This is a genomic window from Mycoplasma sp. 1573 (assembly GCF_053851775.1).
This window is the reverse complement of sequence record NZ_JBSQBG010000002.1, coordinates 230,685-333,978: the sequence shown is the minus strand read 5'-3', so window position 1 is coordinate 333,978 and position 103,294 is coordinate 230,685. Positions and strand designations below refer to the sequence as shown.

Annotated in this window: 104 protein-coding genes, 5 tRNA genes and 1 pseudogene (1 of these 110 running past the window's edge); 84 read left to right on the top strand and 26 right to left on the bottom strand. The window is 31.1% G+C overall.

Features of this window, described 5'->3' with window-relative positions:
- The 7 genes and pseudogenes from ACWXVT_RS03105 to ACWXVT_RS03075 form a co-directional block, all read left to right on the top strand.
- Positions 1-1,091, top strand: a 1,091-nt coding sequence (locus ACWXVT_RS03105; RefSeq protein WP_455968056.1) for a hypothetical protein, incomplete at its 5' end; no start/stop codon positions are given.
- Between the two features lie 4 nt (positions 1,092-1,095).
- On the top strand, positions 1,096-2,145 hold the full coding sequence (locus ACWXVT_RS03100) for a hypothetical protein (protein ID WP_455968054.1): 1,050 nt from the start codon (positions 1,096-1,098) through the stop codon (positions 2,143-2,145).
- A 17-nt stretch (positions 2,146-2,162) separates the two neighbouring features.
- Positions 2,163-2,540: pseudogene (locus ACWXVT_RS03095) on the top strand (ATP-binding cassette domain-containing protein); the annotation flags it as partial.
- A 132-nt stretch (positions 2,541-2,672) separates the two neighbouring features.
- Complete coding sequence (locus ACWXVT_RS03090; RefSeq protein ID WP_455968064.1) at positions 2,673-4,433, top strand: ABC transporter ATP-binding protein; 1,761 nt, start codon at positions 2,673-2,675, stop codon at positions 4,431-4,433.
- 182 nt (positions 4,434-4,615) lie between these two features.
- Positions 4,616-5,461: a carbohydrate ABC transporter permease gene (locus ACWXVT_RS03085; protein WP_455968053.1), complete on the top strand. Its 846-nt coding sequence runs from the start codon at positions 4,616-4,618 to the stop codon at positions 5,459-5,461.
- On the top strand, positions 5,403-6,383 hold the full coding sequence (locus tag ACWXVT_RS03080; RefSeq protein ID WP_438341609.1) for an ABC transporter permease subunit: 981 nt from the start codon (positions 5,403-5,405) through the stop codon (positions 6,381-6,383). The genes ACWXVT_RS03085 and ACWXVT_RS03080 overlap by 59 nt, the downstream gene beginning before the upstream one ends.
- Before the next feature lie 2 nt (positions 6,384-6,385).
- On the top strand, positions 6,386-6,547 hold the full coding sequence (locus ACWXVT_RS03075) for a hypothetical protein (protein ID WP_438341610.1): 162 nt from the start codon (positions 6,386-6,388) through the stop codon (positions 6,545-6,547).
- Positions 6,548-6,678: 131 nt separating this feature from the next.
- On the opposite strand, the gene ACWXVT_RS03070 is transcribed toward ACWXVT_RS03075, so the two are convergent.
- Both ACWXVT_RS03070 and ACWXVT_RS03065 read right to left on the bottom strand, forming a co-directional pair.
- Positions 6,679-7,134, bottom strand: a complete 456-nt coding sequence (locus ACWXVT_RS03070) for an RpiB/LacA/LacB family sugar-phosphate isomerase (RefSeq protein ID WP_438341611.1) — start codon at positions 7,132-7,134, stop codon at positions 6,679-6,681.
- Positions 7,135-7,146: 12 nt separating this feature from the next.
- On the bottom strand, positions 7,147-7,614 hold the full coding sequence (locus tag ACWXVT_RS03065; protein ID WP_438341612.1) for a Sua5/YciO/YrdC/YwlC family protein: 468 nt from the start codon (positions 7,612-7,614) through the stop codon (positions 7,147-7,149).
- A 51-nt stretch (positions 7,615-7,665) separates the two neighbouring features.
- Between ACWXVT_RS03065 and mutM the strand changes: the two genes are divergently transcribed.
- Genes mutM through ACWXVT_RS03045 form a run of 4 tightly spaced genes read left to right on the top strand, consistent with a single transcriptional unit; the run spans position 7,666 to position 9,652 of the window.
- The gene (gene mutM, locus ACWXVT_RS03060) at positions 7,666-8,502 is read left to right on the top strand and encodes a DNA-formamidopyrimidine glycosylase (RefSeq protein WP_438341613.1); all 837 of its coding nucleotides are present in this window, start codon (positions 7,666-7,668) and stop codon (positions 8,500-8,502) included.
- Positions 8,495-8,698: a Smr/MutS family protein gene (locus ACWXVT_RS03055; RefSeq protein WP_455968052.1), complete on the top strand. Its 204-nt coding sequence runs from the start codon at positions 8,495-8,497 to the stop codon at positions 8,696-8,698. The genes mutM and ACWXVT_RS03055 overlap by 8 nt, the downstream gene beginning before the upstream one ends.
- A gap of 32 nt (positions 8,699-8,730) precedes the next feature.
- On the top strand, positions 8,731-8,934 hold the full coding sequence (locus ACWXVT_RS03050) for an SPFH domain-containing protein (RefSeq protein ID WP_455968050.1): 204 nt from the start codon (positions 8,731-8,733) through the stop codon (positions 8,932-8,934).
- Between the two features lie 7 nt (positions 8,935-8,941).
- Entirely contained in the window at positions 8,942-9,652 is a 711-nt protein-coding gene (locus tag ACWXVT_RS03045) for an SPFH domain-containing protein (RefSeq protein ID WP_455968049.1), read from the top strand.
- A 121-nt stretch (positions 9,653-9,773) separates the two neighbouring features.
- Here the strand turns inward: ACWXVT_RS03045 and mgtE are convergent, their stop codons facing one another.
- The 3 genes from mgtE to ACWXVT_RS03030 are packed head-to-tail and all read right to left on the bottom strand — an operon-like array spanning position 9,774 to position 12,245.
- Positions 9,774-11,237 (bottom strand): magnesium transporter, encoded by a 1,464-nt coding sequence (gene mgtE / locus ACWXVT_RS03040; protein WP_455968048.1) that lies wholly within the window; start codon positions 11,235-11,237, stop codon positions 9,774-9,776.
- 18 nt (positions 11,238-11,255) lie between these two features.
- Positions 11,256-11,834, bottom strand: a complete 579-nt coding sequence (locus ACWXVT_RS03035) for a diadenylate cyclase (RefSeq protein ID WP_438341617.1) — start codon at positions 11,832-11,834, stop codon at positions 11,256-11,258.
- Between the two features lie 9 nt (positions 11,835-11,843).
- Entirely contained in the window at positions 11,844-12,245 is a 402-nt protein-coding gene (locus tag ACWXVT_RS03030) for a hypothetical protein (RefSeq protein WP_438341618.1), read from the bottom strand.
- Between the two features lie 115 nt (positions 12,246-12,360).
- On the opposite strand from ACWXVT_RS03030, the gene ACWXVT_RS03025 reads away from it, so the two are divergent.
- Complete coding sequence (locus ACWXVT_RS03025) at positions 12,361-13,569, top strand: phosphoglycerate kinase (RefSeq protein WP_438341619.1); 1,209 nt, start codon at positions 12,361-12,363, stop codon at positions 13,567-13,569.
- A 147-nt stretch (positions 13,570-13,716) separates the two neighbouring features.
- Here ACWXVT_RS03025 and gyrA read toward each other — a convergent pair whose 3' ends face one another.
- A complete protein-coding gene (gyrA, locus tag ACWXVT_RS03020; RefSeq protein WP_455968046.1) occupies positions 13,717-16,380 on the bottom strand; it encodes a DNA gyrase subunit A in 2,664 nt (887 codons plus the stop codon).
- A 141-nt stretch (positions 16,381-16,521) separates the two neighbouring features.
- The gene (trmB, locus tag ACWXVT_RS03015; protein WP_438341621.1) at positions 16,522-17,130 is read right to left on the bottom strand and encodes a tRNA (guanosine(46)-N7)-methyltransferase TrmB; all 609 of its coding nucleotides are present in this window, start codon (positions 17,128-17,130) and stop codon (positions 16,522-16,524) included.
- 58 nt (positions 17,131-17,188) lie between these two features.
- Here trmB and ACWXVT_RS03010 point away from each other — a divergent pair, with 58 nt between their 5' ends.
- Together ACWXVT_RS03010 and ACWXVT_RS03005 are read left to right on the top strand one after the other, a co-directional pair.
- Positions 17,189-19,183, top strand: a complete 1,995-nt coding sequence (locus ACWXVT_RS03010; protein WP_455968045.1) for an MYPU_1760 family metalloprotease — start codon at positions 17,189-17,191, stop codon at positions 19,181-19,183.
- Positions 19,173-19,757: a DUF402 domain-containing protein gene (locus tag ACWXVT_RS03005; protein ID WP_455968044.1), complete on the top strand. Its 585-nt coding sequence runs from the start codon at positions 19,173-19,175 to the stop codon at positions 19,755-19,757. Before ACWXVT_RS03010 ends, ACWXVT_RS03005 begins: the two co-directional genes overlap by 11 nt.
- Before the next feature lie 30 nt (positions 19,758-19,787).
- On the opposite strand, the gene nusG is transcribed toward ACWXVT_RS03005, so the two are convergent.
- Genes nusG through cysS form a run of 6 tightly spaced genes read right to left on the bottom strand, consistent with a single transcriptional unit; the run spans position 19,788 to position 23,295 of the window.
- On the bottom strand, positions 19,788-20,375 hold the full coding sequence (nusG, locus tag ACWXVT_RS03000) for a transcription termination/antitermination protein NusG (RefSeq protein ID WP_438341624.1): 588 nt from the start codon (positions 20,373-20,375) through the stop codon (positions 19,788-19,790).
- A gap of 8 nt (positions 20,376-20,383) precedes the next feature.
- Complete coding sequence (gene secE, locus ACWXVT_RS02995) at positions 20,384-20,635, bottom strand: preprotein translocase subunit SecE (protein ID WP_455968043.1); 252 nt, start codon at positions 20,633-20,635, stop codon at positions 20,384-20,386.
- The gene (gene rpmG / locus ACWXVT_RS02990; RefSeq protein ID WP_438341626.1) at positions 20,635-20,784 is read right to left on the bottom strand and encodes a 50S ribosomal protein L33; all 150 of its coding nucleotides are present in this window, start codon (positions 20,782-20,784) and stop codon (positions 20,635-20,637) included. Before rpmG ends, secE begins: the two co-directional genes overlap by 1 nt.
- A 40-nt stretch (positions 20,785-20,824) precedes the next feature.
- On the bottom strand, positions 20,825-21,331 hold the full coding sequence (locus tag ACWXVT_RS02985) for a hypothetical protein (protein ID WP_438341627.1): 507 nt from the start codon (positions 21,329-21,331) through the stop codon (positions 20,825-20,827).
- A gap of 60 nt (positions 21,332-21,391) precedes the next feature.
- Entirely contained in the window at positions 21,392-22,081 is a 690-nt protein-coding gene (gene rlmB / locus ACWXVT_RS02980; protein WP_438341628.1) for a 23S rRNA (guanosine(2251)-2'-O)-methyltransferase RlmB, read from the bottom strand.
- Positions 22,081-23,295, bottom strand: a complete 1,215-nt coding sequence (cysS, locus tag ACWXVT_RS02975) for a cysteine--tRNA ligase (RefSeq protein ID WP_438341629.1) — start codon at positions 23,293-23,295, stop codon at positions 22,081-22,083. The genes rlmB and cysS overlap by 1 nt, the downstream gene beginning before the upstream one ends.
- Before the next feature lie 151 nt (positions 23,296-23,446).
- On the opposite strand from cysS, the gene ACWXVT_RS02970 reads away from it, so the two are divergent.
- The 9 genes from ACWXVT_RS02970 to ACWXVT_RS02930 all read left to right on the top strand — a co-directional run bounded on the left by ACWXVT_RS02970 (position 23,447) and on the right by ACWXVT_RS02930 (position 31,591).
- A complete protein-coding gene (locus ACWXVT_RS02970) occupies positions 23,447-24,271 on the top strand; it encodes an MAGa3780 family membrane protein (RefSeq protein WP_455968040.1) in 825 nt (274 codons plus the stop codon).
- A gap of 64 nt (positions 24,272-24,335) precedes the next feature.
- Positions 24,336-25,955 carry an arginine--tRNA ligase gene (gene argS, locus ACWXVT_RS02965; RefSeq protein ID WP_438341631.1) on the top strand — a complete coding sequence of 540 codons (1,620 nt, stop codon included), beginning with the start codon at positions 24,336-24,338 and terminating at the stop codon, positions 25,953-25,955.
- A 35-nt stretch (positions 25,956-25,990) separates the two neighbouring features.
- Entirely contained in the window at positions 25,991-26,524 is a 534-nt protein-coding gene (locus tag ACWXVT_RS02960; RefSeq protein WP_438341632.1) for a hypothetical protein, read from the top strand.
- Positions 26,525-26,530: 6 nt separating this feature from the next.
- Positions 26,531-27,922 carry a glutamate--tRNA ligase gene (gene gltX, locus ACWXVT_RS02955; protein ID WP_455968038.1) on the top strand — a complete coding sequence of 464 codons (1,392 nt, stop codon included), beginning with the start codon at positions 26,531-26,533 and terminating at the stop codon, positions 27,920-27,922.
- Positions 27,913-28,293, top strand: coding sequence for a hypothetical protein (locus ACWXVT_RS02950; protein ID WP_438341634.1), 381 nt, complete (start codon positions 27,913-27,915; stop codon positions 28,291-28,293). Before gltX ends, ACWXVT_RS02950 begins: the two co-directional genes overlap by 10 nt.
- On the top strand, positions 28,280-28,915 hold the full coding sequence (locus ACWXVT_RS02945) for a chromate transporter (protein WP_438341635.1): 636 nt from the start codon (positions 28,280-28,282) through the stop codon (positions 28,913-28,915). The genes ACWXVT_RS02950 and ACWXVT_RS02945 overlap by 14 nt, the downstream gene beginning before the upstream one ends.
- On the top strand, positions 28,915-29,607 hold the full coding sequence (locus ACWXVT_RS02940) for a chromate transporter (RefSeq protein ID WP_438341636.1): 693 nt from the start codon (positions 28,915-28,917) through the stop codon (positions 29,605-29,607). The genes ACWXVT_RS02945 and ACWXVT_RS02940 overlap by 1 nt, the downstream gene beginning before the upstream one ends.
- An 8-nt stretch (positions 29,608-29,615) precedes the next feature.
- Positions 29,616-30,455 carry an Hsp33 family molecular chaperone HslO gene (locus tag ACWXVT_RS02935; RefSeq protein ID WP_455968036.1) on the top strand — a complete coding sequence of 280 codons (840 nt, stop codon included), beginning with the start codon at positions 29,616-29,618 and terminating at the stop codon, positions 30,453-30,455.
- A gap of 92 nt (positions 30,456-30,547) precedes the next feature.
- Complete coding sequence (locus ACWXVT_RS02930; protein WP_438341638.1) at positions 30,548-31,591, top strand: DNA adenine methylase; 1,044 nt, start codon at positions 30,548-30,550, stop codon at positions 31,589-31,591.
- Here ACWXVT_RS02930 and ACWXVT_RS02925 read toward each other — a convergent pair.
- The 5 genes from ACWXVT_RS02925 to ACWXVT_RS02905 all read right to left on the bottom strand — a co-directional run bounded on the left by ACWXVT_RS02925 (position 31,588) and on the right by ACWXVT_RS02905 (position 38,978).
- Entirely contained in the window at positions 31,588-32,310 is a 723-nt protein-coding gene (locus ACWXVT_RS02925) for a hypothetical protein (RefSeq protein WP_455968035.1), read from the bottom strand. The two genes, ACWXVT_RS02930 and ACWXVT_RS02925, sit on opposite strands and share 4 nt — an antisense overlap.
- A gap of 90 nt (positions 32,311-32,400) precedes the next feature.
- A complete protein-coding gene (locus ACWXVT_RS02920) occupies positions 32,401-34,524 on the bottom strand; it encodes an AAA family ATPase (RefSeq protein ID WP_438341640.1) in 2,124 nt (707 codons plus the stop codon).
- 103 nt (positions 34,525-34,627) lie between these two features.
- Complete coding sequence (locus ACWXVT_RS02915; RefSeq protein WP_455968034.1) at positions 34,628-35,176, bottom strand: dCMP deaminase family protein; 549 nt, start codon at positions 35,174-35,176, stop codon at positions 34,628-34,630.
- A 778-nt stretch (positions 35,177-35,954) separates the two neighbouring features.
- Positions 35,955-38,087: a Tex-like N-terminal domain-containing protein gene (locus tag ACWXVT_RS02910; RefSeq protein ID WP_455968032.1), complete on the bottom strand. Its 2,133-nt coding sequence runs from the start codon at positions 38,085-38,087 to the stop codon at positions 35,955-35,957.
- A gap of 9 nt (positions 38,088-38,096) precedes the next feature.
- Entirely contained in the window at positions 38,097-38,978 is an 882-nt protein-coding gene (locus ACWXVT_RS02905) for a DegV family protein (RefSeq protein ID WP_438341643.1), read from the bottom strand.
- A gap of 120 nt (positions 38,979-39,098) precedes the next feature.
- Between ACWXVT_RS02905 and tyrS the strand changes: the two genes are divergently transcribed.
- From tyrS to ACWXVT_RS02870, 7 genes are all read left to right on the top strand, one after another.
- Complete coding sequence (gene tyrS / locus ACWXVT_RS02900; RefSeq protein ID WP_455968030.1) at positions 39,099-40,328, top strand: tyrosine--tRNA ligase; 1,230 nt, start codon at positions 39,099-39,101, stop codon at positions 40,326-40,328.
- A 291-nt stretch (positions 40,329-40,619) separates the two neighbouring features.
- Entirely contained in the window at positions 40,620-41,114 is a 495-nt protein-coding gene (locus tag ACWXVT_RS02895) for a hypothetical protein (protein ID WP_455968028.1), read from the top strand.
- A gap of 37 nt (positions 41,115-41,151) precedes the next feature.
- Entirely contained in the window at positions 41,152-41,406 is a 255-nt protein-coding gene (locus ACWXVT_RS02890; RefSeq protein WP_455968026.1) for a hypothetical protein, read from the top strand.
- A gap of 95 nt (positions 41,407-41,501) precedes the next feature.
- Complete coding sequence (locus ACWXVT_RS02885) at positions 41,502-44,138, top strand: MnuA family membrane nuclease (protein ID WP_455968025.1); 2,637 nt, start codon at positions 41,502-41,504, stop codon at positions 44,136-44,138.
- Positions 44,139-44,224: 86 nt separating this feature from the next.
- On the top strand, positions 44,225-46,066 hold the full coding sequence (topA, locus tag ACWXVT_RS02880) for a type I DNA topoisomerase (RefSeq protein WP_455968023.1): 1,842 nt from the start codon (positions 44,225-44,227) through the stop codon (positions 46,064-46,066).
- On the top strand, positions 46,050-46,967 hold the full coding sequence (locus tag ACWXVT_RS02875; RefSeq protein ID WP_455968021.1) for a hypothetical protein: 918 nt from the start codon (positions 46,050-46,052) through the stop codon (positions 46,965-46,967). The genes topA and ACWXVT_RS02875 overlap by 17 nt, the downstream gene beginning before the upstream one ends.
- Before the next feature lie 140 nt (positions 46,968-47,107).
- Positions 47,108-49,615: a hypothetical protein gene (locus ACWXVT_RS02870; protein ID WP_455968020.1), complete on the top strand. Its 2,508-nt coding sequence runs from the start codon at positions 47,108-47,110 to the stop codon at positions 49,613-49,615.
- An 85-nt stretch (positions 49,616-49,700) separates the two neighbouring features.
- Here the strand turns inward: ACWXVT_RS02870 and ACWXVT_RS02865 are convergent, their stop codons facing one another.
- Complete coding sequence (locus ACWXVT_RS02865; protein WP_455968019.1) at positions 49,701-50,441, bottom strand: YebC/PmpR family DNA-binding transcriptional regulator; 741 nt, start codon at positions 50,439-50,441, stop codon at positions 49,701-49,703.
- A 66-nt stretch (positions 50,442-50,507) separates the two neighbouring features.
- Between ACWXVT_RS02865 and nadE the strand changes: the two genes are divergently transcribed.
- A complete protein-coding gene (gene nadE / locus ACWXVT_RS02860) occupies positions 50,508-51,344 on the top strand; it encodes an NAD(+) synthase (protein WP_438341651.1) in 837 nt (278 codons plus the stop codon).
- On the top strand, positions 51,323-52,012 hold the full coding sequence (locus ACWXVT_RS02855; protein ID WP_438341652.1) for a pseudouridine synthase: 690 nt from the start codon (positions 51,323-51,325) through the stop codon (positions 52,010-52,012). The genes nadE and ACWXVT_RS02855 overlap by 22 nt, the downstream gene beginning before the upstream one ends.
- A 125-nt stretch (positions 52,013-52,137) precedes the next feature.
- Here ACWXVT_RS02855 and ACWXVT_RS02850 read toward each other — a convergent pair whose 3' ends face one another.
- The 4 genes from ACWXVT_RS02850 to rpsT form a co-directional block, all read right to left on the bottom strand.
- Positions 52,138-52,857 carry a phosphotransferase family protein gene (locus ACWXVT_RS02850; RefSeq protein ID WP_455968017.1) on the bottom strand — a complete coding sequence of 240 codons (720 nt, stop codon included), beginning with the start codon at positions 52,855-52,857 and terminating at the stop codon, positions 52,138-52,140.
- A 1-nt stretch (position 52,858) separates the two neighbouring features.
- Positions 52,859-53,947 carry a M20/M25/M40 family metallo-hydrolase gene (locus ACWXVT_RS02845; RefSeq protein WP_438341654.1) on the bottom strand — a complete coding sequence of 363 codons (1,089 nt, stop codon included), beginning with the start codon at positions 53,945-53,947 and terminating at the stop codon, positions 52,859-52,861.
- Between the two features lie 47 nt (positions 53,948-53,994).
- Positions 53,995-54,543 (bottom strand): inorganic diphosphatase, encoded by a 549-nt coding sequence (locus ACWXVT_RS02840; protein WP_438341655.1) that lies wholly within the window; start codon positions 54,541-54,543, stop codon positions 53,995-53,997.
- A 67-nt stretch (positions 54,544-54,610) separates the two neighbouring features.
- Positions 54,611-54,880, bottom strand: coding sequence for a 30S ribosomal protein S20 (gene rpsT / locus ACWXVT_RS02835; RefSeq protein ID WP_438341656.1), 270 nt, complete (start codon positions 54,878-54,880; stop codon positions 54,611-54,613).
- 83 nt (positions 54,881-54,963) lie between these two features.
- Here rpsT and ACWXVT_RS02830 point away from each other — a divergent pair, with 83 nt between their 5' ends.
- The 37 genes from ACWXVT_RS02830 (at position 54,964) to ACWXVT_RS02650 (ending at position 91,665) form a co-directional block, all read left to right on the top strand.
- On the top strand, positions 54,964-55,689 hold the full coding sequence (locus ACWXVT_RS02830; RefSeq protein ID WP_438341657.1) for a YgjP-like metallopeptidase domain-containing protein: 726 nt from the start codon (positions 54,964-54,966) through the stop codon (positions 55,687-55,689).
- Positions 55,682-56,425, top strand: a complete 744-nt coding sequence (locus ACWXVT_RS02825; RefSeq protein WP_438341658.1) for an NERD domain-containing protein — start codon at positions 55,682-55,684, stop codon at positions 56,423-56,425. The genes ACWXVT_RS02830 and ACWXVT_RS02825 overlap by 8 nt, the downstream gene beginning before the upstream one ends.
- Positions 56,426-56,568: 143 nt before the next feature.
- Entirely contained in the window at positions 56,569-57,087 is a 519-nt protein-coding gene (locus ACWXVT_RS02820; protein WP_438341659.1) for a hypothetical protein, read from the top strand.
- Positions 57,088-57,192: 105 nt separating this feature from the next.
- Positions 57,193-58,395 carry an AAA family ATPase gene (locus ACWXVT_RS02815; RefSeq protein WP_438341660.1) on the top strand — a complete coding sequence of 401 codons (1,203 nt, stop codon included), beginning with the start codon at positions 57,193-57,195 and terminating at the stop codon, positions 58,393-58,395.
- Position 58,396: 1 nt separating this feature from the next.
- A complete protein-coding gene (gene pheS, locus ACWXVT_RS02810; RefSeq protein ID WP_438341661.1) occupies positions 58,397-59,341 on the top strand; it encodes a phenylalanine--tRNA ligase subunit alpha in 945 nt (314 codons plus the stop codon).
- Positions 59,342-59,352: 11 nt separating this feature from the next.
- Positions 59,353-61,521 (top strand): phenylalanine--tRNA ligase subunit beta, encoded by a 2,169-nt coding sequence (locus ACWXVT_RS02805; RefSeq protein WP_438341662.1) that lies wholly within the window; start codon positions 59,353-59,355, stop codon positions 61,519-61,521.
- Between the two features lie 90 nt (positions 61,522-61,611).
- Positions 61,612-62,583 (top strand): recombinase RecA, encoded by a 972-nt coding sequence (recA, locus tag ACWXVT_RS02800; RefSeq protein ID WP_438341805.1) that lies wholly within the window; start codon positions 61,612-61,614, stop codon positions 62,581-62,583.
- Between the two features lie 77 nt (positions 62,584-62,660).
- Positions 62,661-63,473 carry a TIGR00282 family metallophosphoesterase gene (locus ACWXVT_RS02795; RefSeq protein ID WP_455968016.1) on the top strand — a complete coding sequence of 271 codons (813 nt, stop codon included), beginning with the start codon at positions 62,661-62,663 and terminating at the stop codon, positions 63,471-63,473.
- Positions 63,474-63,486: 13 nt separating this feature from the next.
- Entirely contained in the window at positions 63,487-63,912 is a 426-nt protein-coding gene (locus ACWXVT_RS02790) for a transcription antitermination factor NusB (RefSeq protein WP_438341664.1), read from the top strand.
- Positions 63,899-64,390 (top strand): hypothetical protein, encoded by a 492-nt coding sequence (locus tag ACWXVT_RS02785; RefSeq protein ID WP_438341665.1) that lies wholly within the window; start codon positions 63,899-63,901, stop codon positions 64,388-64,390. The genes ACWXVT_RS02790 and ACWXVT_RS02785 overlap by 14 nt, the downstream gene beginning before the upstream one ends.
- Positions 64,378-65,115 carry a TlyA family RNA methyltransferase gene (locus ACWXVT_RS02780; RefSeq protein ID WP_455968015.1) on the top strand — a complete coding sequence of 246 codons (738 nt, stop codon included), beginning with the start codon at positions 64,378-64,380 and terminating at the stop codon, positions 65,113-65,115. Before ACWXVT_RS02785 ends, ACWXVT_RS02780 begins: the two co-directional genes overlap by 13 nt.
- A gap of 3 nt (positions 65,116-65,118) precedes the next feature.
- A complete protein-coding gene (locus tag ACWXVT_RS02775; RefSeq protein WP_455968014.1) occupies positions 65,119-66,276 on the top strand; it encodes an aminotransferase class V-fold PLP-dependent enzyme in 1,158 nt (385 codons plus the stop codon).
- Positions 66,263-66,691 (top strand): iron-sulfur cluster assembly scaffold protein, encoded by a 429-nt coding sequence (locus tag ACWXVT_RS02770; protein WP_455968013.1) that lies wholly within the window; start codon positions 66,263-66,265, stop codon positions 66,689-66,691. Before ACWXVT_RS02775 ends, ACWXVT_RS02770 begins: the two co-directional genes overlap by 14 nt.
- A gap of 22 nt (positions 66,692-66,713) precedes the next feature.
- The gene (locus ACWXVT_RS02765; RefSeq protein ID WP_455968012.1) at positions 66,714-67,946 is read left to right on the top strand and encodes a Y-family DNA polymerase; all 1,233 of its coding nucleotides are present in this window, start codon (positions 66,714-66,716) and stop codon (positions 67,944-67,946) included.
- Positions 67,947-68,095: 149 nt separating this feature from the next.
- Positions 68,096-69,187, top strand: a complete 1,092-nt coding sequence (locus ACWXVT_RS02760) for a nicotinate-nucleotide adenylyltransferase (RefSeq protein WP_455968011.1) — start codon at positions 68,096-68,098, stop codon at positions 69,185-69,187.
- A 121-nt stretch (positions 69,188-69,308) separates the two neighbouring features.
- Entirely contained in the window at positions 69,309-69,608 is a 300-nt protein-coding gene (gene rplU / locus ACWXVT_RS02755; RefSeq protein WP_438341671.1) for a 50S ribosomal protein L21, read from the top strand.
- 7 nt (positions 69,609-69,615) lie between these two features.
- Positions 69,616-69,876, top strand: coding sequence for a 50S ribosomal protein L27 (gene rpmA, locus ACWXVT_RS02750; RefSeq protein WP_438341672.1), 261 nt, complete (start codon positions 69,616-69,618; stop codon positions 69,874-69,876).
- Between the two features lie 355 nt (positions 69,877-70,231).
- Positions 70,232-70,993: a hypothetical protein gene (locus ACWXVT_RS02745; protein WP_455968010.1), complete on the top strand. Its 762-nt coding sequence runs from the start codon at positions 70,232-70,234 to the stop codon at positions 70,991-70,993.
- Positions 70,994-71,137: 144 nt separating this feature from the next.
- The gene (locus tag ACWXVT_RS02740) at positions 71,138-75,043 is read left to right on the top strand and encodes a hypothetical protein (RefSeq protein WP_455968009.1); all 3,906 of its coding nucleotides are present in this window, start codon (positions 71,138-71,140) and stop codon (positions 75,041-75,043) included.
- Positions 75,044-75,151: 108 nt separating this feature from the next.
- Entirely contained in the window at positions 75,152-75,610 is a 459-nt protein-coding gene (locus ACWXVT_RS02735; protein WP_455968007.1) for a hypothetical protein, read from the top strand.
- Positions 75,594-76,385 (top strand): F0F1 ATP synthase subunit A, encoded by a 792-nt coding sequence (locus ACWXVT_RS02730; RefSeq protein WP_455968006.1) that lies wholly within the window; start codon positions 75,594-75,596, stop codon positions 76,383-76,385. Before ACWXVT_RS02735 ends, ACWXVT_RS02730 begins: the two co-directional genes overlap by 17 nt.
- A gap of 11 nt (positions 76,386-76,396) precedes the next feature.
- The gene (atpE, locus tag ACWXVT_RS02725; protein ID WP_438341676.1) at positions 76,397-76,696 is read left to right on the top strand and encodes an ATP synthase F0 subunit C; all 300 of its coding nucleotides are present in this window, start codon (positions 76,397-76,399) and stop codon (positions 76,694-76,696) included.
- A gap of 28 nt (positions 76,697-76,724) precedes the next feature.
- The gene (locus ACWXVT_RS02720) at positions 76,725-77,258 is read left to right on the top strand and encodes a F0F1 ATP synthase subunit B family protein (RefSeq protein WP_455968004.1); all 534 of its coding nucleotides are present in this window, start codon (positions 76,725-76,727) and stop codon (positions 77,256-77,258) included.
- Entirely contained in the window at positions 77,248-77,781 is a 534-nt protein-coding gene (locus ACWXVT_RS02715; protein WP_455968002.1) for a F0F1 ATP synthase subunit delta, read from the top strand. Before ACWXVT_RS02720 ends, ACWXVT_RS02715 begins: the two co-directional genes overlap by 11 nt.
- Before the next feature lie 12 nt (positions 77,782-77,793).
- Positions 77,794-79,356 carry a F0F1 ATP synthase subunit alpha gene (gene atpA, locus ACWXVT_RS02710; protein ID WP_455968001.1) on the top strand — a complete coding sequence of 521 codons (1,563 nt, stop codon included), beginning with the start codon at positions 77,794-77,796 and terminating at the stop codon, positions 79,354-79,356.
- On the top strand, positions 79,356-80,210 hold the full coding sequence (gene atpG / locus ACWXVT_RS02705) for an ATP synthase F1 subunit gamma (protein WP_438341680.1): 855 nt from the start codon (positions 79,356-79,358) through the stop codon (positions 80,208-80,210). Before atpA ends, atpG begins: the two co-directional genes overlap by 1 nt.
- Positions 80,211-80,222: 12 nt before the next feature.
- Entirely contained in the window at positions 80,223-81,641 is a 1,419-nt protein-coding gene (gene atpD, locus ACWXVT_RS02700; RefSeq protein ID WP_455967999.1) for a F0F1 ATP synthase subunit beta, read from the top strand.
- The gene (locus ACWXVT_RS02695; RefSeq protein WP_438341682.1) at positions 81,631-82,005 is read left to right on the top strand and encodes a hypothetical protein; all 375 of its coding nucleotides are present in this window, start codon (positions 81,631-81,633) and stop codon (positions 82,003-82,005) included. Before atpD ends, ACWXVT_RS02695 begins: the two co-directional genes overlap by 11 nt.
- 173 nt (positions 82,006-82,178) lie before the next feature.
- The gene (locus ACWXVT_RS02690; RefSeq protein WP_438341683.1) at positions 82,179-82,916 is read left to right on the top strand and encodes a DNA-processing protein DprA; all 738 of its coding nucleotides are present in this window, start codon (positions 82,179-82,181) and stop codon (positions 82,914-82,916) included.
- Positions 82,917-82,962: 46 nt separating this feature from the next.
- Positions 82,963-83,709, top strand: coding sequence for a purine-nucleoside phosphorylase (gene deoD, locus ACWXVT_RS02685; protein WP_455967998.1), 747 nt, complete (start codon positions 82,963-82,965; stop codon positions 83,707-83,709).
- Between the two features lie 2 nt (positions 83,710-83,711).
- Complete coding sequence (locus ACWXVT_RS02680; RefSeq protein ID WP_455967997.1) at positions 83,712-85,007, top strand: thymidine phosphorylase; 1,296 nt, start codon at positions 83,712-83,714, stop codon at positions 85,005-85,007.
- A 7-nt stretch (positions 85,008-85,014) separates the two neighbouring features.
- Positions 85,015-85,659: a deoxyribose-phosphate aldolase gene (deoC, locus tag ACWXVT_RS02675; RefSeq protein WP_455967996.1), complete on the top strand. Its 645-nt coding sequence runs from the start codon at positions 85,015-85,017 to the stop codon at positions 85,657-85,659.
- Positions 85,660-85,663: 4 nt separating this feature from the next.
- Positions 85,664-86,299, top strand: a complete 636-nt coding sequence (upp, locus tag ACWXVT_RS02670) for a uracil phosphoribosyltransferase (RefSeq protein WP_455967995.1) — start codon at positions 85,664-85,666, stop codon at positions 86,297-86,299.
- Positions 86,300-86,388: 89 nt separating this feature from the next.
- Positions 86,389-88,839 carry an endopeptidase La gene (gene lon, locus ACWXVT_RS02665; protein WP_455967994.1) on the top strand — a complete coding sequence of 817 codons (2,451 nt, stop codon included), beginning with the start codon at positions 86,389-86,391 and terminating at the stop codon, positions 88,837-88,839.
- A gap of 194 nt (positions 88,840-89,033) precedes the next feature.
- The gene (gene rpsB / locus ACWXVT_RS02660; protein WP_455967992.1) at positions 89,034-89,885 is read left to right on the top strand and encodes a 30S ribosomal protein S2; all 852 of its coding nucleotides are present in this window, start codon (positions 89,034-89,036) and stop codon (positions 89,883-89,885) included.
- 2 nt (positions 89,886-89,887) lie between these two features.
- Entirely contained in the window at positions 89,888-90,781 is an 894-nt protein-coding gene (gene tsf / locus ACWXVT_RS02655) for a translation elongation factor Ts (RefSeq protein ID WP_455967991.1), read from the top strand.
- A gap of 101 nt (positions 90,782-90,882) precedes the next feature.
- A complete protein-coding gene (locus ACWXVT_RS02650) occupies positions 90,883-91,665 on the top strand; it encodes a tRNA1(Val) (adenine(37)-N6)-methyltransferase (RefSeq protein WP_455967990.1) in 783 nt (260 codons plus the stop codon).
- A gap of 40 nt (positions 91,666-91,705) precedes the next feature.
- Here ACWXVT_RS02650 and ACWXVT_RS02645 read toward each other — a convergent pair whose 3' ends face one another.
- A complete protein-coding gene (locus ACWXVT_RS02645) occupies positions 91,706-93,097 on the bottom strand; it encodes a hypothetical protein (RefSeq protein ID WP_455967988.1) in 1,392 nt (463 codons plus the stop codon).
- A 10-nt stretch (positions 93,098-93,107) separates the two neighbouring features.
- Positions 93,108-93,512, bottom strand: coding sequence for a cytidine deaminase (cdd, locus tag ACWXVT_RS02640; RefSeq protein ID WP_455967986.1), 405 nt, complete (start codon positions 93,510-93,512; stop codon positions 93,108-93,110).
- Between the two features lie 193 nt (positions 93,513-93,705).
- Between cdd and infC the strand changes: the two genes are divergently transcribed.
- The 8 genes from infC to ACWXVT_RS02600 all read left to right on the top strand — a co-directional run bounded on the left by infC (position 93,706) and on the right by ACWXVT_RS02600 (position 96,945).
- Positions 93,706-94,353, top strand: a complete 648-nt coding sequence (gene infC, locus ACWXVT_RS02635; RefSeq protein ID WP_455967985.1) for a translation initiation factor IF-3 — start codon at positions 93,706-93,708, stop codon at positions 94,351-94,353.
- Complete coding sequence (gene rpmI, locus ACWXVT_RS02630) at positions 94,334-94,522, top strand: 50S ribosomal protein L35 (protein WP_438341694.1); 189 nt, start codon at positions 94,334-94,336, stop codon at positions 94,520-94,522. The genes infC and rpmI overlap by 20 nt, the downstream gene beginning before the upstream one ends.
- Before the next feature lie 10 nt (positions 94,523-94,532).
- Positions 94,533-94,889: a 50S ribosomal protein L20 gene (gene rplT / locus ACWXVT_RS02625; RefSeq protein ID WP_438341806.1), complete on the top strand. Its 357-nt coding sequence runs from the start codon at positions 94,533-94,535 to the stop codon at positions 94,887-94,889.
- A 65-nt stretch (positions 94,890-94,954) separates the two neighbouring features.
- A complete protein-coding gene (locus ACWXVT_RS02620; RefSeq protein WP_455967983.1) occupies positions 94,955-95,620 on the top strand; it encodes a 16S rRNA (uracil(1498)-N(3))-methyltransferase in 666 nt (221 codons plus the stop codon).
- 266 nt (positions 95,621-95,886) lie between these two features.
- A complete protein-coding gene (rplM, locus tag ACWXVT_RS02615; RefSeq protein WP_438341696.1) occupies positions 95,887-96,321 on the top strand; it encodes a 50S ribosomal protein L13 in 435 nt (144 codons plus the stop codon).
- Positions 96,321-96,713, top strand: a complete 393-nt coding sequence (rpsI, locus tag ACWXVT_RS02610) for a 30S ribosomal protein S9 (RefSeq protein ID WP_438341697.1) — start codon at positions 96,321-96,323, stop codon at positions 96,711-96,713. Before rplM ends, rpsI begins: the two co-directional genes overlap by 1 nt.
- A 30-nt stretch (positions 96,714-96,743) precedes the next feature.
- Positions 96,744-96,820 (top strand) — tRNA-Ile (locus ACWXVT_RS02605).
- 50 nt (positions 96,821-96,870) lie between these two features.
- Positions 96,871-96,945, top strand: a tRNA-Thr gene (locus ACWXVT_RS02600).
- A 64-nt stretch (positions 96,946-97,009) separates the two neighbouring features.
- On the opposite strand, the gene ACWXVT_RS02595 is transcribed toward ACWXVT_RS02600, so the two are convergent.
- A complete protein-coding gene (locus tag ACWXVT_RS02595; protein WP_438341698.1) occupies positions 97,010-97,492 on the bottom strand; it encodes a dUTP diphosphatase in 483 nt (160 codons plus the stop codon).
- Between the two features lie 50 nt (positions 97,493-97,542).
- On the opposite strand from ACWXVT_RS02595, the gene ACWXVT_RS02590 reads away from it, so the two are divergent.
- The 7 genes from ACWXVT_RS02590 to hisS all read left to right on the top strand — a co-directional run.
- Positions 97,543-97,626, top strand: a tRNA-Leu gene (locus ACWXVT_RS02590).
- Positions 97,627-97,714: 88 nt separating this feature from the next.
- Positions 97,715-97,801 (top strand) — tRNA-Leu (locus ACWXVT_RS02585).
- 6 nt (positions 97,802-97,807) lie between these two features.
- Positions 97,808-97,883: transfer RNA gene (locus ACWXVT_RS02580), tRNA-Lys, on the top strand.
- Positions 97,884-98,021: 138 nt separating this feature from the next.
- Positions 98,022-98,666, top strand: a complete 645-nt coding sequence (gene ruvA / locus ACWXVT_RS02575; RefSeq protein ID WP_455967981.1) for a Holliday junction branch migration protein RuvA — start codon at positions 98,022-98,024, stop codon at positions 98,664-98,666.
- Positions 98,647-99,588 (top strand): Holliday junction branch migration DNA helicase RuvB, encoded by a 942-nt coding sequence (gene ruvB / locus ACWXVT_RS02570; RefSeq protein WP_438341700.1) that lies wholly within the window; start codon positions 98,647-98,649, stop codon positions 99,586-99,588. The genes ruvA and ruvB overlap by 20 nt, the downstream gene beginning before the upstream one ends.
- Positions 99,589-99,654: 66 nt before the next feature.
- Entirely contained in the window at positions 99,655-102,171 is a 2,517-nt protein-coding gene (gene secDF / locus ACWXVT_RS02565) for a protein translocase subunit SecDF (protein WP_455967979.1), read from the top strand.
- A gap of 9 nt (positions 102,172-102,180) precedes the next feature.
- On the top strand, positions 102,181-103,294 hold the 5' portion of the coding sequence (gene hisS, locus ACWXVT_RS02560) for a histidine--tRNA ligase (RefSeq protein WP_455967977.1). The gene runs 161 nt beyond the window's last position; only the first 1,114 of its 1,275 coding nucleotides appear in the window; its start codon is at positions 102,181-102,183; the stop codon falls past the right edge of the window.

Below are 103,294 nucleotides of genomic sequence, written 5' to 3'. Positions count from 1 at the left end.
GAGCATATGGTTCAAATGAACTAGTTATCCATAACCTTGCTATTTCTCTAGGTTCAACAGCAGGTTGAAGTAAAACATTCACTCAAGGATCTTCAAAACTTCTTGTATTTGGATCTAAAGCAGGTTCATTGCTACAAGGTTCTTCAGCTGAAGGGCTTGTAAATACACTTTCTGCCTCAGCAGATCAATCAAAAAGTATAGTTAACTTTGGTAAATATAAAAATAAAATTTTACCTACAGTAGCAGAAGATGTGTCAAAAAATGGATACGACTATTCGCCTAAGACAGCGGACGATGCAACTAAATTAAAAGCTGCTGTTGCTGGCTTAACTAATGGTTACTTGATATTCAGCAGTACAGATCCAGAACAAAAAGTGCTTTCTGTTGAAAGCAATGGAAAAATCAAATTCTCAAGAAATGGAAGAGAAGGAATACTAGATGGTGCTAAATTCTTAAATGGAACTGTTGTTGATAAAAATGGAAAAGATTTTGAAGTATATTGAGTTCCAAGTGATTTATTTGAACAAAAATCAGGTTCAGCAAACTCAGCACAAAAAGAAGATATGATGTGATTAGGTGCCCCATCTAAAGCAAAAGCTTCTTCACAAAAAACCTTCACATTATTGCAAGGTCCTTCAATTATTGGAGTACATTCAAACGACACTGAAGATAAAGCAACATTAGAATTTGTTAAATGAATGTTAACAGTGAACCATGATTCAGATGAAATAACATTCACAAACAGAAATATAACAAAAACCTCAGCTAAAGATCAAGCTCCAGTTGAATCACTAGCTGAATTGGCTGACTACTTAGCTCCAACAAAATCTAAATTAAGCATGTCAATTGACCAAGTAGATAGTTCTGATGCAAATGATGCTATTAAAATAATTTCAAAAGAATTAATCACAATTGAACATGACTCAAAAGATAACAAGATTGTAGAGGACGTTGCTGCCCCTAAATCACAACGTTTAAGAAGCGCGATAACAGGTGCAGGAAAAGGTTTAGCAAACAAAGCAGCAAATGGAAGTGCAATTAATTTTAATGCCTACGTTAAAGCAATTAAAGAATCATTGAGCTTAGAATAATTTCATGCGAAAAAACAAAAAAATTTTGTTAAGCACATTAGCAGTTACATCGTTAACTGCTTTTGCTTGCCTTCCAGTTGTTTCTTGTGTGAATGTTAATGGTGGTAGTGATAACAGAGGCGGATCAAATCGTGGCAACAATGAAGAAGCATCTAAAGTTGATAACTGAAAAAAATCATCGCAAACAGTTTATGATGCTATTGAAAATTTAGTCAATGTTGATTTTTCAAAGCTTCTATCGATAAAGAAAGAAGAGAAAAATTTTGATTCAAGTACAGGAGAAATAACTACTTCTTACAAAACTTATTGAGATAAATTTGTTGTATATGATGCAACTGTTGTAAGAGTAAGTGATGGAGATACTTATACTGTTAAATACATAAAAGATGGCAAAGAAATGCAAGCAAGAATCCGTTCTTGAGCACTAGACACTCCTGAGGCACCAGGACCAACAACATATGTTGATGGTGATCCAAAACACACTGAAGAGCAATTTGCTAGCGATCAAGATACAAAATTTGCTGAATCAATTTTGACTCCAGGAAGAAAAATAAAAATACTTGTAAGTAGTATGTCATACGATCGTTTAGTAGGAATATCATTATATTCAGACAAGCCAAATCCAACAGAGTTATCAGATTTCACTAAATGTTACGAATTTGAAGTTCTGAAAAATGGTTTTTCCACTCCAAGGGTGGGAGAATCTGAATTGCTACAATTCATTTCACAAGTATCTGATGATTTTCTTTCTTTCCAAACTCTATTCATGCCTTACTTCTGGGCCGCTACAAATTACGGAATAATTCACAAGCAAGGTTTTTATAAATTGTTCAGTGCTAATAAACCTTATGATTTTGTTCCAAGAGTATACGTGACACACGGAGATCCAACGACTCAATTTATGTTACTACCTGAATTTACTCAAGGTGGCTGAATAACCACTGAAAGAGATAACAATCTTTCTAGATTCTTGAGTGAAAGAGAAGGCGGATTTGAACAATTTTTAGTCAATTCCGACGGTAGTCTGAAGTCTGAAACAAAAGATAATAAATAACAAAGAAAGGAGTGCAAATGAGTGAACTAAATATTGAAAAAGAACAAGAAAAAGTTTATCAATATGCCAAAGAAAGATATGAACTAAAAAAACAAATTCCAGCTATTGAAATTAAAAATTTAGTTATTGACTTCGGTGATGCAGTTGCTGTAAACAATGTTACTTTTGATATTCACGAAGGTGAACTTGTTACTCTATTAGGTCCATCAGGAAGTGGTAAGTCAACAACTCTGAATGCTATTTCAGGATTACTAAAACCTACAAGCGGAAAAATTTTCTTCCGTGGTATAGATGTAACTAAATATTCACCACAACAACGTGAATTAGGGTTAGTTTTCCAAAACTACGCTCTTTATCCACACATGACTGTGTATGACAATATTGCCTTCCCATTAAGTAATGATCAACACTGAAAAGAAGAAACAATTGAAAATTCGCGTAGCGCACAACACAAAATTTACGAATTGATTCTAAAAGAAAATAATGTTTCTGAAGACGAAATTAAAGAACTAAGAAAAACTTTCTACATGACAATCGACAACCCTAAAGAAAGTAGAAAATACATTTTAGGACTAAAATCAGAAAAAAACAATATTTATGAACATTCTTCAAATGAAGTAGGGCGTTTAGAATCTAAATCAGTTGCTGAATTAAATAAATTAACAAAAGATGTTTTGAAAAAATCAAAAGATCTACACCAAAATGTACGCGAAACTAAAAACGCACTTAACTTAAAAATCGATTCGAGATATGTAGATATTCAACCTAAAATTCAAAAAGAAGCACAAAAATTAGTTGCTTCAATTGCACAATTCAAGCAAATTGAAAAAAAATTACGTTCAGAAGAAAGAAAACAATTGCACTACATTGCTCCTGAACTAATGGAAGCTAAAACAGTTAATACTAAATCTGAAATGGATTCAGTAAAACCTGTTTTAATTCATCCAAATAACAAATTAGTAAACAAAATCTTAGAATGTAAGATTGAAAAAGCTACTTTTGATCAATTGAAATCAGTGTCAAAACTAAGAATTCTTGATGATCAAGTACGTAGAATCAATGATTACAAACGAACTGTTGAAAACTTTGAAAAATGACGTGCTGACGTTGTTAAAAACGCATTTGCTGGTGAAAATAAAATTGATCCACAAGATATCATCGAAAAATCAATTGCTAAAATCATCATTAATGCTTACTCACAAATTTATAAATTTGAGTATAAAACAACAAAAGTAAGAAATGCTATCCTATACAGACAAGCAAAAAGAATTTTCAAAAAAGATAAAGCAATTGCAAACCACCACATTATCAATGTAAAAATTAAAGAAAATGTTGCAAAAGCTAAAAAATTAAGAAACGAAATCAACAAAAAATATAAACAAGACTTGTATACAATTTTCGACCCAATTTTTGAAAAACAAGGTCAAGGTTGAAAATGTAACAGAAAACTTTACTCACTAAACGAAAAAGTTCATGCTTTAGTTGAACAATCAAGACCTGAAGTAAGAGCTCAAATTGTTGAGCTGTCAAAAGATGTTTTAACAATCAGTGAAGCAATTAACCGTGATGTTATGGAAGTTGCTAACAAAGTTGAAATTACTAAAAACTTATGAAAAAGACCTACACAATTAAGTGGAGGGCAACAACAACGGGTAGCTATTGCTCGGGCAATTGTTAAAAAACCAAAAATTCTTCTATTGGACGAACCACTATCAAACTTGGATGCTAAATTACGTATCTCAACACGTAAATGAATTAGAAAATTGCAACAAGAAAGTGGAATCACAACAGTCTTTGTTACTCATGACCAGGAAGAAGCTATGTCAATTAGTGACAGAGTTGTATGTATGTCAACTGCTTTAGTACAACAAATGGGTTCTCCAATGGAACTATATGAAAAACCAGCTAACGAATTCGTTGCTAAATTCCTTGGAATGCCTGAAATGACTATTATTAATGCCGACGTTGTTGATAATTACGTTGTTGTTAACAATCACAGACTTGTTAAAGTAGATAACTACAACAAAAACAAAATTCGTGTAGGATTCAGAGCGGAATCACTAACCGAATCAGCAAATGGATTTATTGATGCTGATATTAAAGTTGTTGAGTATCTAGGAAAAGAAATTCAATCACAAGTTTACTTACAAAACATTGACACCATTGCTAACGTTTACTTGACTGCAAAAGATCGTTATGAAGTTGGTGACACAATTAAATTAGGTGTAAAAAACATTGATAAATTACACTTATTCGACATAGAAACTGGTGAAAGAGTAAACAAATAATGTTTTCTTTTAAATCTTTCTTCTTGAAGAAATTTCGCATTAAAAAACATTTAACCAGTTTAAGCATTTTAAACAGAAAAGAGAAATTTTACAAACCTCTTATTCTGATTTTGCCTTCATTATTACTTATTACTTTATTTATTATTATTCCTTTCATAATAACAATTACTGACGCCTTCAAAGTGCAAACAGGTTTTCTAGTTTCAGACGTAAGTCCTGGTATTGATAACTTTAAAACTCTATTAAGAAGTCAACAATTCCAAATCGGACTAAGAAACTCAATTATTTATTCTTTGATGGCCTTGCCATTATCTCTAACTTGCTCTATTTTAATTTCTAGTGCAATCGCCCACGTGGTTAAAAAATGAGCAAGAGGATTTTGACAAACACTATTCTTCTTACCATATGTAACCAGCTCAATTGCTGTTGCTGTTACATTTTCATACTTATTCGCATCAGATGCCGGAATTTTAAATGCCATTATTGGTAAAAGGGTTCCTTGATTAACATCAGCGTCTACCAATTCTTGAACAGCATTCTTTGCTATTCTAATCAACGGAATTTGAGGAAGCTTAGCATTCCAAATTCTTATCTTGACAACTGCTATGTTATCAGTTAGTCCAGTATTATACAAATCAGCTTCAATCGATGGAGCCTACAAATTAAAACAATTCTTCTCAGTTACATTACCTTCTATTCGTAAAACTATTTCATTCTTAATTACAATCGGAATAATTGGGGGAATTAAAGTTTTTCCACTTGCTTTATTCAACAACAGCCCAACAGATGCTGTTAATAATGGTGGAGCAACCATTATGTTATTCGTTTATAAAGCAGTAGCAGAAGGAAACTTCTACTTAGCTGGAGCAGCATCACTTATTTTGTTTGTTCTGGGAGTATTTGTTTCATTCTCAGTACGTAAATTAGTAGCCGTATCATTTAGATTGAGTACAACATTAGGAGTAAAACGTGTATCACGTAAAATTAATAGCAAGACACCATTTACAAAAAAAGTCTTTAAATTCTAAAGTTGAGAATTTAACTAAAGGAGTTGAAAACAATAAAGTTGTTGGACAACTTCTTGCCTTCATCTTTAAATTCTTAATTCTGACATTTTTTGGTCTACTAATTTTATTCCCTTTCTACTTCATGATTTCTCAATCACTGATTTCATCAGATGCTGCTAACCGTAAAGACATAATCATTTGATATCCACGTAATGGAGAATCAGCACAATTCAAAGCTCATTGAGATAACTTCGCTAAAGCATACCAAGAAGGATACTGAAGCGCTGTTGTATTCACTGCGGCGATAACTGCCTTCAGTGTTACTTGTCGTATTTTCTTTGCTATGACATTTGGATATGCCTTTAGTTTAAGAAAATGAAGATTCAAAAATTTCTCTTGAGGATTTTTCTTAGCATTACTAGTTCTACCTGAAACAGCCTTAATGGCCGGTCAGTACAAAGTTATTGTTACGATGGGACTAAATGCTAACCAGGGAACATTTGTTGCTTTAACAATTCCTTTTGCAGCTAGTGTTTTCTCTGGATTTATGTTCAGAAATGCTTTCGAAGCAATTCCTGATTCAGTACGTGAATCATCAATGATCGATGGGGCAAACGAGCTAAAATTCTTTGTTCGTGTTGCTGTCCCAATGGTTAAATCAACTATTTGAACTGTTGTTATTCTAACTGCACTTGCTTCTTGAAACTCATTCATGTGACCACAATTAATTTTGGGAGCAAAAGGACAAGGAAGCTACACAGTTATGAACGTGTGATTATTTACTACTGGTAAAGATGACTCAAGTGAACAATCAATTATTTACAGAAATATTCGGATGGCTGCCAACGTTCTTGTTATTCTACCTATGCTTGTCGTTTACTTCTTATTTAGAGGAAGAATTATGAGAGCAATTTCAAGACAAGGAAGCGGTCAAAAAGGATAATTATGCAAAGCAAAAGTGTTTTCAAAAAAATATTTACCTCAATCAAGGAATTTGCTCGTAAATACTGAAATCTAACCTTCATAGTAATTTCAGCAATTGCGGGACTATCTCTTACTGGAGTAGCTATTTGATGTCTAATCTTCTTACCAATTAACTGACGTTAATGAATAATCAACAATATACAAACAAGAACTGTTAATACCAGCGGTTCTTGTTTTTTTATTAACTATAAAAAAGCAAATAAAAAAACACAACTACTCAAAAGTTGTGTCTCTCAAAAAGTTGAACTTATTAATTAATCTTGCGAACCTTTAGTTTCTAATGTGTGTAAACGTAATTCGTGTCTGCCACCTTCGAAATCTGTATTGTGTCAAATTTTAAACATTTCCAATGCTTCTTCTGGACTTGTTTGGCGTCCGCCAAAAACAATAACATTGGCATTATTGTGTAGTTTAGCAAGTTTAGCATCTTCATTGCTTGTAATTCTTGCCGCACGAATGAAGCTGAAACGATTTAGAGCGTAACTTATTCCTAGTCCTGTTCCACAAATTCCTATTCCTTCAACATCAGGATGGTCTTTCATGTACTTAGCTAGTTTGAAACCATAATCGGCATAATTAACACTTTCTGTACCGCTTTTGGTTCCTAAGTCAATAACTTTGTAACCTTGTTTACCTAATGAATTAACAAGTTCACTTTTTAACTCATAGCCAGCATGATCTGAAGCAATGGCTACTGTCTTTTTATCCATATTTTCTCCAATCTATTCCCTTATAATTTTACCATTATCCAAGTCTATTATCTTGCTTGGTTGCCCTGAAAGTTCACCAAAATCGTAAAATTTGGTTAATTGAGGAAAGATTTTTTTTGCTTCTTCTAAATTTTTGGCTACTTGTTGATTGCTGATGTTACAACTTGTAACATAACAAGGACCATTTTTGCGTAAAAATTCCAAAAGTTTTGGCTGATTCGGCATTCTAAAACCTTGCCCTTTAACAATTAAACTCACCGCACCAGGTCAATATTTTTCTGCCACTTGTTCAGCTTTTTGGTTTCATTCCACGATTTGTTTTGCTTGCTCTATATCGGCAACTAAAATTATTATTTTTTTAGTAAAATCACGTTGTTTCAATTCATAAAGCAAGTCTAAATTATTATCTTTTAATCTTACTCCTAGACCTAAAACCGTGTCAGTTGTGGTAACAAAAACATCATCATATTTATTAGTCATAATAAATATTATAAGTCTTAGGACTATACTGATTTGATAAAATTAAGTTATATGCCAGAATTACCAGAAGTTCGAGTTGTTGTAAAAAAACTCAAAGAATGTGTTTTGAATAAAACTATCGATTCAGTCATTGTTAACAAAACAAAAATGATCAAAGATGTTGATAGTGAAGCGTTTCAAAATGAACTAAAAAATCAAAAAATCATTGATATTAGCAATGTTGCAAAGCACATTGTGTTCTTTTTTACTAACAACTTAGTCATGATTTCTCATTTGCGTATGGAAGGTAAATATCGTTATTATGACCAAAAACACGAATTCGAAAAACATGCCCATGTAGTTTTTAATTTTAGCGATAATTCACAATTACAATATGTGGACTCTAGGGCGTTTGGTACTTTTCATTTACGCAATAAAAACAATTACTTGACAAGTCAACCGCTAGCTTCAGTGGCCCTGACACCTGACAAAGTGGATATTGATTCACTTTATGCTAAAACTAGCAAATCTTCAACTGCTATTAAAACAATGATTTTAAATCAAAAGCTGGTTTCAGGAATAGGTAATATTTATGCTGATGAAAGCTTATTTGCAGCCAAAATTCACCCACAAACACCTTCAAAACTCGTAAGCAAACAAGAATTGAAGCTTTTGATGCAAAAAGCTTCAGAAATTATGCACAAAAGTGAAGAACTTGGTGGCTCAACGATTGATTCTTATGAATCACTCAACAAGCAAGAAGGTCAGTATCAACATTTTCTTAAAGTTCATACTAAAGTAAATAAACCTTGTACAATTTGTCAAACTATCATTCAAAAAACGAAAACTAATGGAAGGGGGACATATTTCTGCCCAAAATGCCAGAAATTAAGAAAGCAAAATGACTAGAAAAATAGACTTACATGGTTTAGATATTAATCGTGCAGCAGCGGTAGTGATTAATAGTCTAAGAAGTTTTGACTACAATTCTTATGAAGATGAATTATTAATCGTTACTGGCAACGGAACAGGAAGTTTAAAGAATTTAGTTGAAGATATTTTAAATGAAGAGTGTTATGACTGAAGCTATGACAACAGTCAATAGTCTGCTTTTCGAGTTTATAAATAGGAGTTAATATGACAACAGCAACAATTTTAGGAATAGTATTCGGATTTTTAGCTCTTTTAGTAATTGTTTTATTATGTCTTTCAATCAAAATAGTGCCAGAAACATATTTTTGAATTGTACAAAGATTAGGTAAGTATCACAGAACATTGGAAAAAGGAGTTAACTTCATTTTTCCAATCATTGACCGGGTAGTAGTAAAAGAAAAATATTAAAGAAAAAGTGTTTGACTTCCCTGCTCAAAGTGTTATTACAAAAGATAATGCCACAATTAAAGTAGACACAGTAGTTTACTTGAAGATTTTTGATGCCAAACTATATTCATATGGGGCAGAAAATCCTTTCAAGGCAATCGAAAACTTGGTAGCAACCACCTTGAGAAATCTAATTGGAGAACTAGAATTAGACCAGTCGTTGACATCGAGAGAAATAATTAATGCGAAACTAACAAAAACATTAGACGAAGCATCAGATGCGTGGGGAATTAGAGTAAATAGAGTTGAAATTCAAAACATCATTCCGCCAAAAGAAGTAGAGCAAGCAATGATTCGCCAAATGCAAGCTGAAAGGGATAAGAGAGCAAGAATTTTAGAATCAGAAGGAATCAAACAATCACTGATTCTTAATGCTCAAGGGAATAGAGAAAGCGTAATCCTAAATGCTGAAGCTGCTAAAGAAAAAATCATTTTACAAGCTGAGGCTGAAAAACAAAGAATTTTGTTAGAAGCACAAGCTAAGAAACAATCAATAGAATTATTGAATGAAGCTAAAATCAGTAAAGAAGTTTTACAGTACAAAGCTTTAGATGAAATTAAAACATTGGCTAATGGAACAGCAACAAAAATAATCATTCCACCTAACCTTTCAGAAATAGCTAAAATCATGGCAGTTGGTAAAGAAGTCTTTCAGGATAACGAAAAAAGCAAAAAGTAATATTATATACTCAGAGTAAGATTGATTCTTGCTCTTTTTTATTATTTTAGCGTTTCGTAATTTGTATAAAAAACCTAAAAAAAGTCACATCATTTGTGACTTTAAAATAGGTTTAATTTCATTAGTGGATAACTGGACTGAACAGTGAAAACATTAGCATTGCAAAACTAAAGAATATCAATGTCGAAGTGGCATCAGTAACAGTAGCAAGAATAGGGCTTGACATAACTGCCGGATCCTTTTTTAGTTTTGTGGCCAATAAAGGAACAACTGAACCTACAAATTTAGCAAAAATAACTGCTACAAACATTGCTAAACTTGAAACTAAACACATTATCAATACTCCGGCAGTAGTAACTTCCACATGTCCATCTGCTCCAATTTTTCCCATGATATCGCGAGTAGCGGTAAAGTACAATGTTAAACGTGCAAAATTGACAATGAATAAGACAGTGGCAATCAATAGTCCCGATCGCATTTCTATTCCAACAACGCGTCAAGGTTTTTTCTTCACTTCACCAAGTGATATAGCTCGAATAACGGTTGTTGCTGATTGTGAACCTGCATTACCAGCTGTTCCAGAAATAACTGGAACCATAGAAACTATAATGGCTGAAGAAATTGCACTTTGGAACAATATACTATTGTCAACCTTATCCTGGAATACTTGAATGATTAATTGCGAAAATGTTGAACCAACCATCAAAATTATTAGTCAGAAAATCCGAGATTTAAAGATTTTGCGAACAATGTTTTTGTCGTTATATGAAATTTCGACTTCAGCATTAATCCCGGCCATTTTATAAATATCTTCGGTTGCTTCTTCTTCTAAAACGTCAATAACGTCGTCGGAAGTAATAATTCCAATAACATGATTTTTTTCGTTTACAACTGGAAGAACTGACATATCTTGCTCAGCGAAAATCCGAGCAGCTTTTTCTTTTTTGTCATTAACTGAAACGCTTGCAATTGCTTCCGTGACTTCAAATATTTTTGTATTTCTTCTTGAATCAACAAAGACAATATTTTCAAGAGTGGTTACTCCTTGAAGACGTTGTTCATGATCTAAAACAACATAGTAGTGAACCAGTTCAGAATCTTCTCTTAGTTTCCGAATTTCTTCAATTGCTTTGGAGCAACTAATATCATCCTGTAAAGCAATGAATTCCACACTCATAACTGAACCAATCGAATCATCATCATATTTTAAAAGACGATTAATTTTGTTGCGATCATCACTATTTTTAACGTGACTCAAAATCTTTTGTGCAATGTTGTCTGGCATTTCTTCAATCAAGTCAACAATGTCGTCTAAGTATAAGTCATCCAAAATAGCTTCGAGTTCTTCGTCAGTAAATGCTTTAATTATTTCTTCTTGAATATCATTTTCAAGGTATGAAAAAATTTCCCCGCTATCCTTTGGTTTGATGATACGGAAAAAGAAAATTCTTTCATAAGGTGTTAATTCTTCAATTTTGTCAGCAATTGTAGCATTAGGAGTCTCATCAACGAAAGTACGAATAAGGTGTACGTTTTTGAATTGTAAGGCGTTTTTTAGCTGCTTTAAGGTTAAAACGTCTTTCATCTTTACCTCCTTATTAAATTAGTAATCTTTGAAAATGTTTACTAAAGACTCTTGCAACTGGTCGATAGCAATTAAATTCAGCGAACCATTTCTAGCAAGAGTGATATTTCCGTTTTCTTCACTGACAACCAGTGTTACGGAATCGGAGATTTCGCTAATTCCTAAAGCAGCACGGTGTCTTGCTCCATATTTGTTGTCAATTGATTTTTTTGTAATTTTGTAGTATGTGGCAGCATAAACAATTTTATTATCACGAATAATGATTGCCCCATCGTGTAAAGGAGTGTGTTTATTGAAAATACTAATAATTAATGAAGAAGAAATATTAGCATCGATGATAACTCCATCAGTACGTAAGTTATCAAGTCTTTCTTTCATTTCAATAGTAATAATAGCTCCCGTTTTGTGTTTTGATAAAAATTCTAAACTCTCTTTTAGTTGGTGGATTAATCTAATTTTCGAACTTTTACTTACTTTCTGTTTCAAGCTTTTGAATTTTGATAAAAACTTCAAAATTTGATGAAAAGCCAAAATAACCATAATGAGAAAAATTAGGACAACAAAAATTAAAATGATGATTAAAAATGCATTTTCCATAAATAACCTCTACTTAGTTGGAGCTCACACTGTTACAGTTAAAATTAATAGAACAACAACAATTAGAGCAATTGCAAAACCTCCAATTGCAACTACTCTAGGTCATTTTGTTGATGTTTCTTCAATTTTTTGTGCCCGCGAGTCTTGGCTTCATTTTGCATATTCATATTCAACAGCATTTTTGTTATTTTTTAAAGCATGTTGTTTACGAAATTCTTGTTGTTTTTTAGCAAGTTTTCTATCAATTTGTGACATTCAGGTAATGCCTTCGAATATCTCAATTAATGCTTGCTCATTATATTTTTTTAAACGCGGTTGTTTTGCGAAGTTCACAAACTCATTTAAGTAGTTAGACACACTGGTTTTTACAATGTCATCATTTTGGCGATTGTCGCGCATTTTTTGAGCCATAATTCCTCCTTGAAATGGTAAATATTAATAATTATAAACTTAATAAAAATTAAATTTATAAACTTTGTTTATAAGTTAGCTGCTAGTATAATATTAATAGCATGAAAGGAAAGACATGAAAAAGACATTATATGATGTTAATTTAAAACATAAGATAGTTTTAGCAAGAGTTGATTTCAATTTGCCACTTGCAAAAAACGACAATAATCAATACTATGTAACTGATGCTAACAGAATCAAAAAGGCACTGAAAACTATTAACTTTATTACTCAACAGGGCGCTAAATTAATTTTATTAAGTCATTTAGGAAGAGTAAAAACCGAAGAGGACTTAGTTTCCAAATCGCTAAAACCAGTTGTTGAAGAGTTCAAAAAATATGTTGATAATGATGTATTTTTTGTCCCTAAAACGAGAGGAAGTGAAGTTGAAGAAGCAATAAAAAATCTAAAAAGTGGACAAATTTTATTTTTAGAAAACACTCGTTTTGAAGATTTAAACAACAAAGCTGAGTCAAAAAATGATCCTGAATTGGCAAAATATTGAGCTTCTTTAGGCGATGTTTTTGTTAATGATGCATTTGCTACTGCTCACCGTAGTCACGCATCAAATGTTGGAATTGCTTCAAACATAAAAGAAAGTGCTTTAGGATTTTTAATGCAAGAAGAAATCGAAAATCTTGCTAAATTAAAAAATAATCCAGCAAGACCTTATGTAGCCATCATCGGTGGGGCTAAAATAAGCGATAAAATTCAAGTTTTAGAACAGCTTATTAAAGAATGTGACAAGGTTTTAATTGGTGGAGCAATGGCTTATACCTTCTTAAAGGCACAAGGTGTCGAAATAGGTACTTCACTAGTTGAAGATGATTACTTAGAACTAGCAAAAAATCTTTATGAAAACAATAAAACAAAGATTTTATTACCAATTGATAATGCTTATGCTAAAGAATTTGCAGATATCCAACCACAATACTCAAGCCCCGAAAATAAAAATATACCTGCTGACTGCACTTCAATGGACATTGGTCCTGAAACTGTGAAATTATTTGCTAATGAAATCCAAAAAGCAAAAACTATTTTTTGAAACGGTCCCTTGGGAGTTACTGAATTTAGTAATTATGAAGTAGGAACAAAATCGATAGCCATAGCCATTTCCCAAAATACAGACTGTTTTTCAGTAGTGGGTGGGGGAGATTCAGTCGCTGCTATTAATAAATTAAACTATCAAGACCGTTTTAGCTTCATTTCAACTGGTGGTGGAGCAAGCCTAGAATATGTCCAAGGCAAATTGCTACCAGGATATGAAAGCATTGAAGACAAATAAAAAAGACAAAGAAAAAGAGAGTGACCAGCTCTCTTTTTTTAAATTTATATTTGTGTAACGGCACTAGAATGCAAATGCATGATTAAGGAATATAAATCCCTAGTGCTACTTATAATTATAAACTTTTTTATTCTTTAAAGTAGTTTTTTATTCATTACTTGTGTTTTTGACGTCTTGATTTGCGTCAGTAACGTCAGTATTTTCTTCATCATCATTTAAACTGTTGATCTTAGCAATGGCAACAATGTGATCGTTGTTATTTTTTAGAGTAATTAATTTAACACCTTTAGAATTTCTTCCAGTGGTTGAAACTTGTCTTAAATTAAAACGAATAGCAATACCTTCTTTGGTCATAATAATTAGGTCTTCGTCTCCTTTAACAGCAGCAGCGTAAACTAATTCACCCGACTTAGCTGCATTCAGAGCAATAACTCCTTTAGCATTACGTGAAGTTTTTCTAAAGTCTTCAACGTCACTCATTTTTCCATAACCTTCAGAACCCATTGAGAAAATCAATTTTCCTTGGTTTGAAGATGACACCGATACTACACGACTACCTTCGTCTAGTTTAATACCGATTACCCCAGTGGCAATTCTTGATTGCGCCCTGATTTCACTTGCATCAAAACGAGTTAGTCTGTTGTTTGAAGCAGCAACAAAAATTTCTTCGTTTTCTTCTATTATCATTGCTGCAATAAGTTGGTCATCTTCTCTTAGGCCTAGGGCACGTTTTCCGTTTCTATTAATCAAACGATATTCACTTAATCTTGTTTTTTTCAAAATACCATTTCTTGAAGCCGTTAGTAAGTATTTGTTTGAATCATAGTCATTGGTTGAAATAATTTCACGGATATTTTCATCTTTATCCATGTTAGGAAGAATATTGATTATTGGAGTTCCTTTTGCATTTTTGGATGTAGCAGGAATTTCATGTCCTCTTAGCCGGAAGACTTTACCACTTGAAGTAAAAATTAAAAGATCGGTGTGAGTTGAAGTAACGATAATATTTTCAACTTTGTCATCGGCATATGTTTTGGCTGCATTCGAACCAATTCCACCTCGTCTTTGTTCACGATATTCGTCTAAATCAGTACGACGAATATAGTTATTAGCTGAGTAAGTTATAACAATGTCTTTAACTGGGATTAAATCTTCATCTTCTATTGATGATTGTAAATCTCAACGAATTTCACTGCGACGTTTGTCTGCATATTGTTCTTTGATTTCTCTCAATTCTTCAATGATTAGTTGAATTAATTTTTCTTCTGAGTTCAAGATTTCTTTGTATTCGGCAATACGTTTTTCTAACATCGCAATTTCTTCATTCATTTTTTCAATTGCTAAACCTGTTAGCCGTCCTAAACGCATTTCGACAATAGCTTTTGTTTGTGCTTCTGATAATGAAAATCTTTGTGCTAATCTAGATTGGGCTTCATCATCAGTTTTTGATTTTTTGATAATTTCAATAACTTCATCAATATTTTCGACAGCAATTTTTAAACCATGTAAAATGTGTGCTCTTTGTTCATCTTTTTCTAGGTCAAATTTTAAACGACGTGTAACTACATCTTTTTGGTGGTCGATGTAAACTTGCAATGCATCCTTTAGATTCAATAGTTTAGGCTCATTATTAACTAAAGCAATAGTGTTGATTGAAAATTTAGATTGCAATTGAGTAAGTTTGTAAAGAGTATTTAGAATAACTTCTGGATGGAATGTTTTTTTAATATCAATAACAATTCTGATGCCTTCACGGTTAGATTCGTCTCTAAAATCTCCAATTCCTTCAATTCTTTTTTCTTTAACTAATTGACTTATTTTTTCAATGATGTCAGTCTTTTTGATTGCATAAGGTATTTCACTTACAACAATTCTACTTTTACCATTTGCAAATCTTTCAATATGTGCTTTTGAACGAATAGTTACACTACCTCTACCGGTTTTGTAAGCATTAACAACACTTGCTTTGTCAAATAGAATACCACCAGTTGGAAAATCGGGAGCTTGAACTATTTCAATTAATTCATCAATACTTATGTCACTATTTGCTGCTAATGCAATTGCAGCATTGATAACATCTCCTAGATTATGTGGCGGAATGCTTGTTGCCATACCAACGGCAATTCCGCTTGTTCCAGAAACTAATAAGTTTGGAAATCTTGCTGGTAGAACAACAGGTTCTTTTTCAGTGGCGTCGTAGTTATCAATAAAATCAACTGTTTCTTTTTTAATACTATCTACTAGTAGCGAAGCCATTTTAGACATTCTTGCTTCAGTATAACGCATTGCAGCAGCTTCGTCACCGTCGATTGATCCAAAGTTACCATGACCATCGATTAAAGGATAACGAAGTGAGAAATCTTGCGCCATACGCACCATTGCTTCATAAACTGATGAGTCACCATGTGGGTGGTATTTCCCTAAAACTTCCCCGACAATTCTGGCTGATTTCTTGTGTGGCTGGTTAAAAAACATCCCCATTTCACTCATGGCGTAAAAAATTCTACGGTGAACTGGCTTTAGTCCATCTTTAGCATCAGGAAGAGCCCGTGAAACAATAACACTCATTGCATATTCAATAAATGCAGATTTCATTTCCGCAACAAGACTAACAGGTGCAAGTCCATCTTTTTCTTCTTCTAAGATAGCAGATTTAACTTGGTAACCTTCTTTTTCTTGCGGTGGAATTTCTTCTTCATCTTCTTCGACTATTACTTCTTCTTCGAAGACTTTTTTAATCTCTTCATCTTCAGTTAAGTACTTATCGTCGTTAGTTAGTTCATCATTAAGTTTGTCATCATCAAAAGACATAAAAAACTCCTAAATTAATAATTAAATATAATTATTAATATTATACCATAAAGCATCAGAGCTGCTTTTGGGCATAAAAATCTGCAATTTTCGAGAAAAAAGTTACTTTTTAAAGAAAAAAAACACTGAAAATTCAGCGTTTTAGTCAAATTCTAATTCCAAGTAATTAATGTTTTTTCCGCGTGATGACCATTTTTGTTCATATTCTGTCATAATGTTGTCCTTATTTTTATCGCTATTGTGCAAGTCGCGAGTCATATAAGTCATTTTTGCATTAATGGCTTGAATTTCTTCAATTGCAAAATCAAACAAGCTGTCGCTGTCAGTTTTGAAAATTATTTTTGCTCCTGGTTTTAGAATGTTTTTGAATTTTAATAAGAAATTGCGATGTAATAATCTTCTTTTAGCATGACGTTTTTTAGGTCACGGATCTGAAAAAGTTAGATAAATGCGATCGATTTTATTTGCGAATAACTCATCAATTTTGTTAGCGTCTTCAATTAATAACATCATATTTTTTAGTTCCATTTGCTCAATCTTTTTCAAAGCATGAAGAGCAACTGTCGGATATTTTTCACATCCAATGTAGTTGATATTAGGATTTTGTGCTGCCAATTGCGTAATCATTTGACCTTTACCCATTCCTATTTCTAAATATGTAGTTTTGTCCACTCGAATAGGGAATTCCTTGATTTGAAAAGCTGATTGAAAAATAATGTCAGCTGCATCTTTATTATATTTAAGTCTCATATTTAACTATTTTACTAATTTTGTTTTGCTAATGTAATAACATTTAAATATGTTTACAATGAAGAATCAAAATCTCAAAAAATCTAAATCTATCTTAGCTAGCATAATAGCTTTTGCAATTGTAGTTTTCTCAGTAGTAGTTGGAGTGACTTTATTTTTTGCTTTAAGTGGCAAATTGAGTCAAAAAAGTCCAATTTATACACCAGATTATAAGGATAGAATAACTTTTAATGCAAAGTATGACAAAGATGGTAAAATAAATGAAAATTATGATCCTCGCTATTTAACTATTAACGAATGACCATACACCGAAGTTGTTGATAGCACAAATGGTGTAGTTGAGAAGAAATACTTTTTTAACCAAGAAGGAATGAAGGTTTTGGCTCAACAATTTTATCAAAGGGGTGGTTTCAGTGGAGAAATGCGCGAATTAAATAATGTCAACATTAATATCCCTGAAGTTAAAAATCTATCAAATACATCAAATGCTAACGGTTTTTTCGTTCCTGTTTATGAAAATATTTATTTAAGTATTAGTAATTTTATTTATGATTCAAACCATCAAGTACGTAAATTGAGATATCCTTGAACTGATGTCCCAGTTAAAACTAAGGTCGAATTAGTGTTGCCAACTTTAGTACATGAATATATGCACCATGTCGCCAATATTTATGCAATGTCAGCCAGAGAAAAAGACACATTATCAAACAATGATGTGTATGAAAATAGCAGTGGCGATAATTATCACGGGCACTCAGCAAGTCTAAAAACAACTAATAAAAAGTTTTACACAGATTTTTATGATTCATTATTCAAGTTAGACAAAATACTAAGACCACGTTTTTGAGACTATCTATCTTCTTCATTCAAACCTATTTATTCTTCATATTCAGCGCACGAGCTTTTCGAAATTGCTAATTCAAAACAAGACAATGAGTCGCTTAACTGAAATTATTTAAATAAGTTTAAAAACAATACATTTAACAACTCGATGGACTCAGCATTCCAATATGCCGACAGCGTTAGCGGTTCAACACTAAATTATTACTTTTCGTTTGATGAATTGTTTGCAAGGGAGTTTTTAAAACTAAGTTTTGCTCCTAAGACTGCTTTGAATGTTGCTTACAATAATGGGTTAAATCCTGGTTTCTATGCCTATGTCAATGGTGCAAATAACGTTTTCATTTCATCGCTTGGAGATGATTTAATGCGTCTTATGTCAATAAATAAATTAGAACAATATAGTTTTCAAGATAATTTTACATATCAAGCCCTAGATGAAAGTAGTGCGAGAATTTACGGTTCAAACTGAGTATTTCCAACACCTTATGCTTGATGGGTTTCAAGAGATGTTGATTCGACTGAGTATCAACTGAAACGCCAAAAATTACTTTACAAGGCTTATCTTGACTTAGTTGGTTATGGGCTTCCAATTAGTCAAATGTCAATTGACACAACTGCCCTAGATGTTGCTTCACAAAGTGATAATTATGATTTATCAGTTTCTAGAAATATAAAAGATAACGAATTATATTTCAATGGATTTTTAAAATTAAAAAGCACTGATCTAGAAAATAAAAACATTGATACTTATATTCAACAATTTAATGCTCAAAATAACAATTACCTTGTTTTTAAAGATGCTAACAGTGATAGTGTAACTAAATTACCTATTGTTCTTAACAAGGGTAACTATCGAACTAAAAAAGACTGGGACTCAATTACTCAAGACTACGGCCCTGAGTGAGTATTGGGTAATGATTATAAAGATTATGTAAGTTATTACACAACAAAACCTTACTTAATAGATAAATGAAATCCGAACAAAAAATTGGAAGCATTCTTCTGAAGAGATGCGAATAATGATAATATAATTCAGGAAAACGAAAAAACTTATTTTGATTACAAACTAGCTAAACAAAGAAATGAAGCAATACAAAGAAGAATAAGCACATACCGTCAATTCTTATGAAAAGAATCAAGATATCAAACATATCAATTAACATACTCAAACGCATTCAATGGTTTAGAATTAAGTAAATATGAACAATAGAGAAGATTTCAACTTTGACTCACAAACTACTCCAGCACCAAGAAGACATCGCTTAAAAAGAGGCGAATTTGTTAACATTCAGTGCTTTAAATATGATGGGCATTTGTATCGTGAGTACAATGGAGTCAAAATAATTGATTTTAACCAAGATTATGTTGCTGGTTTGATGTTGAAAACTAAGGTTGCTGAAGCAACAATTAATTGAGTAGTTAGTGAGCCCACAATATTCATTTTCAGTAAGGAACATTTCTTTAATGCAACTATTTTGTTAAGAGATGAAAAAAAATATGTTTATGTAAATTTAGCAACGCCTTTCTTCATAGAAGATAAAACAATTAAGTATATCGATTTCGATTTAGACATTAAAACGCACTTAGACCATGATTTCAACGTTATTGACTGACCTGATTTCAAAAATAATATTAGTCAATATAATTATCCAAAAGAATTAATTTATAAAATTTATGATGAACTAGATTATCTATTTTTATTATTTAATTCACGTAAAGAAATTTTTGGTGAAGATTTCATCGATCAATATATTGAAATATTAAAAAAGCAGAAGGACATTTAAGCCTTTCTGCTTTTATTTTAATTTTATTAATTAACCAATAATTTCTAAATCTTCATAATCGAATTCAGTTGGTGTTTTACGTCCAAAGATTTCAATTTCCACGAATGCTCTTTGTGCGACATCATCATTTTTAAGGATAACTCCGTTTTGATCTGTATAAGGACCGTTAACAATTCTAACAATTGTTGACTCTTTAAAAGCTGTTTCAATATTTCCTTTTTCAAATTCTTCACGTAATGATTTTTCTTTTTGTTCCATTTCACGAATTTTGCGATTTGAAATAGGAGTAGGCTTTGCTCCTTTACCACTCGATCCAACTAATCCAGTAACATATTGAGTATTACGCACTAAGTATCAAGCTGGGTCACTCATAATCATTTGTACGAAAATGTATCCCTTGTATAAATTGATATATTTTGGTGTGTATGCCTCACCTTTAGTTTTTTTCTCTAATTCACGGTTTGTTAAGTGTGGAACAGTGAAAATACGAATGTCATTGAAATAGTGACTCATGTTTTCTGTTTCAATTTTGTTTCATAATGTTTCAATAACTTTTTCTTCTTTTCCTGACACTGTTGAGACCATGTATCATTTGTATGAATTTTCTGAACTATCCATATTGACTCCTATAACTTAATTCCAACTGCATTTCATAAGTTTGTAAATAACAAGGTAACAACAAAAAAGAAAATAGCGAAAACAACAACGAACGCAACTGTTAAACCAAATCAAACTCAAGATTTTTTACCACTTGGTCAAATAATTCTTTTGATATCTTTTCTAAAAGCACGAAAGCGTCTTTCTTTTTCTGATTTTGGTGCTTTAGGTTTTAGTGCTTCAGTGTCTTTAAAATTTTGATTTTTTAGTGGATCTAACATTATTTTTCCTCTTTATGAAGAGTTTTAGCATTGCAATAACGACAATACTTGTTTAATTGCATGCGTTCAATTATTGATTTATTCGTGACATAATTTTTTCTTTTGCAAACATCACATGCTAAATTTATTTTGTTACTTGCTTTTTTCATGGTTTTAATTATAACATAATTAACTAAAAACCACTTATAACTACATCACCAAGTCCTTTATTGAAGCAATTAGCCTGTCTTTTGTTTTTTGAATTAAATATGGTGATATTTTTAGCTCTTGTGACATTATGCGATTGTTGTAATTTTGGTTACAAATGTTTTCAAAAATAGCCTTTTCCTTTTCACTCATATTCAATAACATTGTGAGCTCAAGTTTAAGATTTTTGAGTGAAAAATCTTTTTCTTCGTCGCAAACATCACTGAAATTTTCTTCAAAATCACTCATCGTTATTTCAAAGTTGCGTTTTTTGCCTATTGCCTTTTTTGCTCAATTCATAAACAAAAATTTGATTCCATTAATTAAATAAACATCAAGATACTTGTCATTAGTGTTGCTTAATATTTTTTCAATATCTACTCAACAATTGTGAATTAAGTCTTGTTCGTCAATACCTAATTTGTAAATTTCAATAATCTGTCTTGCGACAAAATTTATCCTTTTTTCTAGCTCTAAAAATTTCTTTATTACTTTCATTTTCTTCTTCATACTTTTATTATGAAAAAAAAGAAAAAAAGTGAGTCCCGATTTTTTCTCACTTTTTTATCATTATTCATTTGGATTATTAGTTAGACAGAAAAGGGCAATCCCTGTTGCTACAGAAGCATTCAGTGACTGAACTGTACCTTTTTGTGGGATATAAATTAGTTGATCACTAGCTTTGATAATTGTATTTGACACACCTTTTTGTTCGTTACCGATTACCAAAACGCTTGGACGATTGAACTTAGTTTTATTAATATCGCTAGCATTCTGGTTAAGTGCAGTTGTGTAAATTCAGTAGCCATTTTGTTTCAATTTTTCAATTGCATTAAACAAAGAAGGAACTTTGATGATATTCATATTAACAAATCCACCAGAAGAAATTTTTAAAGCAACAGGTGTAACACTAGCTGCTCGATCTGTTGGTATCAAAATTCAATTTACACCAAAAACATTTGCACTTCTTATAATTGCACCTAAATTTTGTACATCTTGAATGTGATCTAAAATTAATACATTGTCAGGTTTGTTACGTAACAATTTCTCGAAATCAGCATATTCAAAATCTTTAATAAAAGCAATAACACCTTGGTGATTTTGTTCTGTAATCTTATCTAGTTTTACTTTTGATACTTTTTTAACATTTTTGAATTTGATATCTAGTTTAATATTTTCTTGAATTCAAATTTCAGTAATCGGAAAGTTTTCATTGATAGCATCAATAACGGAGTTACGACCAAAAATAAAGTTTTTCATTAGATTAATTTTCTTTCTTTTAGCACTTCACGAAGTATGTCAGCTTTGTGGTAATCTTTGTTTTCAACCAATTGTTTTCAGTCTTGATACATTTTTTTATCATCTTCACTGACTAAAACATTGGCTACATTGAAACCTAAAAGCTCTAAAACTCTTTTTAGAGTGGCACTGTTTTTTGACTTCATCAGTTCATGTACTATTTTCATTGCAGGAGCGAAATTTAGTTCAGCAACATTGTCAATAACTTCTTTAACCAAAACTTCATCAATTTGCATTGACTCATCTTCTAATTGCATTTTTTTCAGTGATAAATCTATTTTAGAAATCATTTTTTCGTTTGACATCAGTAATTCATCAGTAATGTTAATAGGTTTTGAGTAAGCAGAAGATAGAAAAATCATTCTCAATGTGTCTGCGCTTCAATCTTTTAAAAAGTCTTTAGCAAGAACAATATTTCCTATTGATTTAGACATTTTTTCATTGTTTAGATTAACCGTTCCAAAGTGAATTCATTGTTTAGCTAGTGGGTTATTTGTTAAGGCTCTAAATTGGATATTTTCATTTTCGTGGTGCGGGAATGTTAAGTCAACTCCCCCTGCGTGTATGTCAATAGTTTCATTGCCAAAATATTGATTAATCATAGCAACACACTCTGTATGTCACCCGGGTCTTCCCTTACCAAAAGGTGAATCATATTTGATGCCAACATTAGTATCTTTTCACAGGGCAAAGTCGACTGAATTTAGTTTATTTTCATCATTATTTTCCGCTTCTAAATTCTCTACAACTTGCCCACTCACTTCACCATAATTTTGACGATTCTTCATAACATCAAAATAAACATTTACTCCACGTTGATAGGCTGATTTTTTGTTGATTAGCTGTTTAATAAAATCAAAAATTATGTCCAGATGGTCTGTGACTTTAGCAATAATATTTGGTTTTTGAATGTTATAAACTTCGAGCATTTTTAAGTATTGGTCTGTGTAATACTCACTAATTTGAGTCTCAGTTTTGTTTTCAAAAATTGCTTTGTTGATTATTTTGTCATCGATATCAGTGATATTGTGTAAAAACTGAATGTTTTGTCCTTGCGCTCTTTGCGCTCTAATCATTAGATCAAAAGTCAAAATTGGTCGCATGTTTCCGATGTGAACGTAGTTATATACAGTTGGTCCACATAGATAATATTTCTTTATATTTTCTTTATTCATAACAAAAATTATATTGTTTTCAATCCAAAAAATATAAAACAAAAATCAATTATTTTTGACCTTTTTTGTTATATTTTTTAGCATGACTTTACAAAACATAAAAAATAACAAGTATTTCACAAGTTACAAAAACTGAGAACGAAAAAGAAAATTGATTTTTTGAGGAGGGATTTTAGCTTTTGTTTTTCTTGTTTTGGCTGCTATATTAAGTTGAAAAGCAGAAACTTTCTTATACATTGAAAACATTGAAAAATTCAGTGCCAAATACAATGGAGACATAGTAAAAGAAGCAATTCATAGTCGTGTTGCGCAGGGTTTAATGAGTCAATTTTGATCTAGCACATACACTTTTACTTACATTTCAAACTTTGCTTTGGCAATTATTTTGATTGCATACGCAATTATTTGAGATAAATCTAAAATTCAAAAAGCATTATTTTTGTCAGTATTAAACATCACTATTACATTCATTATTTTTTGAAGTTTAATATTTTTCCAAGTGATTTTGAAATTCAAAGCAAATAACACAGATAAAACTGTTTTATCAATGTCACTTGTTTCACAGACATTAACTCACTTTGTAAATCCACTGATTGGTATGGTTGCCTTAGTGTTAAGAAGAAAAAGCATTATTTTAACTAAAAAATTACTGTGATTTTCTAATTTAGCTGTGATTGTTTACTACATTTTTGCTTTAGGAATGTTCTACATGGGACAAAATGTCGCTTCTTATGTAAGTCAAAAAATGCCAGAATTGGATGATGTTAATGGTCGTTTAGAATTGGTAATATACGGATTTTTAAATTTTGAAAATCCAATGTTTTACTCAGGAACAAACAAGGGTGTAGTTTTTGCTTTAAATCTAGTGATTATTTTAATGGCATTTTTTGTACCAGTAGGTATCGGTTGAATGTGAAAATTTGCACTTAGAATCAAGTTGCAGCAAAGCTCAAAAACCACAACTAGCAAGCAGTAAAAGCTTGCTTTTGTTTTATTTATAATCTTTTTTTAACTTTTGTGGTGGTGGTATAATTAAAAGCATGACTAGTGCTAAAGAAAAAATTATCGCTTCTATAGAAGAAGCGTTGCAAAAATTAAATATTTCAAAGAAAGTTATTCTTACTGAAGCTAAAGATCATGGGGATTTTGCTTCAAATATAGCTTTAACTTTACAAAAAGAATTAGGAAAAAGTGCAATGGAGGTTGCACAAGAAATCGTAAATAACATTGACAAGAAAAAATACTCAATTAAAGAAATCGAAATTGCTGCTCCAGGATTTATGAATTTCTATGTTGAAAATGAAGTGTTTGCTGATGTTGTTGACATTATTAACAAATTAGGTGAAGAATACGGAAAAGGTACACCTGATTCACTTAACAAAATTAATGTTGAGTTTGTTAGTGCAAACCCAACTGGATTTTTACACATCGGACATGCTCGTAACGCAGCAATCGGAGCAACATTATGTAACGTTTTACAAGCAGCAGGACACCCGGTTGTAAGAGAATACTATGTTAATGATGCTGGAAATCAAATGAACAACTTAGCAGCATCACTATTTGCTCGTTACCAACAAATTTTTGATAAATCATATCCAATGCCTGCAGATGCATATAATGGTGGAGATATTGTTTATTTTGCAGAAGAATTTCATAAAGAATATGGTGACAAATACAAAGGTGCAGAGTATGAACCTAATAGAGCTTTCTTTAGAGAATATGGACGCCAAATAGCACTACGCGAAATTAAAAAAACAATGGCAGAATTCGGAACTTGATTCGATGTTTGATCAAGTGAACAAGAACTATATGACAAAGATATGGTATTTGATGCCATCGGACGTTTAAAAAATGTTTATGAAAAAGACGGTGCTACTTGACTAGCAACTACTGTTGGTGGAAAAGATGATAAAGACCGGGTAATTATTAAAAGCGATAAAACATTCACATACATGTGTGCTGATATCGCTTACCATGAAGACAAACTAAAACGTTTAAACGATCCTAATGGAGTAATCATTGATATTTGAGGAGCAGACCACTCAGGTTATGTAGAAAGAATTAAATATTCAATGCAAGACTTAGGATACCGCGATGATCAAACAATCATGGTTTTATTCCAACTATTACGTGTTGTTAAAGACGGAAAAGAAGTAAAAATGTCAAAACGTTTAGGAACTTCGCTAACTCTAAGAGAATTAATGGACTTAGTTGGAAAAGATCCTATTCGTTTCTTCCTAATCAACCGTTCATACAATTCAAAAATTGATTTTGATATTAACAAGGTAAACGAAAAATCAGAATCAAATCCAATGTACATTATTAAATATGCTCATGCAAGAGCAAATCAATTAATTAAAAATTCAAAATATGCAGATTTTGCTAAAGCTGGAGAATACAGTGAAGATAGTGAAATCAAATTAATAAACGAATTAAAAGAATACCCAGAATTGATTAAAACAATGGCTAAAACATACAAAGTTAACTTGTTGCCTCCATACTTGTTAAACTTAGCTGGAGCCTTCAATTCATTCTATTCAAACGTTAAAATTATTGGTTCAGAAAATGAAGAAAGTCTAATTGCTTTGGCAAAAGCAGCTAAAGTGGTTCTAGCAAATGGTCTAAAACTAATGGACTTAGACATCCCTGAAGAAATGTAATTAAAATAAACCTTCGGGTTTATTTCTTTATAACCGTGAAAAAGGCAAAACTTTTATTAAGCTCTTTAGCAGCATTAACTACATTAGTTTCAGTTCCATTAGTGACCCTTTCATGTATCAATCGACCATATCAAACTAATCCTAAAAATGATTTATCAAAATCGGAAGTAGTTTGAGAATTGCAAAAAAATGCAACCGAAAACAAAAATATGTATCTAGACTTGTCTAAGTACCAAAAAGAAGCAGAACAAAGCAATAAAAATTTACCAAATGATAAAAAATTAAAAAATGTTGACTTTTATAGCAGTCATTTAAAACAATATGTAACTATTCCAGAAATCAGTAAATACGGAAAAAACTATTCATATAAGTGATATGTTGTTGACACTGCTGATCCATTCAGAGCAAAATTAGAAATTTATTATGTACCAGTTGAAGCTATTGCGGTGCAAGATCCGTCATTTATAAAAGCGGAGAATGAAGTTAATGGTGATTGAAGTAAAATGAAAAATTCATCAAATCGTCCATTAGCTAAATTCGTAGTTGAACTAAAATTTGGTAAAAGGTAGGTAAAAATGAAAAAAATTCGTACACGTTATGCTCCTAGCCCTACTGGATATTTACATATCGGTGGTGCACGAACGGCATTATTCAATTATTTATTTGCCAAACATTTTGGTGGCGATTTTATTATTCGTATAGAAGATACAGACGTTGCTAGAAACGTTGAAAATGGTGAACGTAGTCAATTGGAGAATCTAGCTTGATTAGGTATTATTCCAGACGAAAGCCCAATCAATCCTAAAGCAGAGTATGGCAAATATCGTCAAAGTGAAAAATTAGATATTTATGATGAATTAATTGAAAAATTATTAGCTAACGGACATGCTTACAAAGCTTATGACACAACAGAAGAGTTAACAAAACAAAAAGAAGAAAGTGAAGCTGCTGGTATTCCATCTTTCCGTTACGATCGAAATTGACTAAAAATTAGTGACCAGGAAAAACAAAAACGTGATCAAAATGGTGAATACTCAGTGCGTTTAGCCTTACCTAAAAATCACGTGTATCAATGAGAAGATATAGTACGTGGAACCATTAGTGTAAATAGCGATGATATTGGAGATTTTGTTATCAGAAAAAGTGACGGTTATCCAACATACAACTTTGCTGTAGTAGTAGACGATCATCAAATGGAAATTAGTCATATTTTAAGAGGTGAAGAACACATCACTAACACACCAAAACAATTAGCAGTCTACGAAGCATTTGGTTGAGACACTCCACAATTCGGACACTTAACAATCATCACAAACATGGAAGGTAAAAAACTTTCAAAACGTGATTCAAGTCTAAAACAATTCATAGAAGACTATAAAAACGAAGGATATAACAATCAAGCAATTTTTAACTTCTTAGCTCTTTTAGGTTGAAGTAGTGAAGATGCTCAAGAAATCATGACACACAATGAATTAATAAGTAAATTTGATTTTCACCGCCTTTCAAAATCACCATCAAAATTTGATATTCAAAAGATGGAATGATTCAGTAAAAATTACTGAAAAAACACTGAAAATGAGTACTTTTTCAATGTTTTAGAATTCCACGATTCCAAAGAGTGAATGAATATTTTCATCGAAACCTACAAACAAAATATTGTAACTCTTAATGATTTAAAAAATGCTTTGAAAATGTATACTCACCCAGATAAAAAGTTAACTATTGATTACCAAACAAATGATGTAATTAAAGAATTTTGAAACAACCTAAAAGATAAAGAATTTAGCATTCAAAATATTCAGCAAGCCATTGATTTAACAAAACAAAACTTAAAAGTTGCAGGTAAAAACTTATTTATGCCAATTAGAATTGCTACCACATACCGTGAACACGGTCCTGAATTAGCGAAAGCCATTTTCTTGTTCGGTGAAAATATTGTAAAAGAACGTATTAAAGAGTGAATTTAAAATTTCGTTCAGTTGTAACACAAAATGACAATGAACTTGTTACTGAGTACGAGTCACCGTATAGTGAAACAACTCGGGACGAGTTCATTGTTTTTAATTTTTTAGATCCTCAAAAAGTAGAACAAGAAATAGCAGTTTCAAGCCAGCAAGTTCAAATTAAAAGCGCAGATAACTTTACTTGAGATTTGTATATGCACAAATATAGTAAGCACTGATATAAAACAGCCCATGGAGATATTCCATTGTATTGATATTTGACTGGTGTAATAATTGACACTAAAATAGTTTCTTTTACATACGATTTGCTAGACAACATTGGCGAAAAGAAAAACATTATTGGTTCAGTTAAGGTAAGTCTTGAAACAAAATAATAAAAGAAAAGAAAAAGCACCTCGTAAGGCAACTTTTTGAAATGTTTTTCTTTTTTCTTTAATGTGTACTTTCATTGGTTTTGGTGGTGGGAATGCTATTTTACCAGTGATTAATAAAATTGCGGTAAAACAAAACAAATGAATAACTGAGTCAGAATTCGACGATGCAGTCATTACTTCAAATATGATTCCTGGAGCTTCAGTTATCCAAACCTTGTCTTTTGTTTCAATCAAGGCTATAGGTTTTTGAAAAGGTAGTTTAGCACTTATTTTGGCTGCCTTGCCACATTTACTATTTGCTTTGGTAGTGTTTATATTGTTACGTAAATATGCCAATAATTACTTGTATGCAATAGCAGCAGGAGTAATGCCAATTATTATCGGAGTCATTTTAACATTTGGCTGAAGATATTTAAAAGCTCAACGTGGACCATTTAGTCTATGGCTGTGAATTAGTCTTTTTGTTATTTCATTTGCTTATTGTTTATTCATTCCATCGCCGTACAACATTCCTGCTATACCAATGATAGCAATAATACTAGTTTTTGCTTTTTATGCATTATGGCAAACTATCAAGCAACGCAAAATGAACAAAAAAGACTCAAATAAGGACACAAAATAATGCAATTTGTTTCTTTTTTAGCAGCATGCGGATTGGTATTGGCAAGTGCATTCATTGTTTTTGGTGGCGGACAAGTATTTATGCCAATATACAAGTGAATTTATGAATTTCTAAGCCAACACTTTTCTTCAGTTACTATTAATTCTGAAACAATTGATCAAGTTTTTGCAGTTGCCAACGCTACTCCTGGAGTTATTGGAACCAAATTAGCTTTATTCACTGGTTATTTAATTAGTATTGACGATAGTGGGAACGCACAATGATGAGGTTACATTGCAATGTTAGTAACCTATCTAATTATTGTTGTTCCTGCTATAGTAATAATGCATTATAGTGCTAAAGCCTTAGCGAAATCAAAAAGTAGCAAGTACTTTAAAAATCTTAATATCATCTTAAAACCAGTTTTGGCAGGAGTCATGTTTTCTCTTGCTGTTCAACTTTTTATCGGTACTACTTTCCCAATGATTAAGTTTAATGATTCAACTTCATACATTGTCAATGTGTCTTCATCTTCAACGCATTCTAAATTAAACATTTTCAAAGGTTGAAGACTAATTGTGTTGTTTATTTATTCACCAATTGCAATTGTGGCAACAATTTATTTACAAAAGAGAAGAGTACCTTTGTTATTTTTAATTCTTTCATCAATTGTGCTCGGACTTCTTTTATTCCAGCCATGACTTATAAAATAGGAGGCAATATGTCAAAAACAATAACTTTGGAATTCAAAAACTGTTTGGTTTATTTAAACGATTTAACTTCAGTTAGTCAAGATATTATTAAAAAGCAAGAAACTACATCACTTTCTTCATTCATTTTGGCAAAAGCAGTAAGTTTGTTTGCTCCTTTACCACGAATTTTAACTAAAAATGGAAGAACTACTACTTTGATTCGTTCCGAAGGAAACATTAAAAACTTGATTGTCGATAGTAATGAAAAAAATCATGTTAAAGCGCTAATAAGTAATCCAGAAATAATTTGAGAAGGTGATTTAAATGAAGCAATAACATTCTTTGGCTTTCGTAATGCATTCTTAAGAATTAAAGTGATGCAAGACAAAATGGTTCCTTATGAATCCGAAGTAAGCATGCAAAGCGAAACTTTGGTCGACGATTTGGCCTATTTTTTCAATCAGTCACAGCAAATTAGATCAGCAGTTTTATCATGTACTAAATTTAAAGATAACGAAGACCTAGAAGAGTCATCAAGCGCAATTTTCACATCCTTACCTTCAGTAACTGACTCTGATATAGACTGAATTTATGACTTTATAGAAAAAAATCCTTTCCATGAAAAAGGACTGAAATTCTACAAAGAATACCTGCTAGAACAAGGGGCCAAATTGATTGATGAAACTCCTTGAATTTCACAATGTGATTGTTCTAGTGAAAAGTATTTAGCCGCCATCAAATTGTTATCTAAACAAGAAATAAAATCACTATTAGAAGAAAAAGGCAACATTGAAGCAGAGTGTCATTATTGCCATAAAAAATATTATTTTACTAAAGAAGATTTGGCAAACACTTGCGAGCTTCAATAAATTTTAGAGTGAGATTCGTCTTGCTCTTTTTTTATAACAAAAGGTTTTTGTTCAATTCTTTTGGGTAAAATATTAATAATGCTAGGAGAAGGATGAATTACATAGGATCTAAACACTCATTACTAAGTTTTATAGACAGCGCTATTAGCGACTTAGTCAAAGAACAAAATAATATTGTTTTCTGCGATCTTTTTGCAGGAACTTCATCAGTATCGAAGTTTTTTAAAATCAAGGGATATACAATAATTTCAAATGATTTACAAACATATAGCTACATAAATGCAAAACATTTTATTGAAAATAATACTGAATTAACTTTTTCAGGATTAAAAAAGAAAAACATTGAACCTTTTTCGTTTCTAAATTCATTAAAGGGTTCCAAAGGGTTTATTTATAATAATTATTCTCTTGCAGGGACTAGTTCAGACATTCATCAGCGTCTGTATTTTACTGATGAAAATGCTATGAAAGTAGATGCAATCCGAAAAGAAATAGAGTATTGAAAAAACAGAAAATTAATAACAAGTAATGAATATTATTTTCTAATTTCTTGTTTGATAGAATCTGCAGATAAAGTAGCAAATACTGCCTCAGTATATGAATCTTATCTAAAAACAATAAAAAAGAGTGCCTCTAAACCATTGATTCTAAAACCACTTGAAACAATAAAGTCAGACAATAAAAATCACAGAGTCTATAACCTAGATGCGAACAATTTAATACGAAAAATAGAAGGTGATATTTTATACTTAGATCCCCCTTACAATACAAGAAAATATAATACAAATTATCATTTGCTAGAAACTATTGCCAAATATGACAATCCAAAAATTAAAGGAAAGGCAGGAATAAGAGACGAAGACAACAAGAAATCTCTATATTCAACAAAAAAATACGCTCGTGATGCCTTAGAGGATTTAGTTAAAAATGCCAAGTTCAAATATATAGTATTAAGTTATAATGACGAGGGTATTATAGCGATGGAAGAAATTCGAAATATAATGTCTAAATTTGGTAAATATACATATTACAAACAAGAGTATAAGAGGTTCAAAGCAGACAAAGATACTAATAGAACTCACAAAAAAACCACTGTGTTTGAGTATCTTCATTGCCTAGAAAAAGAAAATTTCTAGTTATTTTTCTCTTCTAAAATTTTCAGTAGCTTTTTCATATTAAACCTAAACTTAAAACAATCTCTGTTACTATGAACTTGGAATTCTCCAATTGAAACATTTTCGTATTTAACAGTGTTGCTTTCATTTCAATTTTCAATTGTTTTGGTAAAGCTGAAATTTTCTTCATTTCATTCTGGTGAAGAAAATTTTTTTAAAACAAGAAACTTGATTTCCCCGTTCAAGTTACCTTCTTTATTTAAGAATTCATATATATAAATCAAATAGTCGCAGTGAAATAAGTTATCTCAATATCTTTCAATAATTTTAGATATGTTAGTCAATGTAAATTCTTTAAACAACTTTACTTTTGAAGCATATTCAGCAGGAATAGGCTTGTCTAACAAGTCTCCAAAATATTCGAAATATGTTTTAGATGTTGCCTGTCCAACATTTTGTGGTGCTACTTTTCCTAAAGTTTTCTTATTCGTTTTTACTGAAAGCGTTTGTCCATTCTGTAAAATGAAATCAATACTATTTTTGTTTTGAGAAACTAATGAAATGGGTCTAGGTATATTGGATTTTTCAAATATAATACCCACATATTTATGTATTAAGTTTATGATCCGCTCATTTGCTCTTTTTTTGTAACTGCTTTCAACATTTAAGTCAAAATATTGTGCTATAGCTATTTCCGCCGAAACACCAATGATTTCAGTTTTATATTCATCTAAATTCATTTTTTACCTTTTAATAATTATAACATTGCGTTTTTACTGAATGTTTTTACTGAAGATATTAAAAAAGGCGAGTAATGTCGCCTTTTTTCGTTATTCAATGACTATTTTGTGATTTTGAAGAGTTATTTTTGCTTTATCGTCCGCTTGTAATTCTTTTGCCACAATTTTGTATGCTAATAAGTTTTCAAGATTTGTTTGCAAGAATCTTTTGATAGGTCTGGCTCCATACTCAGGATCATATGCTTCTTTAGCCACATAATCCACAACATTTTCGTCATAGTTTAGATTGATTTTTACTTGCTCTTTAACTCTTTTGACGATTTTATCCATTTCTAAACGAACAATGTTTTTGATTGTTTTTTCATCTAGTTTATTGAATGTTACAATTTCATCAATTCTATTTAAAAATTCAGGTCTAAACACACTCAAAAGTTCTTTTCTTATATCTTCTTGAGTGTAATTTCCTTTTGAAATTAGCGAAGCTGCTAGGTTCGTTGTAAGAATAATAATTGTGTTTCTAAAATTAATGTTTTTCCCTCTTGAGTCAGTTACAAAACCATTATCTAAAATTTGTAAAAGAATGTTTCACACATCAGGGTGGGCTTTTTCTACTTCATCAAATAAAACAATTGAGTAAGGGTTTTGACGAATTTTTTCAGTCAACTGTCCACCTTGTTCATATCCAATATAACCTGGAGGCGAACCAATTAGTTTCGATGCTGAGTGTTTTTCCATATACTCAGACATGTCAAGACGAATCAACTGATTTTCATTATCAAACAAAGCATAAGCCAATGCTTTTGCTAGCTCAGTTTTCCCTACTCCAGTAGTCCCTAAGAAAATGAAGCTTCCTAGAGGACGATTAGGGTCGTTGATTCCTGCTTTAGAACGTAAAATGGCTTCACTTACAACGTCACAAGCCTTATCTTGACCCTTAATTCTTTGTTTTAAAGTTTTGTCTAGGTTTAAAACTTTGTTAATTTGTGTTTCAATCAATTTTGCAACTGGAATTTTGGTTCATTTTGAAACAATTTCAGCAACTTCTTCTTCGTCAACTACTTCTTTTAGCAAGCGATTTTTTTCATTTTTGATGTAATTTTCAGCTTCTTGTAATTTTTTGTTGATTTCCGGAATTTGAACATACAAGATTTTACTTGCTTCAACATAATCGCCATTTCCTTGCAAAACATTTTGGCGATTTTTTAAGTAGTCAAGCTCTTTTTTGTATTTACTAATTGCTTCGATAGTTGCTTTTTCTTTAGTTCATTTATCGTTTAGTTCTTTTGCTTTTTGGTTTAAAGACTGCAATTGTGTCTTGATTTCAGTAATTTTTTCATCATTAGCAGTATTTTTTTCACTTTTTAAAGCGGCTTTTTCCATTTCTAAACGAGCTATTTTTTGGTTAACTTTTTCTAATTCTTCAGGTTGTGAATTCATTTCAGTTCTGATAGTTGCAGCAGCTTCATCAATTAGATCAATTGCTTTATCTGGTAAAAAACGATCCGAAATGTACCGAGCACTTAAGTTAGCAGCAGCCACAAGAGCTTTATCTTCAATTTTTACACCGTGATATGTTTCATACCTTTCTTTAATTCCCCTTAGAATTGTAATTGTGTCAGCGATCGATGGTTCGTTAACACTAACTTTTTGCATTCTTCTTTCTAAAGCAGGATCAGTTTCAATATATTGACGATATTCATCAAGAGTTGTTGCACCTATTAAGTGCAATTGTCCCCTTGCCATTAAAGGTTTGAAAATGTTAGCAGCATCCATAGCACTTTGACCATTTCTTCCTGTTCCAACTAACATATGAATTTCATCGATGAAAAGAATAATGTTACCTTCTGATTTTTCAACAGCTTTCATCAAGTTTTTTAGTCTTTCTTCGAATTGTCCTTGATATGATGCTCCTGCAAACATAGCTGGAAGATCAATTTCATACAATTGTTTATTTTTAAGATTTTCAGGAACTTGATTTTCAACAATTTTGCGTGCCAGTCCTTCAACTATCGCAGTTTTTCCGACTCCTGGTTCTCCAACTAGAACAGGATTATTTTTTGTTTTACGACTTAAGATCCGAATTAAACGACGAATTTCGTCATCACGATTTACCACCGGCTCCAATTTATTATTTTTAGCAGCTTCGATTAAGTTGCGTCCATATTCTTTTAATGGATCTTTGGTATTTTCATTTGGTTGTCAATTTGCTTCCATATCTTTACCTCCATTTGTTTTCTAAGAATATTATAGCACATTTTTAGCACTCTTAACATTTGAGTGCTAAATTATTGACAAAAGAAAAGTGATACTTGTATCACTAGTCCTTAATCTCAAAACTTAAATCAAAATTAATATTCATTTTTTTGATTTCGACACCCATGCTTTTTAGAATAAATTCACTAATTTCAAACTCTTCACTTTCAGGTCGATATGCCTCTGCATAAATTACTTTTTTAATTTTTGATTGTACAATTAAGCGCGCGCATTTAAAACATGGCGAGTGTGTAATATACATTATTGAACCACTTTCAATTTTTGAATTAGTAATATTAGCATTAATTATGGCATTTTCTTCCGCGTGCACTACATAAGCATATTTAGAATCCTTGACATTACCGTTTTCTTGTGGTCTTTCTCAAGGAAAAATTTTGTCATTGTCAACTATTGTTGCATCACCTTGAAAATTAGTTGGCATTCCATTGTATCCCAGTGAAACAACATATTTTTGCTGATTAACAATGCAAGCGCCAACACGAGTAGTAGGATCTTTTGAACGTAAAGCACTAAGTTTGGCAAGGGACATAAAATAGTAATCTCATTTTAAGTCACCTTTTTCATTTAACATTTTTTTATTTTCAATTTTCATAAAGAAATTGTACCATAAAAGTGAAAAACAGCCTCCGCAGACGCTGCTTTCTATTATTCAATGAAATAAGGTATGAACCTCGGTAAGACATTTATTAAATAAATCCAGTTAGCTTTTTAACCGAATCGATATTATTATAGCATATTTTCTGTAACTAAACTGAAACAAAAAAAATTAAAAATTTATATACTTTAGCAAGCAAAAATCTTAAAATTATTATGTAAAGATAAAAAAGAGTTCAGCTTAGTTTTGAGAGCCCCGGGCTAGGCCGAAAAAGTAGGGCTCTTATTCACTCTTATATATCTATTTTATTTTTATTTATTTTTCTCTATTTTACATAATTTTCAAATTTTTATAAAAATCGTCAAAAGTTCGGAATTTAAACCTAAACTCCTTAAATTTCGTAATACAAAAAGTTTCAATTTTTCGTTTATTTCAATTCATGTTTTTAAATATCCTAACCTTATAATATTAATTTTCATTGAATTGTATATTTTATTTATTTTTTATATCTCTTATCATTAAATATTTCACTTTTAAAATAATCGTCTAATATTTTTATATTTTTTATTCTTCAGGTTAATATAATTTTTAAGTTATATTTCATGTTTAATGCTCCTACATGATTGTCTCTTTTTTAAATTTGTTATAGGTGATATTATTTTTAATGTTGTCTTAGCGAATAATATTTTTCGTGACATAACCTCCTTTCTATTAGATTAAGTGTCTATAAAAGATGATAAAAAAAGCATCGCCGAGGCGGTGCTTTTACTTTTTCTTATTCAACTATTTGAGCGCTTATTCTCGCTCTTTTTACATCAACATCAAGAATTTTGATTCTAACTTTTTGACCCACTGAAACAACGTCACGTGGATTTTTAACAAATTTTTGCGACAGATTCGAAACGTGGACAAAGGCACTTTGTTTTATTCCGATGTAAACAAAGATTCCAAAGTCAGTAATATTCAGTACGTTTCCTTCAAAAATTTGCCCTTGCTCTATATTTTCAATATCTAAAACATCTTTTCTTAAGACGAATCCATCTTTTTGGTCGCGAATGTCTTTGGTTGGATTTATCAGCGCTTCTAGAATCAAGTCGATATCATATTTGTTTGAATTTAACTTGTTTACTAGTTCTTCTTTATTTGCTTGTTTTAATTTTGCAGTATCAATGTTATTTAGATCAATTTTTAGTTCTTTAATTAATTGATTGGCAAGAGCGTAGCTTTCAGGGTGGATTTGAGTGCGGTCGTAAAAATTCTCAGAATTATAAATTCTTAAAAATCCAATCGCTTGCTCGTAACTTTTTGTTCCAAGTCCTTTAACTTTTAGAATTTCTTTACGATTTTTAAAGGCTCCATTTTCATTACGGTAATCAACAATATTGGCTGCTGTTTTAGCACTAAGTCCAGAAATGTAAGTCAAAATTTCTTTTGTAGCAGTATTAGCATCGACTCCAACCTGGTTTACTACCTTATTAACTTTAAAAGTAAGACTTTCAGCCAGTTCTTTTTGATTAACATCATGTTGATATTGACCTACACCAATAGATTTAGGATCAATTTTGACTAATTCATTAAGTGGATCTTGGAATTTTCTTCCTATGTTGATTGCGCTTCTTTGCTCGACACTAAGGTCAGGAAATTCTTCAATAGCAGTCTTTGAAGCTGAGTAAACACTGGCACCAATTTCACTCACGATTGCATAGAAAATGTGGCTAAAATCTTTTTCTGAATTTATCACTTTTGCAACAAATTCTTCAGTTTCTCTTGAAGCTGTTCCGTTACCAATAACAACAATGTCAACGTTGTATTGACGAAGTAATTTTGTCAGTGTTGCTTTGGATCCTACGAAATCATTTTTCGGCGGTGTTGGATAAATAATGTCAATTTTCAAAACGGCTCCAGTTTTTGAAATAACAGCAATTTTACATCCATTGATGTAAGCTGGATCAATTGCTAAAATAGTCTTATCTTTAACTGCCGGTGCAAGTAACATTTGTTCTAAATTTTGTGCAAAAAGTTCGATAGCTGCTTTTTGTGCTTTGTCGAATAATTCACTCTCAATTTCTCTTTCAATTGAAGGGAAAATTAATCTTTGCAAACTATCTTCTAAAGCAAGAAGATTAATTTGACTGGTAGAAGGATTTTTGCAATATTTATTTTTTAATTGTTCAATGATTGCTTTTTCATCAAAGACTCAAGACACATTGATAATTTTTAATTCTTGTGCTCTTGCTAAGGCTAAAATTCTATGATTCGCTGTTTTATTTATTTTGTGTTCGGAATCATAAAAATCTTTGAAAACTTCCTTTTCGTCAATAGCATTTTTCTTTAGTTTAGTTTTTCAAAGCCCATTTCACAAGATTTGACGTTTAACATAATCACGCACTCCTAGATCCTGACTCATTCACTGACTAATAATGAATGAAGCTTGTTCAATGGCAAAGTCGACATCTTTAACTTTTTCATTGACGTATTTAGCTGCTTCTTTTTTAGGATCAAAATTGGTGTTACGAGTACTAAAAATGATTTTAGCCAAAGGTTCTAGCCCTAGAGCTATAGCTTCAGTGGCTTTTGTTTTCTTTCCAACTTTGAAAGGCTCATAGATATTTTCGACTTCTGCTTTAGTTTCTGAAAGTTTAATTTTTTGTTTAATTTCTTCAGTCAAAAGGCCTTTTTCAGTCAAAATTTCGATGATTGCTTCTTTACGTTTATTTAATTCTGTGTTGTATTTGTATAGTTTATCAATTTCACCGATTGTTTCTTCATCTAGTCCGCCAGTCTCACTTTTCCGATAACGACTAATAAAAGGGACAGTTGCCCCTTGTGATAAAAGATTCAATACACCACTAACTTGCTCTTCTTTTAAATTTAATTTTTTAGCTACAAAACTTAAACTTAAATCCATAAATTACTCCTATTTTTTAAATACGTATCCAAATTGTTTTAGTGTTTCTATTTCATCTTTAGTAATAGTTAGGTATGAAAAAGCAATTGCGCCTTTACCAGTATGAATGGCAATAGTAGGACACAATGGAAACACAAAAGCACGACTCAAATTATTTTCTTCTAAAATTTTGCTTACTAGCATTTGAATTTCTACATTATCAGCATTGTTAAACAAGAAATATTTGTCTTCAGCATTTGTATTGTTTTCGTAAAGTTCTCTTGCATATTTAGTTAAAGTTTTTTCAAAAATTCTTCCTTTGGCATATTTGTCTAGTAAACCATCACGAAATTCAATAACAGGTACTATTTTTAATAATTTTGCAATGCTTGCAGCAGCAGGAGATAGTCTGCCACCTCTTACTAATGCTTCGTTTTCTTGCGGGATTAGTAAAGTTTTGTCCTGCGGTTTAGCAAATATCCCAATAGCTTTTTCAAAACTTGCACCATCTTTAATCGCTTTTTGAAAACGTAAAATATCTAGCACAATCGCATGTGAGATTTTTTTTGATTCAACAACGTATGCTTTATTTTCACTTTCTCAGTCTTCAAACATGATTTTTAAAGACTGGTATTGACGTGATAATTCAGTACTAATTGGATAAATTAACACTTTATCGTACTCAGCAACTTGACTTTTGATTGCTTCGATATCACGTGGTAAAGAAGCAGAAGTTGAAACATTTTTAGCACCATTTTGTTTTGCTCAAATAGTTTTAGCATCAACTTCAACTCCGTCTGAATAACTTTTGTCGTCAATGGTTATTTGAATTGGTAAATAAAATCAACCTAATTTTTCAACTTGAACTTTAGTAAGCCCACAACTGGAATCAACTACAATGGCAATTTTCATTACTCCTCCAATAATTTAAAAAATACTTATAATTAAAAGATATATTTTGTTAGTCTTATAATTTAAATATTAATTATATTAGATTACTAAGAAGCCAAGCACAAATTGTTAGGAGATAAGATGCAAAAATTAATTGAAGATTTAAAAAAACGTCAGATTATTAAAGATATTTCTAAAGAAGATAAAATCAATCTTTTTGATCACACAACTGGAGTTTATACTGGATTTGATCCAACCGCTACTTCTTTACACTTAGGAAACTACATTCATATTGTTAACTTGCTAAGATTTCAAAGAGCAGGTTTTAATGCTATTGCCGTTTTGGGCGGAGCAACTGGTATGGTAGGAGATCCTTCTTTTCGTGAAAGTGAAAGAAAGGAAATAGATCTATCAACTCTAGAATTTAACAAAGCCAAAATTAAAAAACAATTAGAAAGCTTTGGTTTAAAAGTAATTGATAATTATGAATTTTATAAAGATTTGAAGTTTCTAGATTTTCTTAAATATAACGGAAAATTAGTTAATGTAAGTTATATGTTAGCTAAGGATTCAGTAAAACAAAGATTAAAAAATGGAATGACATTTACTGAATTTAGTTATCAATTAATTCAAGGACTCGACTTTAACTTACTGTACGAAAAACACAATGTTTGCATTCAACTTGGTGGTTCAGATCAATGAGGTAATATCACAACCGGTCTAGAAATTATCAAAACATTGCATGGCGAAGATCATAAAGCAATCGGTATCACTTGCAATTTATTAACAGACTCGAATGGTAACAAAATCGGTAAGTCGTTTGGTGGGGGAAGCTTGTGATTAGACCGTGAACAAACTTCGCCATATAGTATGTATCAATACTTAGTCAACCAACGCGATGAAGACGTTGAAAAACTTTTAAAATGATTAACTTTTGTTTCTTTAGAAGAAATTGAACATATTATGAAAAAATCAAATGCTGATAAAAGACAACGTTACGCCCAAAAAGTTTTAGCATTTGAAACAATTAAAATTGTTCACGGGGAAAAAACGGCCAAACAATGTGAAGAAATTAGTCAAAAACTTTTTGAAAACGACATTCTAAACTTAAGCGACGATGATTTTGAACTTCTAAAAGGATTTTTACCAGTTTTCGAATATCAAGATGAAAGTGTCATTGATTTTGTTGTAAACAATTCGATTTTAAGTTCTCGTCGTGAATTCAATGAATTTTTAAATAATAAGGCTTTAAGTTTTAATGCTGAGGTTATAACAGATTCACAAAGCAAATTAGACTTTGACAAGTTTGATGGTAAAAAGGGTCTTTTAAAAAGAGGGAAACGTGATTTTTATATCGTTTTCAAAAAATAATACGTGATTCAAAATCAGGAATACCTGATTTTTTCTTTTATTTTTGAACTTGCAAAACGCTTAATCAAAATTTAATTTATAGTCAAATGCCAAAATTGTCAATAACTACAAACTTGATGATCAGTTGGAAATCTAAATAAACAAAATTCGATCGAAAACATTTTAATTTTTGGTACTAATACCATTTTTTTGTCTTTTTAGCGCGAAAATAAAAATATTTTTTTCTCGAAATTAATGTCAAAAACTTGTCTATAATTACGTCAATAACTTTAATTTCGAAGGAGCAATTTTATGAAACTATCTAAAAAACTTTTATCATTTTCACTTTTTACTTTAGTTCCGATAGTGGGGGCAGTGTCAGCTATTTCATGTCAAACAACAGTCAAAAAAGATGACCAAAACACTAAAACTTCAAATAACAAAACTGAAACCAATACAACCACTAACAACACAACAAATATCGAAACAAACACAAAGTCTGATACAACCAATAACACAACAAACACTGAAAACAAAACTGAAACAAACACTACTACCAACACTGAAACAAATAAAGAAAGTACACCTAGTGTAAATCCATTAACTCAAGTAAACCCAGATGTTAAATACTCGACAAACACTTTACTACTTCAATGAGCTAATTCAATTGATAATAATTTAGTTTACGCAAATGACAATAGTAAAGATTTGTTAATAAAAGCTTTTAAAAAACAATTGAACATTTTTCTATGATTATCACAACTCAACAGTTATCGCATATGAAACAAATGATTGACAAAAAGCTAAAGAAGCAAATAATGTAATTTTCAAATGAAGTGACAGTGTGGTGCGTCCAGATGATGGAAATAGATCAAAATACTTCCAAATAACAAGCAATTCAACTCCTTTAGTTGATAACAGCTACAACGGGACCACAACAAAATCTTCAAACAACGTTTTAAATGTAGTTGTAGATGGAAACAATGTTACAGTTTACTATCTAGCTTCAAAATTCGTTGCTTACCATGATGCAATTGTTGCAGGAAAATTATTGAAAACAACCTTTGAAATCGACAATCTACAAGATCAACTAAAATAATTCAACATTAATTTGCCCTAGAAGGCAAATTTTTGTTTGCCTTGCTTTCAAAAAGCAAGAAGGCGATTTGTTAAAATTAAAGTATCGGAGAAAAGATGAAAAAGTTCAAGAAGAAAAAACTATTAATAACAAATTTTGCGCTTGCTGGTGTTTTAATTAGTCCCACTGCGATAGCAAGTTGCAAAAATACTGCTACAGATCCAAAACAACCTGAAAAAGATTACAATCTTGACTTAACAAAAGTCAATGACAGTTTAGATTTCAATTTAGTCGATGAAAATCAAGATAATGAAATACTGTGAGAAGAATTAAGTAAACAAAAAATATTGCTTTTTAACTCAACATCTAATTGTTTAGTAGATGCTGAAAGTAAACAAAAAATATTGCAACTAAACAATAATGAATATCAATTAGCAACTCTCGAAAAAGACACTTTGTCAAATCAAGGTTTGGATTCAAACAATGTAAATAATGACATAAAATATTCATTTGATCCAATAAACGGAATTCTACGAATCAAATACTGATTGGTTGAAAAAAGTTTTGTTAATAATCGACATCGTTTTGACAAGAGACCTTTCGAGAAACATTTTAATTTATCTCGTCACTTTAAAAGATTTAATGATTTTTTTGCTTCAAAAATTCAGAATCATGTTTTGTTAAATAAAAATAACATTTCTTTATTAGTTAACTTGATAAAAAATCAAAATTCATTGATTTTTGACACTCAAAATAAAACAATTAATACTGAAAATAACCCACTTTTTGTCTTTGATGATGAAATAAAATCATTATGAAAACAAGATTGAATTTTAGTTAACAAGCTATCAGAACAATGAAAAAAACCTAATCTTTTACTAGATTACAAAGTTGAAAACAATACTTTCCAAATATTTTTCAAAGCGGCAATTTACAAAGATAACCAAGTAATTTTTTTAACAAATCAAGATCTAAATTTAAGTGTTGAAATTGACAATTTAGCTAACGTAATTGACACACAAAAACATGACGATCTTAAACCAATAGATAATAGCAAAAATGAAAATCAAAATACCGACCAAAACACTCCAAAAGATAAACCTGTCGACAATAACGAACAAGATATAAAACAAGTTGATGATCAAGAAAACAAAAAAGAAGATAATCCGACTTCTCCTAACGATAATAAACAGCAAAATGTCAGCAAATTTGATGCAGTTTATAACAAAATTAAAGATTCTAAACTACAAGTTATAAACAACAAAGATGGTAAATTGCAATCACGTCTTCAAGATAGAAGATGTAGACTATTTTTTAGTGATGAATTAAGAACAATATCTTGAACTTTCAGTCGTTCTCAAACTCCAAGTACTTCCACTTTAGAAAACAATGTCTTTATAAATCTTTCTGAAATATTGCCTAAAGATTTTGCTCTAGGCAATGTGTCTAATTCAGAATCTACACAAATTGATTTTGCTTTCAATAATAAGTCAAACAATTTAACTTTGAATTTCAAAATTTTAGAATTCAAAGATGAAGGTAATGTAGAAAGTCCAAAGCAATACTTATTAACCATTAATATTGACAATAAAGAAGTTTCTAATAACGAGTCAGGAAACAGTCAAAACTCCGACAATAAAACAGAAAATCCCATACCACCAAAAGTAGAACCTATTGATAACGAAAATACACAATTAGACACAAAAACTTCATTCTTGTCGTGAGACAAGTACGAAATTTTAAACATAATGCACTGAAATATAAAAAACTATGGTAATTCTTGAATGAGTGAAAATTCCTTCAAAGTGCAAGCGATTGCTAAAATAATTTCTCAACAAAAACCAGACATTTTCGGTTTGACCGAAATCAATGATGGTAGAAGTGACCAAGTCCAATACATTGTTGATGTTTTAAACAAACTAACCAACAAAAACTACAAATACATTGCTCAACCTGAAAATGAAAGTGTTTCAACCGATCCGCGTTACGAAAAAAGCAGAGAATCTATTGCAATAATTTACGATAGCAACAAAGTTGAACCAATTCCATTTTCGACAAATAAAATAGGTTTTTCATTTTTAGAACAAATCGCAAATAAGCGTTACTATGTTCGTCCACCATTTGCCTTGCAATTTAAATTGAAAGCTAATCCAAAAAGAAGCATATCGACCATTTTTGCTCATTTTGATTCGCCAGGAGCAGGAAGAAGAGAAATTGAGAAACCTTCACAATTTTATAAAGGACAAGGAGAGCAAGAAGTTGCTGAAGCACTTTTTATTCCATATTTATTAAATATAGTAAAAAGAATTTCCAACCCAGATTCAGCTATTATTTTTGGTGCTGACACAAATATTATTGAAGATACTATTTTTCAAAAAATCGATCGTGACAATAATGGAGTAAAAGTGTACAACTTCAGAACGGACAATTCCGATTTGACGACTTTAAAAAATAGTGAAAGAGCATGGTCATCTAAATATGATCGTTTCTTATTTATTGAAAGTAAAGATATAGATGTCATAGATAAAAAAGAAAAACATAGTTTAGAAGATAAATACCTTCCTTTTGCTTATCCTTATCGTTACAACATGTGAGATCTTTTTAAAAAGGATTTTGACTACAAAAATGTAAAAACTTGAATTGCAAATGAGAATCCAAACAAATTAAAAGAAGACATTACAAGAATTTATGCTGTTAATTATGTAAGTGATCATGCACCAGTTCAAATCAGTGCTGTAATTAATTTAAGTTAGTCTTATGACTAGCTTTTTTATATTGCCAACTAAAAAAAGTATTTTTTTAACCTATTTAACCCTTTTTGCTATAAACTTTATACATTATGAGTAAATTACTAATTGTTGAGTCACCTAATAAAGAAAAAACTATTCAAAAATATCTAGGTTCTGATTACAAAGTACTTGCTTCAAAAGGACATATTTTAGAATTAAAAACAACAGGAAAAGATCAATTAGGAATTGATTTAGACAACTGAGAACCACTATATGCCGAAGAAAAAGGTAAAAAAGAAATAATCAAAAAGTTAAGAGCTGAAGCAAAAAATGCTTCGGTTGTTTATATTGCAACTGACCCTGACCGTGAAGGTGAAGCGATTGCTCAAAATTTAGTTGATTATTTAGGTGTAGAAGATAAATATCGTCGTGTAAGATATAACGAAATTACTGCTCGTGCTATCAAAGAAGCAATTGAAAATAGTCATGACATTGACAAAAACTTAGTTTCAGCCCAAAAAGCAAGAAGAATGCTAGACCGGATTATTGGTTTTAAGTTGTCAAAACTAATGAAGAAAACAACAAAAAACACTCCAACTTTACCATCGGCCGGAAGAGTGCAATCAATTGCTTTAAAACTAGTTTGTGATCGTGAAAAAGAAATTAATGATTTTGTTCCGGTTAAATACGAAACAATTCAAGCAAAACTTGAAAATGGAGTTGTTGCTGATTTATACTTAAAACCAAGTATTTTTGACAAAAACACTTGATTAAGTTCAGAAATCGCTGCTCAAGCGCTCAAAACAAAAACCCATTACCTAGAAGTAGTTGATTTCAAAGTTAGTCAACGAAAAGACACAGATGTTACCCCTTATAAACAAGCAGTTTTGTATCGTGAAGCCAAATATGACTCAAAAGTTGTACAAAATGCAGCACAAAAATTATTTGAACTCGGACTTATTACTTATCCAAGAACTGATTCAACTAGAATGTCAGATCGGTTTGTTGTTGAAGCTAAAGAATTTGTTGCTAAAAAATACGGTCAAGATTATGTAACAGAAACAGTTAAAGGCTTCAGTGGAGAGCAAGATGCCCATGAAGCGATTCATCCTACATCACTTGATTTAGATCCAGCAAGTGCTAAGAAAATTAATAATTTATCACCTCAGCAAGCATACATTTACAAATTAGTTTATGACAAAACTTTGATGTCTTTAATGAAGGCACCAGTTCGCGAATTCTATCAATATGATTTAAGAGATGGTTCTTTTAGCTACAAAACATCATTTTCGAAAATAATTTTTCCTGGTTGTAGCTTAGTTAAAAAAGATGATGAGGAAAAAAGCATTGACATTCCAAGTTTTGAAGTTGGTCAAAAACTAAAAGTTAGTGAATATATTCATGAATTAAAACAAACTAATCCACCTGCAAGATACACCGAAGGTTCATTAATTCAAATGCTGGATGATATTAAAGTTGGACGTCCCTCAACTTTTGCAACTACTATTAGCGTTATTAAGAAAAGAATGTTTGTTGAAAGACAAGCAACTAGTCTAGTACCAACCAATTTTGGACAAGTAATCAATGAAAAACTAGTTAATAATTTCAGTACTATTATCAATGAAGAATATACATCGCAAGTTGAAGAACAATTAGATAGAATTGCTGAAGGTCAAGAGCAACTAAAAGAAGTAATGGATAATTTTTGAACAAGTTTTAACAAGGTTTATGATAGTGCTTCACAAACAATGGAAGTCAGTCAACTAGAGCGAGAGTATGTTGGTGAAAAATGTCCTCTATGTGATCATGAATTGGTTTATCGTTATAACAAGTCAAATCGTCAACGTTTCATCGGATGCGAACAATTTCCTAAATGTAAATTTACTAAACCAGATCCAAATGCTAAACCAAGATTTTTCAAACGTAAGGTAGCAAATGAAGAAGAAAATTAGCATTTCACCGCGCATTTTATGACCAATTATTGGAGTTTTTTCAGTTCTTTCACTAGCAGGTATTATTTATTTTGTGTACTACAACTCACAAACAGTGCATGAAAAAAAATATACTAAAGAACAATATGAAAAAGATGCCAATTCTATTAAATTAACACAAATGGATAAAATTGGTTTGGATAATGCTAAAGAAATTTATCAAAGATATTTAGCTAATGTTAATCCAGATTTAGCGCCTAAATTTACACCGCAAGAAATTAGAGCACAAAAAGAAACACAACCCGAAATTGCTAATGATGCAACAACAGAAGAAAACGCTCAACCAATTGTTGAAGATGTAACTAAGCAGAGTCCAAATGAATTTATTCGCACAATAATTTCTTTTAATGCTAATTTCACTCAAAATAAAAACATAGATGTAACTTTCACTGCGCTCAACTGGGATGAAAATGAACCTGATTATTTAAAAATTTCTTATTGAGTAAGTGCAAGTCAGGATAAATACTCAAATTTTCCTACATACAAATTCCAAGATGTAAAAGTTAAAATTTTGCAAACTAAAATTAACATCCAGTCTTCCGATTTCATTCTGGCCTTTAACAAAAAATTACCAAGTTTAAAAGCAATCATCAATGATCCAAGTAGTTCAGATTCAACTTACTTTGAGTCACAAGAATTTAAACAACGAATTTTTGATTGATTTAAAGAGTTAATTGATAGTCAAAGACCAAATGTATATCCAGTGAGTGACTATGATTTCAGTAAGCTAGACAACACAAATTTTGTTACTTATGATGCCAAAAAGGCTAAAAATAATTTGACTGTAAGTTTTTATTTTCGGTCAAAAACTGACCCGAAATTTGATTCGGAAGGTCAAAAGATTGCCTTTTACATTGAATAATCGTTTTCAAGCAAGAACTGTAAGTTTCTTGCTTTTTTATATTTGATTCAAAGCGAAAAACGCCTTTTATATAGTGCTAAAAAACTCACATAGGCCTTTTTGTAGTACAATTTAGAATATTTTAAAAAAAAAGGAGTAATATGAAAAAAACTACCAAATTGAGTGCTTTGTTAGTTCTTTTAACAGCGGTAGCAACAGGTATGTCTATTTCTTATTTGGCGCAAAGCAATCTGGCTAAGAAACAAGAACCAAAAGCAGACCAAGGCGAAATAAGAAAAACTCTTGATGAAATTAAGAGTCTTTTGGAACAGAATAAAGAAAATGAAGCATTCAAAGATGCATTCAATAGTATCAACGAAATAATTGCTAAAACAGAAGAAAGTCTAAATTTATCAACTCAGGGTCAACTAGATAAAAATAATGAGAATTTAAAAAGTCTCCTACAAAGATTAAAAGAAGAAATTGAGAAATATAAACAATTAGCTAATCAAAAGGCTATTTTTGATTCAAAAACAAACGACAATAAGAATTTAATAGAAGAAATAAATCAGTGAATTCAAACAAACAAAGTAGATATTGCAAACGACAATAATTATGAAACTTTGAATGCTTCACTTTCTAAAAATAATGAATTAATTACCCAAGCGACAAATGATAATGATTTAGTTAAAATTTCTTCTCAAAATGATGAGCTTAAAACAAATTTTGATAATGCTAAAAACACATACAATCAAATTAACGAACAACTTAAAAAAGAAAATTCAGACTTAATAAATAGAGCAAATGAATTATTAACAAAAACGAGTGAAAATGTTGATAAATATAGTCAAGAAATTACTCAAAATACTCATGCTTTAGAAGATAAAAATAGCGATTTGGTTGCTAAAAATGATTCATTGAAAACATTAATTAGTGATTTAGAAAATCAAATTACCAAAGAAACACAAGATGCAGAAAACAACAACCAAAACAATCAAAACACTGATTTAGTGACAAAATTAACTGAACTAAAAAAAGCATTAGACTCAGTAAACACTGAAAGTTCACTGAAAGCTTCACAAGATGCCCAAAATGCCTTGGATAAAAATGCAACAGATTTTAAAGAGAATCTACCAATTGAACAAAAACAAGAAATTAACAAGAACCTTGAAACAGCTATAGAAAAAGCGCAAGAAGCTCTTGCTTGAGAACAATATAATCTAGCAGTTCAAAAAGCTAGTGAACTAATGCAAAAACTAAATAATTCAGTTGATGATGTTACCGAATATAAACAACAATTGCAAAAAGTACTAAACGACAATACAAAAAACACTTTAAGTACAACTATTCAAATAACTAGAGCAACAAACAATATTAATCAAGTTGTTGAAAACATTATTATATTACGTAGAAATGAGCTTATTAAAATTAAAAACGAATACTATGCTTTACAAGTTAGTTCAAATGATTTAGTTTTAGAATTTAATGAAATTCAAAAGCGTGAAGACAAAAACGAAAAACAGCAACAAATTGACACAATTGCTAAAAACTTGTTAGCAACAAACGTTGTGATTTCAGAAGATGTGACACCTTATAAACAAGCAATTCAAACAATTAATGAAACTAATTCAATGATTGAAGAACTTAACTTATATTTCAAAAATAAAGATGCAAAATCTTGATATGATCAAAATAAAGGTGAACAACCAAGCCAAACAATGATTGAATTAAATAATCAAATCACTGCTGTTACAAATGCGTTGGAAACTAACGAAAATCTTGATGTTAAAACCTTGTATGATTCGCTAGTAAAAGCTTGAAATAATGCAATGTTAGAACAAATAGTTCAAAAGAGTGATGAATTAATTGCTAATAATACAAAACGTCAAAGCTACATATATACAGATGAATATAAAGCAAGAGAAAAAATTAATGAAATAACAGAAAATACAAAGGCAACAAAACAAGAAGCAGTTGAATTGCAAAGCGAAAACTCAGTTCAAGACTTTAAAAAAATCCAAGAAATGTGAAATGATGCCAACAGTGGCGACAGTGACGAGTTATCACAAAAATGACTAGTCTTTTGATTGATATATTACTACTACAATAAGCTAGTCGATTTTAATAATGATAACTTCAAATATGACTGAAAAACAGAAGCAACAAGCGAACTTTTTGGTGATCCAGATCAGAAAATAACCGATTATTTTATGGGCGGATTAGGTTGGTACCTACGACAATTACTTGAGCTAAAAGATAAATTTTTTACTGAAAAGGGATTGTTTAAAAAATTTGAATACAAATACATGGGCTTTGGTCCACTTGAATCTTATTATTTTGAAGTGTATATGTATCTTCATTACTTTACTCAATGACTGATAAAAGTGGCTCCAGAAAATGTAAAACAAAGCCAAGAATATAAGGAATTTTTACCTGATGATAGAGCAGAATTTGCATTTTTATATGAATCTATGGATTGAATGTCAACACATTTTTTCGATAACGGCACATATCTAGATAAAGCAAAAAGTGATGATGAAGTAATAAGCAGAGCATTCCAATACATTGATAAACTTACAAAAATGCTTGCAGAAAATGGAATAGTTGCAAGTCCAGGTGAAGAAATGCCACACTATGAAAGAGTAACAGACGAGTCTTTCTTTGCTTAAAATATAGAATAAATAAAAGTCGCAAACCTAATTGCGACTTTTTTCTTGCACAAAAAAAGATAAGTTTTTACCTATCTTTGACAAATTATTCTTCATTCGGGAATTTTGCATTGTGGTAAACTTCTTGTACATCTTCGTCGTCTTCTAGTGTGTCTAAAAAGTTTTCAAATTTTTCAACTTTATCAGCAGGAATTTCTACTTCCATGTTCGGAATATAACTGATTTCTGCTGTCAAGAAGTTTTCAATGTTAAATTGTTGTTCTATGTTTTTCTTTAATTCACTAAAATCTTCAGGATTTGAATAAATTACATATTGTTCGTCTTCAGTAATGAAATCAATTGCTCCACCATCTAAAGCAGCCATCATTAAATCTTCTTCATTTAAGTTGTCAGCCTTAGCAATTACTAAAACTCCTCTTTCATCGAAGGTGTAAGGCACTTTGCCATTACCCATTTGCCCATTTACTTTGTTGAAGTAGTGTTGAATGTTTGAAGCTAAACGGTTGAAATTATCAGTTAGACAACTTACGATGAAATTGGTTCCACCAAAAGCTGTGGCGGTATAAATATATGATTTAAAGTTAGATCCTTCTCTTGAACCACCTGAACCTTTTTGAACAGCTTTTTCAATATTTGACTTAGGCATTGAACGTGTTTTAGCCTTAGCAATAGCCATTCTTAAAGCAGGGTTAGCATCTGGATCAGGTCCTCCCAATGCAGCAGCAACCATAATTTCTTTTGAGAATTTTTGAAACATTTTACTTCTTTTAGCATCTTGAGCAGCCTTATGGTGTTTTGTTGTTGCTCATTTTGAGTGTCCTGACATTATTTCTCCTTTAAATTAAGCATAAATATAAAAATAATTATAAGTCTTTTTGATTAAAATTAGAGCATGAAAATTCAAGAAAAAACATTAAAAGAGATACAACAAAGCAATTCTTATTCACAATTAGTTGACTCAATTGATAAATTGCAAGAATGATTAGTCCAAAATTTAAAACATTCAAATCAAAAAGGCTATGTTTTAGGACTTAGTGGTGGTATAGATTCAAGCACTTTAGCAATGATTTTAGACAACAAGCCTGAGCTAAAAAACAATCATTTTTATTCGATCACAATAAGCGATTCTTTAAGTGACAAGCCAAATTTGAGTGACGTTAAACAATTAGAAAATCAGTTGTGTACCCAAGTTGAATATGTTGATCTCACTCAAGCATATTTAGATTTAAAAAAGAGTCTTAACACAGAAGATAAACTAGTTTTAGCAAACTTAAAAGCACGGATGAGAATGGTGTTTTTGTATGCTAAAGCACAAGAGAATAATGCACTAGTTTTAGGAACCGATAATGCTAATGAATATCATTTAGGTTATTTCACTAAATACGGTGATGGTGCTTGTGATTTATTGCCACTAAGCAATTTTTTAAAGAGTGAAATTTATCAAATTGCAATGATATTAGGAGTTCCTGACTCTATTGTTCACAAAAAACCTAGTGCTGACTTGTGAGAAGGTCAAAATGATGAAGACGAAATGGGATTTAGTTATGATGAATTCGAAGAAATTGCTTTAGGCAACGCTAATGGAAGTAATTTTGAAACAATTGTAAAAAGAATCAAAATCAATCGTCACAAAGTCGAACCAATCAAACAATTTACACAAACACCAAATTACAAATCTATCAATAAGAATATTGAAAAGGTAATTGCATGCGACTTGAAAAATTCTTAAGTGATGCAACAAACTTAAGTCGCTCTGAAATCAAAAAATTAATTGCTTCCAAACGAGTTTTAGTCAATTCTCAAATGGTAACAAAGACTCAGCAAGTTACTGCAAATGACACTATTTGCATTGATAATGAGATTATAAAATACCGAAAATTTTTCTACTATATGTTAAATAAACCACAAGGTTATGTGTGTGCTAATGAAGATAATTTTCAATCTACAATTTTTGATCTAACAAGTTTAGATAACAAAAAATTCTTTAGTTATGGAAGACTGGACAAAGACACAGAAGGACTAATAATTATTTCGAATGATGGACAGTTAGGACACAATTTATTGTCACCTAAGAAACATGTAAATAAAAAATATTTTGTACAGACTGAAAAACAAGTTAGTCAGGAATATATTTCAGTTTTTGAAAATGGGGTCACGATCGAAGAAAATTTCAAAGCAAAGCCAGCAAAGCTTGAAATTATTAACGAAAATGAGTGTCTTTTGACAATAAGTGAAGGAAAATTTCATCAAGTTAAAAGAATGTTTGAAGCAGTGGGTAACAAGGTAACTTATTTGAAAAGACTCAGTTTTGGTAATCTTCAACTAGACAAAAATTTAGAACTAGGTCAGTGAAGAGAATTGACCGAAAATGAAATAAATATCTTGAAAAACAGTTAATATCTTTTTTGAACTTGATTTTAGCAAACACAAAAAAGATTGATATTTTTACTCAAATACCAGTAGTAAAACTAAATTTTGACACAAAGAAAGACTGAAGGCCAAAAACCTTTCAGTCTTTTAAATTATTTCTTTCAGTATTTGTTAACTAAATTTGTTAGTCTTTGCTTTCAAGCTTCAATATCAATAGGCATTTGGTCCAATGAATAAGCCCAAATAACAATAAAGTAAGCAACCACTATTTTAAAGCGATTGTAAGCCTCAAGATCATAATCTTGATATGCTTGAAGTAGTCATTGTTCTTGTTCTTCATTGAATAAAGTTGCCACAACAACAAAAGCAAGATCTCAGTTTTTATTACCCATTGTGGCATATTCTCAGTCAACAAAATATATCTTGTTGTCAACACCAGTCATAACATTTGAACCATACAAGTCGTTATGAACTGGTCAAGAATCGGGATACATTTCTAAAATTTCATTAACCACATCTTTATAATTATTAACTTCCAAAATGTCCAGATTTTTATTTTTTATTATTTTTCTGTAATTATCATATCTTGCCGCTAAATTTTTCGGCGGTAACGAGATTTTTGAATCGTGTAATTTTTTAAAATTGATTGCGATTTGACTAATTGTGTATTGATCTCAAATATTTTTTTTATTTTCAATGTATTCTCAAACTACTTCTTTTTCAGTGTTTGAAATTAGTTTAGGAATAAAGTCTAAGTCTTTAAAAATTGTGTAGTCAATATTGTGATTTCAACCGTTTAACTTTTTAACTTGAACAAATCTATCATTATCGCGAAATGATGTATTTGTATATCCTTCTTTAATTTTTTGCATCTTATTTGTATGCTAATTTAGCATCAAAACTTTCACTATTAACTTCTTGCACAAACTGCGCTAAAAGTTGACCTGCCGCCATTAAATCATTGATATCACAAACTCCAATTGGTGAGTGTAGGTAACGTTGTGGCAATGAAACCGTCATTGTTGCTACTCCACCTTTTCCGTATTGCAATTCGCCTGCATCAGTTCCTCCACCTGCAGCCACAAATTTATAAGCTCTAATATCATTTTCGCGAGCAACGCTAGCCATTCATTCAACTAAATTTGGATCCATCATAGTTCCACGATCATAAACTCGTAATGCAGCACCGTGGCTTAGTTTTGTTGTTCCTGGAATTGTGCCAATAGTATCATGACTTGAAGTAGTATCTAAGGCAATTGCAATATTAGGTTCAACTAAACTTACAGAGCTTTTTGCTCCCCGTGTTCCAACTTCTTCTTGTACTGTTCCAACTAAATATAAATCACAGTCTAATTCTTTTTTGTCAACCAGGTGGGCTAAGTATTCTAAAGTTGTAACTCCTGCCCGGTTATCCATTGCTTTACCACCGATTAAGTCTTCATTAGCAAAGTGAATAGTTTCTCCAGACATGTAGACTCTGTCACCTACTTCTACACCATTTTGGCGAGCTTCTTCATCATCTTTGAAACCAAAATCGGCATAAATTTCATTATTAGTCATGGCATTTTTAATTTGTTCGTTACTCATAATGTGAATTGAAGTATGCCCAAATAGTCCAGTGAACCTTTTGTTGTCTTTATTGGTTACTAATGTTGCTTTTGTTCCAATTGCAACAGAAGGTCAAATTCCACCAACAGGAGTTAAAAGCATTTGCCCTTTTTTATCGATTAAACGAACTAAATAACCAACTTCATCCATGTGAGCGGTAATCATAACTTTTGGTGCGCTCGATTTTTTTGATTTTTTAAGCATAATTAGTGATCCAAAACCATCACGACTGAAGGTGAATGAAGAATCTTTTAGATTTTCTTTTAGCATTTGCACAACTGGCTCTTCATAACGACTCATTGCTTCTAATTCCATGTAAGAAATTAACTTATTTTTAAATGTCTTTTTGTCCATATGTTTCTCCTTTTAAAAAATCAGTACGTTAATGTACTGATTAGTGATTAAAGATATTTTTCAGGATGTTCTTTTTTCATTTTTTCAATGAAATCATCTTTATCCATTGATCCGTATTTATTCATTAATTCAACACATTCGTGGTATTCTTTTTCAGCTCACTCAACATTTTCAAATCCAGTAACTTGAGTAATTCCTTCACGTTTAAAGTTTTTGTAAGTACTGAAGAAGTTTGACACACTTTGTAGTCACATTTGATCTAAGTCAGCTAGTGATTGAATGTGATCTAAACGATAGTCATCAGCATGTACTGCGATTAATTTAGTATCAGTTTCACCATCATCAATCATTTTCATTGCTCCAACTACTCTTGCTTCTAGACTTACTCCAGGCATGAATGTTTCAGATGAGTAAACTAAAACATCTAGTTCGTCTCCATCTCAATCTAATGCTTCAGCAATATAACCGTAGTTTGCAGGATATTTAAAATCTCCTCTCAAAATTCTGTCAACAGCTATCTTTCCTGTTTTACGATTGTATTCATATTTGATTGAGCTTCCTTTTGAAATCTCAATATTTACAGTAATTTTTTTCATAAATTTAATTTTAGTTAAAAACTAATCAAAATAATAAAAAAAGAACCAAAAGGTTCTCTGAATACAATTAAGCTTGTGCTTTAGCTTTAGCAACAAAAGCATCTAAACGAGCAGCTTTACGTGCACCATTATTTTTGTGTAGTACACCTTTTGAAACGGCTTTGTCAATTTCGTGGTGAGCTTTTGAAAGTAATTCACTAACATTTTCTGCATTATTCATTGCAGCAAGTTTAGTTTTCTTGATAGCTGTACGAACTCTTGATTTAATTGCAGCGTTTCTAACTCTTGCTTTTTCGTTTGATACGATAGCTTTCATTTTTGATTTAATATTTGCCATTTATTTGTCTCCTCGATTAGTTGATAAAAGCATTATAACCAAAAAAAATAAAACTTAAACATAAATCATATAAAATTTATGTCATGCTTGAAACTGGACTGAGTAATAATATTGTATTACAAATTGGCGAAAAAACCTTTAAATTTGTAATTGTACCAACTAATAATAGTCGCACAATCTTAAGGCCGCGTGATGATTGTTTTGAAATTAGTCTTTCAATCTACCACCAACAAATCGACTGAAACTGAGTAAGAAGATTGGTTGCTAAAAAATATTATGATTACAATTTTGCAACTCAAGCAATTAATATTAAAAAACAGTATTTTTTTTACTTCGGACAACAAATATTTTTTTCAATAACTGATAAACACGTCATTTTTGAAATTAACGAAAAAGTTTGAAAATTGAAATTAACTAAAGATGATAAAGGTGAGATAAGTAAAAAAATCAGTCTTTTTTTGAAAAAAGAGTTAGAAAAATTTATTTTTTTAGCACACAAGTGATGTGAAAACTTAATGCAAATATCGAATTTAGAAAAAAATATCAAAATTGTCAAAGTAACTTCGTTTTGAGGTAAATACATTCTTAAAAATAATGAAAAAACATTCAAATATAATTTAAGATTGATACATTTCGATCCAAACATAATTTACTCAGTCATAATTCATGAATTGGTTCATATTACTCATCACAATCACGGACCAGAATTTAAAAAAACACTGAAAGAATATGTTCCTAATTACAAACAACTCAACAAATATTTAAGCAACAATCAATTTAGTTTAATCGGAGGAAATAGCAATGAATAATTTACTGACTGTACTAAAAGAAGAAATTCAAAATACAACTGTAGAAACTAATAATGCTGCGTCTGTTGCTAATCCAACAATAATAAAAAATGGTTTAATAGCAGCTATGGTTATTTTAATCTTGCTAGCCGTGGCAGGATTTGTAATTTTTCTATTTTATCGTTTAAAAATTAAGAAAAAATTGGGACGGGGAAGAGATTTTGAAAAAGAATTTGCCAAAAAAATTCAACAATGATCTTCTAGCCAAGATTTCTTTTTTATTCCTAGTTCATTACTAAAATATGAAAAGAAACTTTTTGAAGTGGATGGTATATTAATTTCTAATCGTGGGGTTATTGTTATTGAAATGAAGTCGTTTAATGCTGATATAGAAGGTGATTACAACAATAATGTTTGATGAAAAGTAAAACCAAAAGTTCGTTATGAAATTAAAAATCATTTAAAACAAAACGACAAACACATTGAACACTTACAAAACATCATTGGAAAAGATATAAATGTTTATTCTTTTTTAATTTATGAAAATTTTGGAACAAACAAAATAAATATTGCTTCAGTTCCTGATTGAGCTTTGGTATTTAAGGACAATGAATTCGAGTCAAAAATGCAGTATTATAAAGAAGCAATTGAATCAAGTTATGATCGTCAAGATGTTGTAGAAACATACAATAAGATTGAAAAAGCTATTACTCATTCAGCAAAAGATAAAGCTAAATTTGCTACTTTCTTTAAATAATTATTAGACACCAGTCTCCCTGTGTGTCTTTTTTGTGTCAAAATGTGTACTTTTTGAGTAAAAAAATTTTTATTGTGATAAACTTAGTACATATTTTTAAAAATATGAATTAATATAGCATTATAAAATTCGAAAGGAATAAAATGGCAGTAAGAACAAGATTCTACATCATTGAAAAACGTGATGAAGAAAATAACCTAACATGACATTTAAAACGTGCTAAACAAGATAATTACTTTACATTCGACAATTTCCAAGACAGTTTAAATAAATTTATCGAAATTGCTAAAGGATTAGAAGGTGACTCACGTGTTTGATTCCACCAAAATGGTGCTTTCCGTGGAAGCATGGGAATGGAATCAGCTCTAAAAAGTATTGAAGAACTACAAGCAAATAATGTTTCTTCACAAGAAGCAACAGATTACTTGGTTTCAAAAAACCTAATTGAATCTTCATCTAAAAAAGAAGACGAAGAAGAAAAAGAAGAACAACAACAACCAGTAGAAGAAGCAAAACCAGTTTCATATGAAGAACAAAGTCAAACAACAACTGTTGTAACATATGAAAAAGTTCCTAAAGGATACTATGTTCTAGTTTCATTGCTACTTATTTTAGTTCTTGTATGCATTATCTTAGTTGCTGTAGCTTTTGCTAAAAAATAATTAGAAAAATTTAGAATAGTCCGGTTAAGCCGGTCTATTTTTATTGCCTTTCTTATAGAAAGTGTTTAGAAATTACTAAGTAATTAATATAAAATTTATAAATATATGAATTTAGCAAGTTTACGTCGCCCAAAAAATCTCGAAGATTTCATTTGTGAAGACTGACAAAGAGATTTTTTTGCAAGAATTATTCAAGTTAAAGATGATCGTTCATTTTTATTTTTTGGTCCCCCAGGAAGTGGTAAAACAACAATCAGTTTAATTCTTGCTAATGAAATGCAAAAGAGTTTTGCTTATTTCAATGCTGCTATCGATAACAAGCAAACATTAGTCAATTTAATTGAAGAAAACGAAATTTTGATTGTTGATGAAATTCATAGACTAAACAAAGACAAACAAGATATCTTGTTGCCACATCTTGAAAATCAAAGCATCACTGTATACGCAACAACTACTGAAAATCCTTTTTTCAAGGTTAATCCTGCCTTAAGAAGCCGTATGAATATTTTTGAATTCAAAAAGCCGACTGACAAATTGATGCTTGAATATGCAAAAAATATTAATCAAAAATTGGAATTATTCACAGTGGAAAATGAAGATGTTTATCGAGTTTTAGTAAAGCATGCTAATCGAGATTTTCGTATCTTACTAAGTGACTTAGAACTATTGGCTAAATTGTATAGAAAAGAAACAATAGATGTAAATAAAGTAAAACTAATTTTTTCAGTTATCAATTTTGGAATTGATCAAGATGGTAATGAATTTTACAATCATTTGAGTGCTTTTCACAAATCATTAAGAGGAAGTGATCCTGATGGAGCTTTGTATTGAGGATATTTGTTGTATAAAAGCAAAAATTTTGATGATATGTTTAGAAGAATGATTTGCGCCAGTTATGAAGATGTCGGACTAGCTAATCCAAGTTGTGGTTCGCAAACACTCCAAGCCATTGAAGCATTTGAAAGATTAGGTGAAGCTGAAGGTTATCTACCTATCGCTTTTGCAATTCTAAATATTGCCTTAAGTCCTAAAAGTAACAGTGTCATTGAAGCCTGGTCAAACACTTCAGTAAATGTCGAAAATCGTGGTGCATATGATGTTCCTACTCACTTAAAGGACTCGCATTATAAATCGGCAAAAAAATTAGGACATGGTGTTGAATATAAATACCCACATAACTATCAAAATCATTGAGTAAAACAACAATATTTACCAGATGAATTAACAGGTCAAAAATTTTACACTGCTAGTGAAAATAGCTATGAGCAAAAAATTTATAACTACTGAAAGAAAATAAAAGGAGAATAAGATGAAATTTGACTTATCGGAAATCAAAAATTTAGAAGATTTAAAGCAATTAAAAGCAAAATTCAATGCTCCAGATAGTGAAATTGGACTTTTAATGCAACAATTAAAAGAAGCTAGTCCGGATCAAAAAGCTGCTATTGGTAAAAAAATTAAAGTTTTAAAAGAAGAAGCTGAAACGTTTTTTGAAAAAGCAAAAGAACACATTTTACAACTTGAAATTGAACAATCTATCGCTAAAGACTGAATTGATGTTAATGAACCAGTTACTAAGAAAGGTGGAATTCATCCAATCAATTTGATTATCACAAGAATGCAAGACTGATTTAATTCAAACGGATATTTTGAAACTAGAGCGAGTGAAATCGAAACAGACGAATATAATTTTGAACGTTTAAATATTTTAAAATCGCATCCAGCACGTGACATGCAAGACTCACTATTTATCGATGAAAACACATTGTTACGTACTCATAACACAGGAATTAGTGCAAGAGCATTGCAAAAATATGCAAATCAATCATTTAGTCAATATGCTATTGGTAAAGTTTATCGTAATGACGAAGAAGATCAAACACACTCACATCAATTTACTCAGTTAGATTTTGTGTCGGTTGGATATACAAATTTTGGTAATTTAATGTGAACTTTAAAAAGTTTATTGTCATATGTTTTGGAAGAAGAAGTAGAAATTCGCTTGCGTCCTTCATATTTCCCATTCACTGAACCTAGCGTTGAAGTTGATGTATTTTACAAGAATCGTTGAATCGAAGTTTTAGGAGCAGGAATGTTACATGAAAACGTGTTAAAAATGGCAGGTTACACAAATGACATGAATGGTTTTGCAGCCGGAATAGGAATCGAAAGAATAGCTATGATTAAATATGGAATCAATGACATTCGCGAATTCTACACAAACGATGAAAGATTTTTAAAGCAATTTAGATAGGAGAAAACAAGATGTTATTTTCATTTTTAGAATTAAAACGTTTAGCAAATTTAGATGAAAGCATCACAATAGAAGAAGTTGCTAAGGCAATCAATTCAATTGGTTTTGAAGTTGAAGAACATTGACGCTTTGCTGATGTTGAAGGTATCAAATTTGGCCATGTTTTAAAGACTTATCCTAATCCTAATTCAGATCGTTTAACTGTTTGTGAAATTGAATTTAATGACAAAATCAGAACTATTCAAACTAATGCTACCAATGTAAAAGAAGGTCACTACTTAATGGCTTTTGTACCTGGTTCAAGAAGCAAAAAAGATGTTTTTCAGGCTCGTGAAATGCGTTCGATTATTAGTGAAGGAATGTTGGTTGGACTTGAAGAAATTGGTTTTAAACCTGATTCTATTAGCGAAAAAAATATGTGAAATGATGGAATATTCGTCTTTGAAAACAAAGTAGATTTAAACCTAGATCCAATTGAATATTTTGCCTTAGATGACTATATCATCGATATCAGCATTTTATCTAACCGAGCAGACGCTAATTCATATTTAATAATGGCAAAAGAATTAGCTGCTTATTTTGGTACAACTCCTTTATCTTTAAACAAATTGCTAACAAAAGAGTTTCATTCAGATTTCAGTATCAAATCACTGCAAGAAACCAATCACTTTACACTTAGAGAAATTAAAGTTGAAGATATTAAAATTTCTTTACAAGATGAACTATTTTTAATGAAAAATGAGATAAAGTCAATCTCTAAAGCAGTTGATTTATCAAATTTAGTGCTCCTATACGCAGGTCTACCCACTCACGCTTATGATGTAAGAAAATTAAATTCAAAAGATTTTGAAGTGAAAAAATACACAGGCCAAGCAGTAGTTTTTGGTAATAAAGAAGTTGAACTTGACCAAAGCTTATGTGTTTTAAACAACAACAAAGTTGTTTCAGTGGCAGCTGTTATAGGTTGTGAAAATAGTGGTTGCGATAGTCAAACAACATCAGCTTTATTTGAAATTGCTTCTTTTGATTTAAAAGAAGTAAGAAATTCAAAAAAACAAGTCAAAATAGAAACAAATTCAGCTAACCGTGCTTCAAAAGAAATTAGCATGGGATCAATTTTGTTAGCACATGAATATCTAGAATCAAAAGTAAATCAGGCTAGCCAAATTATTGGTTATGAAGATGCCAAACAACACACTTTTGATTATGATGCAGCCTATTTAGATTTTTATGCTGGTTTTGAGATTACAGCAACTGATAAATTTAAACAAACCTTACAAAAATTAAATACTCTTGGCATTGAGATTAAAGACGAAAAAGTAATGGCGCCTGCCTATCGTTATGATTTAAAAACAATGCAAGATTTAACTGAAGAAGTGTTCCGCTTCTATGGTTATGAAAATTTTGCCATTATTCAACCAGAAATTAAGCAAGTTGAAAATGTTACATACAAAGATTACAACAACATTTTAAAAGCAATGAAATATCAAAATGTGCGTACTTTCACCCTGACTAGTGCTAAGGCCAATATTTTAAATCCTTTTGATTTCAATTCAACAATCGATTTAGCAACTTATGCTTCTAGTGATCGAAATCAGTTGCGTCACTCACTTGCTCTTTCACTAGCTGAAGTGTTAGACTACAATCAAAAACGAAGCATTAAAAAAATGTCAATCTTCGAAATTGGAATGATTCAGGACAAAAGCAATGTTTTAGGACTAGCTTCAAACGAAAAAAGTTTCAACGAAATGAAACAAGATATTATCGACTTACTTGATTGTCAAGTTGAATTTATAAAACAAGAAAACAAATATTTGCACCCGAATTATTCAGCCTTAATTTTCAAAAACGGTAAAATGATTGGATATTTAGGTAAGTTGAATCCACAAGTATATCAAAGCGATGCAATTTATGCTGAAATCTTTTTAGATGAAGATAAAGCTAAAGCACCAATCTTTGCAAATTACAAGCATGATCCTTTAAAAACTAGAGATTTTACAATCAATTTACAAAATCATGAAAGTGTTCAAACTGTTTTAGATAAAATTGCAAAACTTAAGGGTATCTATCAAGTTAGTGTTATTGACAAATATCAAAAAGATGACGGTAGTGTCAATGTAACATTTAGCTTTTTAGTCGAAGATTGAGCAATTAAAAAATTAGAAAGTGTTTTGGGTTAAACCAACACTTTTTATTTTGATTTAAAAACTGTGCTAATTTCTTACTTTAATAAGTAGGAGGAAAAAGTGGAAAAAGAACAAATAAGAAGTATGCTAGAAACAACCTTGAAAGAGATAGAAAAAAGATTTGGTAAAGAATCAATCATGTTTTTAGGTAACAAACCGGATCAAAACTGCGAAACTTTTTCAAGTGGCTCTATAGCAATTGATGGTGCGCTGGGTATAGGCGGATGACCAAAGGGAAGAATTGTTGAAATATACGGACCCGAAAGCAGTGGTAAAACAACAATAAGTTTGCATGCAATTGCTGAAGTCCAAAAAAATGGCGGAATAGCAGCATTTATTGATGCCGAGCACTCAATCGATACAACTTATGCTAAGGCTTTAGGTGTTGATATTTCGAATTTAATATTGTCACAGCCAGATAGTGGAGAGCAAGCTCTAGAAATTGCTGATATTTTAATTAAAACAGGACAAATTGACTTGATTGTTGTTGACTCCGTTGCCGCTTTGGTTCCTGAGGCTGAATTAAATGGCGAAATGCGCGACCAAGTTATTGGTGCTCAAGCAAGATTAATGTCAAAAGCACTTAGAAAAATTACCGCTTCACTAGCTAAAAATAAAACAACAATTATTTTTATCAATCAAATTAGAGAAAAAGTTGGAATCATTTTTGGTAATCCCGAAACTACTCCTGGTGGTAAAGCACTAAAATTCTATTCTTCAATTAGAGCTGAAGTAAGAAAGACGCAAAACATTAGTGAAAATAACGAAATAAACGGAAATGGGATAAAAGTAAAAATTGTTAAAAACAAACTGGCTGCCCCATATAAAATTGCTAATGTGGAAATAGTTTTTGGTCACGGATTTGACAAAACTGGCGAACTTGTTTCTTTAGCAGAAGAATTCAAAATTATTGAGAAGAAAGGCTCTTGATACTCGTATAACAATGAAAATATAGCTCAAGGAAAACAAAAAGTTCGTGAATATCTACTTCTTAATAAAGATAAATATGATGAAATAGAGCAAAAAGTCCAACAAAAAATTAAAGAACAAAATTAGGCAATCAAGATTGTGTTGACAATCTTTTTGCTTTTATCTTAGGATTTTTTTGAATTAGTATAAAATTAAAATTAATTATGATAACTAAAAGTAATGAAGACATAAATGTACTATTTTTTGGCGATATTTTTGGTGAACCAGGAATAGAAATAGTTGAAAAATATTTATTTAAACTAAAAACTGAAAATAGCATAGATTTTGTTATCGCACAGGCCGAAAATGTTTCTGGTAGAAAAGGTTTTGTGCCTCAAGATTATGAAAAATTAAAACAAATTGGAATAGATGTTTTTACGCTTGGAAATCATGTTTGAGCTAAAGCTGAAATTAGCGAAATCATTGAAAACAAAGACGTAATCAGACCAGCGAATATAGACTATGCATATCCAGGTCATGGTTTCGGAATTTTTGAAGTCAAAAATCAAAAAGTTTTAGTAACTTCAATGATGGGAAGACAGTTCAATCCGTTATTGTCACCTTGAAATGAAGAACAAGCAGACTGCTTTTTTGACAAATTCGACGAAATTTATTCACAAAACCAATTTGACTATATGATAGTAGATTTTCATGGTGAAACAACAAGTGAAAAAAATGTCTTCGGAATTTACGTTGATGGTAAAGCAAGCGCAGTTTTAGGGACTCATACCCATGTGCAAACTAATGATGCAAGAATATTACCAAATGGAACTTATTATTGTACTGATGTAGGGATGTGTGGTCCTTACAATAGTGCTATTGGTGCTAACTATGATGAGGTTTATGACAAAATGCGCCACAATGGACGAAGTGCTTTTAAAGTCAGTCCTAATAAGTGTCAGGTAAACGCAATAGTTTTTACTCTGTCAAAAAATAAAGATAATCAAAAAATAAAATTAATTAATATCTATGACTAATTTAGGAAAAAATATGGAAACAGACAAGCAATTAAATGAAATAGCGAAAAAGGTCGCTTTCAATGAGTTAATGATTAAAAAGAGAATGGTTTTCATTACACTTATTTATCAGTCACAACTTTTTAATAAACCACTAAACAGTGAATATATTTTTGAAAACTCAGCATTTAGTGACTCGCAAATGAAAGTTATTGAATTGTTAGAAAAAAATATCCCAACAATTCAAAAAATTATTCAATTCTATCTTTTAGACAATTGAACTTGAGATAGAATTCCAGCCTTAGCAAGAGCGATTTTAATTTACGGTGTTTTTGAAATGCGTAAAAATGATCCTAAAATTGTCATAGATACAATGATTAACATTGCTAAGATTTACAATGTTAATTACAAATTTGTAAACGCTATTTTGGATAAAATTAATAAAGATGATAAAAAGTAACTATATTAAACAAACTGTTGCAAAAATAAACTTGATTTTGGTAAAAAATCAGGTTATTTTAAAATATCGTCAAAGATTTAGAAACAAACAAATGCGCTTCCTGATTTCAAAAATTTTGATTTTATTCGATACTAACTATTCAATTAATAAGCTGGCCGAAGTAGAAATAGAATTAATGAATAGTAATTTCCAAAAGAACATGTTTTTAACTATTTTACTTAATCATGTCAACTCAATCGATGAAAAATTTCAGTCGTGTGATTGAAAATCTTTTGGAAAGTTTCTTTACTACATTTTCAAAACATCAACTTACTATTATGATGTTAAACATCAAGTACCCAACATTTTTGAAATCCATGGAATAACTAGTTCAAATGCTCGAAAAAGAGACTTGTTCAATGATTTTTGTATGTCATTGGAAAAGGTAACTCCTGACTTTAATTATTATGTGAGGTTAATTTTAAAATGAGTAAAATAACCAAACAACGATTAGATATATTGATTAGCAACAAATTTGAATTAGAATTAAGTGAAGCTGATTTTCAAATTCGAATTGGCAATGTTTTGGTTAATGGAAATAAAGAAATTCTTCCTTCATTAAAATTCCGCCCTGATATAAAGCTGGACTTAATTAATCAAAAAGAATTTGTTTCTCGTGGAGCATATAAATTAAAAAAAGCTATCGAAGAATTCAAGATAATACCTAAAGATTTTGTGTGTGTTGATATTGGGTCGAGTACTGGTGGTTTTGTGCAAATTTTATTGCTCAACGGAGCAAAAAAAGTCTATGCAGTTGACGTAGGTTTCGATCAGCTGCACTACACATTAAAAAATGATAATCGAGTCATAAATATGGAAAAGACCAATCTTAAGACTCTAACTAAATCTTCATTTACTGAAAATATTGACTTAGTTGTGACTGATGTTAGTTTCATTTCGCTTAAACACGTGTTTGAAGTTTGTAAAGATTTTTTAGCTTCGAAAAAGCAAATAGTTGCTTTGATTAAACCGCAATTCGAAGCAAGCTCAAAATACGTTTCTGAAGGTGGATATGTTGAAGAACAACATCACGAGTTTTTAATTAATCGAGTAATTGAATATGCAAAAGAGTGCAGTTTCAAGTTCCTGGCAATTCAAAAAAGTCCTATTTTGGGTAATAAATCGAAAAATATTGAGTATATTTCACTATTTGAAAAGGAGTAAAAAATGGATTATAAGAAATTTTTTCCAATGCTGCAAAATAATGACATTGCTTATTTAGATAATGGTGCATTAGGTTTGAAACCGGAAGTAGTTTGTCAAGCTGGTAATGATTTTTATACTAAATTTTCGATTTCAACTCGAACAAAAGACTCAAGACTAGGAATGGAAGTTAGCGACATAGTTAATCAAACTCGTCAAAAAGTCGCTTCATTTTTTGAAGCTGATTGAAAAAAGACAATTTTTTACTCAGGAGCAAGTGAAGCACTCAACCAAGTTGCTATGATGTTAGCAGATTTAGTCAATGAAGGTGATGAAATTTTACTTTCTTTATACAATCATGCAAGCAATGTTTTGCCATATTTTTATTTCTTAAAAGACAAAAATGTTAATTTTGTATATTTCACCACACAACAAGATTTAATGCAAAAAATTAATAAAAAAACTAAAATTGTTGCCCTTAGTCAGCAAACAAATAATCTTAACGAAAAATACGAATTAGACTCAATTTATCAAGCATGTTTAAAAAATGATGTGTATTTGGTTAACGATGCTGCACAAGCCGCGCCACACACTAAAGTAACTATTAAAAATTGTGATTTTATCGCTGTTTCTGCAAACAAAATGTATGGTCCAACAGGTCTTGGAGTTTTATGTATAAGTGATCGTGTTTTTTCATTTGTAATGCCTAAAAAATTTGGTGGTGGAGCTGCAAAATCGTTCAGTAATCCAAATTATGATATGGACTACAGCGCATATGAAGTAGGAACCTTAAATCTTGCTGGGATTTATCAGTTCAACAAAGCTATTGATTTTATTAATGAAATTGGTTTTGATAAAATGAATGAAAAAATGTATTCTTTATCTACAAAACTGCATGAAAAACTAACTAAAGTGCCAAATATTATTTTGTATTCTAAGCCTGGTGATAATATTTGTTTATTTAATATCCAAAACGTTAGTTCACAAGATGTTGCTTCGTACTTAGGACACCGTGACATCTACGTTCGCAGTGGAACTTTTTGTGCTTATTTACTTGAAATTGATCCTAATTTTCATGGCACAATGGTGAGAGTCTCGCTTGCCTTTTACAATGATGAAAAAGATATTGAAAGACTGATAGAAGCTTTAATCAATGGAGGTGATTTTCTTGACTTCATTTAGTGATCAACAAAAAAGGGATTTAATTTATCAACACTATTTGACCCCAAACAATAAAAGTGAAACACTTAGTGGTTTGCAAGGACAAGCTTACTCAAGAAGTGGGTGTGCTGACAATCTTGAAATTGGTTTAGTGGTGGAAAATAACGTTATTAAAAATGCTCAATTTAATGGTAGCGGTTGTTCTATTTTTATTTCTTCAACTGATTTGGTTTTAGATTTAATAAAAAACAAAAGTACTAAAGAAGTTAAAGAAATTTTGGAAAACTATGAGTCGATGATTAATCAAAATCACACGGAAAACAAGGAATTATTGAATAACTTAGTAGTTTTTGAAAATGTTAAAAAACACTTAAATCGTGTTGAGTGCGCTTCACTTATTATCAGAGCAATCAAAAAGGCATTAAACCTTGAATAATAAAATTTACTTCCATATTGATATGGATAGTTTTTTTGCATCTTGTGAAAGAGCAATCAGACCAGATATAAAAAGTGTACCGATTGCAATTTCTAAAAATACTAAACGTTCAATTGCTACTGCTTTAAGTTCTGATGCTAAAAAATTAGGTGCTAAAGTAGGTGAGCCAATCTACGTTACCAAACAAAAAATTCCTAACCTTTTGGTTTTAGAACCAAGACTAGATTATTATCGTTCTGTGAGTGCTAGAATTTTTGAACTAATAGCAACAAAATTCAGTAAAAACATTGAAGTTTATTCAATTGATGAGTGCTATCTTGATGTTAGTGATGTGATACAAAATTATTCTTCTCCTATCGAATATGCCAAAATCATTCAAGACACAATTTGGAATCAACTTAACATACCTTGTTCAATAGGAATTAGTTACAACAAATTTTTAGCAAAAATGTCTACTAATCTTGCTAAGCCACACGGAATAGTTTTTACTCAAAAAGAAGACATTGCTAACAATTTTTACTCACTAGATATTGGTGATTTTTTCATGATCGGTAGAAAAAGTACACAAAAACTCAAAGCAGTAAATATCAATACAATCGGCGATTTTGTATATTGCCAGAATACTACTTTATTACGTTCAATACTGGGTGTTAACTTTTATAGCTTTCAGCAAATGGCAAAAGGGATAACAGTTCAATCACAAGAAGCAAAACCAACTGAACTAAAAGGAATAGGTCAATCTACAACCTTTATGCAAGATGATATTTTTGATGAAGAACATCTCAAAAATATTCTTTTGTCCTTAACTAAAAAAGTTGTAAATCGTTTGAAAATAAGAAATTATCTATGTTCCGTAGTTTCTGTTCAAGTTCGTAATCAAGATAAAAGTTGAAATATTTTTCAACGTAATATCAAGGTACCAACAAACAATCTCGAAGATATTTTTAAAGCTTGTTTTAAACTTCTAAAAGAAAATTGAGATGGTGAACCACTAAGAGGAATAGGATTAAGAGTTCACAATTTAATTTCTTCACAAGACAATGAAACACCTTTTTCGCTTTTTGAACAAGAAAAAGAAAATGATAGCAAAGCCATTATCGATAAAATTAATTTTTCACTTGGCTCAAAAACGCTTTTTACTGGCCAAGAACATGAAAATATGCAAAACGTTCGTGCTGGCCAAATCAAATTCAGCATCAATGACTATGACAATAATGATTTAATTGATATTGACCAATCAATTTTGAAAAAATAACTGTGACTATACTTGCAAGTGTAGTCTTTTATTTTTTAGGCTTGAAATTTTTTATAGTTGTGTAAAATGATAAAAGATATATTTGCCCAACAAACAAATATTGATGTCACATAATAATTACAACTGCACAAAATAAGAAAGGAAACAAGATGAAAATAGGTTTATTTGGCGGAACTTTTGATCCCATCCACAAAGGACACATTTTGATTGCTCAACATGCTTGTAAAACACTAAATTTAGACAAGATTATTCTTATTCCTGCTAATCAAAATCCCGATAAAAAAAATCAACCTTCTGCTTCTAATCAAGACCGTTACAACATGGTTAAAATCGCTATTCAGGATTTTGATAATTTTGAAGTTAGTGATTTTGAAATCAAAAGAACAGGACCTTCATACACATTCGAAACACTGAAATACTTTAAACAAAAATATTCACAAGATGAATTGTTTTTCATTCTAGGTTCTGACAATTTAAGTTCTTTAAACAAGTGACAAGGTGTTAATGATTTCAGTAAGTGAGTGAAACTTGTGTGTTTTCGTCGTACTAAGAATTTTTCTAAAATTAATGCAAAAAAGTATAACGTTTTGATTTTGGATAACCCACTATGAGATTTTGCAGCAACTGAATATCGTCAAGGTAATATCAAAATTGTTGATTCAAGGGTTCAGTCATACATTGGAAAAAACTTTTTATACGCTCGTGATTTAATTCTTAACACTCTTTCAATTTCAAGAAATAGTCACTGCTTTTCAACTGGAGAATATGCAGCTCAACTTGCTAAACAGTTAAATTATGATGTTAAGACTGCTTATTATGCTGGTTTGCTGCATGATATTACTAAAGAATGAACTAACGAACAACACGAGCAAATGATTCAAAAATATGGACTAAATTTTAAGGATTATCATCCTTATCAATACCACCAATTAACTGCCTACTTGTTTCTTAAAAATGAATACAAAATCACTAACAAAAGCATTCTTCATGCAATCAAACATCACACTACTTTAAGTATAAAACCAACAACTTTAGAAAAAATTGTTTATGTCAGCGACAAAATTGGTCCAGGTAGAAGATGACCTGGCATTCAAAAATTACGTCAGGATGTAGAACAAAACTTTGATTTAGGTTTTGCAAACTTGGTTGCTTCAATTTGAGAATTCTTAACTTCTGAAGGACAACTTATTGATGCAAAACAACAAAAAATTTATGCTACAAATAGCAAGTTTACATTGTAAAGTTTTTTAGTAACAAAATAACAAAATAATTTATAATTAAAAACGTTACTTGTTGTAACCGTTCCAAACAGGTTTTAAGCATAGCACCTTAAGGGCGAGCCATCAAATAAGGAGGACATCTATGTTCGCTATTATTGAAACTGGTGGAAAACAACTAATTGTTAAACCAGGAGATACAATTTTCATCGAAAAAATCGATGGAGAAGCTGGTAGCAAAGTAACTTTTGACAAAGTAGTTGCTCTAGAATCAAAAATCGGAGCACCATATGTTGAAGGAGCTAGTGTTACTGGAGTTATTGAAAAACAAGGAAAAGCTAAAAAAATCGTTGTGTATCGTCACAATGCTAAATCTACTCACAAACGTAAATTAGGACACCGTCAACCTTACACAAGAGTAAAAATTGAAGAGATCAAGGGGTAATTAGAACATGGCAAAAACAAAAGCAGGTGGAAGTACCCATAACGGTCGTGACTCGGCCGGAAGAAGACTTGGTGCTAAGTTAGCAGACGGACAATTTACATTAGCAGGTGGAATCATCTACCGTCAAAGAGGAACAAAAATTTTTCCAGGAAAAAATGTTGGTAGAGGAAATGATGACACCTTATACGCTCTTGTTGATGGTATTGTAAAATACGAAACAAGAAGAAACCGTAAATATGCTTCAGTTTACGAAGTAGAAGCTGAATAATTTTCAATAACCATCTAAGAGTGCCCATTGTGGCACTTTTTATTTAGAAAATAAAAATTAATTAAAAAAATGCTTGAAATCAGCATTTTTCAATGTCCAAAAATACCATTTTTTATTAAAGTGGGTTATAATTAGAAACGTAAAACAAGAAAATGATAGTTTTACATAGTAAAACGTTGCTAAGTTAAGGTACAAAAAAGTTGTGCCAATTTACTATCATTTTGGGAGTTTTAAATGTTATTAATAATTTGACTTTAAAACTATGTTTTACACTTTTAAAAAATAAAACAGTTTTATTATCGAAATGTTTTTCGAAAAACAAATACATACAAAATACAAAATAAGGAGACTTTGTATGACAAAAAGTAAAAAAGTCGCAGTCATTACTGGACTTCTTTCTACTACAGCTGTTGGTATCTCGCTAGCATTTTTATCAGCAAGTTGCGGTGCAAGTCAAGAGTTGAAAGACTTAGGTACTAAGTTATTTGAAGCTCAAAAGTTATACGATGACAATTCAGCATTTGCTGAAGAGTTGAAAGACTTTAAAAAAGCTATTGATGACGCAAAATCAATCAGCAACAAAGCTTCAAGTGAAGAATTAGTAGCAAAAACAAAAGAGTTAGAAGCTGCAATTGAAAAAGCTAAAGCCATTATTGCTCAAAAAACAAGCGAAGCAAGTGCAATGGTTCAAGAATACAAAAAATTGGTTGACTCATCAAAAGAACTATTAAATAATCTAAAAGCTAAAAGCTTAAGTGCAACCGATTTTGAAAAAGCAATTACAGACTCAGTTGCTAAAACCCAAGATCAAGATGAAAATGGAAAAACTAAAGACAAGGTTGAAACAGATTCAGCTTGAAGAGAACAATATGCTGCCTTGACTGAAGCTAAAGCTAAAGCAAACAAACTATACCAAGTTGCTGTTTATAAAGAATTAGATAAAGAAGTTAAAGGTTACTTAGAAGGTTTAAATAAATCTTCATACGAAAACATCAAATCAACTTTACAAGCCGTTAAAGACGAACAAGGTAAAGTTGTTGAAGGTGCAAAAGAAAGTGAAGACGCAAAAGTTGTTGAAGCATACAACAAATTAAGTGAAGCATACAACAAAGCATAAGAAGATCAAAAAATTATCGACAAACAAGATGAAATTCTTGCTAAAAAAGATGCTATTACATCACTTGCAACAACTGCTGACACTCAAGCACAAACATTTAAAAACGCCAAAGAAAGTCCTCGTTACGACGAAATTGCTGAAACATTGAGCCAAGCAGTTACAACAGCTACAAGTTATGTAGAATCAATCGGTGATGTAAGAACACTAGTTGATAATACTGCTTTAGATGCTAAATTGCAAGAAGTATCAAATCAATATGACACACTAGTAGCTGCTCTAAATAATGCTAAATTAGATGCAGTTAAAGCTGACTATAAAGTTGCTCAAACAGCTGCAAATGACTTATTATCAACAAAACTAAACGATGTTGATACAGATGAAAACATTCTTGATTCAAAGAGAGCATTAGTAAGCTCATACAAACAACAACTACAATCAAAACTAAGTGAAACTGATGCTACTGTTTCAACAGCACAAGCAAACCAATCAGGTTTTGATGCTGTTAGAAAAGCTGCTATTGAATTGCAAAAACTAGTTGATTCAGTAGATAAAAACTATACTCTACAAGAATTCCTAAAAACAAGAAAAGACGTTGAAGACAGAAAAGCTCAACTAACTGAAGAAGCTTCGAAAGTTATTGTTAACCAAGCAGTTAACCAAGCAAACTACACAGTTTGAGAAGAAAAAGGATTACCTGCTGATGTTGATAGAGATACAACAATTGACAGAGTTAACAGAAACCAAATTCAATCACAAATCGACTACCTAAGTTGAAGAATGAAAGAAGCTGTTGCAACAGATGAACTAAAAGCATACAATGACTTGAAAAAAGTTGTAGAACAATGACTTGCTCAATATAAAAGTGAAAATAATAACACTATAACAGACTATTCACAAGATTTAACAGACAAAAAAGCTGTTTTAGATGGAAGAGTTAATGAAATTTACGAAGCAATTAAAGCTTCAAAAGATGTAGAACAATCAACTGACAAACCAAACACAATTAAAGATGCTACTGACGCTCTACAAAAAGCATTAGACGATGCTAAAGTTGCTAAAAATCTATATCAATACACACAAGCAGTTAAAGCTGCAAATGCATTCATGGATGAAAACAAAGATTACCCAACAGCATTAGATGGTCTAAAGAAAGCTTTAGTTTCAGCTAAATCAAAACTTTACGACGAAAATGACAAACTAAAAGACAGTTATGAATCACAAGTTAAACCTGCTACTAAAGAAATTCTAGAAGCTATTGAAAAAGCTAAAATTGAAGTAGCTAAAGCAAAATGACAAAAAGCTCTAGCAGACTTGAGTGTTCTACAATGAAAAATTGATACTTGAAATGGTAAATATGGTCAAAATTTAAGTGCAACAAGTTCAGACACAAATGTTAACTATGATGTTCAAAAAGATCTAAAGGATACTTTTGGTACAAACAAAACAGCTGCAAATCCTGAAACTGTAGCAGATTATGAAACAAAAGCAAAAGCATTAAATGATGCAATTGCTAAAAATATTCCTTTATTCATTGATAATGCAAATAACTATATGCTAACAAAAGCTAGAGAATACTATGCTAAGAAAGAAACTGCAGCAACAAGAAGACTAGCTAGATTCAATGATGAAGACAAAAAAGTTATACAAGAAAGAATTGATTTATATCGTCAATACGTTGATGAAAAATCAGTCGCTTCAAAAGACGGAATCAACAGTATAACATTGAAGAAATATCGTTCAGTTGAAGAGGGCAAAAAAGTAGCTAACGAAATCATTGCTCTTGGAGATGATTTAGAAATCTTTGTATTTGCTCACAAATTACAAACACAAATGAACGATCTAAAAGCTTTAGTAAACAAAGCTTACATCTGATCAAATAAATCAATTAATGTTCAATCAGATGTTGCTGATGATTACAAATCAAACTTAACTATTGTCAAAGATAATGCTCTTGAAATTAATAAGCCTGTAACAGCGGATTCTGAATATGTTCTAGAAAACCTAGACGCTGAAGAATTATTCAAACGTATTTCAGAAAATGTTGATGGATACTCAACAATTAAACAAGAATTAGAAACAAGAATTAATGACTTCTTAAATGTTCTATCTAACAGAATTGATGCACCAGTGGTTGCTCCTACAACAAACGAAACTGAAGGGACAACATACCCAAGTCTAAGAGACAAAGTTATTGACTTAGTTGTTAGATCAGCTGCTGCATTAAGAAATATTAAAGATTCATTTGAAAAAGCAAGAAAAGATAAAGCTTTAATTGATTACAAAAACTTAATTGTTGAAACAAAAGCAATTTATGCTGAAAACCAAGATGTTGCTGACCTTATATTTGATCCATACTGAAAAATTTCAATTAAAGAATCAGTGGGCCGTGAAGAAGGCTGCATCACTGATGAATCTTACAAAACATGATCATGAGATTGATGAAAACAAAGATTATTGTCAATGTACTCAACAAGAAACGTTGCTCAAAGAGCAGTTCCATTTGTTGAATTGAAGAAAATTTATGACAAATGAACAGTTAACGATGGTAAATTCTTCAATGACAAACTTTCAGAAGATGACAGTGTTAAAGCTAAAGTCATGACATGAGGAACTGAAAAAGATCAAGAAGTTCAAAAACACATGTTCCACACTGACTTATTAAAAAATGGTGTTGACCAAACACTTGCTGACATCCTAGCTAAAGTTAAAGCAATGGATAACTCACTAGTTAACTACCAATCAATGTACGATGTAATGGTGGGAATTGTTAAAGCTAGAAAAACTGATGCAAGATTATCAAGATACCCTGAAGCAATTGCTATTTTAGATAAAGCTATTACTGATGCAAAAGCATTAGCAGAACCAGAACAACCAATCGTTGAAGATAAATTAAATGACAAAAACATTCAAGATGCTATTGTTGTTCTAAGAAAAGCTATTTATGATGCTGAAGAAGTTGCAGCTCTAGCAGAAGCTAAAGAAAAATACTTCGCAGATAAAGATGATGTATTTAACTTGATTAACTCATTACCAGATGATCAAAATACAAAACTAATCAAAATTAAATACCAAGCTGAATTCAATGAAATTGTTAAAGATGACCAATTATTTACAACATCACAACAATTCAAAGAACACGACGACATGCTACTTGCTCTACAAGTTAAAGCAAGCCAAAACATCGTTGTTAAAGCTTCAGAAGCCCTAAAAGAAATCAAATCAATTATTAACGACAAACTACTAGATTCAACTAACGGTTACCAACAAGATATGCAATTTATTCCTTTCTATGGAGAAACATTAAAAGCATTCGTAACAAATACTCTAGAACCAGAATTTGTTAAAAATGCTTCATACCAAGCACAAGCAGACGTTGATCCAGTTAGAGAACTAATTAGCACAGGCGTTTTAAACTCAGTAGTTGATATGTATGTAAACCTATATGCATGAGGACAATCGTCAGAATATAATTACTGATTAGCTAAAACTGATAAAGTTGAACTTCTAAACAACTCAGTTGTTCTAGAAGGTGGGCAAAAAGGTGTTCTATCAGCATTTATTGAAAATTACTACAAACCAACAGAAGATAAATCAAGAATTTTTGCTAAATTGTCTTCAGATATGGTTAAATACTTCTCAAATCAAGAATTCTACAAAGCTACGAAATACTGACTATTAGATAAAAATCCAGAAAGAACAAAAACAACTTCTGCAACAAGAATTCAATATTCAATGATTTCTCAAGGATACATTAAATTGTTACAAATTAAATATGACATCATGGATAAATTCATGGCATATGGAGATGCAACAAGACATGTAAACCTATCTCTAAAACAAACTCTAACAGATGAACAAATTAGAGATATTGCTGCTTACCGTGCACTATCTGCTGACTTTGTTGCTAGATCAAAAACTGAAGCTAACTTTGATATTTCTTCATTAGAAAATATTGAAAAAATGTATGATTTCTTGAACGGAAAACAAGTTCCACAAATCAACCAAGATGCTTCACAATCTAACCCAAGCGAAGAAAGCGTACAAAACTAATTTTCATTAATGAAAACATGCCAATAAACCGGCATGTTTTTTTAATTTTGCATTTTCATTTCTCAATTAATGGTGCTATAATTCAATTAACCCAAAATGAGACAAGTTATGAAATATTTCGATAAAAGATTTTTAAATTACTTAGGAAGAATTTTATTTTTATTTCACAGCTTTTTGCTTGTTAGTCTATTGGTTTTAGCCTTTGTTAAGACTCAAACCTATACATATTTGTGGGGTTATTTGGTAGGACTAACAAATTCTTTAGCAATATTAGTTGTGGATTATTGAATCTATAACAAGTTTGCAAATAAAAAATATAGTAAATTACAAGCAATCGGAATGGTTTATGTCAATATTATCTTGACAGCCTGTATCTTGCTTGGACTTTTTTTGTTTAATCGCTATGTCACAAACAAAATCGGTTTTAGCCATTTACACGGTGGTTTATATCCAATCAATATTGTTTTTTATTGCCTTGCAATCACCGTTTTACCACTTTCGTTTTGCCTTGCATTTACTATCAGTAAAAAAATTAAGAGAAAGGAGATAAATGGACAAGATTTTTAATCATGGGCAACTATCTAATCCTCAAGCATGAGGACCAAAAGTATTATCTTTAAACCAATTATTTAGTTTAGCCGTTGTTTTCATCATGATTGTTTTAGCAAGCATAACACTTTACTTCATGATTCGTAAAACAAAAGAAAACGAAGTACCTTCGAAAATTGTTGTTGTAGTTGAAAGTTACATTTATTTTATTGAAGATTTAACTGACAATATGACAGATTCAAAACTAAATAAGTTTTCGCCATATTTCTTTGGTTTATTCATCTTTTTAGCCTTAGGTAACCTAGTCGGAGTCGCCGGACTTGCACCAGTCGGAACATCACTTACTTTCGTCTTGGCAATCACTTCCGTTACTTGAATTATGACTTTTGTTATTGGTATAAGTTGCCAAAAAATAAGATATTTTAAAGATTGATTAAATCCAATCAGTTGACCAGGTATTTTTTCACCTATTCTTTCACTTAGTTTCCGTATGTTCGGAAACATCACTGGTGGTGTTTTATTAATGCTTTTATTGCATGGTTTATTTACTTACTTATGACGTTTTGTTGTAGGAAATAATGAATCAGCTTTGACATTTAACGTTATAGCATTAATTATCATGCCGTTTGCAAGTTTGTATTTTGACATGTTTGACTCGCTTCTTCAAGCATTTGTCTTCACGGTTCTGACAATGAGTTATTGAGCAACAGCCGTGGGTGAAGAAGTGAAAAAAGAAAAACGAAAAAAAATCAACCAACAAATGGAAACAATGGTTGTTAATCAAACCGCATAAAGGAGAATTTTATGAATACAGAATTAGTTACAAATTTATTTAACATTTCACAAATCAAAGACAATGGAACTGCTAGCGAAGCAGCAGGTCTAGCTTATGGTCTAGCTTTAGTTGGTGCTGGTATCGCAATGGTCGGTGCTGGTGGAGCCGGAATGGGACAAGGTTATTTAGTTGGTAAAACTGTTGAAGCAATCGGAAGAAACCCAGAAGCAAGATCAAAACTAACCAGCTTAATGCTTATCGGTCTATCATTCGTTGAAACTTCAGCTATTTACTGTTTAGTTATCTCATTCTTACTAATTTTCGTTTAATTTTATGCAAAACACAGCTTTAGTAGTTATGAAAGAAGAAACAGTTTCACAAAAACTAAGAGATATTTTCGAAACTTTTTCTTTCTCATGACCTTATTTTCTTTTTACTTTAACATTCTTTCTTTTAGCAGTCACAATTCTAGTTTTATTAGCTTATCGTCCTGCTAAAAAAATGCTAAAAAGAAGACAAAACTATATTCAACAAAACATTGATGACGCTGTAAAAGCTAAAGAAGATGCTTTAAAAATTAAAAATGAAGCAAATGAATCGCTTTTAGACACATACAAAAGAATTGACAAAATGATTAATGATGCCAAAATCGACAGTGAAAAAATCATAGATGACAAAACTGAAGAAGCAAAAAACAAGGCACACTCAATCATCGAACAAGCTAACAATTCAATCACTAAAAGCTGAAGAGATTTTGAAAGTCAGCAAAAGAAAATTATTGTTGAAAATGCAATCGAAATCAGCCAGAAAATTTTAGGAAGAGAAATCAAAGATGAAGAAAACAAGAAAATGATCCAACAATTGCTAGAAGAGGCAAACAATGAACTATAGTGAACAAATTGCTAACTATGCATTGGCCATTTATGAACTAGCAGATGAGGATAATAATCTTGAAAATATCTTCAATGATTTTCAAGCTATTGATATAGCAATTAACGAAAATAAAGAAATTTTAAAAATTTTAAAATCTTATTCACTTGAAGATGAGCAAAAATTCAAATTAATTGATGACATTATGCACAATGGGCAACCAATCTTAATTGATTTTTTGAAAGTCTTAGTGCGTAATCGTACAATCGGTTTAACATGTGACATTTTTGCTAAATTCCAACAAATGTATTACGAAAAGAAAAATATCGAACAAGGAATTATTTATTCAACAATCAAATTAAGTGAACAAGAAATAAAAGATTTTGAACAAAAAATGACAGCCAAATTTAACAAAAACATCATTCTCGTTAATAAACTTGAGCCAAATCTTATTGGTGGTATCAAAATCGTTATCGGGGATAATGTTGTTGACAATTCAATCCTGGCTCAGTTGAAAAAAATGAAGCAAACTATTTTAAATTAAAAGGAGGTAACCATGGCTTTAAAACCAACAAGCTTAAGTGCAATTATTAAAAATCAAGTCAAAAATTTTGCAAAGCAAATTGAAACAGCTGAAATTGGTGAGATTGTTACCGTTGGGGATGGTATTGCTCTTATTAGTGGTTTAGATAACGCTAAACTAGGAGAACTAATTGCCTTTGAAAATGATGTTTATGGAATGGTTCTAAACTTAGAAGAAGAACTAGCTGGAGTTGTTATCTTAGGAAATGATGAAAAAATTACCGAAGGAAGCGAAGCTAAAAGAACTAATAAAGTTATTTCAACACCAGTTGGAGATGGACTTTTAGGGCGTGTAGTGGATGCTCTTGCTAACCCAATCGATGGAAAAGGCCCAATTTCTGCTTCTTATTATTCAGAAATTTTCAAAGTTGCTCCTGGTATTATGACTCGTGAAGAAGTTAACCAACCACTAGAAACCGGAATCCTAGCCATTGATGCCTTAGTTCCAATTGGAAAAGGACAACGTGAACTAATCATCGGTGACCGTCAAACAGGAAAAACCGCCATTGCTATTGATACAATATTGAACCAAAAAGGTAAAAATGTTTTATGTATTTATGTTGCAATCGGACAAAAAAATTCAACTGTTAGCCAAATTGTAGAAACTTTAAAAGCTAATGATGCTTTAAGTTACACAACAATCATTAATGCTGGAGCTAGTGAAGCTTCACCATTGCAATATATTGCTCCATACACTGGAATCACTATTGCTGAAGAGTGAATGGAACACGGTAAAGAAGTTTTAATTGTTTATGATGACTTATCAAAACACGCTGTTGCTTACCGGACACTATCATTGTTATTACGTCGTCCTCCTGGACGTGAAGCATACCCTGGAGATGTTTTCTATCTACACTCACAACTTTTAGAGCGTAGTGCACGTTTAAACAAAGAAAATGGTGGTGGTTCATGTACTGCCTTACCAATTGTTGAGACTCAAGCGGGAGATATTTCAGCTTATATTCCAACTAACGTAATTTCAATCACTGACGGACAAATTTTTACTAAAGAAAGTTTATTCAATTCAGGACAAAGACCAGCTGTTGACGTTGGATTTAGTGTTAGTCGGGTAGGGGGTAGTGCACAAATTAAAGCTATTAAACAAGTTTCAGGTTCACTAAAACTTGAATTAGCACAATACAACGAAATGCAAGCATTTGCTCAATTTGGTTCAGATCTTGATGAAAATACTCGTATGATCTTAGAACATGGAGCTAAAGTTTACGAATTTCTAAAACAGGCACAATACTCACCTTTAGACCAATATGACCAAGCATTATTGCTATTTTGTATCAAATATCGTTTAACTAACCCTATTCCAGTTGAGTATATTGCTTTATTCAAGAATGAAGTACTATCATTTTTCAAGCAAGACAAAAAAGCAATGTCACTAAAAATGAAATTACAACAAGACAAACAATTTGATAATGAATTAGTAGCAAATCTAAAAGAATTATTAACTGATTTCATTCTTAATACATTCTTAAAGACTATTCCTAACTACGATAGTAGTCAATACAACGCTATTCCTGCATAATGGCTGATTTATTAGGAATCAAACACAGAATTGAATCAGTAACAACCACTAAGAAAATTACTAAAGCAATGGAATTAGTGGCCACTGCCAAAATTGCCAAAATCAAAACCGATTTCAATAAAATAAATGTTTACTATGATCGGGTAATGGCTGTTTTTGACAACATTCTCTTACATGCTGAGGATATTAACAAAATCCTTAACTCACAATCTCCTAAAGATACAAAACCACAAAAACTTTATATAGTAATTGGTTCTGATTTAGGTCTTTGTGGTGCATACAATGCTAATTTATACAAAATGATTCGTGATTTAAACGATGAAAAACCATTATTTATTGTTTTAGGAAGTAAAATTCTTAACTTTTTAAACGAAAAATATGGTGATCAAGTTATTCAGTCATTTATTCACGTTGGAGATAGTTTAGACTATTCTTTGACACAAATCATTAGTCAAAAAATCTACGATGTGATTCAAAAAGTTCACATTTCAGAGGTAAATATCATTTACACTCAGTACATTAACTCAATCACTACTGAACCAAAAATTAAACAAATTTTTCCATTGCAGCACACTGGAAGAACACAAGAAATTAATCGTACCGATTTATCAATTTATGAACCAAGTGCAACTAAGATTTTGGCTTCTTCATTCATTATCTATTTTGAAGCAAGTATTTATTTGGCTTTAGCACATGCAAAATTGAGTGAAACTAGTGCAAGAAGAACTGCGATGGAAAATGCAACTGATAATGCAAATGAATTAATTGGCGAATTGCAATTAAATTACAACCGTTCAAGACAAGCAAAAATTACTCAAGAAATCACTGAAATCATCAGTGGTTCAAATTCTTAAGAAAGGAGTTATATGTCAGAAAATAAAAAAACAAAAGTTGGAAAAATTGTTCAAATTTTAGGGCCTGTTGTCGACGTTCAATTTAGTGAAGGACACGTTCCTTTTATCAACAATGCTTTAGTGCTAAATTTTGAAAATAAAAAGTATGTTTTCGAAGTAGCACAACAAATTGGAAATGACACAGTACGGACAATTTCAATGGACTTAACATTCGGTTTGCGCCGTGGACTAGAAGTTATTGACACTGGAGCACCAATTAGTGTACCAGTTGGAGCACAAGTGCTTTCAAGAATGTTTAACGTTTTAGGGGATGCTATTGATGGCAAAAATTTCGACTATAGCAATGTTAAATATGAACCTATTTACCGCCCTGCACCTGCTTTTGAAGACCAAAAATCAACAATTGAAATTCTAGAAACAGGAATTAAAGTTGTCGACCTATTAATGCCTTACGTTAAAGGAGGGAAAATTGGTCTTTTTGGTGGAGCTGGAGTTGGTAAAACCGTTCTAATTCAAGAATTAATTAATAACATCGCTACTCAACACGGGGGAATAAGTGTTTTCGCCGGAGTAGGAGAAAGAACACGTGAAGGAAATGACCTTTACCACGAAATGGAAGCAAGTGGAGTTTTAGATAAAACTGCTTTAGTATTCGGACAAATGAATGAGCCTCCTGGAGCTCGGATGAGAGTTGCTTTTACAGCTCTAACAATGGCCGAACACTTCCGTGATCGTGAAAATCAAGATGTGCTTTTATTCATTGACAACATCTTCCGTTTCACTCAAGCTGGTAGTGAAGTTAGTGCTCTGTTAGGGCGTATGCCTTCAGCCGTTGGATACCAACCAACACTAGCAACTGAAATGGGTTCATTGCAAGAAAGAATTACTTCAACCAAACAAGGATCAATTACTTCGGTTCAAGCTGTTTATGTGCCAGCCGATGACTTAACTGACCCTGCTCCTGCTACAACCTTTACTCACCTTGATGCTAAAACAGTTCTTGACCGTAACATTGCAGCTTTAGGAATTTATCCTGCTATTGACCCACTTGCTTCAGGATCACGTCTACTAGATCCACAAGTAATTGGAACAGAACACTACAATGTTGCTCGTGGAGTTCAAAATATTTTACAAAGATTCAAAGAACTACAAGACATTATTGCAATTTTGGGAATGGACGAATTGAGTGAAGAAGATAAAAAAGTTGTTGCTCGTGCTCGTCGTATTCGGAACTTTTTATCACAACCATTCTTCGTTGCTGAAAAATTCTCAGGTTACCAAGGTAAATACATTAAATTAAAAGATACAGTTCGTTCATTCGGAGAAATCTTGGCAGGTAAATACGATGACTTACCTGAAGAAGCTTTCTTATATGTTGGAACAATTGAAGAAGTAGTGCAAAAAGCACAAAAACTAGCAAATGGCAAGTAGTTTAATTTCAGTCACAATAACCACTCCTTATGGAAGTTTTTTAGAAACTAAAACAGATATTGTTACCCTAAAAACAACTGAAGGATACATTGGTTTACAAGCTAATTGTTTAGAATTTACCGCAGCTATTGTAACCAGTCAATTATTTGTTGGTGGTTCAGGAATTGATGCTTCAGAAAGAAAAGTTTTTTATGTTAATAAAGGTATCGTGCACTCACGTGCTGATAGAATTGACATCATTGTAAATAACATTTCAACAGAACCTTTAAACTTAAAAACTACTTATACTGAAGACAAAGACTCAAAAAAATACTCTTTTATCGAAGAAATCAATATCAAAAAAGCCTTGAACAATTCAAGATAATAGTAATTATCAAGGCACAATATATACTTAAATTTTGATTATAATCAAGTAAAGTCGCAACTTTGGTTTGCGACTTTTTTGCTATTTTTTTAGCTTCAGCAAAGACAACAAAAATATCGAATTTTGTTTCAAAAATGATCGGTTTTTTTACTTTAATAGGTAGGAGAGACAAAATGAATGAAATTGTAAAATATTTTTCAATTAAATACAATGGCGATTGAGACAAAATTTACCATGCTTTAGAACAACAAGAACCTATTAAAGATGAAGAACTAGAAAATATTGAAGATAAATTTAGCAATTGCTTATCACTTTTTAATAGAAATTATCCCGATGAATTTTTACGTTTAGCTAAACCGCCTTTTACTCTGTTTTATCAAGGCAAAATACAAAATTTACATAATAAGAACAAATTAGCATTTACAGGAGCATATTTAGACACTAAGATAGAAGCCTTGATTGATATGGTGTTTGAAAAATTAAAAAATATTGATTGTAGCCTAGTGACCACAGTTCATAATGAAGTAGAACGCTACATATTTTGAAAATTTTATGATGCAAACAAACCAGTAATTTTAATTTCAACACTCGATACTCAAAGTACACTAGATAAACTAAAAATATCAGCTATAAATGACAATTTGGTGATTATCAGTGAATTATATAAACCAGTTAAGAAATTGGAAAAGAAACATTTTGAAGCAACCAAGCGATTATGTTCTTCGTTAGCAAGTAAGTTAGTTATTTTTTCTTCTTTAAAAGAGGATAAAAATATTGATAAATTGATCGACCATTTCATTGATAGAAATAAAGATGTATATGCATTTCCAAGCACTGAAAATGATGAAAAAAACAACAATAACGAACTTATAAATGAAGGAGCAAAAATGATTACCTCTTTTGAAATTTAGCCTTGTCATACCACCAAGCCGATTGTGTCTTTGTGATAAAATTAATATGGTAGAAAATACCTGAAATTTACAACTATTAGGAGACAAAATGACACCACACATTAATGCCAAAAAAGGCGACATTGCTAAACTAGTTTTGATGCCAGGAGATCCTCTAAGAGCAAAATTCATTGCTGAAAAATACTTAGAAAATCCTCGTTTAGTATCAAATGTTAGAAATGTTTTAATGTATACAGGTAAATACCACGGACACGAAGTTAGTGTTTGTGCCTCAGGTATGGGTATCCCTTCAATCGGGATTTACGCATATGAATTATTTAACTTTTATGATGTAGAATCAATTGTTAGAATTGGTTCAAGTGGAGCCTTCGTTGAAGATTTAGCTCTATATGATATTGTTTTAACAAAAAGCTGTTTTGGAGAAAACACTTCATTCAGAAAAGCTTTTTTAGGAACTGAAGAAAATATTGTTTATCCTTCAGAAGAATTAAATAATCAAATTTTAAAAAATGCTAAGCAATTAAACATTCCAGTTCGTTTAGAACACGTTTATTCAGAAGATGCTTTTTACACAGATGTAGCAGTTGATACAAGAATTAAAAATTCACAAGGTGCTGTGTGTGTTGAAATGGAAAGTTATGGACTATTCACTGTAGCTGAAAAACTAAACAAAAAAGCAGCATGTATTTTAACAATTAGTGATAATCTTGTAACTCACCAATATACATCATCAGAAGAGCGTGAAAAAGCATTCAACAAAATGATGGAATTAGCATTATCATTGGCAGGTTAATTATGCGAATGGTAGACTTAATTGATAAAAAAGTAAACAAAATTACTTTAACTAAAGAAGAAATTAACTGAATAATAAATTCTTATACTCAAAATTTAATTCCTGATTATCAAATGTCAGCTTTCTTAATGGCTATTCGTTTGAACTCGATGACCGATAAAGAAACTGCCTATATGACCGAAGCTATGATGAATTCTGGAAAAGTTCTAGATTGATCATATTTAAACACTGATATTGTCGATAAACATTCAACAGGTGGTGTCGGTGACAAAACAAGCCTAGTGTTGATGCCTCTTTTAGCTAGTCTAGGATTAAAAGTAGCAAAGATGTCGGGACGTGGACTTGCACAAACTGGTGGAACTATTGATAAATTGGAATCTATCGAAGGTTTTAAAGTAAGTTTAAGCGACCAAGAATTCAAACAGGCAGTTGAAGAATTAAACATTGCTTTAGTAGGACAAGATGAAAAACTGGTTCCGGCTGATAAGAAAATCTATGCTTTAAGAGATGTTACCGGAACAGTACAATCAATACCTTTAATTGCTTCAAGTATCATGTCTAAAAAACTAGCAACTGGTTCAAATGTTATTTTGTTAGACGTTAAGTGTGGTTCAGGGGCTTTTATGAAAAATATTGAGCAGGCCACTGAATTGGGTCAACAAATGATTGATATTGGAAAAAATTTAGGTAGAAAAGTAATAGTTGAAATAACCAATATGCAACAACCTTTAGGTCGTGCTATTGGTAATAAAATTGAAGTTTTAGAAGCAATTGAAACATTAAAGGGGCATGGTCCTGAAGATTTCAAGCAACTAATTTATTCTTCAGCATCAGCATTTTTATTAGAAACTAAAAAAGTTAGTTCAGAAAAACAAGCATACGATCTAATTAAGCAATATCTTGAAAATGGTACTGCTTATAAAATGTTTCTAGCTTGAATTAAAAACCAAGGTGGAAACACTGAAGTTCTTGAATCAAAAGATTGATTTAAGCCACAATATACTTATGAATTAAAGAGTGAAAACGAAGGTTATTTAGAAATTACTAGTGCTCTTGATTTTGGTCTAGCAGCAATGAAACTAGGTGCAGGGAGACAAACAAAAGAAGATATACTAGATTTCGAAGCAGGAGTTTATTTAAACAAAGTAACAAATGAGTATGTTAAAAAAGGTGAAACATTGTTTACTTTTTATTCATCAAAACCAATTAATAATGAGGTTATTGAAGAAATAGAAAAATCATACAAATTCAATCAAAAACCTATTGATAATCCAATTATTTTTAAAAAGATGCGTTAGGAGCAAAATGCAATACAACAGAATGGTGGATCACACCTTACTAAAACCGGAAGCTACTCAAAAAGAAATTGATAAATTGATTAGTGAAGCAATCCAATATGATTTCAAAAGTGTGTGTATAAATCCAACTTGAATTAAACATGCCAAAGAAAAATTAACCAATTCAAATACTATAGTTTGTACAGTAGTAGGTTTTCCATTAGGAGCTATGGTAACACAGGCTAAAGTTCATGAAACAAAATTAGCTTTAGCACACGGAGCCGATGAAATCGATATGGTAATTAATATTGGTCGTTTCAAACAAGGACAATACGATTTTGTTTTAAATGAAATCAAAGAAATTAAAAAAGAATGTAAAGACAAAATTTTAAAAGTAATCATTGAGACTGCTTTATTAACTAACGAAGAAATAAGAAAAGCAACTGAAATAGTTTTAGCTTCAGGAGCGGATTTTGTCAAAACATCAACTGGATTTTCATACCGTGGAGCAAGTTTTGAAGACATCGAAATTATGAAAGATGTTGTAGGCAACAAAATTGAAATTAAAGCAGCCGGTGGAATTAAAACTTGAGAAGATATGGAAAAAATGTACCAGTTGGGTGCAACAAGATTCGGTATGTCAAAATCAGTTGAAATCTTCAAAAAGGACTAATCTTATGGTAAAGATTTTTGATCACCCGCTTATTAAAACGAAATTGACGACACTGCGTCAAAAAGATACACCGCATGAAGAATTTCGTAAAAATCTTAATGAAATTGCTTCATTAATGGTTTTTGAAATAATGCGTGATTACGAACCTAAACAAATATCGATCGTTACGCCGACAGAAACGCAAACAACTGGATACATTTTAGATAAAGAAATTATTATTGTTCCAATTTTAAGAGCAGGACTAGGGATGGTAGATGGAATTTTAAATCTAATTCCGCAAGCAAGAGTAGGTCATATTGGCCTATATCGTGATGAAAAAACATTTCAAGTTCATAAATATTTTTACAAAATTCCAGATGTTGCTAAAGATAGTGTTGTAATGGTTGTAGATCCAATGTTAGCAACCGGAACAAGTGCTTACGATGCTATCAATGAGCTAAAAAAAGATGGTTTTAGCAACATTAAACTTGTTTGTTTGGTTGGTGTTGAGCAAGGAATTAAAAAGATTACTTCTTCATTTAGTGATGTCGATATCTTCTTGGCTTGTCAAGACTCACATCTAAATGATAAAAAGTACATAATTCCAGGTTTAGGAGATGCAGGTGATCGTATTTTTGGAACCAAGGATTTAAAATTTTAAGCCCAATTTGGGCTTTTTGTATTTTTAGCACATTACATTGTTGAGTGCTAATTTATGCTATAATTAGTACAACTTAGAAAGGAGCAAGAATGCAGTACCCATTTATCGGACTAAGAAATGATTTTGTTGCAGTAGGCGAAACAAAAAAAATCAAAGTTGGTAAGACTCGCAGCCTATCGATTTGAAAACATGCTGAAGATCATAATGCCAATGTAATGGCGCTTTTCCCAATTAAACCAAGCAGTCTAAACAAAACTGGTGAATTAACTTTTGATGATTATTTAGAATATGGAACAGTAGTAACTTGAGAACCAGTCAACGGTCAATCAAAAGTAAAAGATATAAACTTCAAAGCACTTAAAAAAGTAAAACTTTTAGAACTAAAGGATTTAACTGTTTTATCAAATGAAGACAGTCCTGAATTAATGTCTAATGCAAGTGCTGTTGTTGAAGAAGTAAGAGAATATGTTTCTGACTTAAATTTAGCTAAAGCATTATTATCAAAACTTGCAAAAGCATTGCAAAAAGTTATCAATAGTGAAAGCACAGAAGCTTTTACAGCACCAATTGAAACAATTTATACAGCTGAAGATTTAATGCCTTTTGCTGATATTTTGTTAGGTTCAGTTTCAAAACTGGATTTTGAAGATAGATATAAAATTTTTGAACAAAACGATTATGTTGAAAAACTTTCGTTAGCAATTTCAGGATTTATTAAACTAAGACAATTAAATGTCATTGATGAAGAAATTGATGCTGCTCTAAGAAATGAATTAGACTCACAACAAAAAGAATACTTACTACGTGAAAGAATGAGAATAATTCAAGATTCACTAGGTGGTAATGAAGAAGAAACACAATACGAAAAAACAATCAAAAATAGTGAATTAAATCTACTTTATCCAGATGTTGTTAAAACAACAATTGCCAAAGAAAAAGCACGTATCAAAGAGATGATGCCATCAAGCCCTGAGGCAAATATTGCTAAAAATTATATTGAATTATTACAAGTTTTACCTTGAAGAAAAGTAAAAGCAGAAAATTTAGACATTGAGAATGTAAAAAAAGTTTTAGACTCACAACACTATGGTTTAAAGAAACCAAAAGAAAGAATTTTGGAATTTATTGCTGTAATGAATCACAATAAAGCACAAAATCAACACAAAAATGAATATGTAAAGATTCCTAACGATAAAGATCACCTAATTGACAAAAACTTATTTGTTTCAAAAGAAGGAAGTCTTGTAAATGAAGCAGTAAGACCAATGCCAATCTTGACACTAATTGGTCCTCCAGGGGTAGGAAAAACTACTTTAGTTCGTTCAATTGCTAATGCTCTAGAAAGACCATACATCAAAGTAAGTTTAGGTGGTGTAAAAGATGAATCTGAAATTCGTGGACACCGTCGTACTTATGTAGGGGCAATGCCTGGAAAAATCATTAATGCCATCAAAAAAGCAGGTGTTTCAAACCCAGTTGTTTTATTAGACGAAATTGATAAAATGTCGGCTGATTATCGTGGAGATCCTACTTCAGCACTTTTAGAGGTTTTAGATCCAGAACAAAACGTAAACTTCCAAGATCACTATTTGGACGTTGAATATGATCTTTCGAAAGTGTTGTTTATTGCGACAGCAAACTACTATGATTCAATTCCCGAGGCATTGATCGATAGGGTTGAATTGATTGAATTAAGTTCATACACATCAATTGAAAAACTACAAATTGCTAAGCGTCACTTGCTTCCAAAAGTTCTTGAATTTAACTCATTAACTGAAAAACAATACCAAATTAGCGATGATGTGATTAACTATATCATTAAGTACTACACACTAGAAAGTGGAGTTCGTGAACTAAGTCGTTTACTAGATAAAATCGGTCGTAAAATAGTTGTTAAAATTTTAGACAAAGAAGTAAAAGACGAATTTGTTGTAGATTTAAGTGCAGTTGATGAATTTTTAGGGCCAATCAAATATGATGAGTCTAAAAATGATAAAGAACCACAAATCGGAACAGTTAATGGACTTGCTTGAACTCCATACGGTGGTTCAACACTCCCAATAGAAGTAACAACTTTTGAAGGAAAAGAAGGAATCAAATTGACTGGTTCACTGAAAGAAGTTATGCAAGAATCGGCACAAATCGCTCTAGGATATGTTAAAGCTAATGCAGAAAAATTTGGCATTGATTTTAAATTTGATGACAACACCATTCACATTCACGTACCTGCAGGGGCAGTTCCTAAAGATGGGCCAAGTGCTGGAGTAACATTTACAACATCGATTATCTCAGCATTGTCGAAACGTCCAGTACCACACACAATTGCCATGACAGGAGAAATTACACTGCGTGGAAAAGTTTTAGCAATTGGTGGATTGAAAGAAAAGTCAGTAGCAGCTTCAAAATTTGGTATCGACACTGTCTTTATTCCACAATCAAACGAAAAAGATTTAGTAAATGTTCCTGATGAAGTTAAAAAAGTAATCAAATTTATTCCAGTCGAACATTACGAACAAATTTTTGACTACATTTTTAAATAATCACTAATCTAGCTTCGGCTAGATTTTTTCTTGCCGGTTTTTGTTATCGAGGCTTTTATGCTAAAATATTTAAGTACTAACCTAGTTGGTACCTATTTTATTAATTTCATCAAGCACCAAAATGGATTTTGATGGTTGTGTCGTATATGATTCCATCATTTCGAAATTTTGGGAAGACAAACAAAGGAAAATTTATGGAAAACAAAAATCAAGAAACAAAAGCTCCAGTACAAGCTGAAGCACAAAAAGAAATTGTTTCAAGAAGTAAACTACTTGAAGCAGGAACATATTTTGGACACCGTGCAAGTGCATGAAATCCAAAAATGAAACCATACCTATACCAAAAAAGACAAGGTATTCACGTTATTGACATTGCTAAAACTCAAAAATCATTAGAATATGCATACAAAATGATTCAAAGAGCAGCACAAAAAGGTGCTTCATTCATTTTTGTTGGAACTAAAAAACAAGCTAAACAAGCAGTTGAAGAACAAGCAAAAAGAGTTAATTCACCATATGTTGCTGAACGTTGATTAGGTGGAACCTTAACAAACTCAGATACAATCTTCAAAAGTGTTAACTTACTATCAGAACTAGAAGCTAAACAAGCTGGTGGGTATGTAGGATACACCAAAAAAGAAGGATTAAACTTTGACAAAAAAATCGCTAAGTTACAAAGAAACCTAAGCGGTATTCGTCACATGAAAAAAATCCCTAATGTTATGATCGTTGCTTCTCCACTAGCAGATGAAATCGCTATTAAAGAAGCACACAAAAAAGGTGTAAAAGTTTTTGGAATTCTAGACTCAAATGCTGATCCAGATGCAGTTGATTTCGGAATCCCAGCTAACGATGACTCAGTAAAATCAATCACCTTAATCCTAACAATCCTAGCTGATGCTATTGCAACAGGAAGAGGACAAAATGCATTATTTGCTTACCAAAATGATGATGCTATTGTTTTACCTGAAGATCCTAAAAAAGAAGCAGCAAACGACCAACCAAAAAGAAATTTCCGTCGTCCTAACAATTCAAAAGGAGAATAATCATGGCCGCAGAACCAAAATTAATTAAAGAACTAAGAGACCGTACCAATGCTGGTTTCCTAGACTGTAAAAAAGCTTTAGAAGAAACAAACAATGACATTGAAAAAGCAATTGTTTGACTACAAGAAAAAGGTGTAGCTAAAGCCGCTAAAAAAGCAGGAAGAGTTGCTGCTGAAGGTATTGTTCGTGCAGCTAAAAACGACAAATATGCTGTTTTATTTGAATTAAACTCTGAAACAGACTTTGTTGCTAAAAATGAATTATTCCAATCTCTAGTAAGTGAAATCGAAAACGTTTTACTATCTAATGATTTCGAAACTCTAGAAGACGTAATGAAATTAAAAATTGGATCAGAAACTGTTGAACAAAAAGTTACTGATGCAACGGCAAAAATTGGAGAAAAAATTACTCTACGTCGTGTAGTTAAAATTACTCCTGCTGCAGGTGAAGTAGTTGCTGCTTATACTCACGCTAACAATCGTATTGCATCAGCTGTTTTAGTTAAAGGATCAAATGCTGAATCAGCTCGTAATGTTGCAATGCACGTTGCTGCTTTAAATCCAAACTACGATACAGAAAATGATTTACCAGCTGAATTAAAAGCTCAAATTGAAGAAGAAGCTTTAGCAGATGTTAAATCAAATCCAAAATGAGATAAATTGCCAGAAAAAGTGCAAAAAAGTATGCTTGAAGGTAAATTACGTAAAGCTTACGATGAAAAAGGAATTTTATTATTCCAAGCATTTGTTATGGAAGACTCAAAAACTGTTGCTCAATATTTAAATGACAACCAACTATCACTAGTTGAATCATTCCGTATTGAAGTTGGAGAAGGTATTGAAGTTAAAGTAGTTGACTTTGCTGCTGAAGTTGCAGAACAAATGAAAGCTGCTTAATAAAAAAAGATATTTTTTAAGGTAGAATCGTTTGATTCTATCTTTTTTGTTTTCTATGTGCTTAACTTGGACAAGTGAAAAATACTATACAATTAATAATTATGAGAAGTAGTTGAAAAGAAAATAATTTAGGTTATCAAGATGGTTTAAAAATAATGCAGGATAAGGAGATGTTTTCATACTCAGTTGACACTATTTTGCTAGGAAATTTTTGTACTTTAAATAGCTCAGTAACAAATATCCTAGAAGTAGGAACTAACAATGCAGCCTTGAGTATTTTTGTTGCTCAAAGAAGTGAAAAAATCAAAATTGATGCCATCGAAATACAACCAAGAGCAGTAGAAATTGCCAATTTTAATGTAACAAAGAATAATCTTGAAAACAAAATTGCCATAATTGAAGCAGATTTTAATGACTATGCACAAGAATATGCTTATAGAGTGGGCAATAAATTAGCAAAAAAATATGATCTTATAATTTGTAATCCCCCTTACTATAAAGTTGATGCAAACATCAAAAGAAAATCCTCTACTTCTTTTCAAGAAATTGCTACTCATGAGATTTATCTAAATTTAGATCAATTATGTGCTGGTTCAAGAAAAATAATTGAACAAAATGGATATTTATCTGTAGTTTTGCCTATTAATCGTTTTGTAGACTGCCTTGAAGCAATGAAAAAACATGGTTTTGAACCAAAAAGAATTCAATTAGTCTTTCCACGTGTTAGTGCTACTCCTAAATTTTGCTTAATAGAAGCAATGTTTACAAAAAATGTAGGGACTGAATTTTTACCTAACATTTACTTGCATCCCGAAGATAAAAAACAACACGTTTACACTGATGAAGTTAAGAAACTTTACGTTCCGATTAAAACTAAAAAATAACAAAAAAAGAACAGGAGATAAAAGTCTCTTGTTCTTTTCATTATGCTTGTTGTTTATCCTGTTTTGCTAAATATTTAGCTACTTGTGCATCTTTGTGTTCTATGTAAGAAAGTGCGAATTGCTTTGAAACACGAACCAAAAGGCAAGGAGGCGTTTTTAAAGCGAAACTAAATCTTGCAACTTCATTATTTTCTACTTCGCTGGTTATGTAAGCAACTTTTTCATCATTGTATTCTTGCTTGCTAAAATCAGTATCTAAAGCAATGAAATCAATATATTTATTAGTTTCGGGGTCGATAAATTCTTTTTTTAGTGCTGGATTACTGATATAAATAATTGCTTGAGTAGTAAAATCAGTGTTTTTAACAAAGTCTTCCATCGAAGCTAAGATGGTAACTTCTTGATTGTTGTTAGTATTATTTGAAGAATTTTGTGTATTTTCAATTTTTGTATCCTCACTAACATAATCTTCATCATCAATCACTTTGTTATCCAAAAAGACCATACTGTCATCATACATTTTAGAAGCAGATAAATTAATATCAAAACCACCATAAATTACTTGATTATTTATCGCAAGTGATTTTAGTTCTAAAATGTTGCTATTTTTTGTAACATTAAGTATTGTTGGATTTTGTATTTCTATTTCATTTGGTTTATCTAAACCAGGATAGCTAACAATATATTTACCATTCTCAATCTTAACCATATTTTGTGGAAGATTTATGTATTCATTGTTAGCATCGAAAGCAAAGAGTGTTTTAGTTTTATTTTCTGCAGGATATGTAATTACTTGAAGTTTATTTTTGTTAGTTAGAAATTTGATTGTGTCATCTAAGTTTTTGTGTTGTTCAATCAAGATTTCGTCACCTATTTTCACCAAATTTCAAGGATCCTTAGATAGCGCAATAGACACTTTGTTTGCTTTGGCTTTTTGAACGCTTATTCAATTTGTTATATCTTCATCCTTTTGTTCAAAAGGGTTCAAAATATGAGTAATGAACTTACTAAAAAATGTTTGTGTTCAGTCAACGAATAAAAATTTGATTAGTTTTGAGTTACTAGACAGCTCACCAAGTGCCATTCCCTTCATATATAGTTTTAGTTGTTCAGAGTTGAATGGTAATGTTTGTAATGAACTAGATGTTAAATTTATATCGGCAATTAAACGTTGTTTTTCGATTGGATTGATTCAAAGAGATTTGTTAATGTCTTCTTTCATTTCATTGATTCAAGCGAAATTTTTATCTGTAATTTTTATATCTTCAGATGCTTCAACTGTTTTATCAACTAAATCACTTTCTGGTTGAATTCATTTTTCTTCTTTAACAGGATCTTTTTCATTTGTACTGTTACAACTTATTGCTACTAGTGGCAAAGAAGTAGTTGCAACTGTAATTAAAGGCAGTAAGAATTTAAATTGTTTTTTCATATGTTAATGTTTAACCTACTTTAATAGTTGTTGGTCAGATTGCATTTGGTACTAATTCTTCAAGTTTGAATTTCATTACTTCTTTTGTGTCATTTGAATAACAATATACTAAACTATCAGGTTTCATAAATTCACACATTACTTGACGACATCCAGCGCATGGAAATACTGGTTTTTCAGAAGATGAAATAATGTGAATTTCTTTGAATGTTCCTACTTTGGCACCTTGTACTGGTGCTGAGAATAGTGCACTTCTTTCAGCACATAATCCAGATGGAAAAGCAATGTTTTCACAATTGACTCCTCAGTATTGATTATCATTTTCATCAATTGCTAAAGCAGACACATGAAATTTTGAGTATGGAGCATAAGCTTTGTCAAGATTTTGACGTAATTTTTGTAAATCTATTTTCATACTTTAAATTTTAGCAAATGGTTAATCTAGATTAGGCTAATTAATAATTTTTTTGGACTCGGACGGTGATATATTTTTACAAATTTTTATACTAAAATGTGGTATTATTTATAAGCATTCAAAGCAAAAAGAAGATTCATTTCTCACCTGGGTTTTATTAAATCGGGTTGCTACTATATGTTTTTTTTATGTAGTGGAGAAGTGGATTAATACCACTTTTTTATTTTTAAAGGAGATAGTTATTCAATCTAACGACAATAAAGACAAAAGACCAAAATCAGAACACGTTTTAAACGAACAAATTCCTTACAAGAAGGTGTTTGTTCTAGATAGTGACGGAGAAAAAATTGGTGTTATGTCACGTGATGAAGCAATCGAAAGAGCAAAAAGCGAAAAGAAAGACTTAGTTTTAATTTCAATTGCTGACAACAAACCAATTACAAAAATTCTTGATTACGGAAAATTTAAATACGACCGTAAGAAAAAAGCTAAACAAGCTAAAGAAAAACAATCAGTCACAGTTAATCGTGAGGTTCGTCTAACTGCTATGATTGGTGATCATGACTTGCAAACTAAAGCACGTAAGTCTCGTGAATTTCTACTAAATGGTGATCGGGTAAAAGTTTCTCTAAAGTTTAGAGGTAGAGAAATGCAAAGACCAGAAATTGGTCAAGAAGTTTTAATGAAGTTTTACCAAGCAGTCGAAGATATTGCAAAAATCACTAAAGAACCTACTCTAACCAATGAAAAATTTCTAGATATGTATTTAGAAAAAGATAAGAAAAAAGTGAAACCAAATTCAAACAAAGGAGAAAACAGCGATGCCAAAAATGAAGACTAAAAAAGCGTTAGCTAAACGTATCAAAATCACTGGTAGCGGAAAAGTTAAACGTGGAAAAGCTTATCGTTCACACCTAGCTCAAAATAAATCAACAAAACAAAAAAGACAATCTCGTAAATCTGGAATGATTTCAAAATCAGATTACAAGAGAATTAAAGAATTAATCTAGAAAGGAACTTATTATGCGTGTAAAAGGCGGAACAGTTACAAGAGCTAGAAGACAAAAATGAATTAAATTAGCTAAAGGATACTGAGGACACAAATCAATCGGTTACAAAGTTGCAAAACAAGCGGTTGTTAAATCATGAACATATGCATTTAGAGACCGTAAACAAGTAAAAAGAGAATTCAGAAAACTATGAATCGCTCGTATTAATGCAGCTTCAAGACCTTTAGGATTAACATATTCACGTTTAATCGATGGACTTAAAAAAGCTAACGTGGTTATCAATAGAAAAATGCTTTCTGAACTAGCAATTAACCACCCAAAAACTTTTGAACAAATCGTTGAAAAAGCTAAAGCAGCTTTATACTAATATTCACTTTGAAAGTAGCAATGTGCTACTTTTTTAATTATAATTTTTACAAAAAAAGGAACAACATGCGCTTTATTGTTAATAAAAAAGAAAATAATTACTTCATTTTAGACCAGGAAACTATTCATCACTTAAGAGTTGCTAGACAATTTAACAAAACATTTATTTGCGTTTATGAAAATGAATTTTATCAGTGCCGCTATGAAGACCAAAAAGCTTATATTATCGAAAAATTAGACTTAAACCATGAGTTCAGTAAGCCTGTTGGTTTAGCAGTTAGTTTAATAAATTGAAAAAACTTTGAATTAATTTTACAAAAAGCAACAGAATTAGGTGTCAGTCATATTTATCCGTTCAAAAGTCGTTACAGCGAAATGAAGGTTGATGATTTTGAAAACAAAAGAAAACGCTTTGAGAAAATTATTTTTGAAGCCTGCCAACAATCATTTCGTAACAAAATACCTTCATTAAGTTCAGTGTTAAATTTTGAAGATGTATTAGCAATTAAAGATTTTGACCACCGTTATATTGCTCATGAAAAAAATCAAAGTGAAGGACATAAATTTTTCTTACCATCTTCATTGTTTTTAATTGGGCCTGAAGGTGGTTTTAGTGATGAAGAAGTAAATAAAGCTATTCATGCCGGTTTTGAATCAATTAAATTAACTAAAACAATTCTTCGTGCTGAGACTGCTGCTCTTTATGTAATTGCAAAAGTACATGATGAATAGATAAAAAGTGTGATTTTTTGGTAAAATTAAATCACTAGATTTTGCAAAATTCTAGCTCACGAAATGCGCACAAAAGCTCTAATAGTTCCGAGTAAAAAGCTTTTGTTAGTCCCGAAATGAATAAATCATTTATGCGCTATATTTATTTTTTAAATTAGCACCATTTTGAGTGTTAAACAAGTTTACAAAATTTTAACAAAATTACCTTTTTTTGTTATAATGTTAAAGCATTTATTTTTTTAAATTAAATTACATAAGGAAAGCACATGCGTCAAACTACAATCGTTAAACACTTAGAAGTTGAAAAAAAATGATACCTAATTGACGCTAAAGACTTAGTTTTAGGACGTCTAAGCGCGCAAGTGGCATCAATTCTAAGAGGAAAAAATAAACCTTCATTCACACCAAACGTGGATATGGGAGATAATGTAATCATTATCAACGCTGACAAAGTTAAATTGACAGCAAAAAAAGAAGAAGATAAAATTTACTACAGCTACTCAGGATACCCTGGAGGGCTAAAGAAAATTAATGCTAAAAACCTAAGAGCTAAAAAACCTATTGCTTTAATTGAAAAAGCAGTTAAAGGAATGCTACCACACACCAAATTAGGACACAAACAATTCAATAACTTATATGTTTATGCAGGAAGTGAACACCCACACCAAGCACAACAACCAGAAGTTTTAGAGGTTAAATAATGGCAGATGTAAGATACTACGGTCTAGGACGTCGTAAAAGCTCAGTAGCAAGAGTTTACTTAGTTCCTGGAAATGGAAAATTCACAATCAATGGAAAAGAAGCAAGAGAATACTTAAATAGTGATATACTATTAAAAGATGCTTCTCAACCATTTGGATTAACAGAAACAACTGCTAAATATGATGTTATTGCTAATGTTAACGGTGGTGGACTAAGTGGACAGGCTGGAGCTGTTAGACTAGGGATTGCGAGAGCATTATTAGAAGTAAATAAAGATTTTCGTCCAGCATTAAAACAAGCAGGAATGTTAACACGTGATGCTAGAGTTAAAGAACGTAAAAAATTCGGATTACGTAAAGCGCGTCGTGCAAGACAATTCTCAAAACGTTAATACAAATTGGCGATGTTTCGCCAATTACATGCGAGCGTAGCTCAGCTGGTTAGAGCACACGACTGATAATCGTGAGGTCGATGGTTCAAGTCCATTCGTTCGCACCATTTCATTAAGTTGACCTAAACAGCCAAACGGCTGTTTTCTTTTACAAAGTGCCACTTTAGTTTAACAGGCAAAACGGATATCTCGTAAGTATCTATCACAAGTTCGAGTCTTGTAAGTGGCACCATATGTCAAAAGGCAAAATAAAAAATCACTCTTTCAGTAAAAAGTACTGTATATGAGTGATTTTTTTAATATTTATTGTGTGCTCTTTGATGATTAATTTGATTCTTTCTGGCAAAACTGGCTAATATTTCTTCTTCACTAATATTAGCAACTTTAGCAAGTCCTAAGTATAGTCTATAGCAATATGTTAAATTTTTACTATTTAATTCATCTAGCAGTTTAGTACTTGCTTTATACACTTCTGCCAGTTGACGACTGAATGTCTTAGCTAATACTAATGGTTCAATAATAGGACTAATATGCATAGATGCGCTTAAAGAACTCAGAAAGTGAATTCCGTCTGCATACTCTTCTAAAAGTGCTTGACGGTTAATATTTTTGTGAACTTTTCAGTATTTAAATTCTTGAAACTCGTTAGCAAATTCACCAATTTCGACAATTAAAGCTATTACACATTTCAATTTTAAATCTTGCTCACCTGGAGCAATATTTTTACTAAATTCTTCATCTAAATCTTTTTGAGCAGCGAAAATATGTTCTAAATTCATGTATTTTATTATATATGATATACGTATTTTTGCTATATAATATTAGTTATGCCCGTGTGGCGAAATGGTAGACGCAGTTGACTCAAAATCAACCGAAGAGATTCATGCTGGTTCGAGTCCAGTCACGGGCACCAAAGCGCAGTAAAGCGACCAAACTTTTTTATTTTTTATAAAATAAAAAATTATATTTGTGTATAATATTAAAGCAATCTAAGCAGAGTTGCCCAGGTGGCGGAATAGGTAGACGCAAGGGACTTAAAATCCCTCGGTGGCAACACCGTGCTGGTTCAAGTCCAGTTCTGGGCACCATGATATGCGCCCTTAGCTCAGCAGGTAGAGCAAATGGCTTTTAACCATTGGGTCAGAGGTTCGAATCCTCTAGGGCGTACCATTTCAAGAAATTGACCAAAATAGCCTTCGCGGCTATTTTTTTTTTTTTTTTTGTATCTTTCTCACATTTTTCTCATTTTTTCCCATTTAACAATCCGTGTTGTTTTTGTGTTGTTTAATTAGGTTGAGGTAAACGAAAATGATAATTTATAAATATGGAAAAATTGTTCACACTAATAAAAATTACATTATTTTAGAAAATAACCGAGTTGGAGAACTAATTTATGTTCCAATGGTTGAGAGATTTAAAAAAGACGAAAATATGAAAGTTTTTGTCCATGAGTACGAGACAGAACACTTTAAAACAACGTATGGATTTGAAAATTTCAAGGAATTAGTAGTCTTTGAAGATCTACTTTCAATACAAGGAATTGGACCTAAAACTGCATTATCAGTACTAAATATAGGTTGAGAAAAAGTAGTTGAATATGTTGCTAGTGCAAACATTAACAAATTGAATTCAATTCCTTATCTAAGTAACCGCTCAGCAAGACAACTGATCTTTGAATATCAACCTAAATATGAAAAATTCTTGCAAAAGAAAACTCCTGAAGATGAAACAGAAAACAATGAGTTTGAAGCAACTAAAGGAGAAAATAAGACTATTATTTCAGAAAATGCTCATAACATCGAAAAAAGTTTGCGTATCTTAGGGTTTAGAAATAGTCAGATAAAAGAAGCTATGCAAGAAATAAATGTTGATCAAGAACTTGATAAAGCTGTTGAAGAAGCAATTAAAGTAATTTCATCAAAACACGCCAATAATGCAATTGTTCAAAATTAGTACTTTCGATGAATTTATCGGGCAAGATAAAATTAAAGAAACTTTGAAAGTTATGATCGATTCAGCAGATAAACAGCACAAGCTAATTGATCATTTACTTTTTTATGGTCCGCCAGGATTAGGAAAAACGTCCTTAGCAACAATTATCGCTAACGAAACTAAGAGAAATATAGTTTTCGTTCAAGGACCTTTACTAGAAAAACGCAGTGATTTAATCACTATGTTTTCATCTATTCAAGAAAACGACATCATTTTCATTGATGAAATTCATTCTGTCAACAAAACCTTGCACGAATTGTTGTATTCTGCAATGGAAGAAGGTAAAATTGATATTGTTTTAGGTGTAGATGGTGACAAAAAAATCATGCGTTTAAAACTTAATAATTTTAGTTTAATTGCTGCTACAACTAAGTTTGAATTACTCACTCAACCACTTAAAGATAGGTTTGGATACATTGCTAGACTCAAAAATTATAGTAACGCTGAAATATGCAAAATAATTGAAAATTCTGCTTTGAAAACCAATATGAAAATAGACCCAGAAGCCATTAATTTTATTGCAAAAAATTCTCGTTTCACGCCGAGAATCGCTAACAATTTATTAAAGAGATGTCATGATTTTACACTATATGAAAACCATGATGTAATAACAAAATCAATGGTTCAAAAGACTTTTGATTATTTAGGGGTTTTTAGTTTAGGTTTTAGTGATTTACAGATACAATATTTAAAAACGTTAGTTACTATTTTTGACCAAAAACCTGCTTCTTTGGATGCTATATGCAGTCTTTTACGTGAAAGTAGGCAAACAATATTGCACGATGTTGAACCGCATTTATTAGCTAACAAGTTTATTATCAAAACTTTCAGAGGACGAATGATTACATCAAAAGGAGTTGATTACATAAGTCAATACATCTAATTTTTATTATTCTAGCAAGGTTTAATCATAGATTAAAAACCTGGCTTTCTAGTATAATTTAAAAATATGAATTACGAAAACAATAAAAATCCAAAAAACAAGCTAAGATGACTGATTACTTACGTTGGAGTGTTGTTAATTTCGATTGCATTAATAATTGCAGTATCATTAGGTTTTAAAAGTAGTAATTCAAATGCTAATTCAACCGTTAAGCAAGCTAATGTAGTTCTTAAAATTGACACTTCTGACAATGAAAACTTGAGTGAAAACACTTCCTTTTCTAACCAGGAAGTTTTTGGTGGTATTGAAAAGTTGCTTTCATACGGAAACCTTAATGAAAATTATCGTTTGTATGACGGTAATGGAGTTTTAAAATTAGAAACAAATATTAACAATGACTACGATTTAAATGAACTTGTTAATAAATTAGCGAATAAATCATACATTGTTGTAACCGATTCAACAGGAACTCCTTTATTTTACAAAAACCAATATTTCAAACCAGGTTCAAATGACAATGTAAGTTTGGATAAATTGCTTGAGGGTAATGAAGCAGACTTTGCATTGCCTTTAGAAAATAATCCAGCAAATTGAAATACCAAGCAAGCTTCTAATCGAGTATCTTTACTTCTAAGTGACAAAGGTAATCACCAATTAGATTTATTAAAACAGGACTACCAAAATCAAAGAATTTATTTCTGGATTAATCTTAAAAAGTTTGTTAATTTAGCAGAAAATCAATTTGCTTCTGATTGAGCTGCGGCAAATAAAAATCCAGTTAACTTTGCATACGAAAATAATAATGCAATTGGTTCATATGATCAAACTACTAAAAAAGTTAAAGAGCCAGTATTAAAAAATGATTCACTTAATGCAAGTAAATATTTAGTATCAGTTTCTTCTCCGTCGGTGATGACTTATGCAAAACCAGGAGATAAAATCATCTACTTATTCAATAATTATCAAGCATACTCAAACAAAGAATTAAGCGCAATCATTAATTATGCCTATTCACCATATCAATTAAAAGTTTTAGCAACTAATTACGCAACAAAAACCTTTAATTACCAAGCGATTAAGTATGTTTTAATTATTGTTTTCGCAATTATTGGTTTCTATCTAATTTTCAATTACAGAATATTAGGGTTGATTTCTTCTTTAGCTTTTGGATTAAATGGATTAGTAATTTATTTAGTGCTAACAAGTTTTGGAATTTCTTTAAGTCCATTATTAATTGTAGGTCTAATAACAACACTACTAATTGCATTTGGACTAATGAATAATTCTTTAGCTAGATTTAAACGTGAAATAGTCAAAAAAATGACACCTTCTAAAGCAATTCAAAAATCACAAAAAACAACTTTGTTTGCTTCGTTTGACACTCTGCTTTGTTTAGTTGTAGCATCAATCATGGCTTTATACCTAAGCATCAATGTTGTTTCTGTCTTTGCTTCAATGGTGATAGTTGCTTCTATTTTTACAACTATAATCATTATTGGGTTAAATAACATTATCATTTATAACTTAACAAATGTTGATCATTTTGCTTACTATCCTTGATTATTATCTTTAACAAAAGAGTTTAGATTTAAATCAAAAATTGCATTAAATTTTGTATCTAAATACAACACAATCTTTTTCGCTTTAGTTTTACCAATTGCTTTCATCATTCTATTTTCACATGGAACTAGTTTTGAAAGATCATTAGATTTATCACCATTATTGCAGACAACAAATAACTATGCAATTACAACCCTTGATGGAATCACACAAAGCACTGCTTTAGCGGTTCAAAAACAGTTAAGTGCATTGAATATCGAAAATGTGCAAATAATGCAAAATTCATTAGATAACAACACATACACAATGTTAGTTTCTTCTTCACAAGCGTTAGATTTAGCAACAGCATTGAATTCGACTGATTTAGCAAACAATTTTATTCTTGAAAATTGAACTTGATCAACTAAAGGATTTTTAAGACAATTAGGATTTTCTTGAATACCACTAATTGTGTCTCTTCTTTTAGTAGGTATCTATATCTGAATTCGTTATTCATTGATAACAACTCTAATTTATTTCATCAAAGAATATAATGTTTTTCTATTAACTATTGCCTTAATGATTATTTTCAAAATTAAATTTGATTACAATCTTGCTCTAATCTTCTTTATTGCACATGTTTTTGTTATTTACTCACATTTAATGAGCGCTAATAAAATTAAAATTCTTACTCACCAAGATACAAATCTAAAAAATTACATTTATTCTCCAGAACAAATCAAAACAATTGTCAAAAAATTGATCAATCAATCATTTAGAACATCTGTTTGATTCTTGATTTTAGTGTCGATAATTTCATTGTCATTAGCATTTACAACCAGTGAAATGCAAAATGTGTTTTTAGCAATTTTATTAATCAATCTATCAATTTTTAGTTTTGATTTCTTGCTTGCGCCACTTCTATGACAATGAATGTTAATAAACAAGTTTGCTCGCAAACAAAAACGTATTGATACTTTCTATTGATCTACTTCAAAAGTTGAAGAACAAGAATTTAGTACAATCAATGATTTCGATAAGTAAGGAGAAAATATGTATCAAAAAGTAAAAGGAACAAAAGATATTTTTGGTCAGGAAGCAAATTTATATTTACAGATAGTCGATACATTTAAGAATATTTGTCAAAAATATTCTTTTTCTTATATAGAGACACCTATCATCGAACACACTGAATTATTTGTTCGCTCTGCTGGTGAATTCAGCGACATTGTAAATAAAGAAATGTATTCTTTCCAAACACGCGGAGAAAAAATGATTAGTCTTCGTCCTGAAGGTACCGCTCCAGTAATTCGTAGTGTTGTTGAAAACAAGTTAGCAACAAATAATTACTACTTAAAAGTTTTTTATTATGGCAATATGTACCGTTATGAGCGTCCACAAAAAGGTCGTTATCGCGAATTTAGACAAGGCGGGGTAGAATTTCTTGCTCCCAAAAGTGTTGACACTAATTTTGAAATAATTAAGTTGGCAAGTGATTTTCTAAACCAAATTAACATCAAAGATTTTGTTTTAGAAATTAATTCATTAGGTTCTGATGCTTCGCGTAAAACATACACTCAACATTTGCAGAAATATTTTGCTAAGTATCAAGACAAATTGTCTGAAATCAATAAAAAGAGATTAGAAAATAATGTTTTAAGAATTTTAGATGATAAAGAACAAAATGATTTGGATTTTGTCAAAAATGCACCACAATTATGAGATTTTCTTTCACAACATGAAAAAGATGACTTTAATTCATTATGTAAATTATTGGAAAAGCACAACATCAACTATTCTGTTAATAAATCTTTAGTTCGAGGACTGGATTATTACAATGACATAGTTTTTGAATTTGTATCCACTTCACAAGCGCTGGGAACAAAATCTACTATTTTAGCTGGTGGACGTTATGATGGGATGTTAAAACAGTTAGGTGGACCTGATGTTGATTCAATTGGTTTTGCCTTTGGAATGGAAAGATTAGTTGAAATCTTGACACATAACAATTCAAACAAAAACTATTCGCAATACAAAAAAGTTTTAGTGGCTTATTTAAATGAAGATGAAAAAGAGGAAATGACAAATTTAGTTAGTCAACTAAGAAGCAGTAATGCCAAATTGAGTATTGAAATTTTCTATGAGCCTCTTTCAATTAAAAAAATGT